Origin of the sequence: Cytobacillus sp. Hm23, assembly GCF_051842895.1 — a bacterium.
Classification (GTDB): Bacteria; Bacillota; Bacilli; order Bacillales; family SM2101; genus Nanhaiella.
In genome coordinates, this window is the sequence record NZ_JBPXRQ010000002.1 from 1 (window position 1) to 115,343 (window position 115,343).

General features: G+C 34.7%; 99 protein-coding genes (1 of these 99 running past the window's edge). 79 read left to right on the forward strand and 20 right to left on the reverse strand.

Annotated features, from left to right (window positions below; translation table 11 throughout):
* Nucleotides 1-604 precede the first annotated feature (604 nt).
* The 3 genes from ACSVDA_RS01475 to ACSVDA_RS01485 all read left to right on the forward strand — a co-directional run bounded on the left by ACSVDA_RS01475 (nucleotide 605) and on the right by ACSVDA_RS01485 (nucleotide 3,506).
* The gene (locus ACSVDA_RS01475) at nucleotides 605-1,576 is read left to right on the forward strand and encodes an HD domain-containing protein (protein ID WP_485880262.1); all 972 of its coding nucleotides are present in this window, start codon (nucleotides 605-607) and stop codon (nucleotides 1,574-1,576) included.
* Between the two features lie 167 nt (nucleotides 1,577-1,743).
* Entirely contained in the window at nucleotides 1,744-2,253 is a 510-nt protein-coding gene (locus tag ACSVDA_RS01480) for a DUF4269 domain-containing protein (protein ID WP_485880264.1), read from the forward strand.
* 524 nt (nucleotides 2,254-2,777) lie between these two features.
* Nucleotides 2,778-3,506, forward strand: a complete 729-nt coding sequence (locus ACSVDA_RS01485) for an MBL fold metallo-hydrolase (RefSeq protein WP_485880266.1) — start codon at nucleotides 2,778-2,780, stop codon at nucleotides 3,504-3,506.
* A 150-nt stretch (nucleotides 3,507-3,656) separates the two neighbouring features.
* On the opposite strand, the gene ACSVDA_RS01490 is transcribed toward ACSVDA_RS01485, so the two are convergent.
* Entirely contained in the window at nucleotides 3,657-4,331 is a 675-nt protein-coding gene (locus tag ACSVDA_RS01490) for a Crp/Fnr family transcriptional regulator (RefSeq protein ID WP_485880576.1), read from the reverse strand.
* Nucleotides 4,332-4,854: 523 nt separating this feature from the next.
* Between ACSVDA_RS01490 and ACSVDA_RS01495 the strand changes: the two genes are divergently transcribed.
* Both ACSVDA_RS01495 and ACSVDA_RS01500 read left to right on the forward strand, forming a co-directional pair.
* Nucleotides 4,855-5,421 (forward strand): RNA polymerase sigma factor, encoded by a 567-nt coding sequence (locus tag ACSVDA_RS01495; RefSeq protein WP_485880268.1) that lies wholly within the window; start codon nucleotides 4,855-4,857, stop codon nucleotides 5,419-5,421.
* Nucleotides 5,399-6,319: a hypothetical protein gene (locus tag ACSVDA_RS01500; RefSeq protein ID WP_485880270.1), complete on the forward strand. Its 921-nt coding sequence runs from the start codon at nucleotides 5,399-5,401 to the stop codon at nucleotides 6,317-6,319. Before ACSVDA_RS01495 ends, ACSVDA_RS01500 begins: the two co-directional genes overlap by 23 nt.
* 94 nt (nucleotides 6,320-6,413) lie before the next feature.
* Here ACSVDA_RS01500 and ACSVDA_RS01505 read toward each other — a convergent pair whose 3' ends face one another.
* Nucleotides 6,414-7,100 (reverse strand): Crp/Fnr family transcriptional regulator, encoded by a 687-nt coding sequence (locus ACSVDA_RS01505; protein ID WP_485880272.1) that lies wholly within the window; start codon nucleotides 7,098-7,100, stop codon nucleotides 6,414-6,416.
* Between the two features lie 205 nt (nucleotides 7,101-7,305).
* Between ACSVDA_RS01505 and moaA the strand changes: the two genes are divergently transcribed.
* Nucleotides 7,306-8,328 (forward strand): GTP 3',8-cyclase MoaA, encoded by a 1,023-nt coding sequence (gene moaA, locus ACSVDA_RS01510; protein WP_485880274.1) that lies wholly within the window; start codon nucleotides 7,306-7,308, stop codon nucleotides 8,326-8,328.
* Nucleotides 8,329-8,514: 186 nt separating this feature from the next.
* On the opposite strand, the gene ric is transcribed toward moaA, so the two are convergent.
* Nucleotides 8,515-9,213 carry an iron-sulfur cluster repair di-iron protein gene (ric, locus tag ACSVDA_RS01515; RefSeq protein WP_485880276.1) on the reverse strand — a complete coding sequence of 233 codons (699 nt, stop codon included), beginning with the start codon at nucleotides 9,211-9,213 and terminating at the stop codon, nucleotides 8,515-8,517.
* A gap of 490 nt (nucleotides 9,214-9,703) precedes the next feature.
* On the opposite strand from ric, the gene ACSVDA_RS01520 reads away from it, so the two are divergent.
* From ACSVDA_RS01520 to moaD, 7 genes are all read left to right on the forward strand, one after another.
* A complete protein-coding gene (locus ACSVDA_RS01520) occupies nucleotides 9,704-9,961 on the forward strand; it encodes a FeoA family protein (RefSeq protein WP_485880278.1) in 258 nt (85 codons plus the stop codon).
* A complete protein-coding gene (gene feoB / locus ACSVDA_RS01525; protein ID WP_485880280.1) occupies nucleotides 9,927-11,933 on the forward strand; it encodes a ferrous iron transport protein B in 2,007 nt (668 codons plus the stop codon). Before ACSVDA_RS01520 ends, feoB begins: the two co-directional genes overlap by 35 nt.
* A 44-nt stretch (nucleotides 11,934-11,977) precedes the next feature.
* Nucleotides 11,978-12,166, forward strand: coding sequence for a FeoB-associated Cys-rich membrane protein (locus ACSVDA_RS01530; protein WP_485880282.1), 189 nt, complete (start codon nucleotides 11,978-11,980; stop codon nucleotides 12,164-12,166).
* 262 nt (nucleotides 12,167-12,428) lie between these two features.
* Nucleotides 12,429-13,694 carry a molybdopterin molybdotransferase MoeA gene (locus ACSVDA_RS01535; protein ID WP_485880284.1) on the forward strand — a complete coding sequence of 422 codons (1,266 nt, stop codon included), beginning with the start codon at nucleotides 12,429-12,431 and terminating at the stop codon, nucleotides 13,692-13,694.
* Entirely contained in the window at nucleotides 13,682-14,215 is a 534-nt protein-coding gene (mobB, locus tag ACSVDA_RS01540; RefSeq protein WP_485880286.1) for a molybdopterin-guanine dinucleotide biosynthesis protein B, read from the forward strand. Before ACSVDA_RS01535 ends, mobB begins: the two co-directional genes overlap by 13 nt.
* Complete coding sequence (locus tag ACSVDA_RS01545; protein WP_485880288.1) at nucleotides 14,205-14,678, forward strand: molybdenum cofactor biosynthesis protein MoaE; 474 nt, start codon at nucleotides 14,205-14,207, stop codon at nucleotides 14,676-14,678. The genes mobB and ACSVDA_RS01545 overlap by 11 nt, the downstream gene beginning before the upstream one ends.
* Entirely contained in the window at nucleotides 14,671-14,904 is a 234-nt protein-coding gene (gene moaD, locus ACSVDA_RS01550) for a molybdopterin converting factor subunit 1 (protein ID WP_485880290.1), read from the forward strand. Before ACSVDA_RS01545 ends, moaD begins: the two co-directional genes overlap by 8 nt.
* A 221-nt stretch (nucleotides 14,905-15,125) precedes the next feature.
* Here moaD and ACSVDA_RS01555 read toward each other — a convergent pair whose 3' ends face one another.
* The gene (locus ACSVDA_RS01555; RefSeq protein WP_485880292.1) at nucleotides 15,126-16,871 is read right to left on the reverse strand and encodes a sigma 54-interacting transcriptional regulator; all 1,746 of its coding nucleotides are present in this window, start codon (nucleotides 16,869-16,871) and stop codon (nucleotides 15,126-15,128) included.
* Nucleotides 16,872-17,217: 346 nt separating this feature from the next.
* Between ACSVDA_RS01555 and ACSVDA_RS01560 the strand changes: the two genes are divergently transcribed.
* From ACSVDA_RS01560 to argF, 19 genes are all read left to right on the forward strand, one after another.
* On the forward strand, nucleotides 17,218-18,747 hold the full coding sequence (locus ACSVDA_RS01560; RefSeq protein WP_485880294.1) for an acyl-CoA carboxylase subunit beta: 1,530 nt from the start codon (nucleotides 17,218-17,220) through the stop codon (nucleotides 18,745-18,747).
* Nucleotides 18,748-18,762: 15 nt separating this feature from the next.
* Complete coding sequence (locus ACSVDA_RS01565) at nucleotides 18,763-19,548, forward strand: enoyl-CoA hydratase/isomerase family protein (RefSeq protein WP_485880296.1); 786 nt, start codon at nucleotides 18,763-18,765, stop codon at nucleotides 19,546-19,548.
* A 3-nt stretch (nucleotides 19,549-19,551) separates the two neighbouring features.
* The gene (locus tag ACSVDA_RS01570) at nucleotides 19,552-19,764 is read left to right on the forward strand and encodes an acyl-CoA carboxylase biotin carboxyl carrier protein subunit (RefSeq protein ID WP_485880298.1); all 213 of its coding nucleotides are present in this window, start codon (nucleotides 19,552-19,554) and stop codon (nucleotides 19,762-19,764) included.
* 13 nt (nucleotides 19,765-19,777) lie between these two features.
* Nucleotides 19,778-21,142, forward strand: coding sequence for an acyclic terpene utilization AtuA family protein (locus tag ACSVDA_RS01575; RefSeq protein ID WP_485880299.1), 1,365 nt, complete (start codon nucleotides 19,778-19,780; stop codon nucleotides 21,140-21,142).
* 3 nt (nucleotides 21,143-21,145) lie between these two features.
* Nucleotides 21,146-21,472, forward strand: a complete 327-nt coding sequence (locus ACSVDA_RS01580) for an AtuA-related protein (RefSeq protein WP_485880301.1) — start codon at nucleotides 21,146-21,148, stop codon at nucleotides 21,470-21,472.
* Nucleotides 21,473-21,489: 17 nt separating this feature from the next.
* Nucleotides 21,490-22,695 (forward strand): acyl-CoA dehydrogenase family protein, encoded by a 1,206-nt coding sequence (locus ACSVDA_RS01585; protein ID WP_485880302.1) that lies wholly within the window; start codon nucleotides 21,490-21,492, stop codon nucleotides 22,693-22,695.
* A 212-nt stretch (nucleotides 22,696-22,907) separates the two neighbouring features.
* Entirely contained in the window at nucleotides 22,908-24,059 is a 1,152-nt protein-coding gene (locus tag ACSVDA_RS01590; RefSeq protein ID WP_485880303.1) for an acyl-CoA dehydrogenase family protein, read from the forward strand.
* 239 nt (nucleotides 24,060-24,298) lie between these two features.
* Nucleotides 24,299-25,843: an AMP-binding protein gene (locus ACSVDA_RS01595; RefSeq protein ID WP_485880304.1), complete on the forward strand. Its 1,545-nt coding sequence runs from the start codon at nucleotides 24,299-24,301 to the stop codon at nucleotides 25,841-25,843.
* A gap of 84 nt (nucleotides 25,844-25,927) precedes the next feature.
* Complete coding sequence (gene menE, locus ACSVDA_RS01600) at nucleotides 25,928-27,445, forward strand: o-succinylbenzoate--CoA ligase (RefSeq protein WP_485880306.1); 1,518 nt, start codon at nucleotides 25,928-25,930, stop codon at nucleotides 27,443-27,445.
* Between the two features lie 52 nt (nucleotides 27,446-27,497).
* Nucleotides 27,498-28,277 carry an enoyl-CoA hydratase/isomerase family protein gene (locus ACSVDA_RS01605; protein ID WP_485880307.1) on the forward strand — a complete coding sequence of 260 codons (780 nt, stop codon included), beginning with the start codon at nucleotides 27,498-27,500 and terminating at the stop codon, nucleotides 28,275-28,277.
* A gap of 32 nt (nucleotides 28,278-28,309) precedes the next feature.
* Entirely contained in the window at nucleotides 28,310-29,287 is a 978-nt protein-coding gene (locus tag ACSVDA_RS01610) for an NAD(P)H-dependent flavin oxidoreductase (protein WP_485880309.1), read from the forward strand.
* Nucleotides 29,288-29,823: 536 nt separating this feature from the next.
* Nucleotides 29,824-30,537 carry a YwiC-like family protein gene (locus ACSVDA_RS01615; RefSeq protein ID WP_485880311.1) on the forward strand — a complete coding sequence of 238 codons (714 nt, stop codon included), beginning with the start codon at nucleotides 29,824-29,826 and terminating at the stop codon, nucleotides 30,535-30,537.
* A gap of 501 nt (nucleotides 30,538-31,038) precedes the next feature.
* Nucleotides 31,039-32,070 (forward strand): N-acetyl-gamma-glutamyl-phosphate reductase, encoded by a 1,032-nt coding sequence (argC, locus tag ACSVDA_RS01620; protein WP_485880313.1) that lies wholly within the window; start codon nucleotides 31,039-31,041, stop codon nucleotides 32,068-32,070.
* A gap of 61 nt (nucleotides 32,071-32,131) precedes the next feature.
* Nucleotides 32,132-33,358 carry a bifunctional ornithine acetyltransferase/N-acetylglutamate synthase gene (argJ, locus tag ACSVDA_RS01625; protein WP_485880578.1) on the forward strand — a complete coding sequence of 409 codons (1,227 nt, stop codon included), beginning with the start codon at nucleotides 32,132-32,134 and terminating at the stop codon, nucleotides 33,356-33,358.
* A gap of 11 nt (nucleotides 33,359-33,369) precedes the next feature.
* A complete protein-coding gene (gene argB / locus ACSVDA_RS01630; protein WP_485880315.1) occupies nucleotides 33,370-34,137 on the forward strand; it encodes an acetylglutamate kinase in 768 nt (255 codons plus the stop codon).
* Between the two features lie 238 nt (nucleotides 34,138-34,375).
* Nucleotides 34,376-35,539, forward strand: a complete 1,164-nt coding sequence (gene argD, locus ACSVDA_RS01635) for an acetylornithine transaminase (RefSeq protein WP_485880316.1) — start codon at nucleotides 34,376-34,378, stop codon at nucleotides 35,537-35,539.
* A gap of 75 nt (nucleotides 35,540-35,614) precedes the next feature.
* Complete coding sequence (locus tag ACSVDA_RS01640) at nucleotides 35,615-36,697, forward strand: carbamoyl phosphate synthase small subunit (protein ID WP_485880317.1); 1,083 nt, start codon at nucleotides 35,615-35,617, stop codon at nucleotides 36,695-36,697.
* Nucleotides 36,690-39,830: a carbamoyl-phosphate synthase (glutamine-hydrolyzing) large subunit gene (carB, locus tag ACSVDA_RS01645; protein ID WP_485880318.1), complete on the forward strand. Its 3,141-nt coding sequence runs from the start codon at nucleotides 36,690-36,692 to the stop codon at nucleotides 39,828-39,830. The genes ACSVDA_RS01640 and carB overlap by 8 nt, the downstream gene beginning before the upstream one ends.
* Complete coding sequence (gene argF / locus ACSVDA_RS01650) at nucleotides 39,830-40,789, forward strand: ornithine carbamoyltransferase (protein WP_485880319.1); 960 nt, start codon at nucleotides 39,830-39,832, stop codon at nucleotides 40,787-40,789. The genes carB and argF overlap by 1 nt, the downstream gene beginning before the upstream one ends.
* Nucleotides 40,790-40,893: 104 nt before the next feature.
* Here the strand turns inward: argF and ACSVDA_RS01655 are convergent, their stop codons facing one another.
* Complete coding sequence (locus ACSVDA_RS01655) at nucleotides 40,894-41,721, reverse strand: undecaprenyl-diphosphate phosphatase (protein ID WP_485880321.1); 828 nt, start codon at nucleotides 41,719-41,721, stop codon at nucleotides 40,894-40,896.
* A 428-nt stretch (nucleotides 41,722-42,149) separates the two neighbouring features.
* Here ACSVDA_RS01655 and ACSVDA_RS01660 point away from each other — a divergent pair, with 428 nt between their 5' ends.
* Together ACSVDA_RS01660 and clpB are read left to right on the forward strand one after the other, a co-directional pair.
* Entirely contained in the window at nucleotides 42,150-42,329 is a 180-nt protein-coding gene (locus ACSVDA_RS01660; RefSeq protein WP_214482592.1) for a YjzC family protein, read from the forward strand.
* Between the two features lie 324 nt (nucleotides 42,330-42,653).
* Entirely contained in the window at nucleotides 42,654-45,260 is a 2,607-nt protein-coding gene (gene clpB / locus ACSVDA_RS01665) for an ATP-dependent chaperone ClpB (protein ID WP_485880322.1), read from the forward strand.
* Nucleotides 45,261-45,654: 394 nt separating this feature from the next.
* Here the strand turns inward: clpB and ACSVDA_RS01670 are convergent, their stop codons facing one another.
* On the reverse strand, nucleotides 45,655-45,837 hold the full coding sequence (locus ACSVDA_RS01670) for a YjzD family protein (protein ID WP_320208136.1): 183 nt from the start codon (nucleotides 45,835-45,837) through the stop codon (nucleotides 45,655-45,657).
* A gap of 148 nt (nucleotides 45,838-45,985) precedes the next feature.
* Between ACSVDA_RS01670 and ACSVDA_RS01675 the strand changes: the two genes are divergently transcribed.
* The 3 genes from ACSVDA_RS01675 to ACSVDA_RS01685 all read left to right on the forward strand — a co-directional run bounded on the left by ACSVDA_RS01675 (nucleotide 45,986) and on the right by ACSVDA_RS01685 (nucleotide 49,182).
* Nucleotides 45,986-46,723, forward strand: a complete 738-nt coding sequence (locus tag ACSVDA_RS01675; RefSeq protein ID WP_485880323.1) for a hypothetical protein — start codon at nucleotides 45,986-45,988, stop codon at nucleotides 46,721-46,723.
* Between the two features lie 411 nt (nucleotides 46,724-47,134).
* Nucleotides 47,135-48,052, forward strand: a complete 918-nt coding sequence (locus ACSVDA_RS01680; RefSeq protein ID WP_485880324.1) for an NAD-dependent epimerase/dehydratase family protein — start codon at nucleotides 47,135-47,137, stop codon at nucleotides 48,050-48,052.
* A gap of 170 nt (nucleotides 48,053-48,222) precedes the next feature.
* The gene (locus tag ACSVDA_RS01685) at nucleotides 48,223-49,182 is read left to right on the forward strand and encodes a BMP family ABC transporter substrate-binding protein (RefSeq protein ID WP_485880326.1); all 960 of its coding nucleotides are present in this window, start codon (nucleotides 48,223-48,225) and stop codon (nucleotides 49,180-49,182) included.
* Between the two features lie 117 nt (nucleotides 49,183-49,299).
* Here ACSVDA_RS01685 and ACSVDA_RS01690 read toward each other — a convergent pair whose 3' ends face one another.
* Nucleotides 49,300-49,581 (reverse strand): hypothetical protein, encoded by a 282-nt coding sequence (locus ACSVDA_RS01690; protein WP_485880328.1) that lies wholly within the window; start codon nucleotides 49,579-49,581, stop codon nucleotides 49,300-49,302.
* Between the two features lie 508 nt (nucleotides 49,582-50,089).
* Between ACSVDA_RS01690 and ACSVDA_RS01695 the strand changes: the two genes are divergently transcribed.
* The 15 genes from ACSVDA_RS01695 (at nucleotide 50,090) to opp4C (ACSVDA_RS01765) (ending at nucleotide 67,242) form a co-directional block, all read left to right on the forward strand.
* Nucleotides 50,090-51,022, forward strand: coding sequence for a beta-ketoacyl-ACP synthase III (locus tag ACSVDA_RS01695; RefSeq protein WP_485880329.1), 933 nt, complete (start codon nucleotides 50,090-50,092; stop codon nucleotides 51,020-51,022).
* A 67-nt stretch (nucleotides 51,023-51,089) separates the two neighbouring features.
* Nucleotides 51,090-52,328 (forward strand): beta-ketoacyl-ACP synthase II, encoded by a 1,239-nt coding sequence (gene fabF / locus ACSVDA_RS01700; protein ID WP_485880331.1) that lies wholly within the window; start codon nucleotides 51,090-51,092, stop codon nucleotides 52,326-52,328.
* Between the two features lie 492 nt (nucleotides 52,329-52,820).
* The gene (locus tag ACSVDA_RS01705; protein ID WP_485880333.1) at nucleotides 52,821-53,600 is read left to right on the forward strand and encodes a DUF2268 domain-containing putative Zn-dependent protease; all 780 of its coding nucleotides are present in this window, start codon (nucleotides 52,821-52,823) and stop codon (nucleotides 53,598-53,600) included.
* 187 nt (nucleotides 53,601-53,787) lie between these two features.
* Nucleotides 53,788-54,819, forward strand: a complete 1,032-nt coding sequence (locus ACSVDA_RS01710; protein WP_485880335.1) for an ABC transporter ATP-binding protein — start codon at nucleotides 53,788-53,790, stop codon at nucleotides 54,817-54,819.
* Nucleotides 54,816-55,805, forward strand: a complete 990-nt coding sequence (locus ACSVDA_RS01715; RefSeq protein WP_485880337.1) for an ABC transporter ATP-binding protein — start codon at nucleotides 54,816-54,818, stop codon at nucleotides 55,803-55,805. The genes ACSVDA_RS01710 and ACSVDA_RS01715 overlap by 4 nt, the downstream gene beginning before the upstream one ends.
* A 28-nt stretch (nucleotides 55,806-55,833) precedes the next feature.
* Nucleotides 55,834-57,585: an oligopeptide ABC transporter substrate-binding protein gene (gene opp4A / locus ACSVDA_RS01720; protein WP_485880339.1), complete on the forward strand. Its 1,752-nt coding sequence runs from the start codon at nucleotides 55,834-55,836 to the stop codon at nucleotides 57,583-57,585.
* Between the two features lie 40 nt (nucleotides 57,586-57,625).
* The gene (gene opp4B / locus ACSVDA_RS01725) at nucleotides 57,626-58,591 is read left to right on the forward strand and encodes an oligopeptide ABC transporter permease (RefSeq protein ID WP_485880341.1); all 966 of its coding nucleotides are present in this window, start codon (nucleotides 57,626-57,628) and stop codon (nucleotides 58,589-58,591) included.
* Nucleotides 58,592-58,603: 12 nt separating this feature from the next.
* Nucleotides 58,604-59,521, forward strand: coding sequence for an oligopeptide ABC transporter permease (gene opp4C / locus ACSVDA_RS01730; RefSeq protein WP_485880343.1), 918 nt, complete (start codon nucleotides 58,604-58,606; stop codon nucleotides 59,519-59,521).
* A 219-nt stretch (nucleotides 59,522-59,740) separates the two neighbouring features.
* Nucleotides 59,741-59,950: a YuzI family membrane protein gene (locus ACSVDA_RS01735; protein WP_320208123.1), complete on the forward strand. Its 210-nt coding sequence runs from the start codon at nucleotides 59,741-59,743 to the stop codon at nucleotides 59,948-59,950.
* 148 nt (nucleotides 59,951-60,098) lie between these two features.
* Entirely contained in the window at nucleotides 60,099-60,848 is a 750-nt protein-coding gene (locus ACSVDA_RS01740; protein WP_485880345.1) for a DUF3603 family protein, read from the forward strand.
* A gap of 508 nt (nucleotides 60,849-61,356) precedes the next feature.
* Nucleotides 61,357-62,367: an ABC transporter ATP-binding protein gene (locus tag ACSVDA_RS01745; RefSeq protein ID WP_485880347.1), complete on the forward strand. Its 1,011-nt coding sequence runs from the start codon at nucleotides 61,357-61,359 to the stop codon at nucleotides 62,365-62,367.
* A 9-nt stretch (nucleotides 62,368-62,376) separates the two neighbouring features.
* Nucleotides 62,377-63,360: an ABC transporter ATP-binding protein gene (locus tag ACSVDA_RS01750; RefSeq protein WP_485880349.1), complete on the forward strand. Its 984-nt coding sequence runs from the start codon at nucleotides 62,377-62,379 to the stop codon at nucleotides 63,358-63,360.
* 193 nt (nucleotides 63,361-63,553) lie between these two features.
* Nucleotides 63,554-65,323, forward strand: a complete 1,770-nt coding sequence (opp4A, locus tag ACSVDA_RS01755) for an oligopeptide ABC transporter substrate-binding protein (RefSeq protein WP_485880350.1) — start codon at nucleotides 63,554-63,556, stop codon at nucleotides 65,321-65,323.
* Between the two features lie 34 nt (nucleotides 65,324-65,357).
* The gene (opp4B, locus tag ACSVDA_RS01760) at nucleotides 65,358-66,323 is read left to right on the forward strand and encodes an oligopeptide ABC transporter permease (protein WP_485880352.1); all 966 of its coding nucleotides are present in this window, start codon (nucleotides 65,358-65,360) and stop codon (nucleotides 66,321-66,323) included.
* 13 nt (nucleotides 66,324-66,336) lie between these two features.
* Complete coding sequence (gene opp4C / locus ACSVDA_RS01765; RefSeq protein ID WP_320208117.1) at nucleotides 66,337-67,242, forward strand: oligopeptide ABC transporter permease; 906 nt, start codon at nucleotides 66,337-66,339, stop codon at nucleotides 67,240-67,242.
* Between the two features lie 106 nt (nucleotides 67,243-67,348).
* Here the strand turns inward: opp4C (ACSVDA_RS01765) and ACSVDA_RS01770 are convergent, their stop codons facing one another.
* Nucleotides 67,349-69,442, reverse strand: coding sequence for a methyl-accepting chemotaxis protein (locus tag ACSVDA_RS01770; RefSeq protein ID WP_485880354.1), 2,094 nt, complete (start codon nucleotides 69,440-69,442; stop codon nucleotides 67,349-67,351).
* Nucleotides 69,443-69,648: 206 nt separating this feature from the next.
* Entirely contained in the window at nucleotides 69,649-70,641 is a 993-nt protein-coding gene (gene trpS, locus ACSVDA_RS01775) for a tryptophan--tRNA ligase (RefSeq protein ID WP_485880355.1), read from the reverse strand.
* 583 nt (nucleotides 70,642-71,224) lie between these two features.
* Between trpS and ACSVDA_RS01780 the strand changes: the two genes are divergently transcribed.
* The 8 genes from ACSVDA_RS01780 (at nucleotide 71,225) to spxA (ending at nucleotide 79,999) form a co-directional block, all read left to right on the forward strand.
* A complete protein-coding gene (locus ACSVDA_RS01780; RefSeq protein WP_485880357.1) occupies nucleotides 71,225-72,880 on the forward strand; it encodes a peptide ABC transporter substrate-binding protein in 1,656 nt (551 codons plus the stop codon).
* 133 nt (nucleotides 72,881-73,013) lie between these two features.
* A complete protein-coding gene (locus tag ACSVDA_RS01785) occupies nucleotides 73,014-73,946 on the forward strand; it encodes an ABC transporter permease (RefSeq protein ID WP_320258251.1) in 933 nt (310 codons plus the stop codon).
* A gap of 1 nt (nucleotide 73,947) precedes the next feature.
* Nucleotides 73,948-74,895 (forward strand): ABC transporter permease, encoded by a 948-nt coding sequence (locus ACSVDA_RS01790; protein ID WP_485880359.1) that lies wholly within the window; start codon nucleotides 73,948-73,950, stop codon nucleotides 74,893-74,895.
* Between the two features lie 11 nt (nucleotides 74,896-74,906).
* Nucleotides 74,907-75,959: an ABC transporter ATP-binding protein gene (locus tag ACSVDA_RS01795; RefSeq protein WP_485880361.1), complete on the forward strand. Its 1,053-nt coding sequence runs from the start codon at nucleotides 74,907-74,909 to the stop codon at nucleotides 75,957-75,959.
* Nucleotides 75,960-75,965: 6 nt separating this feature from the next.
* The gene (locus ACSVDA_RS01800; protein WP_485880363.1) at nucleotides 75,966-76,904 is read left to right on the forward strand and encodes an ABC transporter ATP-binding protein; all 939 of its coding nucleotides are present in this window, start codon (nucleotides 75,966-75,968) and stop codon (nucleotides 76,902-76,904) included.
* Between the two features lie 683 nt (nucleotides 76,905-77,587).
* Nucleotides 77,588-78,796, forward strand: a complete 1,209-nt coding sequence (locus tag ACSVDA_RS01805; protein WP_485880365.1) for a putative glycoside hydrolase — start codon at nucleotides 77,588-77,590, stop codon at nucleotides 78,794-78,796.
* Nucleotides 78,797-78,844: 48 nt separating this feature from the next.
* Nucleotides 78,845-79,033, forward strand: coding sequence for a hypothetical protein (locus ACSVDA_RS01810; RefSeq protein WP_214483286.1), 189 nt, complete (start codon nucleotides 78,845-78,847; stop codon nucleotides 79,031-79,033).
* A gap of 567 nt (nucleotides 79,034-79,600) precedes the next feature.
* A complete protein-coding gene (gene spxA, locus ACSVDA_RS01815; protein WP_214483288.1) occupies nucleotides 79,601-79,999 on the forward strand; it encodes a transcriptional regulator SpxA in 399 nt (132 codons plus the stop codon).
* A 354-nt stretch (nucleotides 80,000-80,353) separates the two neighbouring features.
* Here the strand turns inward: spxA and ACSVDA_RS01820 are convergent, their stop codons facing one another.
* Entirely contained in the window at nucleotides 80,354-81,019 is a 666-nt protein-coding gene (locus tag ACSVDA_RS01820; protein ID WP_320208108.1) for a TerC family protein, read from the reverse strand.
* A 583-nt stretch (nucleotides 81,020-81,602) separates the two neighbouring features.
* Between ACSVDA_RS01820 and mecA the strand changes: the two genes are divergently transcribed.
* From mecA to pepF, 4 genes are all read left to right on the forward strand, one after another.
* A complete protein-coding gene (gene mecA / locus ACSVDA_RS01825) occupies nucleotides 81,603-82,286 on the forward strand; it encodes an adaptor protein MecA (protein ID WP_485880367.1) in 684 nt (227 codons plus the stop codon).
* A 162-nt stretch (nucleotides 82,287-82,448) separates the two neighbouring features.
* Nucleotides 82,449-83,960: a cardiolipin synthase gene (cls, locus tag ACSVDA_RS01830; RefSeq protein ID WP_485880369.1), complete on the forward strand. Its 1,512-nt coding sequence runs from the start codon at nucleotides 82,449-82,451 to the stop codon at nucleotides 83,958-83,960.
* A 386-nt stretch (nucleotides 83,961-84,346) separates the two neighbouring features.
* Nucleotides 84,347-85,564 carry a competence protein CoiA gene (locus tag ACSVDA_RS01835; RefSeq protein ID WP_485880371.1) on the forward strand — a complete coding sequence of 406 codons (1,218 nt, stop codon included), beginning with the start codon at nucleotides 84,347-84,349 and terminating at the stop codon, nucleotides 85,562-85,564.
* Nucleotides 85,565-85,618: 54 nt separating this feature from the next.
* Nucleotides 85,619-87,436, forward strand: coding sequence for an oligoendopeptidase F (pepF, locus tag ACSVDA_RS01840; protein WP_485880372.1), 1,818 nt, complete (start codon nucleotides 85,619-85,621; stop codon nucleotides 87,434-87,436).
* 1,052 nt (nucleotides 87,437-88,488) lie between these two features.
* On the opposite strand, the gene ACSVDA_RS01845 is transcribed toward pepF, so the two are convergent.
* The 4 genes from ACSVDA_RS01845 to ACSVDA_RS01860 all read right to left on the reverse strand — a co-directional run bounded on the left by ACSVDA_RS01845 (nucleotide 88,489) and on the right by ACSVDA_RS01860 (nucleotide 91,747).
* Nucleotides 88,489-89,340: a ClpXP adapter SpxH family protein gene (locus ACSVDA_RS01845; RefSeq protein ID WP_214483375.1), complete on the reverse strand. Its 852-nt coding sequence runs from the start codon at nucleotides 89,338-89,340 to the stop codon at nucleotides 88,489-88,491.
* A gap of 20 nt (nucleotides 89,341-89,360) precedes the next feature.
* Entirely contained in the window at nucleotides 89,361-89,774 is a 414-nt protein-coding gene (locus ACSVDA_RS01850) for a globin domain-containing protein (protein WP_214483295.1), read from the reverse strand.
* A gap of 374 nt (nucleotides 89,775-90,148) precedes the next feature.
* Complete coding sequence (locus ACSVDA_RS01855) at nucleotides 90,149-90,757, reverse strand: lytic transglycosylase domain-containing protein (protein ID WP_485880375.1); 609 nt, start codon at nucleotides 90,755-90,757, stop codon at nucleotides 90,149-90,151.
* A gap of 384 nt (nucleotides 90,758-91,141) precedes the next feature.
* Nucleotides 91,142-91,747: a CYTH domain-containing protein gene (locus ACSVDA_RS01860; RefSeq protein WP_485880377.1), complete on the reverse strand. Its 606-nt coding sequence runs from the start codon at nucleotides 91,745-91,747 to the stop codon at nucleotides 91,142-91,144.
* A gap of 126 nt (nucleotides 91,748-91,873) precedes the next feature.
* Between ACSVDA_RS01860 and ACSVDA_RS01865 the strand changes: the two genes are divergently transcribed.
* The 4 genes from ACSVDA_RS01865 (at nucleotide 91,874) to ACSVDA_RS01880 (ending at nucleotide 94,734) form a co-directional block, all read left to right on the forward strand.
* On the forward strand, nucleotides 91,874-92,251 hold the full coding sequence (locus tag ACSVDA_RS01865) for a UPF0738 family protein (protein WP_485880379.1): 378 nt from the start codon (nucleotides 91,874-91,876) through the stop codon (nucleotides 92,249-92,251).
* Between the two features lie 96 nt (nucleotides 92,252-92,347).
* The gene (yjbM, locus tag ACSVDA_RS01870; RefSeq protein WP_485880381.1) at nucleotides 92,348-92,983 is read left to right on the forward strand and encodes a GTP diphosphokinase; all 636 of its coding nucleotides are present in this window, start codon (nucleotides 92,348-92,350) and stop codon (nucleotides 92,981-92,983) included.
* A 31-nt stretch (nucleotides 92,984-93,014) separates the two neighbouring features.
* Nucleotides 93,015-93,809 carry an NAD kinase gene (locus ACSVDA_RS01875; RefSeq protein WP_214483299.1) on the forward strand — a complete coding sequence of 265 codons (795 nt, stop codon included), beginning with the start codon at nucleotides 93,015-93,017 and terminating at the stop codon, nucleotides 93,807-93,809.
* Nucleotides 93,810-93,816: 7 nt separating this feature from the next.
* Nucleotides 93,817-94,734: an RluA family pseudouridine synthase gene (locus ACSVDA_RS01880; RefSeq protein ID WP_485880383.1), complete on the forward strand. Its 918-nt coding sequence runs from the start codon at nucleotides 93,817-93,819 to the stop codon at nucleotides 94,732-94,734.
* 89 nt (nucleotides 94,735-94,823) lie between these two features.
* Here ACSVDA_RS01880 and prpE read toward each other — a convergent pair whose 3' ends face one another.
* Nucleotides 94,824-95,579, reverse strand: a complete 756-nt coding sequence (prpE, locus tag ACSVDA_RS01885) for a bis(5'-nucleosyl)-tetraphosphatase PrpE (RefSeq protein ID WP_485880384.1) — start codon at nucleotides 95,577-95,579, stop codon at nucleotides 94,824-94,826.
* 723 nt (nucleotides 95,580-96,302) lie between these two features.
* Nucleotides 96,303-97,457 (reverse strand): FtsW/RodA/SpoVE family cell cycle protein, encoded by a 1,155-nt coding sequence (locus tag ACSVDA_RS01890; protein WP_485880386.1) that lies wholly within the window; start codon nucleotides 97,455-97,457, stop codon nucleotides 96,303-96,305.
* Between the two features lie 369 nt (nucleotides 97,458-97,826).
* Between ACSVDA_RS01890 and mgtE the strand changes: the two genes are divergently transcribed.
* The 4 genes from mgtE to ACSVDA_RS01910 all read left to right on the forward strand — a co-directional run bounded on the left by mgtE (nucleotide 97,827) and on the right by ACSVDA_RS01910 (nucleotide 102,675).
* Nucleotides 97,827-99,197: a magnesium transporter gene (mgtE, locus tag ACSVDA_RS01895; RefSeq protein ID WP_485880387.1), complete on the forward strand. Its 1,371-nt coding sequence runs from the start codon at nucleotides 97,827-97,829 to the stop codon at nucleotides 99,195-99,197.
* Nucleotides 99,198-99,214: 17 nt separating this feature from the next.
* Nucleotides 99,215-101,068: a monovalent cation:proton antiporter family protein gene (locus ACSVDA_RS01900; protein ID WP_320259154.1), complete on the forward strand. Its 1,854-nt coding sequence runs from the start codon at nucleotides 99,215-99,217 to the stop codon at nucleotides 101,066-101,068.
* A 209-nt stretch (nucleotides 101,069-101,277) separates the two neighbouring features.
* Nucleotides 101,278-102,054: an enoyl-ACP reductase FabI gene (gene fabI, locus ACSVDA_RS01905; RefSeq protein ID WP_485880389.1), complete on the forward strand. Its 777-nt coding sequence runs from the start codon at nucleotides 101,278-101,280 to the stop codon at nucleotides 102,052-102,054.
* A 165-nt stretch (nucleotides 102,055-102,219) separates the two neighbouring features.
* Nucleotides 102,220-102,675 carry a CotO family spore coat protein gene (locus ACSVDA_RS01910; RefSeq protein WP_485880391.1) on the forward strand — a complete coding sequence of 152 codons (456 nt, stop codon included), beginning with the start codon at nucleotides 102,220-102,222 and terminating at the stop codon, nucleotides 102,673-102,675.
* Between the two features lie 47 nt (nucleotides 102,676-102,722).
* On the opposite strand, the gene cotI is transcribed toward ACSVDA_RS01910, so the two are convergent.
* Nucleotides 102,723-103,811, reverse strand: a complete 1,089-nt coding sequence (gene cotI, locus ACSVDA_RS01915; protein ID WP_485880392.1) for a spore coat kinase CotI — start codon at nucleotides 103,809-103,811, stop codon at nucleotides 102,723-102,725.
* A 239-nt stretch (nucleotides 103,812-104,050) separates the two neighbouring features.
* Here cotI and ACSVDA_RS01920 point away from each other — a divergent pair, with 239 nt between their 5' ends.
* From ACSVDA_RS01920 to ACSVDA_RS01935, 4 genes are all read left to right on the forward strand, one after another.
* The gene (locus ACSVDA_RS01920) at nucleotides 104,051-105,181 is read left to right on the forward strand and encodes a glycosyltransferase family 4 protein (protein ID WP_485880394.1); all 1,131 of its coding nucleotides are present in this window, start codon (nucleotides 104,051-104,053) and stop codon (nucleotides 105,179-105,181) included.
* A 48-nt stretch (nucleotides 105,182-105,229) separates the two neighbouring features.
* The gene (locus tag ACSVDA_RS01925; RefSeq protein ID WP_485880396.1) at nucleotides 105,230-106,288 is read left to right on the forward strand and encodes a CotS family spore coat protein; all 1,059 of its coding nucleotides are present in this window, start codon (nucleotides 105,230-105,232) and stop codon (nucleotides 106,286-106,288) included.
* A gap of 1 nt (nucleotide 106,289) precedes the next feature.
* Nucleotides 106,290-107,285 (forward strand): hypothetical protein, encoded by a 996-nt coding sequence (locus tag ACSVDA_RS01930; protein WP_485880397.1) that lies wholly within the window; start codon nucleotides 106,290-106,292, stop codon nucleotides 107,283-107,285.
* Between the two features lie 459 nt (nucleotides 107,286-107,744).
* A complete protein-coding gene (locus ACSVDA_RS01935; protein WP_485880398.1) occupies nucleotides 107,745-107,984 on the forward strand; it encodes a hypothetical protein in 240 nt (79 codons plus the stop codon).
* Nucleotides 107,985-108,655: 671 nt separating this feature from the next.
* Here ACSVDA_RS01935 and ACSVDA_RS01940 read toward each other — a convergent pair.
* Nucleotides 108,656-109,810, reverse strand: coding sequence for a glycosyltransferase family 4 protein (locus ACSVDA_RS01940; RefSeq protein ID WP_485880580.1), 1,155 nt, complete (start codon nucleotides 109,808-109,810; stop codon nucleotides 108,656-108,658).
* Between the two features lie 190 nt (nucleotides 109,811-110,000).
* Between ACSVDA_RS01940 and ACSVDA_RS01945 the strand changes: the two genes are divergently transcribed.
* Nucleotides 110,001-110,816: a UTP--glucose-1-phosphate uridylyltransferase gene (locus ACSVDA_RS01945; RefSeq protein WP_485880399.1), complete on the forward strand. Its 816-nt coding sequence runs from the start codon at nucleotides 110,001-110,003 to the stop codon at nucleotides 110,814-110,816.
* Nucleotides 110,817-110,923: 107 nt separating this feature from the next.
* Nucleotides 110,924-111,403, forward strand: coding sequence for a hypothetical protein (locus ACSVDA_RS01950; RefSeq protein ID WP_485880400.1), 480 nt, complete (start codon nucleotides 110,924-110,926; stop codon nucleotides 111,401-111,403).
* A gap of 256 nt (nucleotides 111,404-111,659) precedes the next feature.
* Here the strand turns inward: ACSVDA_RS01950 and ACSVDA_RS01955 are convergent, their stop codons facing one another.
* Nucleotides 111,660-112,232, reverse strand: a complete 573-nt coding sequence (locus ACSVDA_RS01955) for a hypothetical protein (protein WP_485880401.1) — start codon at nucleotides 112,230-112,232, stop codon at nucleotides 111,660-111,662.
* Between the two features lie 339 nt (nucleotides 112,233-112,571).
* Nucleotides 112,572-113,255, reverse strand: coding sequence for a BMQ_0737 family morphogenetic spore coat protein (locus tag ACSVDA_RS01960; RefSeq protein WP_485880402.1), 684 nt, complete (start codon nucleotides 113,253-113,255; stop codon nucleotides 112,572-112,574).
* A gap of 210 nt (nucleotides 113,256-113,465) precedes the next feature.
* Between ACSVDA_RS01960 and ACSVDA_RS01965 the strand changes: the two genes are divergently transcribed.
* A protein-coding gene (locus ACSVDA_RS01965) for a hypothetical protein (protein ID WP_485880403.1) crosses the window boundary here: on the forward strand, nucleotides 113,466-115,343 show its 5' portion. 690 nt of this gene lie beyond the right edge of the window; only the first 1,878 of its 2,568 coding nucleotides appear in the window; its start codon is at nucleotides 113,466-113,468; the stop codon falls past the right edge of the window.

The window sequence follows — 115,343 nt, forward strand, 5'->3', positions numbered from 1 at the left end:
ATTTAACATAAATGTTAGAAGATAAAAGTTTGATCTCTTTCTCCGAAAAAATCTTTTTACTCATAGTTTTCTCCAATCCGAAGTATTTCTCTAGTTGTGTTTCTCCATTATACAAAAATGTACCCTATAGGGAGACTTTTTTAAGTGTCTACTCTATAGGGTACATTTTAATGTTGGCAGGATCTTTTTTTATGCGATCAATGTGGTCAGGGTTGTCATATAAGACTCTTTAGTGCTTTTTTGCCTGGAGCTAAACAGCTTGAATACTTAATTTAAAACGTGTTTAATGTCCTATTTGAAAAATATAAACTAAAAGGGATCTTTTCGTTAGACTTTGTTGCTATTGTTATCAAATTAGTACCATAAAAAATGGTTTTATATGTTCGTCACCGTTGTACAGAAGAAAAGAAGTCACAAACGCTAGCTGTATACGTGTTATATCTTAGAATGAAAAGCAACTTTCAATGCAAAAACAGCCTTTAATTGAAAGCAATGTTTTATATGTTTGTATTTTACTTCCACCCAGCTCTTTCATATAATTAGGTTGGTAAATAAAAGAATGTAAGTGTTATATTGTAATATTCACATGAGGTGAGGGTAAATTATGAAAATAATAGATTCTATTTATGGGGAATTTATCATTGAAGGAGTTCTTGAAGAACTAATTAATTGCAAAGAGATTCAACGTTTAAAGTATGTTCATCAAGGTGGTGCAAGCTATTTAGTGAATGAGAAATGGAATGTAACAAGATATGAACACTCTGTTGGAGTCATGCTTTTAATAAGAATGTTAGGAGGTTCGACAGTAGAACAAATTGCTGGACTTCTGCATGACATATCACATACAGCATTTTCTCATGTAGTTGATTTTGTATTTGAAAATAGCAAAGAAGATTATCATGAAAAGTTATTTATCGATGTGATTAGAGATTCTGAAGTACCAGAAATATTGCGAAAATATGGATATAATTATAAGAAACTGCTTTTTAACATGGATCAGTGGACGTTACTTGAACAGCCATCACCTGAATTATGTGCAGATCGAGTGGATTCTACACTGCGTGATATGTATGAGTATGGACAAATATCATTATCAAGTATAAGGTTTTTTTTAGATCATCTTGTAGTAATAAATGGAAAAATGTATGTAGAAGAATTGACAGCGGCTGAATGGTTTGTAGAAACTTATTACAAAGAGGTAATTGGTTTTTTTCTAGATCCAGTGAATGTGTTTGGCTATAAAATATTATCAAAAACTATGAAACTTGCATTAGTAAAGAATATTATTTACAGAACAGATTTATTACGTACAGATGAAGAGGTAATGGAGCTTCTAAGAAAGGCAGAAAATCCAGAAATTAATTCATTATTAAGTCAACTCTATGAAGGAAAGTATGTTATTGAAGATGAGAGAAGTTTTGACTTTCACCTTAAAAAGAAATTACGACTAATTGATCCTTCCGTATGGCTTGACGATAAATTGCGAAGATCATCCCAATTATCTAGCAAAATTAGGAGTATGACAGATGATGCTGAAAGGAAATCTAAAAAGGGTGTATACATTAAATTAAGTTAATAGAAATGCAATTATGAGGCGTATAAATTTGTTAAAAAGCTTTACAAAAGAAAATTATAATATATTGATTTCTTGGTACATCATGATGAGATGTACATAAGTTAGACAATAATATTTGACATGTTTTTAGGAGGGAAGCGGTGTATAATTCTCTGATAAGTTTAAAAATGGGAACAGCAAAACAGCGTAAAGCATATAGTGCCATAGAAAATTTAGGAATTATGAAAGACTTAGTTGAGTATGATCCTGTAGTATGTGGAACGATACCAATTGGTGTTGATGTAATTGATTCTGATTTAGACATTATTATGGAAGTTGATCATTTACATAAACTAAGATTTGAAAATAAAGTAAAAAAACTTTATGAGAATGAAATCGATTTTAAGATCACCAGAAAAAATATTAGAAATTTGGAAGTGGTCAAGGCCAATTTTATATTTCACGGCTTTGAATTTGAAATATTTGGGCAATCTCAGCCAGTTTTACAACAATATGCTTACCAACACATGGTTATAGAGAGATTTATACTAAAAGAGTTTCCAGGTATACGGCAACAAGTCATTGAACTAAAAATAAAAGGATATAAGACTGAACCAGCATTTTGTGAAATTTTAGGTCTATCTGGAGATTCTTACGAGGCATTATTAAATTATGGGAGAGAAAAAGGGATTATTTAATGTTCTTTAATTTTTTTTCTACGTGTGAAACCACCAAACCCTTCAAAATTGAAATTACTAGTAACGGCCGTAGAAATGTTATTAAAATAAATTGAAAAAGACAGTTTGCCTATATTTTTATGGTAAACTGGGAAATCTTTAGAGAATTTATGAGAACTCCAAGTTAACAATTCACTATTTAACATTATCCTAAAATCATGCTATTAAATTAAGGGTAGCACTAAATTATGAAAATTACTATAAAGATGCGTTTGTAAAGATTCTAAGGAAATGCGTTCAAAATAACGTAACTTGGTATAATATCATCAAGGAAAATAACTGTTAATGATGGTAAGTGTATAACAATACTGCCCGTCGTTCTAATTTGGTGATTATAGTAACATAGCATACGAACAGAATCTTATTCAACTACAATAAATATGCTTGCAACAATAATAATCTGAAAATTGTGAATATAAGTATGATTTATATGTATTTTATGGTAAAATCAATGTGAAAAATTTAACATTTTAGGAGGGATGTATTTGTTCACTAACCGGAAAGTTACTTTATTCGCATGTCTATTAATCACTTCTCTATTTGTATTTGGCTGTAGTAAGGAGGATGCTAGTAACAAGGAGACATCACCATCACTTCAAGTAATTGGCCACGCTAGTGTGAAAATTAAAACGAGCGATGGTAAAGTCATTTATATTGACCCTTGGGCAGGTGATGAGGAGGATTACTCAGAACCAGCAGATATTATTCTATCCACTCATGGACATTATGATCACAGTGATTTGTCAAAAGTAACGAAGAAAGATCAAACAGAAATTATTACACAATTTTACGATTTTGAAAATAATAAGATTGAGAGTGACTTACCTGGTAAAAACATTGAAGTATTAGGCATTAATATTAGTGCAGTCGCAGCTTATAATGATCACCACCCTATAGATTTATCCTATGGTTTTGTACTAGAGTTTGATGGACTTCGGGTTTATCATGCTGGTGATACTGGTAAAATAGATGAAATGAATTTATTGTCTGACAAAAATATAAATTATGCCTTATTAGGTATAGACGGTACATATGATAACATGAATGTAGAGGAGGCGATGGATGCAGCAATAATGATAAACGCTGATCATGTCATTCCTATTCATACAGATGAACCTGGCATTTATAATGAAGAAAATGTTGAGAAATTCGAGGTGGAAAATAAATTAGTAGTAAAACCAGGAGAGATGGTAAAGTTAGAAGAGAAAAACTAGATTTAAAGTGTCTAATATTAGAATAATTAATATAGAAAACAAGGGAACTCCAAAGTGGAGTTCCCTTGTACGTGGTATCTTTCCAGTTGTAAAAGAAGGTCCCAATAACATCAGGCTAAGAAAAGATTTAAAATAAGATAATAAGACGGTTTAATCAATACTACAAATAATAGCAGGGCACTCTTCGCAATTAATTTCTGTTTTTAAGAACTCTAAATCAAGAATAGTAATAAATCCTTTATTCATTGTTATTTTCTTTTGACGTCGCAAGTCATTTAACATACGGTTGACACTTTCTCTAGTTGTACCACAAAAGTTTGCCAGCTCCTGATTCGTAAGCGGTAAGTCAATAAAAATCCCATCTTCTTTCTTAATTCCATAGCTGTTTGACATACGAATAAGAGTAGAATATAGCGCACCTTTTTTTCCATTTAAAACTAAATCGCGAAATTTCGTTTGCGTTTTGCGAAAGTGATCACTCATCCATTTCATAAACTCAAATGCAAGTTGGCTATTTTGAAAAAATTGCGTTTCGAGGTAGTCTTTTTTTATGACAGCTACTTCACAATCCTCAAGCACCTTTGCATTGAGAATATATTTTGCATCATCTGTAAAAAGTGTAAGCTCACCTACAATGTCATCTTGTCGACATATTCTTAATGTAAGTTCACGTCCATCTGCAGAAATTTTACTAATTTGTATTCTTCCCGAACGAATGATGTAAAGTTCTGTAGCCTCCATCCCTTCTTGAAAAAGGTATGAGCCCTTTTTAACTTTCACGGTGTACTCAGAGGAATTCAACAATTCTTTTAGCTCAACAGACATGGTTGGTTTTGTAGGCTGGGATTGAGTTTTTATTGTTACCACCTACCTTATGGAAGAATTAGTTGTTACTTCTATTAAATATGAAAACATTCAAAACTGCAACGTAAATATTATCATTCTACTGAGTTATCAAACGGATTATGCTGTTTTTTTGATGTTGTAGAACAATGATAATAGTATCATAAAGTTTGAACCCTACACGATGAGCTTGTTTTATATACTATCTCATTCATTCTAACTTAAAATTAATTAAAATTTTTCATAAAATGTCACAAATTGATGAGTAAAATTGTTTTAATTATGAACGCTTATTTATCAGGCTCTTTTCGTAAGCTTTGATGTCATTATCACAAAATTAGAAATACCATAAGAATTATTGTGCCATTGCTCAAATTGATATCGAAGAAACGATACTACAAACGCCATGTACAAAACAGCTTTGAACATAACTTTTAGTTATATGTAGTAAAACAACAGTCAATACGAAGATTGCCTTTATCAAAAAAAAGAGGAGGGAAGGTAGTTGAAGAACGTAGCCGAAAACAAAGACAAGATATTGGACGATTATAACGATGATTTTAGCCAATTGATTAGTAAAAATCATCAAAGGATTCATACATATTGTTTTCATATGCTTAGAAATGTCCTAGATGCTGAAGATGCTACTCAAGAAGTGTTCGTGAAGGCTTATAACAACTTGCATAAAATAACCAAAGAAACCAATCTATCTGCTTGGTTATACAAAATTGCATATCATCATTGTTTGAATGTCATAAAAAGACAAAGGTTAATCAAATTTATACCATTTCAACCTAGTAATGAACCGTTAGCTCACAATATTACAACAATGCATGAAACAGAATTTAGTGAAGAGATCTCAGATGCTTTACGAGAATTATCAGCAAAAGAACGCACAATTATTATTTTAAAAACTGTTCAGGAGCTCTCATACGCAGAAATTGAGCAAATTATGAGTACCAATCAACCCGCAGTGCGCAAATGCTATGAGCGGGCTAGGAAAAAGCTAAAAAGATATTTACTAGCAAACGAGAATAGGAGGATAAAAGATGAAGAAATTTCATTCCTTTGAAGACTTTGAACGATCATTGAAAAATGAACAAATCCCTACAATGAATGAACAAGAAATACATGAAGCAGTGTTTTACAAGAAAGATAGTAAAAGAACAAGCTTCCTTGTTAACCGAAGGCTAGTGTTAATGACAACGGTATTACTCATTATTTTAACAACGTCAGTCGGTGTCGCTGCAAAATTAAATGGCTGGTCGTTGTTAAATACAAAAGGTGAAACGATGCTAGAGATTACGAACGAAGAGTGGGATCATCCAAGTTTGAAACAATATGATGATAAAATCGATGAGTTAAAAAATACGCTTGAACCAGGTGAGTTTCTTTATTTTCTACCTATTGATCAATACGAAAGATATGGTCCAAGTGCTGTACGAACTGTTAAAAATGATACATATTTTTCTGATTATACAAATATGAAAAACTTTATTGAAAATAAAGTCTTATTACCAACTGAATTTCCTGGAGCCTATGAACTAGATAAAGGACAAATACAATACACTGTTAAAAGTGAAGAAAACCTCTTAAATGTATATGAAGAAATGTATAAAGAGGGTAAAAGTAAGGGTTTAGAGTTTGTTACAAAAGAAGGAGAACTAAGTTCTAACATAGTTGTAATTTCAATGACCTTAAAAAACGAACTATACGAAAAGGTTTATATTAATATAATTTCAAGTACAAATGGCACTAAATGGCATATGAGTGATAAAGAATTAGAGCAATCAGAGAAGAGAAACCTAAATGGCGTAGATTATATATATAATTCAGATGAAAATAGAATATTATTTGCTGTTGAAGACGGAAAAGGAGAAAACTGGATTTATAGGATGCTTCAAGTTAATAAGAGATCACCTGAAAACCCTGTACTTGATTTAACGGAAAATATTTTAAAACAAAAATAAGGTTAACGCCATATTTAAAGAGTAAATCAGGTGGAGGAGCACTCCACTTGATTTTAATTATGAGTATATTAATTGCTCAACTGTGCTACAAGGATTAGTGTTTATACATCGTCGAAAATTGGTTCCAATCACATATAATTATTTTCTTTTCTTCTATATCAATCATACGTTCACTTTTTAATTTTGAAAAAACTCGACTTACGCTTTCACGGGTGGCTCCAATTATATTTGCAAATTCCTGTACTGTTAAAGGAAGTTCAATTTGAACTCCTTTACTTTTTTTGATACCAAAATCCTTTGCTAATCGATCAAGTGTTGAAATTGTTTTACTATATACATCCAGTAAAGCGATATCTCTTATGATTGATGTAAAGCTACGTAGCTGACGACTCATATAACGAATCATTTCAACAGCTATGTCTGGGTTCTGCATCAATTCAACTTGCAAATGATTCGTGTCTAAGTATAAAACTTCCCCCTCTTGAAGCATTTGAGAAGTTGCAGGATACCGTGTTCCTTCTTCGCTAAATAACGCTGCTTCAGCGAATATATCTCCTGCTTTTTTTAAACAAACAACAATCTCTTTTCCATTCTGGTCTCCTTTTGTGAGGCGAACAATTCCAGATTTTACAAAAAAAACTGCTGTAGCTTCCTCGACTTCAGAAAAGATAATTTCCCCCTTATTAAAATATTGAGATTTAAGATTTTCCGAAATAAAGGCTAATGATTGCTCTGGTAAATCTTGAAATATATTTATTTTTCGTAACATCTGGACATACATGTTAAAACCTCCTTAACTGAGATAATAAAGCAATAATAGGAGAAATCGCTCCAAAAATTGTTTCCCAGTTAAAGTGTATACGACAAGTTAATTTCTTTAAGTGACAAGCATCACATTGTTTATAAATATATTTTGCTTTAATATGTATATAATAGGTTAAATATGCTATTACTGACTTAAATAATTTATGGGGGAGAGATTGCTTATGGTCAATCAGGCAATATCAATTCAAGACCAACATCATCGCCCTTTGCGGGATATAAGAATATCAGTTACAGACAGATGTAATTTTCGTTGTTCATATTGTATGCCAGCAGACATATTCGGCCCTGATTTTCCATTTTTACAAAGGAAAGAACTATTGACGTTTGAAGAAATTTCTAGACTCGTCAAATGCTTTGCTGAGGTTGGTGTGAAGAAGGTAAGGTTAACTGGGGGAGAACCGTTACTTAGAAAGGATCTTCATATTTTAATTAAGCAACTGTCATTAATCGATGGGATTGAGGATATTGCTCTTACTACAAACGGAATATATTTACCAAAATATGCGAAAGAGTTAAAGCAAGCTGGTTTACAGCGTGTAAATATAAGCTTGGATGCTATTGAAGATGAAATATTTAAAAAAATGAACGGTAGATCTGTAGGCGTATCACCAGTATTAAAAGGTATAGCAGCTGCTAAAAAAGAGGGTCTAATCGTAAAAGTAAATATGGTCGTTAAAAAGGGCTTAAATGATTCACAAATCATACCGATGGCGAAATATTTTAAAAAGGAAGAGATTCCTATTCGCTATATTGAGTTTATGGATGTCGGTAGCACAAATGGCTGGAATTATGATCAAGTGGTAACGAAAAAACAAATATTTCACCAGTTAGAAGAACACTTTGAATTAGAACCAGTAGAGCAACGGTATTTTGGCGAAGTAGCAACATGCTATCGTCACAAAGGCACAGATACAGAAGTAGGGTTCATTACATCTGTTTCAGAGTCATTTTGTTCTAGCTGTACAAGGGCTCGTATATCAGCAGATGGGAAAATGTACAATTGTTTATTTGCATCGAAAGGCCACGATTTTAAGAAAATATTACGTGCTAATGCATCAAGCGAAACAATTATAGAGGAAATTAAAAAGGTGTGGGGAGCACGACACGATCGTTATTCAGATGAACGTACTGAACATTCAGCAAAAATGAGAGAAAAAATCGAAATGTCCTACATTGGTGGGTGAGAAGAAAAGGGTAAGTATCCTGAACATACCCGCCAAGCAAAGAAGAGGTGGGATGAAAAGTCGCTTGTTAACCTTCATATGGTTTGGCTTATGAAAACAAGCAGATAAGCCCTGTAGGTTTCATATCATGCAAAGCAGCAAACTCAATAACAAACCCTCTGACACAATTTGTCAGAGGGTTTTAATTTATGAAATCTTATTAAATAGAATATTATTTTCTAGATGAATATGTTCAAATAAATCAGATTCTAGCTCTTCTAAGCGATTAAATACTAATTGATACGTTCTACATGCACCTAATGGTGGCGTGAAATTATTCGTAACGGTACGTAGTTCCTTTAAGATATCACCTGCAGTTTCATGTTCATTTTTCGTAGCTTCGAGAATATTGACGATTTTGTCTCGATTACTATTTGAAGGATCGTGCTCGAACGCTAAAAATGATGGAAATAGCTCAGTTTCTTCACCCATAAGGTGCTCTTCTAAATCTGCTTTTAACGTGTTGAATAGCTTATGAACTTGAATAAGTTCTGGGTGGGCTTGTCCATGGACTCTCATCACCTTTGTTACATACGGGCTTAATTGTGGAAGCTCCTCTTCTAAATAACGATGATGTTTATCTATTATGCGGTTGATAAGTTCGGTAATAGATGCTGAATTCCAGTTGTGTTGAGAACTTGAATCGTTTTCTTTCTCTTCATATAACTTGTTTAGCTCTGCAATTATTTTTTCTGTAGAAACATTTCTTTCAAGAGCTGATTCTTTTATAGGTCGATTCCCATTACAACAAAAATCAATCCTATACGATTTAAATATATCACTAGCTTTTGGGAATTCTGCTACAACTTCCCCTACAATCATGTTTTCATCGAATTTATTTGACATTTCTATTTCCTCCTCATTATTAAAAATGGCTGTTTTCGCAATGGTTGTTGTTATTCGTAATAAGAAATAATCCGTACCCAACTAGAGTTCGTGGTTTCTTATCTTCTGTATAACGATGACTAACAATATAAAACCACTTTTTTGGTACTAAATTCATAACAATAGCAACAAAGTTTACGAAAAAGCCTAAAAAATGAATTCTTACGTATAGCATAGACAATCCAAATGCGTAGCGTGGTGATTGAGATCACAGGTCTTTCATTGAATGTAACTTTATGGATAGGAAATGCGGTGTCAATTGGGTAAATTGACAATTGACGTCACACATCTTTCATAATATCGCAACTGTATTGTGACAAATATTACACAAAAATGAAAAAATCTATTATATGATGAAATTACAATGAGAAGAATTATCATTATCATATAAAATGTTAATTTGTAACTTTAGCTATGAAGAACTTTTCCGCTATTTCAGGAGGGATATCATATGAACATAGCTAGCTTGAAAAAAGGTTCTACAGCAAAAATTATTGATTTGTCATTAGCAAATGACCTTGTGAAGCAACGGTTATTAGACATGGGCGTCGTAGAAGGTGAAAATATTTGCTTAAGGTGTGTCATGCCATTTGGAGGTCCAGTATTGATTGAGTGCTGCGGACAATGTATAAGCATTAGACGTAAAGAGGCAGCGAAGATTGGAGTGGGTGACATTGTCCTCACAAATTGCACTATTCGGGAATCCTAATACGGGAAAAACATCGCTGTTTAATAATTTGACAGGATCATATGAATATGTCGGCAACTGGAGTGGGGTAACAGTTGAGAAGAAAATTGGTATTTTAAGAGATAAACAAGGCCAGCTCATTGATCTCCCAGGAGTATATTCATTAAATCCACTTTCAAAGGATGAAGAAGTTGTCACAAATTTTTTGTTGACAGCATCATTTGAAAAAATTGTTAATATTGTTGATGCTTCTCAACTAAAGCGGAATTTACACTTAACAGTGCAGTTGTTAGAGTTCGAGAAACCTATCATTATCGGTTTAAATATGGTTGATGTTGCAAAAAAAAGAGGCTTGAAAATCAATGCTGAAAAATTAGCTGACTTGCTTAATGTCCTAGTAGCTCCTATTATTGCTCGAACTGGAATGGGCTGTGGAGAGCTTACAGCTAATCTTGCGTTGCTAAATGAATCTAATGAACGGGTATTTGCATTAAATTATGGTGCAATTTTAGAAGAAGCTATTCAGCAAATTGAAGATAAACTACCAGACAAATTATCTATATCAAAACGATGGTTAGCTATACAATATTTGGAAGGGAATAAACAAGTAGAGTCATATGTTGACCAACTTTTAGAACCAAATATATTTGAGCAAATAAAGCACCAAACGGAACAGTTGATATCAAAAGATACTGATGGTGGAACAATACGTCATTACATCTATCATATACGTGATCAGTTTATAAGTGATTTAATAGTAAACGTAATGGAAGTGTCAGAGACAAAGGAAAGAACAACAACGGAATTAATTGATAATATAGTCACGAATAAATACTTCGGGTTACCGTTATTTTTACTATTTATGTATATCATTTTTATGGTAACTTTTGATTGGCTCGGTTCACCTTTAGCGGATTTGTTGGATGGCTTTATTTCAGGACCAATATCAACATTGTTAGCAAATGTACTTGAGGTTATCGGTGCTTCGGAGTTTATTCAAATGCTGGTACTTGATGGAATCGTGGCAGGGGTTGGTGGAGTATTAGTATTTGTACCACAAATTTTTATCTTGTTTCTATTAATCTCATTCCTTGAAGATTCAGGATATTTGGCGAGAGTAGCTGTCGTGATGGATAGATTAATGGAGGCAATTGGCTTAAATGGAAAAGCATTTATTCCTATGATTATAGGTTTCGGGTGTAACGTCCCTGGTGTTATGGCAGCAAGAACAATTGAGCAACCGAAAGAGCGTTTGTTAACAATATTATTAACTCCTTTAATGTCTTGCTCAGCAAGATTACCTGTATATGCGTTGTTTGCAGGAGCATTCTTTATTAAACATCAAGCTATCATCGTATTTTCATTGTATGTATTAGGAATTGTTGTTGCGATGGTGCTAGCAAAATTGTTCTCTAGTATATTTTTCAAAGGAGAAAAATCACTGTTCGTCATGGAACTACCGCCTTATCGCATTCCTCAATTGTTAACATTGTCACGTAGTACGTGGGAGAAGGGAAAGGGGTTTTTGAAAAAAGCAGGAACATTTATTTTTGCTGGTTCTGTTTTTATTTGGATGTTAACATACTTTGGACCAAGCGGTGTCGCTGAACAAATGGATAATAGCTTTTTAGCTTTAATAGGTGGTTTTATAGCACCTTTATTTACGCCTTTAGGATTTGGTACATGGCAAGCTGCCGCTTCGTTGATGACAGGTTTTTTTGCAAAAGAAGTTGTCGTATCGACGATGAATATTATTTACCATGCGCCTAACACAGACACGTTACAAGGAATGGTATCACAGTATTATACACCAATCTCTGCTATTAGCTTTATGGCATTTGTCCTTTTATACGTACCTTGTCTTGCAACAGTAGCTACGATAAAAAAAGAATCGAATTCGACGAAATGGACACTTTTTTCAGTTGGATATGCTCTAGTAGTTGCTTATGTAATTTCTTTTCTTATTTATCAAATCGGAAAAATGTTTTTATAGTAGTAAGTATAGATCACTGACTAAATATTAAAGGAAGTGATAAAATGGTAGTAAATATAGTCCTTGGAACATTGATTATCGGTTATGCGGCATTCATGCTCTTAAAATCATTAAAACGTAGCTCAAAAGGAAAATGTGCAAATTGTTCAAGTGCTTGCCAGCTTCCATGTGCTCATAATTCTAGAGTACATGCTGAAGTTCCACAAGCTCCAGAAGAGCATACGGCAAAATAATTTGAGGAACAAGATTCCTTTTAGAAAGAATTTAGCAATAGTGAGAAAGTAAACCAATGTAGTAATTGGATAGTCATGGTCCCAGACTTTACTATTAAAAAGTTTCATAAACTAAGACATCATTTTATGTAATTAGTTCAGCTAGACAAGCTTTAAGCTATCGTTAAAAAGAAGAAAAGATATTGGAAACTCTTGTTATATATCTGTATATTACTTAGAATGTAAAAAAGCCTTTTAGAAATAACTATAAAGGAGTAGGCCTATGGTAGAAAAAAGACATTTAACACCAGTATCAGAAGCTGTTAGCAAGGTTATGACACATGCTCAGCATGGTGAGATAGAAGAAGTATCAATAGATGATTGCTATGGTCGTTTTCTTGCAGAAACGATTGTTGCTGATCACGATGTACCACACTTTGATCGCTCTGCTTTTGACGGTTTTGCGATACGAGCAATAGATTCCATACATGCGAATCAACATAATCTTATTGAATTTGAAGTGGTTGAAGAAATAGGTGCTGGGCAGGTAGCATCAGAGACATTAACAGAAGGTCAAGCGATACGAATTATGACCGGAGCGCGAATGCCTTCGACTGCAGACGCGATTGTAATGCTCGAATTAACTAAGCAATACGAACGTGATGGAAAAAAGTATATGTCTATTAAGCGACCTTTTAAAGAAGGTGATAACGTTTCTTTTAAAGGTGAAGACACAAGAAAAGGTACTGTATTAGTTGAAAAAGGACATTATATAAATCCAGGTATAAAAGCGTTATTAGCTACATTTGGTTATAGTACTGTAAAAGTAGGAAAAAAACCAAAAGTAGGTGTGTTCGCTACAGGGTCAGAACTACTTGATGTAGATATGCCGCTAGAGCCAGGAAAAATAAGAAATAGTAATTCCTACATGATCTGCGATCAAATAGAACGTTGTGGTGGAGAGGCCGTTTATCTTGGGAAGCTCATGGATGATTTTCAATCATGTTACGAGGCGATGAAAAATGCACTTCAACATGTTGATATTCTTATTACAACAGGCGGTGTTTCTGTCGGAGACTTTGATTACATACAAGAAATTTATAACAAGCTAGGAGCTGAACTTCTTTTTAACAAAATTTCAATGCGACCAGGCAGTGTGACTTCAGTTGCACAGTTAAATGGGCAGCTATTATTTGGCTTATCTGGGAATCCATCAGCCTGTTATGTTGGTTTTGAACTATATGCTCGACCAATCATAAGGAGCCTATTATTTTCAGCACGTCCACACCTTCAAAAAATTCAAGCCACGCTTAATGAAGACTTCCCTAAAGCTAATCCTTTCACGAGATTTGTAAGGAGCAAGCTGTCATATCATGAAGGAAAAGTTTTTGTAGCGCCAAGTGGTTTAGATAAATCAAATGTAGTTGTTTCTTTAGCTTCTACAAATGCGTTAATGATGTTACCAGGTGGGACTAGAGGATTTCAAAAAGGAATGATGGTAGACGTGTTGTTACTTGAAGATCAAGAAGGTTGTCAATGGTCGTGGTGAATACACCAGTAATTTTACAAATTGTAGGGTATCAAAATAGTGGGAAAACCACTTTAGTTGAAAGGTTTGTAAAGGAGTCTGTAAAACAAGGTTTAAAGGTTGGCACAATTAAACATCACGGACACGGAGGCAAACTAAATGTAAGTGATGTAGGGAAAGACACATTTCGTCATCGGCAGGCTGGTGCAGTCATAACTGGAGTTGAGGGGGAAGGGACTGTTCACATTCATATCGAAAATGACGAAACTTCCTTGAAGCAAATATTACAAATGTATAACCCATTTGGCCTAGACATCATTTTTGTAGAGGGATATAAACAAGCACAATTTCCGAAAATCGTTTTATTACGATCTATAGAAGACATTCATTTATGTAAAGAATTAACGAATGTATTAGCTATTATAAAATGGTTCGATCATTATCAATTTGATGAGCTTCAAAATAATATTTTCAATATTGGTGAGCATGAAAAATATATTCCGACGATTTTACAAAATGTGAGGAGACGACATGGACAATAAAAATTTTTCAGTGACTGAAGATCCAATTCGAGTTCAAGAGTTAATAGATAAAGTAGTTAGGCGTGAAGCAGGAGCGGTAACTACTTTCATCGGTACAGTGAGAGAGTTTACAAAGGGAAAGCGAACTTTATTTTTACAATATGAATCATATGTTACGATGGCTGAAAAAAAACTAGCACAAATAGGTGAAGAAATAACAGAGAGATGGCCTGATGCTACAGTAGCGATCACTCATCGAATTGGTAGGTTAGAAATATCAGACATTGCAGTGGTTATTGCTGTATCAACACCTCACAGAAAAGATGCTTATGAGGCGAATGAGTATGCGATTGAACGTATAAAGCAAATTGTTCCGATTTGGAAAAAAGAGCATTGGGAAAATGGTGAAAAATGGATTGGCGATCAACTGGAACAAAATGAATACCCAACAGGACAACCTGAGGAGGAGCATCTCAATGATTAAGGTTTTATTTTTTGCACATTTGCAGGATGAGGTAGGTAAAGAAACGTTAACGATAGATAAGGCACCTCTAACTATAGCTGAATTAAAAGTATTGCTATCAGACCAATTTGAACTCCAAAATGTAGAACAATTAATGTTTGCAATAAATGAAGAGTATGCACAAGAGAATGATGTCATCCAAGCAGGAGATATTGTTGCACTTATTCCACCTGTAAGCGGAGGGTGAAAATAAAGTCATTTTTTTCAAAACTCGTATAGAATCGAGGCAACTTTTCTCTTATAAAAATCATGATCACAAAAAAGACTTTTTGTTAATATGGTAGTTTTTATAAAATCTAGATATTAGTAGGAAAAACAACGATCAATGAGTGAAAACAATCTATGTTCAAAAGATAACTCCACCTAGTGTAGAGTTATCTTTTTTTGGGTTGAGACCGCAGATATTTCTTATATGTAATGGGTTTGCTCTTTTATAGCGTAGTTCTTTATTTTTTCGTAAAGCGTGGAGCGACTAATGCCTAACAAATGGGCGGCTTTAGTTCGATTGCCGTTTGTTTGGATAAGCGCTTGAATGATCAGTGATTTTTCAGACTCTTTCAGTAGATTTTTTTGATTAGTCAAATATCCATTGTTAAAGGTATGAAAAGTAGGTTGTGTTTGTTGAGGTTCATGTGTAAGCTCTTCAAATTGAATATGTAGTGGCTCGATCCATTTTGTATTAGTAAAGTGATAAGCACGTTCAATAATGTTCTCAAGTTGTCGTACATTTCCAGGCCAATCGTATTGTTGAAGCTTTTCAATGCCACCGTTTGAAATACCAATGATAGCTCGCTTTGTTTTGCCATTAAACTTTTCAATGAAGTGATTACATAGTAATGGGATGTCCTCCATACGTTCTTTTAAAGGAGGGATTTGGAGTTGAATGACATTGATTCGATAGTATAAATCTTCTCTAAAATTTCCTTTAGTAATTAACTCAATTAAATTCTTATTTGTAGCTGCTATAATTCTCACGTCAACCTTGATCGTTTTTGTGCCACCAACTCTTTCAAACTCTCTTTCTTGTAAAACACGTAATAGCTTTGCTTGGAGAGATAACGGCATATCACCAATTTCATCTAAAAAAAGGGTACCTTCATGGGCTAATTCAAATTTACCAGGTTTCCCTCCTCTTTTCGCACCAGTAAAGGCACCAGAAGTATAGCCGAAAATCTCTGCTTCTAACAGCTCTTCAGGAATAGCTGCACAGTTAATTTTGATGAAATTCCCTTTTCTACCTGATGACAAATGTATACCATCTGCTAATAATTCTTTACCAGTGCCACTCTTTCCAGTAATTAAAATTGTAGAAAATGATTGTGCGGCTATTAGTGCTTGTTGTTTTAAATCTTCCATTTTCTCACTTCTAGAAATGATGTGTTCAAAATAATTTGTGTTTTGTTTTGTAGATACTAGATTTTTAGCGACTTGTTCATAATCTGTAATATCCTTCAAAACCACCATGCCCCCAGTAATTGTTTCCCATTGTACTAAAGGTATAAATGAAGCAATCACTGATGTTGTACCAATTAATAATTGCTTATGCTTTATCGTGCTCTTTGATTTAATTGCAGTCTTTAAATAATGTGTAACTGTTGGAGAGATCTCTTCTATTGAATGATTGATAAGTTGAGTTTTATCATAGTTAAGGATACTAGTTGCAGGTGTGTTAACAGATGTAATTGTGAGGTGTAAGTTAACAGAAATAACCGACTCTTCTAGGTTATTTATTAATAAATTTAGACGATCTGTTAAGCTTTGACTTTCTGAAATTAGCCCTCGAATGAGTTCAGACTTTGTTAGTACGCCTACCACTCTTTGTTGATCGTTAAGAACGATTGCATGACCAACATTTTCTTGCACTAGCAAGTCTTTTGCATAATATACATTATCATTTTCATTAAGTGTTACTACGTTTTTTTTTATGTATGGAGTGATTTCTTTTGCTAAATCTCCTGAGTTGAGCAAACAGCGATAGAGAGAGTATTTGGTGACAATTCCTATGAATTTTTTATTACTTAATACACAAGCGATATCTTGACGAAAATGTAAAAATGCTTGAAGAACATCTCGAACGGAGCTCGTAGGTTTAATTTGGATAAATTGATACGAAGTGATTTGTCGGATTTCTATAAGGAAAACCTCCTTTTCCATTTGTTGTAATTGTATTAAAAAAAGTCTAAAAATTCAATACATTTGTCTGATGTTCGTACAGTCGTATGATTCTACGGACATATGTAGCCATGTTAACAGCAATATATAATCGTATTTTTCTTAGAAATATTTGTGTTTAAATTCTGTTATATGAGCCAATTCACTATGTTTGCAGGTTAAAAACTTAGTTATAGGGGACAAATTACAATGTTTACGAGTCAAATCACAACATTTATTTGTCAAATTCAATTAGTTTCCTATTTGGCACAACATTTGCATAAAGCTATTTGTAGGATATCTTTTATATTCATCTACTAATTTTTCTTGCTTATAAGGAGGTTAATTAATGAGAGAAGATTATGAGCTATATTTAAGAGAAAAAGAAAGAATTTTAAAAGGTGGGAAAGAAAAATATCATCAGTATAACGCAAGTAAAGGCAAGATGTTCGTTCGAAGTAGGTTAGCGAAGTTATTTGACGAGGGGTCAATCGTTGAGGACGGCTTATTTGCCAATGCGGAGGAACCTGAATTACCTGCTGACGCATGTATTACTGGTATAGGTGAGATTAACGGGAGAACGGTATGTTTTTTGGCTGCCGATTCAACAGTAAAAGCAGGGTCATGGGGACCAAAATCAGTCGAGAAGAATATACGAATTCAAGAAAAGGCGATGGAACTACAAGTGCCAATGTTATACCTTATTGATTCAGCAGGAGCTAGAATAACTGAGCAATTGGACGTTTTTCCTGGGAAAAGACAAGGTGGAAAGGTTTTTTATAACCAAATCCAAATGTCTGGATCCGTACCGCAAATATGTATTTTATTTGGACCGTCACCAGCTGGTGCTGCCTATGTACCTGCTTTTTCTGATTTGGTTATTATGGTAGATCAAAATGCTTCAGCGTATTTGGGATCTCCAAGGATGGTTGAAATGGCGATCGGTGAGAAAACGACGATGGATGAAATGGGTGGAGCGAAAATGCATTGCTCAGTGAGTGGACTTGGTGATGTTCTCGTTCAATCTGAAGATGAAGCGATCGAAACATGTAAGCAGTACTTAACATTTATGCCACAAAATTGGAAAGAAACGCCGGAGGAGGGCGTAAGTAAAGAACCAGTAAAAGGAAGAAAAATAGAAGAAATTATTCCTCAAAATGAAAACGTCCCTTTTGATATGTATGAACTAATTAATCAAGTAATAGATGAAGGTAGCTGGTTTGAATATAAGAAGTTATTTGCACCAGAGCTCATAACTGGATTTTGTAGGATTAGTGGAAAAGTAACGGGGTTAGTTGCAAACCAACCAAAGGTAAAAGGTGGCACCTTATTTGTAGATTCGCCAGACAAAGCAGCGCGCTTTATAAAAATTTGTAATGCCTACAGTATTCCTCTGTTGTTTTTATCAGATGTTCCAGGCTATATGATTGGATCAAAAGTGGAAAGAAGCGGGATCATTAGGCATGGTGCAAAAATGATTTCTGCACTATCAGAAGCAACAGTTTCAAAAATTTGTGTCGTTGTAAGAAAATGTTACGGTGCAGGATTATATGCGATGGCTGGGCCAGCGTTTGGCACAGATGCAGTGTTAGCGCTGCCGAGTGGGTCAATAGCTGTAATGGGACCGCAGGCAGCTGTAAATGCAGTTTATTTAAATAAAATACTCGAGCTTCCTGAAGAAGAACGCCAGGCTTTTGTTCAAGCTAAGCGAGAGGAATATGCAGAGAATATTAATATCCATAAGCTAGCTTCAGAGTTAATTATAGATGACTTAATCGGCTTTGAAGAGTTAAGATCGGCAGTTATTCGTAGGTTTGCACTTTATAAAACGAAAAAAGTACATGTGACCGAAAAGAGAAACGCGATTCATCCAGTATAGAAAAGAGGTGTAATAGTGGAATTCCAAACAATTTTATACGAAGTGAAAGAGCAAATCGCAACGATTGCTCTTAATCTACCTGAAGTGAGAAATCCATTAACGGAGAAGTTAGTCACAGAACTTATCCAAGCGATAAAGCTAGCTGACTCAGATGAACAAGTTCATGCCATGATTTTAACAGGGCGTGGAAAATCCTTCTCAGCAGGTGGAAATTTGAATGAGTTTAAGCGGACTTCTGAAAAGGATGTTCCTACATTATATTTTGAAGGAAAAAGTAGTACAGAGTTATTTAAACTAGGAGCAACAGTACAAACACCGATGATTGCTGCTGTAAACGGTGCGGCACTTGGTGGTGGAACAGGTCTAGTTGCAATGTGCCATGTAGCTATTGCATCCACTAGTGCAAAATTAGGCTTAACAGAGCTGAAGCTAGGTATTGTTCCATTTGTCATTTTACCGTGGGTAAGAAGAGCAGTAGGAAACCGTAAAGTAATGGAAATGATGCTTAAGGCAGAAGTGTTAACAGCTGAAGATGCATGTAAATATAATTTAGTTCATCAAGTTGTGGAACCAGAGAGATTAGATGAAGAAGTCTGGAATACTGCAAAAATAATAGCTGCTCATAGTCCACTTGCTGTAAAGCTAGCACTAGATTCATATTTTACGACTGAACAGATGGATTTTATGAAATCATTTGATTATTTATCAAACTTAAGGCTTGTATCTTTTAAAAGCGAGGACCTAAAAGAGGGTGCTTCAGCATTTTTAGAGAAACGAGTGCCCGATTGGAAAGGGGTATAAAAAGTGAATTATAAAGCTCCTATAAGTGGCAATGTTTGGAAGGTTTTAGCGGAGGATGGCGACCATGTCCAAATTGGTGATGTTCTTATCATAATGGAATCTATGAAGATGGAAATTCCAATCGAAGCAACTGCTGAAGGGACAGTAAAAAAAGTAATAGCTAGTGAAACAGATTTTGTGCAAGAAAGTGATATTGTCATAGAAATGGAAGTCTAGGGGAGGTGGTTATGTGAAGTCAGTTCGAATAGGAGCTGCTCAAGGTTTTTATGGGGATACAATTGAACCAGCAATTGCAACAGCAAAGCACGGTAATGTCGATTATTTATGCTTTGACTGCCTAGCAGAATTAACGATGGCAATATTATTAAAGGACCAACAAAAAGATCCTCATCTAGGGTATGCAAGGGATATAACTATATCAATGAAAGCACTGTTACCATATGTGAAGGAACAAGGAATGAAGATTCTTACAAACGCGGGAGGTTTGAATCCTCTAAGAGCTCAACAAGAAGTCATTCAAATTGCAAGGCAAAATGGATTTGAAAACATAAAGGTTGCTGTCGTCACTGGAGATCATATTTATGACGATTTAGAGGATTTGAGAGAACAGGGGGTTTCACTTGATCATTTTGAGACAAATGAGTCCTTTCGTACAGTAAAAGACAAAGTATTGTTTGCAAATGCTTATCTCGGCGCACAGCCCATCGTAGAAGCATTGAAAGAGGGAGCAGATATTGTAATCACTGGACGTACGACAGATACCGCGCAGTTTTTAGCACCCTTAATATATGAATATAATTGGGGAGATCAGGAGTGGGATAAGCTTGCAAGTGGTGTGTTTATGGGCCATTTACTGGAGTGCTCAGCGCAATCAACTGGGGGAAATTATAGCGGTGAATGGCGTGAAGTTGCTCAAATGGACGAAATAGGTTATCCAATTGCTGAATGTCAAGAAAATGGAGAGTTTATCGTCAGTAAGGTAAAAGAGCGCGGTGGTCTAATTACACCAAATACTTTGAAAGAACAAATGCTGTATGAAATCCATGACCCATCAGCTTATATTACGCCTGATGTTGTTGTTGATTTAATGAATGTGAAGCTTGAACAAGTTGCTGAAAATGAGGTTTTAGTCACAGGTGTGAAAGGTAGAGCTAAACCAGCCGAATTAAAAGTCGTTATGGGATTTGACAATGGCTATATGGGGCAAGTAATAACTGGCTTTGCTTGGCCTAATGCGCTGGAAAAAGCGAAAAAAGCAGATGAAATCATTCGACTTCAAGCTGAGAAGAGCAAACTTCAATTTGATGAGATCAAAACGGATTTCATCGGTTACAACGCATTACATGGTCCTTTGGCAAAGGAAGTGAGTACCGATTCCAATGAGATTTTTCTTAGAATGGCTATACGTACAAAATCTAAAAGAGACGCCATTTCTTTTTCAAGGCTATTTCCACCACTTGCTTTAAATGGCCCACCTAGTATGGGAGCGTATATAGGAAACATCCCACCTAGAAAGCTATTTGGTATGTGGGCAACACTTATACCTCGACATCTTGTAGAGGCTAAGATTTCTGTTACGGTTCAGGAGGTGTAAAGGATGTCGAAGATACTGCTTGCAGATATAGCTCAAGCTCGTTCAGGTGATAAAGGCAACACCGTAAATATAGGACTTATTGCTAAAGAGGAACAATGGTATGACATACTCGTTGATCAAGTAACGAGTTCAAAGGTGAAGCAGCATTTTGAAGGAATAATACATGGAAATGTAACAAGATATGAACTACCAACCATACACTCACTTAACTTTGTATGTACTAATGCTTTAGATGGGGGCGGATCAAACTCATTAAGATTAGATAACCTCGGAAAATGCTTTGGTTCCAATTTACTACGGTTAGAAATTGATATATCTCAAAATTTATAAAGTATCGACGTATATGAGTGGCAGCATCCCAAAAACTAACGTTTACATCTTTCATTAAGAAAGGAGTGGTAACGATTAAGTATGAACCGTATTTTTCAGATGAACACGAACAGTTAAGAAAGGCGATAAAAAAATTCGTTCAAAAGGAAGTAATTCCTTACGTAGATGAGTGGGAAGAAGCTGGCGGCTTTCCTAGAAAAATGATGGCAAGAATGGGTGACCTCGGATTTTTAGGACTTCGTTACCCTGAAGAAGTGGGAGGTCAAGGCTGGGACTATTTCTCTAGTATTGTGTTAGCTGAAGAACTTGCGAAATGTGGTGCTGGTGGTTTTCCAATGGCTGTTGCTGTTCAAACTGATATGGCAACTCCACCAATATTAGAATTTGGTACAGAGGAACAACAACAAAAGTATTTGAAGCCAGCATTACGGGGTGAAAAAATAGCTTCAATTGGGATTACAGAACCAAATCACGGATCTGATGTAGCTTCCATTGAAACAAGAGCTAAACGAGATGGGAACGAATGGGTTATTAATGGTGCAAAAACATTTATTACAAATGGTCCGAGTGCTGATTTTATTACACTCGTTACACGAACTTCTGATTGTCCAGGGTATAAAGGTATTAGTCTGTTTTTAGTTGAAACAAATCGTCCTGGCTGTACTGTCAGTAAAAAGCTAGACAAGGTTGGCATGCGCTCATCTGATACTGCTGAATTTGTATTTGAGGATGTACGAGTACCACATGAAAACTTGTTAGGGCAAGAAGGGCGAGGTTTTGCACAAATTATGTGGGAACTACAAGGAGAGCGATTAATAGCTGCTGCTGGGGCAATCGGTATGGCTGATCATGCGTATAAGTTAGCTCTTGAATATGCCAAAACGAGAAAGCAATTCAATCAAACTATTAACAACAATCAAGTTATTTCACATTTGTTAGTAGAAATGAAAACTGAAATAGAGCTTTGTAGAGAATTAACCTATGCTACTGCGTACAGATTTTCAAATGGTGAAGTGCCTAGTAAAGAAATATCCATGGCAAAGTTAACATCAGCAAAGATGTGCCATTGGGTAGCAGATCGAGCATTACAAATTTTCGGAGGAAGCGGATTTATGCTAGAAAATGAAATTCAAAGAATTTGGCGTGATTCTAGAGTGTATCGTATTGGCGGAGGAACAGATGAGGTTATGAAAGAAATTATCGCAAAGCAAATGGAGCTATAAGAGAGAGTTTTGCTGTATCGAAAGCTTTTCTGACTGTTTAGCTAAACCGAACCTCTCTACCTGCTTCAGCTATTATTACGCCTTTTGCTTACTTGTCTAGATAAATTTAACTCAAGTCCTTCATCCGAAGCGAAAAGAAATAACTACAGTGCATGTGTTGGTGAGATGTGTGCTATTTTGTGAAATTCAATTTTTTTGGGGGTGAATTGTTTATGACTCACTGGATCTTCACTGAAGAACACAAATTATTTCGTCGAACTGTTCGAAAGTTTGTTGAAAAAGAAGTTATGCCTTATGTTAATGAGTGGGAAAAGGAAGGTGGAATCCCACGAAGCCTTTTTAAGCGAATCGGAGATCTAGGTTATTTAGGTATAAAAGTGCCAAAGAAGTATGGAGGGTTAGGTTTAGATTATATTACTGAAGCCGTTTTTCTTGAGGAGTTAACAAAATGTGGTTCAGGTGGTGTAGGTGCTGCGATTGGAGGCTCCATTGGAATTGCCATGACACCTATCTTAAATTTTGGTAACGATTATCAAAAGACAAAATATGTTCAACCTACTATTGCAGGGGATATGGTGGGAGCTCTTGGGATAACTGAGCCAAACGCTGGAAGTGATGTCTCCTCTCTGCGTACGACTGCTACAAAAAAAGATGGTTATTATGAGTTAAATGGGTCAAAAACGTTCATTACAAATGGTGTAAATGCTGATTACGTCGTAGTTGCTGCGAAAACGAGAAATGAACCACTTCATAAAAATATCAGCTTGTTTATCGTTGAAACAGGATGGGATGGTTTCGAAGTTGGAAAGCCTTTGCAAAAACTAGGTTGGCGAAGCTCTGATACTGGGGAGTTGTTTTTTGAAAACGTAGCAATACCTGAAGAAAATCTAATTGGAAACGAGAACGATGGCTTTTATTATATTATGAAAAATTTTCAATGGGAAAGAATCATCTTATCGTTAGCATGTGTAGCTCAGGCGGAAATGGCACTGGAAGCAAGCATGAAATATAGCTCAGAAAGAATACAATTTAATCAGCCAATTTCAGCATTTCAAGTAATTCAACACAAAATGGTTGATATGGCTGTAGACATTGAAAAAGCAAAACATATGACTTATCGGGCGTTATATTTATTCAATGAAGGTAAAGACATAACGACTGAAGCGACATTTGCGAAAGTTTATGCAGGAGAAATGGTAAATAGGGTCTGTGATGAAGCTTTGCAAATCTTTGGTGGGGCAGGGTATATGATGGAGTATGATGTACAACGTTATTGGCGAGATGCTAGAGTCCAATCGATTGGAGGTGGTACGACACAAATTATGAATGAAATTCTATCAAAGCAGCTTAAAATAGTAGATTAGTAATTTAAGAAATGAAAGCTTTAATAGATTTTTACTCTATTGAGATGTTTAAATTTCACATTAAATATAACAATTGTTGTGCTGAATTGGTTTCATCTTTTGGGTCAACGAGATTACATTTGCTCTCCTTTAATGAAAGCGCTTCAATACTTTATCTTAACTGTAAGTGTCTGTTCAATAATAGCCAGCTGGTCAAGGATAAGTAAGGCGTAAATATCAAAAAAAGAGGTGTTCATATGATGATTAACGAGATCAACAGAATTGCCATTGGGGATATGTTAAGAAGAACTGCTAACAGAGTGCCTGAAAAAATAGCTCTTGTTGATGGTGACGTTAAGTTAACATATAAACAACTAGACAATGCGGTTAATCAATACGCTAACTATTTGTTAAGTAATAAATTTAACAAAGGTGATTGTGTAGCTACCATTGCTGGGAATTCCTACGAACATGTAATCGCCATCTTTGGTATAGCAAAAGCAGGATTAACATGGGTACCAATTAACCCGCATATATCAATTCAAGAAAAGCTATATATTCTCGATGAGGTGAAGGCATCGATCATACTTGGTGATGCACCGTTGTTAACGCAAGATTATGAGAACTTAAAGGAAAAACGTTTGTTATATTTTAATAACTCCTCAGAAGAAGAATTAGCATTTCTTGCTGCTTTCAGTGAAGAATCTATAGAGGAACCGGTAGTTGATATTCATGATCGTGATGTAGCTCAAATTATGTTTACGAGTGGAACGACAGGTAACCCGAAAGGTGTCATGATAAGTCATACAAGTGTCTATATATCAAGCTTAGCAAATATTATTGAAAACAAATTGAAGCAAGAGGATGTTGTAACAATTATGTTACCGATGTTTCATTGTGCACAACATGCATTTCTTACATCGTTTATAAATATAGGGGCAAAGAATATCATATATAAAACTTTTGAACCAGAAGCCTTTATGGGAACGGTCCAAGAGGAAAAGGTTACGGTTATGTTTGCCTTACCTATTATGTATCGAGCCATTATTCATCATCCAAAGAGAGAACACTATGATTTTACATCTCTCGAAACGTGTATGTATGGGATGGCTCCGATGGATAAGTTTACTTTAGAAAAAGGCATAAGCGAATTGAATGCAAATTTTTTATTAGGTACTGGTCAAACAGAAATGTATCCAGGTACGATGTTTTTTAAACCAGAAGAACAGTTACGCCGATTCGGATCTTATTGGGGTACGAGTAGTTTAGTTAACGATACAGTGATTATGGATGGTGAAGGTAACATCCTCAGTAAAAATCAAGTCGGTGAAATCGTCCACCGTGGTCCGAACGTCATGAATGGATATTTAAATAATAAACAAGCTACCGAGCAAACGCGTATGTTTGATTGGCATCATACAGGGGACTTAGGTTATTGGGATGATGATGGACAAATGATTTTTGTAGATCGAAAAAAAGACATGATTAAAACTGGTGGAGAAAATGTGGCATCTATAAAGGTAGAACAAACAATTATTAATCACGCTAAAGTTCAAAATGTAGTAGTTGTAGGGTTGCCACACGAGCACTGGAGTGAGGCAGTGACTGCGTTTGTAATTCCAAAAGAGGGAATGGGTATAACGCCTGAAGAAATTATTGCATATTGCAAGCAACATTTAGGAGGATTCCAGGTTCCTAAGGATGTCGTTATCGTAAGTGAATTACCTATGACATCCACCGGAAAAATACAGAAGCATTATATTCGGAAACAATATCAAGAACACTATGCTCACGCTAAGTCTTAATAAAAAAACCATTCACTCTGAGAAAAACATTTTTTCGAAACAAGACTAAGTAACAAGTAAATTAGTGAAAGGTGGGTTAACAAAATGAACAAAGGAATAGGAGCATGGCTAACATATCATAGTGAACAGATACCGGAACAAGCTGCTCTCATATACAAAGATAAAACAATCACGTATAAGGAATTAAATATTAGGGTTAATAAACTGGCTAATAGTTTACTTAAGTTAGGAGTTCGATTTGGAGATAGAGTTAATGCTCTCCTTTTTAACTCAAATGAATGTATGGAAACGATGTTTGCTTGTGCTAAAATTGGCGCTATTTTTGTACCGATAAATTTTCGTCTTAGCATTGATGAAATTGAATATATTGTTCGCGACTCTGGAACAGGCCATTTAATCTATGATGAAAGAATGGCTCAAGCAGTGAATGCCTTGCGTGAAAGAATAAAAGAATTAAATTATTTCATCCATGTCGGTCACTCTCCAGATTTAGTGGATTTATCTTACGAAAATTTAATAGATCAGTCATTGGGGAACGAGCCTCAATTTGAACTGAGCGAAAATGATGTTCATATGATGATGTATACGTCTGGTACGACTGGGAAACCAAAAGGAGCAATGTTAACTCACGGGAATACACAATGGAATGCAATTAATGCAATTCAATTTTTAGCTTTCAAAGAAAATGACATTACTTTAACTGTGGCACCTTTATTCCATATTGGTGGGATGAATATTCTCACAACCCCTGTACTATATAAAGGAGGAACTGTCGTTCTTCAAGACCATTTTCAACCAGATAAGGTACTACATGCGATACAAACTTATAAAGTAACTAGTCTCTTTCTTGTTCCTGCAATGTGGATGGCTCTATTACATTCTAACCTCATTAATGACTATGATCTATCATCTTTTCGATTTTGCATTTCTGGTGGCGCACCATGTCCTCTCACAGTGATTGAATTTTTTCAGCAAAAACAAGTACCGTTATATGAAGGTTTTGGATTAACTGAAACAGCTCCATTTGTAAGTTTACTAGATGCTAAAAATGCTTATCGAAAGATGGGCTCAGTTGGTAAGAACCCTATACACACTGAAGTAAAAATTGTAAATGATTTAGGAAGCAGTGTAGAACATGGTGAAGTCGGTGAATTACTAGTCAAAGGCCCTAATGTGTTTGCAGGATATTGGAATAAACCACTTGAAACGAAGAAGGCTATTAAAGATAGTTGGTTCTATACAGGGGATTTAGCCAGAATGGATGATGAGGGGTTTATTTATATTGTAGATAGAAAGAAAGATATGATTATAAGTGGCGGAGAAAATATTTATCCTGCTGAAGTGGAACAAGTTTTATATAAGCACCCTGATATCAAAGAAGTTGCCGTAGTTGGGGCAGTAGATGAGACATGGGGTGAGGTCCCTAAGGCATATATTGTTTTACATGATACTGACAATAATTTGACGCTCCAGCACTTCACAAAATTTTGTAATGGAAAGCTTGCAAATTATAAGATTCCTAAACATATAGAATTACTTTCTAATCTACCTCGAAATGCAACTGGTAAAGTATTAAAAACTCAACTAAGAAACATGTTGTGATAGTACGTGAACGGTCTTGATCTTATAAGAGAAACAAAAGGAGGAATATAGAATGATGAATAATTTAGTATTATATGAATTGCTAGATCGTACAGCTGTAATTACGTTGAATAATCCTGATAAGCTGAATGCACTGTCTTTTGATTTAATTGAGGAACTTGAAGAAGCTATTCGAAAAGCGGAGAAGGATGAGCATGTGCAAAGCATCATTTTGACAGGTACTGGTCGTGCATTTAGTTCAGGTGGGAATGTAACTGATTTTCCAGATTTGAATGCAGTGAACGGTCGTAAATATTTGATAGAGGGACATGATTTACTTAAAAGAATTTATGCTTTAGAAAAGCCAGTTATTGCTGCTGTCAATGGATTAGCAGTTGGAGGAGGGTTTAACTTAGCTCTTTGTTGTGATTTTGTTTTAGCTTCAGAGAAAGCTGTATTTTCTCAAATCTTTGCAAAAATTGGTCTAGTTCCTGATATGGGAGGAATGTTTCTTTTACCACGCACTGTAGGGTTACAAAGGGCAAAGGAGCTTATGTATTCAGGACGAAAAATTACTGCAAAAGAAGCGTTTGAATATGGTATTGTGCTTGAATTAGTATCCGCTGAACATTTAATGGAACGAGCAGTTGAATTTGCGAAAACAATAACAGAAGGTGCTCCAAATGCAATTGCATTAACTAAGTCGATTTTAAACCATAGCTTTGAATCAAGCTTCGATCACATTTTAGCTGAAGAAGCTATGGCGCAAGGTATTGCCTTTACAACGAAAGATCATAGGGAAGGAGTAACATCATTTTTTGAGAAAAGACAACCACAATTTTCAGGTAGATAATTTGCATATGAATTAAAAAGGGGGAGAAGATAATGAACGAAAAATTGCCTAAACATATGACTACTAATTTAACTTTACCAGTCATTTCAGCACCAATGTTTCTCATATCAAGTCCAAAGTTAGTTATTGAAAGTTGTAAGTTAGGTGTCATAGGTTCATTTCCAACATTGAATGCTAGAACAGTAGATATATTAGAAGGTTGGATGGCTGAAATTTCATCAGAGCTAGCTATTGCAAAAAAAGAAGACCCTCAACTGAAAGTTGCACCATGGGCTGTCAATTTTATCGTTCATCAAACAAATCCACGATATGAGGAAGACTTACGGTTAATAACTAAATATCAGCCCCCAATCGTTATTACATCACTTGGAAATCCGTCAGCTGTTGTTGAAATTGTTCATCATTACGGCGGTCTTGTCTTTGCTGATGTAAGTAACATTCCTCATGCTCGCAAAGCTACAAAAATGGGAGTTGACGGTTTAATTCTAGTATGTTCAGGTGCAGGAGGGCATGCTGGAACAATTAATAGCTTTGCTTTTGCAGGAGAAGTAAGAAAATTTTGGGATGGTATTACAGTCTTGGCAGGTTGCATCACGACGGGACGTGATATTCTTGCAGTTGAAGCTTTAGGTATGGACATGGCTTACATCGGAACGAGATTTATTAGTGCAAAAGAGAGCTTTGCAAGTGAAGATTATAGAGATATGTTAATAAATGCTTCTGTAGATGATCTTATTTATACTGATGCTATTAGTGGTGTATACGCCAATTACCTAAAGGAAAGTATTCTAAATGCAGGTATTGATATAAATGTACTTGATAAGAAACAAACTGTTGACTTTTCATTTATGAACCAAACAAATGCGAAAGTATGGAAGGATATATTTTCTGCAGGACAAGGCGTTGGCCAGATAAATAGAGCTCAAACAGTTGCTGAAATTATTGAGGAAATGCAACATGAATATCAGTTAGCTAAAGAAAGTCTGTCTAAATCTAAATCGTATGTTTGAAGAAAGATGCAAAGTAATATAAAATCGCAAGATAAATAAGTTGACGAGGTTTTTTCTATAAAGAATCAGTTCGCTTGACGTGTTTTAATTAATTTTAACTAAGTAGTCTATTCTAGGACATCTTAAGGCTAGAAGTCTTCAGCTTCTAGCCTTATAGTGTGGATTCAGAAAAGCAAAACGGCATAACTCGGCGAATTAGCGTGAGCCTACTACCATGAGAAATATCATTATTACCATGAACGTAAATATTCAGGTGATTATTAATACAGTTCATGTAAAGATAAGTAAACATGAGTTTTGAAAATTGTGTATAAATTAGTTTCTACAGATTTTTTCAAGGGGTTTTTTAGAACAGTTTGTTATAGTAACTAAAAATGGACAAAATAGACACATTTCAATATAGTTTCTCTCTTAATTGTTCTTAAAAAGTCATGAAAGGCCATTTGGTAGCTGAAACTTTGTGATTTATCTCACTTAATGTTTTATGTTGTTTCATTATAATAACAACTAAGAAAGTTTAGGTGAGGTGAACGAGTATGAAACCTTTGATTCCGAAACAACATGGTGCATGGGCTATGTTACTCATCCCATTTTTGGTAGGAATATTTGCTGGGCAGCCTTCTATGATACATTTCCCCTTATTCGGTGGCTGGCTATTACTTTATTTAGGTACATATCCTTTGCTCATGTTTTTGAAAGGGAAGCGACGCGAATTTTATCTCAAATGGACATTTATTTATATGTTTCCAGCTCTTATTTGTTTAGTTATAACATTGATTATAAATTATAAACTTTTTTATTTCGGCATTGTCATGCTGCCTTTTTTCGTGGTGAATGTTTATTTTGCAAAGAAAAACCAAGAGCGTGCTTTACTAAATGACATGAGTGCAATTACATCATTTAGTATCGGTGGAGTTGCTAGTTATTATGGGGGAACTGGTTCGATAGATTTTGTTGCTATTGGGATTTTGTTACTTTCAATGTTCTTCTTTATAGGAAGTACATTTTATGTGAAAACAATGATAAGAGAGAAGAAAAATAGTACATACCGTTGGATATCTTGGGGCTACCATCTAGGTATCATAGTCATATTATTTGTAAGTGGCTACCCTTGGTTTATTATTGCGTATATACCGAGTGTAGTCCGTGCTTTTTACTTTTATGGAAAAAATGTTTCTGTCTTGAAGGTAGGTATCTGGGAAATTATAAATGCTGTTTATTTTTTCTTAGTCGTTGTTGTGCTAGTCTAAAATAGCTTTGAAGTGTATATCGTATTAATAAAAGGGTGTTTTCGTATTGATTGTTGCTTTTCGTACTAAGTAATAAACACGTACACAACTAAAATTCGTGGCATCTTTTCTAGTGTTCAATAATGACTAACAATATAAAACATTTTTATGTTGCTAATTTGATAACATTAGCAACAAAGTTTACGAAAAGAGCCTAATAACAAGAGCTAACCAATTAAAGGTTAGCTCTTTTTGGTTCATTTATTTTTAAGGTCAATATTCAACTAAGCTACAACATAGGTTGATTTAATGTCTGTTCTATTTTTACAGCGTAATTAATAGTATTTATATAATAGTTTAAGATTTTTATCATATATTTATAAAAATACAATTGATTTTATATTTATTCAGTATTATAATGAAAACTAATTTTACGTGATGTTTAAAAAGCATGACAAAGACAGAGGGGTAGCTATGGATTGAGTGAATCAATGCTGCCTAAGAAATAGAGGGGGATCGGAGATGAGAGCTGCTGTAATCGGTGCAACAGGTTATGGAGGAGTAGAACTATTACGTTTATTGCAGCAACATCCAGTCGTTAATGTTCATTCTGTTCATTCATCTTCTAATGATGGATTACCATTAGGGCAGATGTATGGACATTTATCTGGAAGTTTGAACTTTCAATTAGAAAGTATTGATATTGACAAAATTGGTAGTGAGGTAGATGTGGTATTTATGGCCACACCTGCCGGTGTATCTAGTGAATTGACACCACAATTAAGTGAATATGATACACATATCATTGATTTATCAGGTGATTTGCGGCTACAAGATAATGAATCTTATGAAAGATGGTATAACAAGACACCAGCTCCATCTCAAATTGTCGAGGAAGCTGTGTATGGATTATCCGAGTGGAACAGCAATAAAATTAGTGAAGCTAAAATCATTGCAAATCCTGGTTGTTACCCTACTGCAGTATTACTCGGGTTAGCACCTTTAGTTCAGTTGAACTTAATTAAGGAAGAGTCGATCATTATTGATGCAAAATCAGGTGTTTCTGGAGCAGGAAGAAATTTAGCTACCTCTGTTCATTTTGCTGAAACAAATGAGAACCTAAAAATCTATAAAGTAAATAAACATCAGCATATTCCAGAAATAGAGCAAATGCTCCTAAATTGGAATGATAGCATTCAACCAATTACATTAAGCACCCATCTTGTTCCGATGACTCGAGGGATTATGGCTACAATGTATGTTGAGCCTAAAAAACAGCTCAAAATAGAGGAGTTGTATGATATTTATAGATGTGCATATGATGAGCATTATTTTGTACGATTAAAGGATACATTCCCTTCAACGAAGGAAGTTTATGGTTCAAATTATTGTGATATTGCATTGGTGAATGATGAACGAACTGGAAGAATTACAATTGTTTCAGTGATTGATAATCTCGTAAAGGGAGCAGCAGGTCAGGCTATTCAAAATTTAAATATTATACTAGGTATGGATGAACATACTGGCTTAAATTTACTTCCTGTTTATCCATAGACGATATATATTTTTTTACTTTCTCTTACGAAAAAATAATGGAGGAATAAGTTTGATTAATATGAAAACAAAAGTAGGTACTGTTAATGTATTGCCAGAAGGAACGATAACATCTCCAAAAGGGTTTCAAACTGATGGAGTTCATGCAGGGTTACGATACACAAAGAATGATCTTGGTATCGTTCTCAGTGAAGTACCAGCTACATGTGCTGCAGTATATACACAAAGTCATTTTCAAGCACCTCCATTAAAAGTTACGCAACAAAGTATTGCAGTTGAAAACAAGCTTCAAGCTATCGTTGTAAACAGTGCCTGTGCCAACGCATGCACTGGTGAACAAGGTTTGCAGGATGCATATGAAATGAGACATATATGTGCTACACAATTTTCGATGCAAGAACACTTTGTTGCAGTAGCTTCTACAGGTGTAATTGGTGAACTATTACAAATGAATAAGATCCGTTCAGGAATAAAAAAACTCAAACCTAACAAAACGAAAAACAATGCACAGCATTTTGAAACAGCTATTTTAACGACTGATACTGTTACAAAAAAGGTATGTTATCAGACCATTATTGATGGAAAGACAGTGACAATAGGTGGAGTGGCTAAAGGTTCAGGTATGATTCATCCCAATATGGCGACTATGCTTTCATTTATTACTACTGATGCCAATATTGATTCAACAATTTTACAAAATACGTTACGAATAATAACGAATCAATCATTTAATCAAATAACTGTTGATGGTGAGACATCTACAAATGACATGGTTATTGTGATGGCTAACGGGCTAGCTAATAATGAACCATTAACCCCAACACATTCTGAATGGAAGCATTTTTATACAGCTTTAAAGCATGTATGTGAAGATTTAGCTAAACAAATTGCTCGTGATGGGGAAGGAGCAACAAAGCTTATTGAAGTAAAAGTGAAAGGTGCAGTAAACGACGATGAAGCAAGGAAAATTGCTAAACAAATTGTCGGTTCTAACCTTGTTAAAACAGCGATTTACGGTAATGATGCGAACTGGGGAAGAATAATTGGGGCGATTGGACATAGTAGTGCATCAGTTAATCCAAATACTGTAGATATTACGGTCGGTTCAATAAAGATGTTAATTGCAAGTCAACCACAGCCGTTCTCCGAGGAAAGAGCAACAGCATATTTAGCAAATGATGATATTTATATTGAGGTACATTTGAATATAGGTGATGGCGAAGGAGTAGCATGGGGCTGTGACTTAACTTATGATTACGTCAAAATTAATGCAAGCTACCGAACGTAAGGAGGATGGGGATGAGTAATGACATCATCGTAATTAAATGTGGAGGAAGTGTTATAACAGAGCTTTCAGAACAGTTTTTTAAAGCGCTCCATGAACTTCATAAACGAGGAAAGAAAGTGGTTATTGTACACGGTGGAGGGCCAGTTATTAACCAATTTTTGTCACAACTGAATATACGTGTTGAATTTATAGATGGCTTACGCAAAACGACAAAAGAAGTGTTAGATGTTGTAGAAATGACATTAGCTGGAAAGATTAATAAACAATTTGTGACTAATTTATCTCAATATGGTCTCAAAGCTGTAGGACTATCAGGTTGTGATGGTCAAATGTTGCTAGTGAAGCCTATTGAATTTGGGAAGCTAGGTTACGTAGGTGAAGTTGATCATGTAAACGTGGATTTGCTTTTAACGTTACTTAACGATGACTACATCCCCGTAGTTGCACCAATAGGCATGAGTTCACAAGGGGGGAAATACAATATTAATGCTGATTCAGCAGCAGGGAGTATTGCTGAAGCACTCAATGCAAAACAATTATTGTTTGTTACAGACGTTCCAGGTATATTACAAAATGGTATTCTTTTAGAAGAAGCATCTGAAAACCAAATTAATGGCATGATAAGTGATGGGACGATTTATGGAGGTATGATTCCAAAGGTCAAAGCGGCTATTCACTCATTATCAGACAAACTACAAGAAGTGATGATTGTCAGCGGGAAAAATAGCATCTTATCTGCTAGCGGGTCGTTGTACGGAACGAAAATAAGAAAAATGTAAGAGTTTTTTAATAACTCTTGATCAATAAAGAGTGCATTTAGGAATGTGTTTCATAAATGGAAAGTATAGTATTTTTTCAGAGTATCATTCGCTATACAGGAGTTATCTATATCTAGCTCTAGCACCTATCCCTCGAGGTCACTTCGCCATTTCAACCGAAGGAAAAAAACGCCTTCATGTGAAATGTGTCCAGTGCTTGTCGGGGATAATACAGGTTCTAATTGGGAGGTAGCTTACAATGACGAAAGAAACGTTATTTCCAACTTATCAGCGTTGGGACATTCATGTTGCTTCAGCTGAAGGTTCACATATTACTGACGAAATGGGCAAAAGTTATCTAGATTTTGTATCTGGCATAGGTGTATGTAATCTAGGTCACCGTCATCCAAAAGTTCAACAAGCATTAGAAAAACAATTACAAACATTTTGGCACGTCTCAAATTTGTTTCATGTTGACTCACAGAAAGAAGTCTCACGTCTACTTGTTGAAAATAGTAACGGTTCAGCAGTCTTCTTCTGTAACAGTGGTGCTGAAGCAAATGAGGCAGCAATTAAACTAGCAAGAAAACATACGAATAGATCAAGAATAATTACATTTAAACAGTCATTTCACGGCAGAACATTTGCTACGATGACGGCTACAGGGCAGGATAAGGTTCATGATGGATTTGGACCTTTATTAGAAGAGTTTCTTTATCTACCATTTAATGATATCGAAGCGATAGAAAAAGTGGTTGATAGTCATGTAGCAGCCGTTATGCTAGAAATTGTTCAAGGTGAAGGTGGAGTTGTACCAGCTGAGCGTGATTTTTTACTAAGGGTTGAGGAATTATGTAACAAGTATGGAGCACTCCTTATTGTTGACGAAGTACAAACAGGGGTTGGTAGAACGGCATCTAAGTTTGCATATCAAAAATTTGGTATTTCACCACATATTATTACTGTTGCCAAGGGGTTAGGAAGTGGTTTACCCATCGGTGCAATGATTGGGACTGAGAATCTAATCAATACATTTGGTCCAGGCTCTCACGGTTCAACATTTGGTGGAAACCCAATAGCTATCGCTGCAGCAAAAGCAACATTAGAAATCATATTTGATGATGTTTTTTTACAGCAAGTTGAACAAAAAGCAGCCTATTTAACGAATAAACTGAGTGATGTTTGTAAGCATGTAAGCTTCATAGAAGAAATTCGCGGGGAAGGATTGATGATAGGGATTGCTTGTAATATCAATGTTACAGATATTATATCGAAAGTCCGTGAGGAAGGACTACTTGTATTACCAGCAGGTCCACAAGTAATTCGGCTATTACCACCACTTACAGTAAGCTATGATGAAATAAATTATGCAATAAATATCATTAGTAAAGTTGTATCAGATGTAACAGTGGTAGCTAAATAACTATCGGGTTATTTTTTTAATCCAAAATGCATAAAAATTCAATAAAATAAATAAAAATACAAAAAGAGGTGTAGCATGAAAGCATATTTAACTTTAACGAATGGGAATGTCTACGAAGGGGACATAAAATCACCTCTTTCGACTAATATATCTGGTGAAGTTGTGTTCTTTACAGGAATGACAGGATACCAAGAGGTTCTCACTGATCCTTCGTATAAAGGACAAATTATTGTTTTTACTTATCCTTTAATAGGGAACTATGGAATTAACGCTGTAGATTTTGAAAGTAACAAACCACATGTTGCTGGAGTAATTGTGTACGAAGCGAAAGAATCATTAAATCATTTTGAAGCTGAGAAAACACTAGAACAGTATTTAAGGAAATGGAATGTTCCATTAATTACACATATTGATACGAGGGCCATCGTCAAAACAATTCGGGATAGTGGCACTATGTTAGGACAAATATCTCATATACCACATAAGCATTTTAGCAAAATAAAGCATTTACATGAAGAAAAGTTGGCTGTTGCTGAAGTATCTACTAAGAACATTCAAACATTAGGTACGGGATTTCCACACATTGTAGTTATAGACTTTGGATACAAACAATCAATTGTTGAACAATTGATAAAACGTGGCTGTATGGTAACGATCGTACCATATTATACAAACTATAACACAATTACTGAAATTCAACCTGATGGTATATTGTTATCTAATGGTCCAGGAGACCCAAAGGCACTTGAAAACATCATAAGTGAATTAAAAAAAATATTATCTAATTACCCGACCTTAGCAATTTGTTTAGGACATCAGCTCGTTTGCTTAACATTTGGAGCGAATACATTAAAGTTATCTTTTGGTCATCGCGGTGCTAATCAACCAGTGCGTGATTTAACAAATAATAAAGTTTTTATGACATCACAAAATCATAGTTATGTTGTGGATGAACATAGTCTCAGTGAAACTTCATTGCAACCACGTTTTGTCAATGTAAATGATCGTTCGATAGAAGGTGTAACACATAAAACGTTACCTATATTAACAGTTCAATACCACCCTGAGGCTAATCCAGGGCCTGTTGAAAGTGAATGGGTCTTTGACGAATTTATAGATAGTGTTTATGCGGTTAGGGGTGAGAAAGTGTATGCCTAAAGATACAACAATTCAAAGCATCCTAGTCATTGGGTCAGGTCCAATTATTATTGGTCAGGCAGCAGAATTCGATTATTCAGGCACACAAGGATGTAAAGCATTAAAAGAAGAAGGGTACCGAGTGATTTTAATTAACAACAATCCGGCAACAATTATGACAGATGATTTGTATGCTGATGTTGTTTATTTTGAACCATTAACAGTTGACTGCGTAACAAAAATTATTGCTAAAGAAAGACCAGATGGATTGTTAGCAACACTAGGTGGTCAAACTGGGTTAAATCTTGCATTTTCCTTATATGAAGAAGGTGCATTGGAAAAATATAGTGTTCGCTTATTAGGCACTTCAATTGAATCGATAAAAAAGGGTGAGGATCGAGAAGAATTTCGTGAACTTATGAAAAAACTAGATGAACCAGTTCCTGAAAGTGAAATTGTCACAACGTTGGAAGGTGCTCTAGGTTTTGCAACAAAAGTGGATTTTCCGATAATTATACGCCCTGCATATACATTAGGAGGAACAGGTGGTGGTATCGCCTACAATGAAGAACAGTTTAAGTCATTCGTAACGAATGGGTTATTAGCGAGCCCGATTTCTCAATGTTTAATTGAGAAAAGTGTAGCTGGCTTTAAAGAAATAGAATATGAGGTAATGCGTGATTCAACGGGAACATGTATTACGATCTGTAATATGGAAAATATTGATCCTGTCGGAATACACACAGGGGATTCAATCGTTGTTGCACCTTCTCAAACAATTTCTGACAATGAATATCAATTGCTAAGAACAGCATCTATAAAAATCATATCAGCTTTAGGTATTGTCGGTGGGTGCAATATTCAATTTGCACTTGATCCATACAGTAAGCAATATTATTTAATAGAAGTTAATCCAAGAGTTAGTCGTTCATCTGCATTAGCATCAAAAGCTACAGGTTATCCAATTGCAAAAATAGCCGCTAAACTCGCAGTTGGCTATTCATTAGCAGAATTAACCAATCCAGTAACTGGTTATACTTTTGCAAGCTTCGAACCAAGTTTAGATTACACTGTGGTTAAAATCCCGAGATGGCCATTTGATAAATTTCCGGCTGCGGATCGGACATTAGGTACACAAATGAAGGCAACAGGAGAAGTCATGGCACTTGACCGGAATATTGAAAGGGCCATTCAAAAAGCAATTCAATCACTTGAACTTGAAAGTATCGGATTGTTGTTAAAAGAGCTATGTGAATTTGCTACAGAACCCCTCCTGAAACTTCTAAAGGAAGCTGATGATAGAAGGTTATTCGTAATTCTTGAATTATTACGCAGGGAAATTTCAGTCGATGTAATATTTGAGCATACGAAGATTAATTATTTCTTTTTGCATATATTTTCGCAACTAATTGACTTTGAACAGAAAATAAAACATTTGTCATTAAATAGCGTTACAAAAGAAGAAATGCAACAGATGAAAGAAAAAGGCTTTTCAGATGAGTACATCGCTTTGTTATGGAATGTCAATGAGCTTGATGTAAGAAGTAAAAGAAAGGCGTTAGGAATTGTTCCTTCTTATAAAATAGTAGATACTTGTGCAGCTGAATTTAAGACGAAAACAGCCTATTATTATTCTAGCTATTTTGGAGAAAACGAACTAGCAGCTTCTTCAAAAGAAAAGGTACTCATTATTGGTTCTGGTCCTATAAGGATTGGTCAAGGAATCGAGTTTGATTATAGTTCAGTTCATGCTTGTTTTGCCTTACAACAAGAAGGGTATGAAACGATTTTGATAAACAATAACCCAGAAACTGTAAGCACGGATTATGAAACAGCAGATCGTTTATATTTTGAGCCATTGATCTTTGAAGATGTATTAAATGTTATAGAAGCAGAAGGTGTCGAAAAAGTAATCGTTCAGTTTGGTGGTCAAACTGCAATTAATCTTGTTCAAAAGTTAGAAAGTTATGGTGTTGAAATTGTTGGAACCTCCCATCATAGTGTAAACCTGTTAGAAGACAGAGATCTTTTTTACAAGCTTCTATCAGAAATTGATGTACCACATGTACCTGGCAAAATAGCGTTAAATGAGTATGACATATTAGAAAAAGCGCGTGAAATGGGTTATCCCATTCTACTGAGACCTTCATACGTTATTGGTGGGAAGGGCATGGTCACGTATTCATCAGAGCAGGAATTAAAAAAATATATGAATAAACAAACACAGAGAATGTACCCGGTATTAATAGATGCCTTTATCCCTGACAAAGAAGTGGAGATTGACGTGTTATCGGATGGAAAAAATATAGTCATTCCAACGATCATTGAACATATTGAACGAGCAGGAGTTCATTCAGGTGACAGTTATGCTGTTTTACCAGCATATAGTTTAACAGAAGAAGAAAGAGACAAAATTGTTGCCTATACGGAAAGAATTGCTCAAAAGCTATCTTTCACAGGTGTGATGAATATTCAATTCGTCATAAACAAAGGTGATGTTTTTGTACTTGAAGTTAATCCGAGAGCTAGTAGAACAGTTCCTATTGTGAGTAAGGTAACAAATACACCTATTATACAAATTGCGACAAAATTATTGCTTGGGAAATATACATTAGATCAACTGTATGGCAACAAAGGGTTACTGGAGAATCAACCGTATTACACTGTCAAATCCCCTGTTTTTTCCATAAATAAGTTGAATGGGGTCGACCCGACTGTTGGACCAGAAATGAAAGCTACTGGAGAAGGGATTAGCATTGCGTTAACGATAAATGAAGCACTCGCAAAGACATTTCATTCTTATCTTCAGTCACACGAAGGAAGTAATGAAATATTTATTGACCTTGATGACGAACAAGATGAATTAAAGGACACGCTATATCACGAGATTGAAGCAGCTGGTTTAATAGCAGTAGAAGATGTAAATATTGATGTTTGGCTGAAGAAAAAAGAAGCATTAGCAGTGATTAGTATAAATGATGGAAAACAAGCATTGACTAATCGCATAAAATCTATCGCTCATAGTAAACAAGTATTCACTCAATATGAGACAGTGAAAGCGTTTTTTACAGCAATTTCTCACAAGAAATTTACGATGCATTCGATACAAGAGTGGCAAGAAAAATCTAAATTAACACAGGAAGTGGTGATATAATGGCAGCTCTACCAAAAGTGAAGACCAATATTCAATTAAAGGGTATGGATTTGCTGACACTAAGTGAATTGAATATCGACGAAATCATGTATTTATTAAACACTGCATTATATTTGAAGAAGGCAAGTAATAGCGGAAAGCATAGTAAGATACTGGAAGGTCAAACGTTAGCTATGATATTTGATAAGCCTTCAACTCGAACTCGTGTGTCGTTTGAAGTAGGGATGACGCAATTAGGTGGTCACGCACTATTTTTGAATAGTAATGATTTACAATTAGGTAGAGGAGAAACAATTGCAGATACCGCAAAAGTATTATCACAATATGCAGATGCGATTATGATTAGAACGTTTGCTCATAGCACAGTTGAAGAATTAGCGTTACATGCCAAAATTCCTGTTATTAATGGTCTTACAGATCAATTTCACCCATGTCAAGCATTAGCTGACTTATTAACAATCTATGAAACGAACAAAACTTTTGAAGGTGTTAAACTAGTTTACGTTGGAGATGGGAATAATGTGGCCCACTCATTAATGATAGCATCGGCTAAAGTGGGTTTAGATTGTGTAATAGCTTGCCCTAAAGGATATGAGCCTGAGAGTGAAATTTATAAACTAGCTTCTCAATTAGCTAAAGAAAGCGGGGCTTTGATTGACATTTCACATGATCCACATAGTGCTATAGACATGGCTGATTTTGTTTACACAGATGTGTGGGCAAGCATGGGCCAAGAAAAGGAGCAGGCAGAGCGGTTACAAGTGTTTCAACAATTCCAGGTTAATGAAAAATTAGTTAAGAAAGCTAAATCTAACTTTAAATTTTTACATTGTCTACCAGCACATAGAGGTGAAGAAGTTACTGCTGAAATTATAGATGGGAATCACTCTGTAGTATTTGAACAGGCTGCGAATCGTTTACACGTTCAAAAAGCATTATTGCAAGAGATACTTAGTTAGTTCTATAACATAAACATCGTAGTAAAAAAACTCCCTATTATAAATTTATAAAGGGAGTTTTTCTTTACACTCTTTATTGTTAGTTATGATTTCAGAGTGTAAGCCTAAAATAACGCATAAATTGTTACGAGCGTTCCTACGATAAAGCAATATATTGCAAAATATTTCAAGTTTCCTCTTGCCATGATGCCCATAAACCACTTTAAAGAAAAGTAAGAAGCAAATAGTGAAGCAAAGAAGGCAACTGTATATGGTATGGCTAATGTTTTTAAATTCTCATCAGTTAAAATATCTGTAAAGCCTAATACCATCCCACCTGCACTGACTGGAATATATAATAAGAAAGAAAAACGTAACGCAGTTTCTTGCTTCATGCCGAGTAACATAGCAGCAACAATCGTTGCTCCAGATCGGCTAATTCCAGGAATGAGTGCAACAGCTTGAGCAAACCCTACAATAATGGAATCTCTAAGTGTAAGCTCAGCATCATTTTTTCTTCCACGTAAATTACGAATCGTCCATAGTGCGATACCAGTAATTAATAAAGCAACTCCAAGTACATAAATTTTCTTCAAATGATAAGAAATGAAATCATCAAATAATACACCAATAACTCCAGCAGGAATTGTTCCGATAATTAAATAAATGATAAAACGAAAATCTGATTTCGCACTCTCATCTTTTTTTACAACATATGCAATGCCATTAGTTGTTAAACGAATCAAATCTTCTCTATAGATGAGTAGGACAGCAATTAGAGATGCTGTATTGACAAGTAATGCGAATGACATATCTTCAGTTTTTATTCCAAAAATAGTCTCTGCCAAAAATAAATGGCCGCTAGATGATATAGGAATTGGTTCTGTGAACCCTTGGAATATTCCTAACAATAAATATTTAAGTAAGAGAAATATTTTTTCAAATGAATCCACGTCTAAAATCCTCCAATATTGATGCTACTATTTATTCATTTAACTATACTTTCTGTATGGCTGTAAAGAGTTAATTTCTATGTAAAGGCTGTTCTCACAAAGATTGTTGTTTTAATAAGCTACTTCGTATTACATAGTGATTATTGTTTTTCATATATACGCTTTGTAAATTAGATTTTGTAACATCTTTTCATAAATTGATGTACAAGCAACCCAATTTTAGAAAAAGTCTTGTGTAAATTAAAAAGCTCGTCACATAAAAGATGTATTCACATGAAATAAGAAATATTCTTTCAAAATGATATGTAGAAAACATGAAATTGAACTTAAAAGGAAATAGTAATACTGCATGTGAAAAAGAGCATGTATGAAGAGAAGGGACTTTTCATGCTCTTTGCTGAGATAAATTGTTTTAAGGAGTGAGAAAGATGGGACAAAGTCATCGCTTTAGATCAGGACAAAGAGCTCCGAATAATGGAGAATATGTTGAAGTAGGGGAGACAGGGGATAATGTGAAAAATCCAAAGAAGATTAGATTAAAAGCAGGAGATCCATTCCCAGAAACATCAAATCATAATAGACACTGGACATACAAAAGAAAACCTTAACTACTGATAAAATCCGAAGGCTCTATTCGTAAATTGAAACTGTAAAGTAAGCTGGGGCTTTGTCCGAGCCCCCAAGTTTTAAAAAAGTAAAAAATGCCCACGAAATCTAGATTCACGCGCATAATATTTTAATACTTGTAGCAACAATCTGTGCGAAAAAAACCAGTGAGAAAATCTATCTCCTTTAACTAGACAATACAATCAACATTTGTAACGTCTATGTAAAAGGAGTTTTTTTGCTATATACTTTTATTTCCACAACAATCCATATATAATATAATTAAAGGTCAAAAAAAGTCAAACAACTTTTTTGGGGGGATTTAGATGGAGCTAAATAATATGACACAAAAGCTACAAGAGGCTGTTATGTCATCCCAAACATTAGCTATTAAAAACCATCATCAGGAAGTAGATGTTGTTCACCTATTGTATACACTTTTAAATGAAGAAGATGGGCTAGTAAAGACAATTTTTCAACATTTAGGAATTGAAATTCAACTTATTAAACAGCAAGTAGAAGAACTGTTACATAAGAAACCTCAAATAATTGGGGCAGGGGTTGAGGCTGGTAAAGTTTATATAACTCAACAGTTACAACAGCTTTTTATATATGCAAAAGAGGAAGCTGATTTTTTTAAAGATGAATATATATCTATTGAACATTTGTTACTCGCTATCGTAAACAAAAAGGCATCATCAGAAATGAAGGATCTGTTCATGAAACACCGTGTTACTCGAGATTCATTATTAAAGGTTTTAGCTGAGATAAGGGGGAATCAAAGAGTGACAAGTCAAAACCCAGAGGTTACTTATGAAGCTTTAAAAAAATATGGTCGTGATCTCGTTGCTGAAGTTCGCTTAGGGAAAGTTGATCCGGTAATTGGTCGTGATAGTGAAATTCGAAGAGTTATTAGAATTTTATCTAGAAAAACAAAGAATAATCCAGTCTTAATAGGAGAACCAGGTGTTGGAAAAACAGCGATTGTTGAAGGTCTTGCGCAACGTATCGTGCGTAAAGATGTTCCAGAAGGTTTGAAGGATAAAACTATTTTTGCATTAGATATGAGTTCACTTGTAGCAGGTGCAAAGTTTCGTGGAGAGTTTGAAGAAAGATTAAAGGCTGTATTGCAAGAAGTGAAAAAAAGCGATGGTAGAATTCTGTTGTTTATAGATGAATTGCACACGATTGTTGGTGCAGGGAAAACAGAAGGGGCAATGGATGCTGGGAATATGCTAAAGCCGATGTTAGCTAGAGGTGAACTCCATTGTATTGGTGCTACAACGCTTGACGAGCATCGCCAGTATATTGAAAAAGACCCTGCATTAGAGCGTCGTTTTCAGCAAGTACTCGTTAATGAACCTACTGTAGAAGATACAATATCCATATTAAGAGGATTGAAAGAACGTTATGAGATTCATCATGGGGTGAATATTCATGATAGAGCAATTGTTGCTGCTGCAACATTATCTGATCGGTATATATCTGAACGCTTTTTACCAGATAAAGCAATTGATCTTATCGATGAAGCTTGTGCAAAAATAAGAACAGAAATTGATTCCTTACCTGCTGAATTAGATGAAGTCACTCGAAGAATGATGCAACTTGAAATTGAAGAAGCCGCTTTAAGAAAAGAAACGGATATCGTTAGTAAAAGCCGCCTTGAAATTTTAGTAAAAGAGCTGTCAGATTTAAAAGAGAAAGCTGCGGCTATGAAAGGCAAGTGGCAACTTGAAAAAGAGGGGTTGCAAAATATTCAGTTGTTACGAGAACGTATTGAAAAAGCAAAAAGAGATCTTGAAGAAGCTGAAAATAATTATGATTTAAACAAAGCTGCAGAGCTAAGACATGGACAAATTCCACAATTAGAAAAGGAATATAAATTACTAGAGCAGCAGTTAAATGACCAACAACCTGAGAATCGTTTATTACGGGAAGAGGTAACCGAAGAAGAAATAGCAAATATTGTAGGCAAGTGGACTGGTATCCCAGTAACAAAGCTTGTTGAAGGTGAAAGGGAAAAGTTACTGAGACTAGCTGGCATATTAGGGAAAAGGGTAATTGGTCAGGATAAGGCGATTGAACTGGTTTCTGATGCAGTACTAAGGGCAAGAGCAGGAATAAAAGATCCAAATAAACCGATTGGCTCATTTATTTTTTTAGGCCCAACTGGCGTAGGGAAAACAGAGCTTGCAAAAGCATTGGCTGAAGCATTATTTGACAGTGAAGAACAGATGGTCAGAATTGATATGTCTGAGTATATGGAAAAGCATGCAATTTCAAGACTTATTGGTGCACCTCCAGGATATGTTGGGTATGAAGAAGGAGGGCAATTAACTGAGGCGATTCGTAGGAAACCTTATTCTGTCGTATTGTTAGATGAAATTGAAAAAGCACACCCAGAAGTATTTAATATATTGTTACAAATTTTAGATGACGGACGGATTACAGATTCACAAGGTCGAACAGTTGATTTTAAAAATACCGTAATAATTATGACCTCAAATATAGGTTCACAGTTTCTGCTAGATGGGATGAATGAGATAGGGCAAATAAACGATGTTATTGAAAATCAAGTTCTGAATCAACTACGTGAACATTTCCGGCCGGAATTTCTTAACCGAGTTGATGATATTATTCTGTTTAAGCCACTTTCTCAAGCGTCTATCAATCGCATTGTTGAAAAATTAATCAACGAGCTGCAAGTTCGACTAGAAGAGAGGCACATATCAATTTCTGTTACAGCGGAAGCAAAACAATATATAGGCTTATCAGGCTTCGATCCAGTATACGGTGCGAGACCGTTAAAAAGGTTTATTCAGAAACATGTAGAAACACAAATGGCAAAAGAAATCATTGCCGGTCATATAAACGATCATGATCATGTGAAAATTGATGCAGAAAATGGACAAATAAACATCAGTAGGGAGTGAGTATATGTTCACACGTATCTATAATTATTTTTTTGTTAGTTAGGTTTGTAATGATGGACAAATAGAAACGCTGTTTTCAAATTAAAGCATAACCAAGAATACTACTAATGTCAGGGTTTCTTTTCTTCTGTAAAACGACATCATTATTTTCTTTTTAGCTACAATGTGAACACAGAATTTGAATAGAATCTTTAGAAAAGAAAAAAACAAAAAGACTTGGGTTAATCCCAAGCCTTTTTGTTTTACTAAATAGGGTTGTTTTCACATTAATTGTTGCTTTGCGTTATAAGAGCTGAGCACACATATAACTAACGTTCGAAAAAAAGCCCTAAATATTCAATCGATTCCGAAGTTTTAGCAATCAGCTAGCTAGAATCCACGAAATCGAACTTCTTTAATGGTTTTCTGTAGGCTCGATTGGAAGTGCTTCCCCAATGATAAATACAAAAAGGGTAAATGCAACAGCTAATATTGTACCTGTCGTAAAGCTATATACAGCACCAAGCATTGAGCTGCCTACATAAGTAGCCATATGTACTAATAAAAAAGTCCAGAAAAAAGTCCAAAAATAACGCAATATTATCACCCCACTATTATGCATTTTAAGTTAATCATATCATAAATATTATAGAGAATAAATAGATGTTACCACTTACGTTTTGATAAATACAATCATACATTGTAAAGAATGAATAACAGCTTGATTAGTGTGAGGCGGGGGAGCAATGGGTGAAATAAGACGCTTTCTACAATTAGATAAAGAATGGAACGTTGTCCATATTCCATATAAACCGAATGGTTTTGGTGTATTTGTGATAGGTGATAAAAACCATTATGTAGATCAACAGACGAGTTTTTGGATTCAAAATATGGGTAGAAGTTTGTTATTAGATTCATTTTCTAACAATGGGTATACGGTGTTTTATTCCAACTTATATAATGACCACTGGGGAAGTCCAAAAGCACTATTGTTAGCAAAAAGGTTATATCACATAATTATGCGTAAGGAGATTTTAAATAAGCGAATTCATGTTTTAGCAGAAGGGATGGGAGCTTTAGTAGCTTTGCAATTAATGGAGGATGATGCAACTAAAATTCGTTCTACAGTTTTATTAAATCCATGTATTGATTTAATTGCACAGGCAAATGTGGAAAAAGACAACAAATTTTTTTACAAACGTTTTTTAAAAGAATTTGCAGCAGCCTATGATATTGATGAAAAAAATGCAGAAGCTCATTTAATGAACCTTAGACAAGAGTATAAAAATAATAATACAAATATTAAAATATGGCAGTCAGTAGATAGCTATTATTATAATCCAAATATCCATTGTAGAAAATATGAGAAATTAAGAAAAAAAATGAGTGCGCCAATAACACTTGCTTATCACTTACAAGAAAAACGTAATAGCATTGCTCAATCTATCATACGGTTTTATAGAGAGAATGAAAAGGTCCTTTAATACAGGTTCTTTTCGTAAACTATGTTGTTTAATGTATGATGATCTTTTTGAGAGCTCAATAAATGTAAAATAGAAAAGATGCCACGAACGCTATATGTATAACTGCTAATATCTTATAACGAAAAGGAACAATCAATGTTAAAACAGCCTTAATATAAGAATTATTTATTGTGGTTATTTATGGTAAATTTCGTTGTTTCTATTTAAAAGAGAAAAAGGCTAAGAAACACATTATATAGACATTATAAATCTTTGTATAAAAAGGCTCTTTTAGCAATTTCGTAACTATTGATGCTATTTAGTGTTTACTTAAGGTTGTCAAACTTATTAAGCAGAAAAGAAGCCATTAACTTATGTGTATATTTAAGTAGAGTAATCAAATTATTGGAAATGACCGAAGGAGGGGAAAGATTGAAGCAGGCGATTGTATTTGGTGCGATGGGTTTTGTTGGATTCAATCTTAGCTGTCACCTTTTGGAAGAAGGGACGGAAGTAATAGGCATAAGAAACCCTCTAAATGAAAAGCACGATAAATTTCTCGAACAAAAAATGTTGCACATTGGTAGAAATGCTAATTTTCATTTACTTGAGCTTGAAGAGGATTCATCATTAATTAGCCAAGGCGATTTTGACACAAGCTCCGCTATATATTATTGCTTATTTGATCCAACGATTCATATAAAAAGTGCATTTAATCAACATAAGTATTTAGAGAAGTCACTCAGTTTATTAACGAATATAATTAATTTTTGTGCTCGGCACAAATGTAAATTAATTCTCATATCTACACTTGATATGTTTAATCGTAATGAGCAAATAATTAATGAAGAAACAGAACCAACACCTAAATCATTGAACGGATTATTACACCATCGTGAAGAAATATTAGTGATGAACAAAGAAAATGATCAAGAATTTCCATACATTATTGTCCGTTTACCAACGCTATATGGACCGTGGCAACCTATGGATATGGTTTTTCAGCATGGGATTTTAACTACTGATCTCCACTCAGATCAGCCCACTATACACGAAGACACAAGTGATGTTTTATATATTAGTGATGTATTAAATAGTTTATATGTTCTTGGGTCAAATAATATATCAAATGAAATCATACATTTTGCGAGTGGTAATGAAAGTGAATGGTTTAATGGTTATAAGTTAATTTATGAACAAGAATCATCTTTTAGAAATGAGTATAAATACCCAACATTAGATACGACAAAGGTAAGGCGATTATTAAACTTTTATCCACAAACAACAATAGGTGAAGGAATTAAGAAGCAGAAAGCACACACGAAAAAATTAATGAAACATTTTATTTAGTAATTGTAAAAAAATTCCCCTTTTACAAATGAGCAAACGTCAAGGTAAAATAAGAGTTAGTATGATTAATTTTACATAGTAATCAAGTAAAATAAATTCAAGTTTATATACTAGTTACATAGAAGTGAATAAATAGTACTACACCTATGTCGCTAAAGGAGTTGCTGTAAATGCCTAAGCTGTTAACAGTAATCATTTTCCTTTATATTTTCATGATTGCAGGATGTGAGAATTCAGATGGCAGTAAAATCAACAATGTTGGTCTTCTCGTACCTGATACAGTTAATGATCAAGTATGGGGGACAAAGGGTTATAAAGGAATGTTAAAGATTCAGTCTAACTTTAATGTAGATGTTTTTTTAAAAGAAGGAATGAATAACGAAGCTGTCGTAAAGGTTGCAGTTGAGGAGCTTAATGCCAAAGGAGTAAATCTAATTTTTGGTCATGGGAATGAATATGTAGAGTACTTTAATAAAATAGCTCCTCAATACCCAAATATACATTTTATATATTTTAATGGTGATGCCGTAATTGAAAACATAACGAGCCTTAATTTTGAAGCAAATGCGATGGGTTTTTTTGGTGGTATGGTAGCTGGAAAAATGACTCAGTCTAATAAGGTTGGGGTTATTGCTGCGTTTGATTGGCAGCCAGAGGTTGATGGTTTTTTTGAAGGTGCACTATTTCAAACGAACGATGAAGTTGAGGTCAAAGTTGAATATGTACAGAATTGGAATGATATTGACTTAGCATTACAAGTTGTCGATAAAATGATTAGTGAAGGTGTTGATGTAGTCTATCCAGCTGGTGATGGTTTTAATGTTCCTGTTATTGAGAGGCTGAAAGAAAATGGGCTTTATGCAATTGGTTACGTTTCTGATCAATCAGATTTAGGACAGGCAACGGTGTTAACGAGTACGGTTCAAAACGTTGATAAATTATATGAACTTGTTGCGGAAAGGTATAACAATGGTACGTTAGAATCTGGAAATTTATATTTCGATTTCCAGGATGAAGTTATTACCATGGGGGTATTTAGCCCACAAATTGATCAAGCTTATCAGAAAAAAATAAATAGCTACATTCAGATTTATAAAGATACGGGGAAGCTACCTAATCAAATTGAATAATTATAAGTGTGAATATGAGAGTAATACTGTTCGCTAAGACTTTCAGTAATCGTTGGTTGTTATAGTAATAAGTAGCTAGACTCTTTCTTGAAAGGCGGTAGCTTCGTAAGTTTTGTATCATTTTTTTGATTTTTTGAAAAAGTTAAATAACGGAGTGAGCTCTTTCATCATTGGTTTAAGTTGATTATATGAGTTATAAATGTCATTCAATTGTTCCATTATTTTCACATAGTCTATTTCATCATGTTGTTGTGGTGGTGTATGATTGACGCTTGGTTGTTGTTCTCCGAAATTTTGAGTTTGTCTGTTTCTGTCTCGTGGTGGGCCAAATAAAAACCTTGAAAAAGGATCAACCGGCCTTGTTTCAGCACCCGTAGAACGTTGTTCTTCTTTTTCCATAGTATCACCCCACTTCATGTGCTTTAATACTCGTGGATCATTTCGTAACTGTTGCTGCTCATTATTCCAAATTTAACATAGTTAAAATTAGGGGCTAATCTGAATTAGCAGTGGTTTCACGCAAATTATTAGTATATATTTTTAGTTCTTAATACGAAAACAACAATGTATGCGAAAATCACCTTACTTATAGGATATGTTTTTTAAAAAAAAATTCGTAGACGGATATCATAATGATCCTTAGGTGAACGTCCATTTTTTTGAGACAATAAAGTTGCTAAAAGGGAACAATATGGAGTAAAATTAGTACCAAGTAATAATATTTACTATTAATAAGGTGCTTTTCATATTAATTACAACAGTGTTAAAGCTAAATGAGTTTTTATATGAATCCCATAGTTCTTGATGAAGAAAAGATACCACGATTGTTTCTTGTTTAAGTGTTTTTGTCTTAGTATCAAAAACACCAATTGATGAGAAAAAGCCATTAATAAAAGGAGATAAGCATATGAATGCAGGTATTTTAGGAATTGGTAGATACTTACCCGAACGTGTGTTGACAAACGCTGATTTGGAAAAGATGATGGATACATCTGATGAGTGGATTCGTACACGCACAGGGATAGAGGAACGTAGAATTGCCAATGATGATATTGATACGTCAGATATGGCATTTTTTGCTGCAGAAAAAGCGTTAAAAGATGCGGAAATTACAGCTGATGAAGTAGATATGATTTTAGTTGCTACTGTGACACCAGATCAGCCATTTCCATCAGTAGCATGTAGAATTCAGGAGAGGTTAGGGGCAAGTAAAGCTAACGCTATGGATATTAGTGCTGCTTGTGCTGGGTTTATGTATGGCATGGTAACCGCCAAACAATTTATATCTACAGGGACTTATAAGCATGTGTTAGTCATTGGTGTTGAAAAATTGTCTAAGATTGTTAACTGGGAAGATCGAAATACCGCTGTCTTATTTGGTGATGGTGCTGGTGCTGTCGTTATGGGACCTGTTTCAGAAGGTAGAGGCTTACTTTCTTTTGAACTAGGAGCAGATGGAACTGGTGGAAACCATTTATACCAAGATGAATATGTCATTATGAACGGACGTGAAGTCTTTAAATTTGCTGTAAGACAAATGGGTGAGTCTAGTGTTAATGTGTTGGAGAAAGCTGGATTAACGAAAGAGGATGTTGACTTTCTCATTCCTCATCAAGCGAATATTCGTATTATGGAATCAGCGAGAACGAGGCTTGAACTGCCAGAAGAAAAAATGTCAAAAACAGTGCATAAATATGGGAATACTTCAGCTGCTTCAATCCCAATTTCTATCGTTGAAGAGCTAGAAGCTGGTAAGATCAATGATGATGACTTGCTAGTCATGGTCGGTTTTGGTGGAGGCTTAACTTGGGGAGCTATTGCTTTCCGTTGGGGGAAATAACAAAAATTAAATGATTTAAATATATGTTGAGTAATTCATGTATAAATGGACAAAGGAGATGCTTACTATGAATAAACGTAGAGTTGTTATTACAGGTTTAGGTGCTGTGACACCTCTTGGGTCATCGGTAGAAGCAACATGGGAAAATTTAATAAATGGTGTTTCGGGTATTGGAACTGTTACGCGTGTGAACCCAGATGATTATCCTGCTAAGGTAGCAGGTGAAGCAACAGACTTTAATCCTGAAGATTTTATGGAAAAGAAAGATGCACGAAAAATGGATCGTTTTACGCAATTTGCGTTAGCTGCATCTTTGATGGCAGTAAAAGATGCCAGCCTAACAATCACAGATGATATTGCTCCAAGAGTAGGTGTCTGGATCGGATCTGGTATAGGTGGTATGGAAACATTTGAAAATCAATTTGAAACATTTCAAAAACGAGGCTATCGTCGTGTGAGTCCGTTTTTTGTACCGATGATTATCCCTGATATGGCAGCAGGTCAAGTGTCAATTGCTCTTGGTGCCAAAGGTATAAATTCTTGTACTGTTACAGCATGTGCTACAGGGACGAATTCTATCGGTGATGCATTTAAAGTCATCCAGCGAGGAGATGCGGATGTAATGGTTTCAGGTGGAGCGGAAGCACCAATTACGAAAATGTCCATGGCTGGATTTTGTGCTAATACTGCATTGTCAACAAATCCAGATCCGAATACAGCGAGTCGTCCATTTGATAAAAATCGAGATGGTTTCGTTATGGGTGAAGGAGCTGGAATCGTTGTCTTAGAGGAGTTAGAGTTTGCTAAAGCAAGAGGGGCAAAAATTTATGCAGAAGTAGTCGGTTACGGTTCTACTGGAGATGCATATCATATTACTGCCCCTGCACCAGGTGGAGAAGGTGGGGTTCGTGCAATGAGGCAAGCAATTGAGGATGCTGACCTTACACCAGAACAAATTGATTATATTAATGCTCACGGTACGAGCACACAATACAATGAAAAATTTGAAACAATGGCGATTAAAGAAGTGTTCGGTTCGTATGCTGAAAAATTACCAATTAGCTCAACGAAATCGATGACTGGCCACCTACTAGGTGCTGCCGGTGGGATAGAAGCAATATTTTCAGTCCTATCGATTAAGGAAGGGATCATTCCGCCAACTATTAACTTGGAAACTCCTGACCCTGATTGCGACCTTGATTACGTTCCGAATGAAGCTAGAAAACAGGAAGTATCTGTAGCGTTAAGTAACTCATTAGGTTTCGGAGGTCACAACGCAGTATTAGTCTTTAAGAGCTATGTATAATAAGGCTTAAATATTATGATCATACAAAAAACTGGCTATCTTATGCCAGTTTTTTTGTGCTTACATGCCTATGCACTCACATTAACATTTTATCATATGATGAAATGAAAACTTTGTTCTTATTGTAAACGCTATTAATAACATTACTAATCTCTTTACAATTAGTTTTTTTCGTAAGTTTTGTTGCAATTGTTACAAATTAATACCATTAAAAGTATTATTTGTTAGTCATCGTTGTACAGAAGAAAAGGTTCTACGACCTCTAGTTGTGTATTACGTGTTTTATTTCTTACAAGAAAATAGCCTATTAAAGGAAGCACCGATTGTAATCAAATTGGAAGCTGAGTGTTTTACAGTTTTCATCTTATATAGAAGAAAGGATAACATGAATAATAGTTTCTAAGTGTGTTTTTTCTTAGTACGAGTTACATCAATAAATGCGAGACCAGCGCATGTTGTTGATATTAATCACACGATAAAAGGGTGAAAAAGATGCCTGTAATATCTACCTATGAATGGTTGGATCAATGGTATGACGAACCAAATAAATTGTGCAAAAAATTAACAAATTTATTTGGCGGATCATCTGAGAGGTCTATCTATTCATATCTTCGTTCCTTTGGAATGTACCGTCCCTCAAGGAATGGTAAGGAATGTATCCATGAGCTCAAGGAGAATAAAGTATGGGGAATTGTAAAAAAAGAACATCAACTTTTACAAAAAGAATGGGCTAGTGAAGATGTACCGATCATTATTTTTCCAGCCGATTCCTCAAATCCAGGTTTGCGCGAATACAATGGTAAATCCGGTGTTGCTTTTAAAGATAAGCTTTTTCTATTCGTATCTCCACAAAATGAAAAAAATGAAATTCGAGCATTATTTACACATGAATATAATCACGTTTGCAGGTTATCAAAGTACAAAAAAAATGATGACAGCTATACTTTATTAGACACGATTATATTAGAGGGGCTCGCCGAAAATGCAGTTAGGGAACGACTTGGGGATAAATATGCAGCTGCATGGACGAATTATTACTCTCAGGATGAAGCGCAATATTATTGGAATAAAATAATAAAACCAAAAATGCATGTGCTAAGAAGTCACCGGATTCATGATCAGCTTCTATATGGTCATGGACTTTTCCCAAAAATGGTAGGCTATAATGTTGGCTATCAATTAGTGAAATCGTGTATAGATCATCAAGGTGATGCGATAAAGACTTTGTTATCTTTCCAAAGTAATGACATTGTTAAATATTCAGAATTTTAGTAATCAATAAAATTTTAAAGAGGAGTAGTAGAAAATCTAGTAAACTAGCTACTTTTCTTTTTTTTATATTTTGAAAATATTGTAACTTTAAAAAATATATTGATTTTGTAAAGAATCTGTAATATATTTTATTATAATATTATGTTTAAAAATTCATATTAAATATATTACTAATTAGAGGTGTACTATGAGTTCAAATTCTCGTCAAAACGCTGAAACACCTTTATTAAAGGTGAGCAATTTAGAAACAGCCTTTAAAATTGATGGTGAATACCACAATGCCGTTGATAACGTGTCATTCTCCGTAAAGCCGAAGCAAATTGTCGGAATTGTTGGAGAATCAGGATGTGGGAAAAGTGTAATGTCACTCTCCATCATGAAACTGTTACCTAAGCACAACGGAGAAATTAGAAGTGGACAAGTTGACTTTAAAGGTAAGGAATTGCAAGATTTAGATGATAAAGAGATGAATACAATTCGCGGAAAAGATATTTCCATGATTTTCCAAGAGCCGATGACTGCACTAAATCCAGTTTTCACGATCGGCTTTCAACTAGAAGAAGTACTTTTTAACCATATGAATATTTCTAAACGTGAGGCGCGCTTGAAAAGTATTTCTTTATTAAAAAGTGTGGGAATATCAAGGCCTGAGCAAATTGTCGAAGAATATCCACACCAGCTTTCAGGTGGAATGAGACAAAGGGTTATGATAGCAATGGCTATCGCTTGTCAGCCACAACTATTGATCGCTGATGAGCCTACAACTGCACTTGACGTAACTGTACAAGCCCAAATTCTTGAATTACTTAAGGAAATTCAAGAAGTAAATGATATGTCAATCATTCTTATTACGCATGATTTGGGTGTCGTTGCAGAGATGTGTGATGAAGTAATCGTTATGTATGCAGGGAGAATTGCAGAAAGAGCTAGTGCGGAAGAACTGTTTTACAACCCGAAGCACCCGTACACGAAGCTATTAATGGGTTCCATTCCTAAGTTGGATGAGGAAGTTGAAAAGTTAAGTTCTATTGAAGGAATTGTACCTTCCCTAGTCAATATGCCGAAAACTGGCTGTAAATTTGCTGACCGTTGTCCACAAGCAATGGCAGAATGTAGAGAAATAACACCACAGCTAAAAGAGGATAACGTTAATCATGAGGTAGCTTGTTTGTTATATGAAAACAGCTTTCCTACTGAAAGGGTGAAGGTGAGTAAATGAGCCAGCAATCAACTTTAGAAGAAAAAGAAAGTTTACTAGAGATAGTAAATTTGAAAACTTACTATCCTATTAAAGGTGGAATTTTACGTAGAACGATAGGCAATGTTAAAGCTGTTGACGATGTATCGTTTGAAATTAAGAAGGGTGAGACATTCGGACTTGTAGGAGAATCTGGATGTGGTAAATCAACAACAGGTAGAACAATTTTACGGTTGTTAGAACCGACAGACGGGAAGATTATTTTTGATGGACAAGATATTACGAAGTTAAGAGGTGCATCCCTACGACAGATGCGTAAAGACTTCCAAATGGTTTTCCAAGATCCATATGCGTCTTTAAACCCTACAATGATGGTCGGTAGCTTAGTATCAGAGCCAATTCGTAATTACCAAAAAGTTTCTGAAGAAGATTTAAAGGAAGATGTACTTGATTTGCTGAAGAAGGTTGGGCTACCGCCAGATGCGTATTATAAATATCCACACGAATTTTCAGGTGGTCAGAGGCAGCGTGTCGGTATAGCAAGAGCGCTTGCACTCCGCCCAAAACTCATCATTGCCGATGAACCTGTGTCCGCACTTGACGTGTCAGTTCAGTCACAAGTATTAAACTTGCTGAAAGAATTACAAGATGAATTTGAGTTAACGTATCTGTTTATCGCACATGACTTAAGTGTAGTGAAGCATATGAGTGATCGAATTGGTGTTATGTATCTAGGCGGGATCGCAGAGCTTGCTGATAAAGAAAGCTTGTACGCTGAGCCATTACACCCATATACACAAGCTCTGTTATCTGCAATTCCTGAGCCTGATCCAAGGAAGAAAAAAGAGCGTATTATTTTGGAAGGGGACGTGCCGAGTCCGGCAAATCCCCCGCAAGGCTGTGCCTTCCATCCTCGCTGTGCCCATGCTAAGCCGGAGTGTCAGAAGGTGAAACCTGTTTTGAAGGAGGTGAAAAAAGGTCATAAAGTAGCGTGTCACTTATATTAACTAAAATTGATAAATTAGGGGGAGAACTATGAAAAAATCATTATGGCTGTTTTCATTAATGCTTGTGTTAGCATTGTTCTTAGCTGCTTGTGGTGGCGGGGATGACGCATCAGCGCCAGCAGACGATAATAACTCAGAAGAAACTGATTCAAACGAAACTGAAGCTACAACAGAAGGTCCTAAAGAAGGCGGGACAGTCACATTTGGTTTTAACCAACCATTTAAAGGTGTATTGTCATATGCTTATTATGAAGGACAAGATGATTCAGAGATTTTACAGTTTATGCATGAAGGTTTAACTAAAACTGATGAGAACTTACAAACTGTACCAAACCTTGCAGATTGGGAGCTTTCTGAAGACAACATGACTTTAACGTTTAACTTAAAGCAAGGCGTTAAATGGCACGATGGTGAAGAGTTAACTGCTGAGGATATGGAATATGCTTGGTACTTAATCGCTGATCCAGACTATGAAGGAGCTCGTTTTGCAAACGTTGCAATGATTGAAGGTGCTGAGGATTACCAACAAGGTAATGCTGACACAATTTCAGGTATTACGGTAGTAGACGATTATACGATTGAAGTTAAAGTAACAGAACCATCTGTTAACTTAATTGATAACATTTGGACAGCACCAGAACCAAAACATTATTATGGAGATTTATCTTCTAAAGATGTTCCTGATTCTGATCAAGTTCGTGTAAACCCAATTGGTGTTGGTCCATTTAAAGTTAAAAACATCGTTCCTGGTGAAATGGTTGAATTTGAACGTAATGATGATTACTGGCAAGGAAAGCCGTATCTTGATGGTGTTGTGTATAAAGTAGTTGATGGTGCATTATCATCAGGTTTACTTGAAAGTGGCGAAATCGATATTATGGAAGCTCTATCAGATCAGTGGGAAATCGTTAAAGATTTACCAAATCTTGAAAATGTCGTAGTAGATTCTATGTCATACAGCTATATCGCTTTTGATATGGGTTATTATGATACTGAAAACAATGTCGTTGTGAGTGACAACCCTAAATTCCAAAACAAAACGTTGCGTCATGCAATGGCGTATGCAATCGATAGACAACAATATGTAGATAGCTTTAGAAGTGGACTAGGTAAACCGCTTAATGTTCCAATTCCATCTGTTTCTTGGGCAAAAATTCCAGATGATCAAATTAACACATATGATTACGATCCAGAAAAAGCAAAAGAACTTTTAGATGAAGCTGGTTATGTTGATGTTGATGGCGATGGTTTCCGTGAAGATCCAGACGGTAACAAATTCACGATTAACTTTGATGCGATGAGTGGAGCAGAAACATCTGAGATCCGCGCTCAATTCGTGCTACAAGCTTGGCAAGCAGTTGGACTTGATGCACAATTAAACGGCGGTACGTTAAAAGACTTCAACTTATTCTATGATACGATTGAAGCAGATGATCCATCAGTTGAAACATTCCACGGTGCATGGGGTCTATCACCAGACCCAGATCCAGCTGGTATTTGGTTAAGTACTGATAAGTGGAATATGTGGCGCTGGTACAGCGAAGAGTCTGACGAGCTAATTAAAGCAGGTATCCAATTCCCAGAGGATCCAAACAAAGATGTAATTGAGCACCGTAAAGAGATTTATTACGAGTGGCAAAAACTTGTTAACGAAGAGCTACCTGTTATTTTCTTTGAACAACGTCAAGATCCATGGGCAATTAACAAACGTCTAAAAGGTGTTACTGTTGATCCATTTGGAGTTAGTACTGACATCCATTTATGGAATGTAACAGAATAAAAGCAACATTTAATGAAATTGTACGATAAGGAGATCCGACATGCTACAATATACGATTCGTAGACTATTAGGAATGATTCCGTTACTTTTCCTTATCTCCGTAGTGGTATTTACCCTGGCTAAGCTAATGCCAGGGGATGCCCTTTCGGGTAAAGTTGATCCGCTCAATTCTGACCCTGAATATATTGCAGAGATGCGTGAAAAAATGGGTTTAAATGACCCAATTCACGAGCAATATTTTCGTTGGATAAGCGGCGTACTACAAGGAGATTTCGGAGATTCATTTGTTCATAAACGTGATGTATCTGAGCTAGTATTTTCTCGCTTTCCAAACACACTCTTACTCGCAATATCTGCACTTCTAATTGCTTATGTTTTGTCATTTTTGATGGGGAGACATGCAGGAAGATATCCTTATAAAACAGGAGATTATTTTATCTCAACCTATAATTATATTGCCTTAGCGATTCCAAGTTTTGTTGCGGCATTAGTTGCAATTTACGTGTTTGCTATTAAATTAGGCTGGGTACCAGCAACTGGTAGTATCGGTTCGGGTGTTGAGGCTGGAACATTAGAATATTATATGAGTAAATTAAAGCATACGATTTTACCTGCATTAGTATTAGGTGCAATGTCTACAGCAAGTTATACGCAATTTTTACGAAATGATATAATCGAAAGCTCACGTAAAGATTACGTTCGTACAGCGAGAGCGAAAGGTACAAAAGAGAGCACTATTTATAATAAACATATATTACGCAATTCTCTTATACCGATCGTAACATTATTAGGTTTTGATATCGCATCTTTATTAAGTGGGGCAATCATCGTTGAAACGATTTTCACATATCCAGGCATTGGCAACCTGTTTTTTGAATCGATGAATAGCCGTGACTATTCAGTTTTAATGGCAATCACTATGCTACTGTCAATGATGGCGTTAATTGGTAATTTATTAGCGGATTTACTTTATGGGATAGTTGATCCGAGAATCCGTTTAGGTTAGTGAGGTGAAAAGATGGAACCATCAGTGTCAAATCAAGCAAACTCTGTTATACCACAAATAAAACGTCCCAAAAAACAATCACCGTGGGCAATAGCTCGACGAAAATTTTTACGTAATAAGCCAGCTATGATTAGCTTAGTATTCTTGCTATTTATTACTACTGTAAGTATGCTAGCTGAACCGTTAACGGTACCGATGGAAGAAACGAATATTATCGACACAACTCAACTTAGTCAGGAACCATCATCTGAGCATTGGTTCGGTACTGACAAAGCTGGGAGAGAAGTATTTGACCGTGTTCTTCACGGAGGAAAGACATCATTATTACTTGCGTTTTCAATTACGCTAATCCTTACTATTATCGGTACAATTATTGGTGCTACCTCTGGATTTTTCGGAGGTAAGGTTGATTCAGTACTTATGAGATTTACGGATTTTATTCTAATATTTCCGTTCCTACCGTTTGTAATCGTATTGAAAGCGATTTTTATTGAATCAGGTATTGCTGTTCTCATTTTTGTTATTAGTATATTAAGCTGGACAGGTATGGCTCGTATAGTCCGAGGACGAGTATTAGCTGAAAAGGAAAATGAGTATATTCTAAGTGCAATATCAATTGGTTGTTCACCAGCGAAAGTTATTAGAAAGCACTTATTTCCAAATATCATGTCTATTATTATCGTACAAGCAACACTCTTATTGGCGGTAATGATAGTTATTGAAACTGGCTTAAGTTTCCTTGGTTTTGGTGTTCCTATGACAACTCCGAGCTGGGGTAACATGCTTCAAGAAGCACGTAGCCCAGATGTTTTACAATATAAATGGTGGATATGGCTTCCACCAGGCTTAGCAATTGCTTTAACGATTCTTTCAATTAATTTTGTAGGTGAAGGCTTGAAGGATGCATTTAATCCGAAATCTAGCCGATAATTTAAAAAATCTATCACTTTAATAGTGATAGATTTTTTTTTGACTACTTTTTTTTACATTCGTTTCATATATATGAATAAGTTCCATAGGACAAGTATTAATCCGTTAACAGTTATTTGCTATATTCGACAGACATGTGCTTTTCCACTATATATATCAATTGACTCTTTTGACATAAATGATGGTGTTAATATCACTAAAAGGAGTGTGAGCTAACTAATGTTCCGCTTGTTTTTGTTTCTTGTAGGATTTGGTCTTTGTGTTGCCGGGGGAATTAGCATTATAGCTTACTTAAACTTGCTCACACTCGGTGTAGGAGTTATGGACTATGTCATCTTTATTAGCAAAAGGGTAGAAAGTTATTTATTAGTAATAGGAATCTGTATTATTTGGCTCAGTATTTATTTACAGTTTGATAATGAAGAATAGTAATTATGCCACACAGATAATGGTCAATTTTACTATCCAAAATATGAATAAGAGGAAAAACAGTATCGATTAGTTTCAAATAATGGAATAAATTTATAGTACTCTGCCTATACTGTTGACAAACAGTAGTGAAGTGAGGGGTAAAAGTATGTTGTATCTTCATGATGTTTGGGTAAACTGGTTTGAAGGTGAAGAGAACGGATATAATGTATGTCACTTTCATGAATGGAGAAGTGACGATAGTGTGGAGTTATTAGATCAAGTTCCATTGATTAAAGTAGATACATTACTCTATGCTTATATTGAAAATGATTTAATGGAATTACCTGCACAGCTGCTAGAAGATGTACATAAGAAAGCATTCATTCGGAAAAATCATGAACGAAAACAGTTAGAGTATTGTTTTGTTGTAACGGATGGGTCAGGAATTGTTGCAATTGATACAATAGGATACCATATACCTATAAGAAAAAGCAGACTTATACCAAGACAAGAGCAATTGGTATATGAAATGGTCCAAGATAAAGAACCAGATGCATATGCAATAGAACTTCATCATAATGAAGAAAAGGAATACCATATTCTTTCTCTTGAACCAGAGTTAATGAGCGGACTAACGAGAAAAGAAAGACAACTTAAACAGCTATTGTTTATGGCCTTAGACCAGCTATACCAAACAAAAAATGCTGCACAAATAAGATATTGGTATACTGAATGGAAACCACAACATTATGAAAATATACAACAAATGACTTTTAAAGAAGCTTGGTATAGTTTATATGAGGAAGCAAAATCGGGTTGGAGTAGTAAACATGAGCTTTTATGTGAAAACTTAATAAAAGGACAACCATTTTTTGAAAAATTGTGGGAGTTAGAACAAGAGTCGAAAGTTAATTAAAAAAGTAATCGGGCTATTATCCGATTACTTTTTTATTTTGATTGTTTTCACATTGATTGTTGTAATTGAAATAAATACTTACAACACTACCGATGTGTCATCAAGGTCACTTTTGATTAAAACTTCGTTTTATCTTTTAGATTTGGAACAATTGCAACTAAGTTTACCAAAAGAGCTTAAATTTTTGTATTGAAAAATAGATGCTTAAATAAAGATAAATCATAATACGGAATGGGGGAAATTATACCTTATCTACTTATATAAAGCTCACAAAATTTTGATAAATAACTAAATTTTGTAATGTATTTGTAATGCTTGTAATATATTGAATGTGAATTGGAAATTGTGAAATTTCAAAATAATTTATGACTATTTTCGAACTTGGAATCAACAAGTATAAAACTAGAGTTTATAACTATTATTCAATCGTAAATTTTATTCTAGTTGTTGTAGTTAGTAAGAAGATCCCCACAAAATACCGAAAAGAGTCAAAATATTGAGGTGTACTATGGGTATAAATTCTCATTCAAGAACGGTATCACCACTATTAGAAGTTAGAAATTTAGAGACAGCTTTTCAAGTTGATGGAGAATACTATAATGCTGTTGATCAAGTGTCATTTACTGTAAGGCCAAAGCAAATTGTCGGCATCGTCGGTGAATCAGGATGTGGAAAAAGTGTTATGTCATTATCTATTATGTCACTGTTGCCAAAGGGTATCGGGAAAATTAACGGTGAGATAATTTTTGAGGAAAAACATTTAGAGAAGATGGGTGACAAGGAGATAAATAGTATTCGGGGAAAAGACATAACTATGATATTTCAAGAACCTATGACAGCGCTAAATCCAGTCTTTACGATAGGATCCCAGGTGCAGGAAGTCCTGTTAAACCATTTGGAGATTTCTAAGAAGATGGCAAGAGATAAAAGTATTGCCCTCTTGAAAAGTGTTGGTATTTCTAGACCGGAAAAGGTGGTTGATGAATATCCACATCAATTGTCAGGAGGAATGAGACAAAGGGTCATGATAGCTATGGCAATTGCATGCCAACCAAAACTTCTCATTGCAGATGAACCTACAACGGCTTTGGATGTTACTGTGCAAGCACAAATTTTAGATTTGCTTAAGGATATTCAAGAAATAAATGATATGTCTATTATATTAATTACTCATGATTTAGGTGTTGTTGCTGAAATGTGTGATGAAGTACTCGTAATGTATGCTGGAAAGATTGTAGAATCTGCGGACGTTGAGACATTATTTAGTAAACCACAGCATCCATATACAAGAGCTTTATTGGAATCCATCCCTAAAATGGATACCGTAGTAGAGAAATTAGGTTCTATTGAAGGGATCGTTCCTTCTATTACACGTTTGCCGGATGTCGGGTGTCGGTTTGCCAACCGTTGTCAAGAAGTGAAACAACAATGCAAAGATATAACTCCACAGTTAGTAGAAACTGAACAATCACATTTTGTTTCGTGTTTACTATATGAAACTAGTCAATTAAAGAAGTGAGGGTAAGACATGTTAAGAGCAACGGATAATGATATTTCTCTAGTTGAAATTAAGAACTTAAAAACATATTACCCCATAAAAGGAGGATTTTTTCGTAGAACTGTAGGGCATGTGAAAGCGGTTGACGATGTATCATTTACAATTAATATGGGTGAAACATTTGGCCTAGTAGGAGAATCAGGCTGTGGAAAATCCACAACTGGACGAACGTTGCTAAGGTTGATAGCCCCTACAGATGGAAGTATTGTATTTGAAGGACAAGATATTACTAAAGTTGGAGGAAGTTCATTACAAAAATTAAGACGTAATTTTCAAATGATCTTTCAAGATCCTTATGCGTCATTAAATCCGAAACAGATGATTGGAGATATTATTTCTGAGCCTATACGGAATTATTCTAAAATCACTAAAAGAGATTTAAAAGGTGAGGTTATGAATCTGCTCGAAAAAGTCGGTTTACCTACGGACTCTTATTACAAGTATCCTCATGAGTTTTCTGGTGGTCAGAGGCAGCGGATTGGTATCGCTAGGGCACTAGCATTAAAGCCAAAATTTATCATAGCTGATGAACCTGTATCTGCGCTAGATGTTTCTGTGCAATCACAAGTCCTTAATTTACTTAAGGAACTACAAGATGTTTTCAACTTAACTTATTTATTTATTGCACATGATTTAAGTGTAGTGAAGCATATGAGTGACCGGATTGGAGTAATGTATTTAGGTAAAATAGTAGAAATCGGTGAAAATCATAGTTTATACTCAATGCCGCTGCATCCATATACACAAGCGTTAATATCAGCAATTCCACAACCTAACCCTACAGCAAAGAAGGAGCGTATCATTTTACATGGAGATGTCCCTAGTCCGGCAAATCCCCCAACAGGTTGTCCATTTCATCCTCGTTGTGTACATTCAAAGCCGGAGTGCGAACAAGTGAAGCCATCTTTAAAGGAGGTGAAACAAGGACATTCAGTTGCTTGCCATCTATATTAACGGCTCTTTTCGTTTTTTCACAATTTTTAACTAGATGAGGACAGGAATATACAACTATTTTAGAGATGGAAAGATGACACGAACCATACGGTATACGTAACTATCTTTCTGGATTAAAACAACATCTCATACGAAAACAGCCAAGTTAAACAACGTGAATTTAGGGGAAAAATTATAACTCGGGGGTGTTTTTGTGAAAAAACATAAGTTATCTGTTATGTCATTGTTATTAGTACTTTCACTTTTCCTAGCTGCGTGTAATGGAGGTGATGATGGTGAATCAACAAGTGGAGATAGTCAAGATCCTGTAACAGAAGAAAATAAAGAAGAAGTGACAGATGAAAATGAAGAAGAGGTGGTAGAAGAGGGACCTACTGAAGGTGGAGTTGCAACGTACGCTGTAGAATCAGAGTTTGACGGTTTATTTAACTTTGCTTTTTATGATGGATCTGTTGACGGTGATATTTTATCTTTTTTTGATGAAAATTTAATTGGTGTTGACGATAATCTCCAATACGTTCCAGGTATAGCGGATTGGACAACAGACGACAACATTAACTACACTTTCACATTCCAACAAGGTGTAAAATGGCATAACGGAGATGAATTAACTGTTCACGATTGGGTATTTTCACTAGAAACGATCGCACATCCAGACTATGACGGAGTTCGTTTTGTGAATGTTAGTGATATCGTAGGTGCACAAGAATTTCGTGCTGGAGAAGCTGACAATATAAGTGGCTTAAATGTCATTGACGATTATACGATTGAAATCACATTTGATAAAGCTCGAGTCAATAATTTAGAGAATTTATGGACATATCCAATGAATAGAGCTGAATTTGAAGGAATCGAAGTGAAAGATATGTCTGGGTCACCTCAGGTTCGTCAAAATCCTGTTGGTTTAGGTCCTTTTAAAGTAAAGAAAATTGTTCCTGGTGAATATGTTGAGATGGAGCGCTTTGATGACTACTATCAAGGAAGGCCATATTTGGATGGGATTGTAGTTAAAGTGATTGACAGCTCGTTAACGAAAGGCTTACTTGAGAACGGGGAAGTAGATATGATGGGTGTTCACCCTTCAAATTTAGGCGAAGTTGAAGCATTAAATAACATCGATCTATTAGAAATACCAGGATTATCATATTACTATATTGGCTTCAAAATGGGAGAGTGGGATGGCGATAAAAACGTCATGAATATTGAGAAATATCAGGACAAAAAACTACGGCAAGCGATGTTGTACGCAATTGACCGTCAAGCTTGGGTTGATGCATTTTTTAGCGGCCTAGCACAACCAGTTAATAGACCTGTTCCTTCTGTGCACTGGATTGCAGCTGAAAACGCCATGTTAACGAACCAATTTGAATACAGTCCTGAAAAAGCAATGGAGTTACTAGATGAAGCTGGTTATGTTGACGTTGATGGTGATGGATTGAGAGATAATCCAGATGGTGAAAAATTCACCGTTAAGTTTGGACATTATGCTACGAGTAATCCGACTTATGAAGCACGTGCACAAGCAATCCTTCAATATTGGCAAGACGTTGGGCTTGATGCTCAGTTTGCAACTGGTGGTTTAATTGAAGTCAATTTATATTATGACATGCTTGAAAATGATGACCAAGAGCTTGAAGTCTTCTATGGTGGTTGGTATACCGGGACAGACCCAGACCCATCACCATTATGGGGATCAGATGCAAAGTTCAATTACACGCGTTGGGTAGATGCGGAAAATGACAGATTGTTAGATGATGCATTAGATATGGAAATTGTAGGTACTGATACGGAAAAACGCATGGAAATCTATAAAGAATGGCAGCAATTCTTTAATGAAGAAGTGCCGGTGTTACCAATTATGGAGTTGTATGACCTATGGGCAGTGAATAATAGGCTTCAAGGTACGCATATTAACTCAGTAGGTGCACAAAATGATGTTCACCTTTGGTATATTTCAGAGTAACAATTTACGATAATGCTAGATAAGGAGAATGATGATGATTAAATTCATACTAAGAAGATTACTTGGCATGATACCGATGTTACTCCTTATCTCCTTTGTAGTGTTTTCCCTGGCAATGCTCATGCCAGGGGATCCACTTGGTGGAGAAATCGATCCGTCAAATACTAATCCAGAGTATATTGAAGAAATGAGAGAAAAGCTAGGATACAATGATCCAATTCCTGTTCAGTATCAGCGTTGGATAACAAACTTTGTTCAAGGTGATTTTGGAAAATCTACAAAATATAAAATTCCAGCAGAACAAGTCATTTTTGAGCGTTTGCCTAATACAATTTTGCTAGGCGTTACTTCTTTATTAATTACGTATGTTCTCGCTTTTTTTATGGGAAGTTATGCGGGTAGAAAGCCTTATACAATTGCTGACCATACGATAGGTGGCTTTAACTATTTAGTTTTAGCAATTCCATCATTTGTTGCGGCTATCGTCTCAATATATTTCTTTGCATTTGAACTCGGTTGGTTTCCATCACATGGTTCAGTAACGATCGGTCTAGAAGGAGGTACACTAGCATATTGGCAAAGTAGATTACACCATGTCTTATTACCAGCAATCGTATTAGGGGCATTTAGTACGGCGTCGTATACGCAGTTTTTACGTAATGATATTATCGAAAGTAGTCGTAAAGATTTTGTTCGAACAGCGAGAGCGAAGGGGACGAAAGAATCTACAATTTATAATAAACATATTTTAAGAAATTCAATCATTCCGCTTGTTACCTTTTTAGGCTTTGATTTTGCAGCACTTGTAGGTGGTGCAATTATTACTGAAACAATTTTTTCTTATCCAGGCATAGGTAATTTATTCATAGGGTCTATAAATAGTAGAGATTACGCAGTTGTGATGGCGATTGTAATGATGTTGTCACTATTAACGTTAATAGGTAACTTAATAGCAGATATTTTATACGGTATAGTCGATCCTCGAATTAGAGTAGAATAGGAGGAATGGTTGTATGGAAGTAGAAACAGATCAATCAATCAAGGTAAAAAAAGCAAGAAAGAATCAATCTCCTTGGGCCATTGCTCGTCGTAAATTCTTAAAGAATAAACTTGCCATGATCAGCGCCATTTTTCTTGCTTTCATATGTATCATATCGTTTTTAGCACCCTATATAACGACTGCTGATATTACAAGAGTTAATGTAGGAGAGATGGGACTTGCCCCTTCAGCAGACCATTGGTTTGGAACTGATAAAAGCGGGCGCGATGTTTTCACTCGCTTGCTATATGGTGGTAGAATATCGTTAGTAATTGGTATGTCGTGTACTTTCTTAATCATATTGCTAGGAACAATTATTGGGTCGATAGCAGGGTATTTTGGAGGTTTTGTAGATGGAGCTTTGATGAGATTTACTGACTTTATTTTAAATTTTCCTTTTTTAGTATTCGTCATTGTAGTAAATTCTATTTTTATAGGAAAAGTAAATGGTGTTTGGGTATTGATTGGTATTATTAGTGTGTTAGCATGGGGAGGAGTTGCTAGAATAGTACGGAGTAAAATACTTGCCGAAAAAGAAAATGAGTATATTTTAGCAGCACAATCAATAGGGTGTTCACCAGTTAAAGTGATTACAAGGCATTTACTCCCGAATGTAGCTTCGACAATTATAGTTCAAGCATCGCTCTTATTTGCAAGTATGATCGTTGCCGAGACAGGTTTAAGCTTCCTTGGCTTCGGAGTTCCACAAACCGTCCCAAGCTGGGGAAATATGTTGTCAGTTGCTAGAGAAACTGATACCCTTCAAAACAAGCAATGGATTTGGGTGCCCCCTGCAACAATCTTAACGTTAACTATTTTATCTATTAATTTTATAGGAGAGGGCTTAAAAGATGCCTTTAATCCGAAATCAGCTCGATGAGAAAGAGAACTTAAAAATAGTCAGTCCCTTGTCCTATATATGAATATAGGGAAATCGGCACTGACTATTTTTGAGCTATAGAAGACATATGAATGCGTTAATTCTTCTAGTTGTCTTGCTTTACTTTAAATCGTTCAACAGATTTATTTAGTTCTTGCGACATTGACAATAAATTCTCAATTTGTTCACTAACAGTGGCCATATTAGCAGCTGTTTCAGTAGCTGAAGCTGCGACTTCCTCTGTGCTTGAAGTTGTTTGCATCGCATAAGATGAAGATTGCTTTGAATGGTCCTGAATTGAAGTGACACTTGTTTTTTGTTCTCCTAATAAATCATTCATAGAATTGATCGTAAGTACAACTTTATCCATAGATGCATTTATTTGTAGTAAAGCCGTTTTTGCTTTTTCGGCCGCCTCAGTTTCTTTTTGTGCTTGTTCAATACTTTGTATCATTGTTTTATTCACATTGGATATTGAATCAAGCACACTTGAAATAATCTCTTCTACTTTGTTAGAGGCATTTCTACTTTCTTCCGCAAGTTTTCGGACTTCATCAGCTACAACAGCAAAACCTTTACCATGCTCACCAGCTCGTGCTGCTTCAATGCTCGCGTTTAACGCTAATAAATTTGTTTGATCAGCTATATCTCTTGAAGTTTCAAGAATTGTACGAATTTGATTTGTCCTATCTTCTAGTATTTTTACTTCAGTAGAAGATTGATCTGTCGCATCAGCTAATGCTTGAACACCGGTGATGACATCTTCCAAAATGGTTTGATTATCAACAATCGTATCTTGTGTTTCTTCGGCTGTTGTAACAACCTCATTTCTTTGCTTATCTATTTGAGTAGCAATTTCCATAAATTGATCTATTTTGTCGTCTGTTTCTTGACTTATAGCAGCTTGATACTCTGATCCTTGTGCAATTTCATCAATGGCTGCTGTTATTTGTTCAGATGAGATAGCGACTTCGTTAGCTGTCTGTCTCAATTGTTCTGATGTATTAAGGGTTACGTTTGAGGCTTCTTTAGTATTTCTAACGATATCATTTAAACTTATAATCATATCGTCAAATGACTTGGCCAATTGACCGATCTCGTCTTTACGAGTGATGTTCGTCGTATTCGTTAAGTCACCTTTGGCAATACGTTTAGCAACGATCATTAATTTCTTTAAGGGCTTTACAAGTCGATTTGAAAATATAAAAGCTATAAATGTAATCACAATTTGTGATAGGACGATGACAAGAATTATAACATTTCGTATTTCTGTTACTGCTCCAAAAGCGATTGACACAGGAGTATCTACAAAGACTGCAACACCTAGCTCATGATCATATACATAAGAGGTTACTTGCTCATCACCATTTTCATTTTTAAACACTCCGACCCCACTTAATAGAGAAGTACCTTCCGCAAACTCATTCCCTTCTACTTTTGAAACCATATCACTTACACCCTCGTGGTCAAGAAATGACATCAATTCCTGATCATTGGTTTCTAGTTGAGACTGTTCATCTGAGGCAACTCCAAATCCTGCAGATGACACGAGGAACATGTTTTGGTCTGTATTGGATGCAGTTCCTCTAAGTTCCCTCCAAGCAGTACGGATATCTATGTATGTTCCAATAACACCTATCGGTTTTTTAACTAAATCTGTTACTACTTTAGACACTTCTAATGTAAAAACGGGTCCCATTGTATATTTACTTTCTTTAATCTTGCCAATAAAGAGACCAGATTGCATGGCTTTATTATATGCTTCATCATTACTTCGATCTGAACGTGAGATGGAATACCCTTGTCTCAACTCTTCATTTCCGCTATCGTTAATATGATAAATATCTAAAAATTTAGAATTTGAAGAGCGCATTCTAGAATAACCTTTACTAATATTTTGATCAGTTTCATTCATTAACATTTCTGACATGAGTGTTATTTCTTCAACTGTTGTGTTAACGTAGCCTTGTAATGACTGTAACTGAGTTTCAGCAACCATCAAAGATTGAGTTTGTATATTTTCTTCCATTTTCTTTGTGACGTAAGGTGTAATAATTAATATAAGTAACAAGCCGGTAGTAATCATAGAAATTAAAAATAGCAAATTTATTTTAATGCCAATTCCGTGTATGTTTATTTTTGGTTTTGTACGATTTGTATGTTTTTTTGCTATTTTCATCGTGTTCTTGTTTTTTCGCACACAATAGTCCCCCTTAAAATAATCAATTATAGCAATTATACCATTATTTATGAAAAGGAAACTATTGATATCGAAAAATTACTTAATAGAACAAGGTAAATAGAAGTGGATTTATAGTATAGTTTTTTAAGCAAACAAAAAGTGTGACGTTTGAAACTTAATACGTCACACTTCCTATCTTAGAGAAGGTAAAGAAAGATCTGAAACTATCTCATCTTTCTACCTAACCCCATCGCATTTTTCATTTTTCTTAGCATTTTATTTGCATTATAATTTGCTTTTTCAGCGCCTTCACTTAATATGTCGTCCAATTTATTAGATTCCATTAAATGATTATATTTTTCTTGTATAGGAGTCAGTGATTGTTTGACGACATCAGCTAGTTCAGATTTAAATACTCCATAACCTTTGCCTTCATATTGTTGCTCAATTGATGAAATTGGCTGACCGGTAAGAGCGGAATATATCGTAAGTAAATTTGAAATTCCTGGCTTTTGATCTTTATCAAATTTAACGATACCGTCTGAATCAGTTACGGCACTTTTTACTTTTTTCTCAATAGTTTTTGCATCATCTAATAAAGTAATAAATGATTTTGTATTTGGGTCAGATTTACTCATTTTTTTTGTAGGATCTACAAGTGACATTACACGAGCCCCATGCTTAGATATTCGAACTTCAGGGATGGTGAAGATATCATTATATTTTTTATTAAAGCGTTCAGCTAAATCACGGGTTAATTCAATATGTTGCTTCTGGTCCTCTCCCACTGGAACGAGATCAGTATTATACAATAAAATATCAGCAGCCATAAGAGGTGGATACGTTAACAAACCAGCTGAAACTCCATCATTACGACTTGATGATTTATCTTTATACTGTGTCATACGTTCAAGCTCACCTATATGAGCAATACATTGGAGCATCCAACCTCCTTCAGCATGTGCAGGTACTTCCGATTGTATGAACAATGTGGATTTTTGAGGGTCAATGCCTACTGCTAAATAAAGAGCTGCTAAGCTCCGAATATTGTTTCTTAATTGTAATCGGTCCTGTGGTACGGTAATCGCGTGTAAGTCAACAATACAGAAATAACATTGATACTCATGCTGCAATTCTACAAATTGTTTCATTGCTCCAATGTAATTTCCTAATGTGATGGATCCGCTCGGCTGTATGCCCGAAAAAATAGTTTTCATATCATTTTACTCCTTATATTTAAGTTCCTAAACTAATGGACATTCTGATATGTAAAGATGACAAAATGAATGATGTAATGAGAAAAGTGCAAGTTTATTTATATGTCACAACTTTATCATCTTTAGTTAAAAGCAAAAAAACACAGCATTTTAATATAATTATAAGTATTGCAAAATTATATAAAAAAAAAATAGTAAATGCAAACTTTATATTATAAAAACAAAGAAAATTAGCATACTAAAGACTGTAAAATGCGAGTAAGTAAAAACTATTTCAATAAAAGAATAACGACTTTTTTTATTCACTCAATGTAATAAAAATACATATATAGAAAGGGGAAGTTCAATAGGTAAATATTTCATTGGTTTATTTTTGTAATAAAAACAAAAATAAACATAATAAATACAACGATTTTATAGGTATATAGTACTATTTATTCGTGTCGAATGGTAACCGTATCAGGGATATCAATTATTATCGTATTCAAAATTTATGCACATTAAGTCGAAAACTTGTATAATAAATTTTGTGGTTTTAAAACTACTCAACATGAAAATTTAATGAAAAGGAGAGAAACACAACATGAAGAAGACAAAAATGTCATTACTTCTAACATTAATTCTTGCTTTGAGCGTGTTCGCAGCTGCATGTGGTACAGCAGAAGAACCTGCAAAAGAAGAAGATACTGGTACTACTGGTGAAGAAACTTTAGCAGAAGACCAAACTCTAAGAATTAATAATAATTCTGAACCTAGTACTTTAAATCCAAGTTTAGCAGAAGATACGACTTCTTCAGCAGTACTATTACAGACGTTTGAAGGATTAACTCGTATTGGTAAAGAAGGTAGCCCTGAAGAAGCGATGGCTGAAAACATAGAAGTTTCGGAAGATGGACTTACTTATACATTTACTCTACGTGATGACGTTAAATGGTCAAATGGAGATCCTGTAACTGCTAATGATTTTGAATATGCATGGAAATGGGTCCTTAATTCAGGAGAAGCAAACTATGCATATCAATTATATTATGTGAAAAATGCTGAAGCAGCGTCAAAAGGTGAAGTTTCAATTGATGATGTTGGTGTCAAAGCTATTGATGATAAGACACTTGAAGTACAATTGGAAAATCCAACACCATATTTCTTAGAACTAACAGCATTTTATACTTACTATCCAGTAAATAGCAAAATCGCAGAAGCTAACGCAGATTGGGCTTTAGATGCTGGAGATGATTATACATCAAACGGTCCTTTCAAAATGACTACTTGGGAACATAACGATAAGATCATATTAGAAAAGAACGAACATTATTGGGATGCAGATAATGTTAAGCTTGAAACAATTGAAATAGTCATGATTAATGATGCAAATACTGAATTAACGATGTTTGATAATGACGAATTGGATTGGGCTGGGAACCCAACAGGAAATTTACCTACAGAAGCACTTCCAACCCTTAAAGATCAAGGTGCATTATCAATCAATCCAATTGCTGGTGTTTATTGGTACAAGTTTAATACATCAGAAGCACCATTTAATAATGCAAAAATCCGTAAAGCTTTCGCGTATGCAATTGACCGTCAAGCGATTGTAGATAATATTTCTCAAGGTGGAGAAATTCCAGCATTGGGAATTATACCACCGACAATCTTCCCTGAAGCTGAAGATCAAGGTTACTTTAAAGATGCAGATATTGAGACAGCAAAACAGCTTTTAGAGGAAGGGTTAGCTGAAGAAGGTTTTGCAAGTGTAGATGATTTACCATCAATTACACTTTCTTACAACACTCTTGAAGCACATGCCAAGATTGCTCAAGCTATTCAAGATATGTGGAAGAAAAATCTAGGCATAGAAGTTGAATTGTTAAACCAAGAGTTTGCAGTTCATCTTGACGCAATGGATGCTGGTGATTTCCAAATCGCTCGTCTTGGATGGTTAGGTGATTTCAACGATGCAATGAACTTCTTAGAAATTTACAAAGAAATTGGTGGCAACAACGACACTCGTTGGGAAAATGAAGAGTATAAAAACTTGTTAAATGAATCTAATACGGAAACTGATCCAGAAAAGCGTAAAGATCTGTTAAAACAAGCTGAAGAAATCTTCATGGATGAAATGCCTGCAATGCCAATTTATTACTACACAAATAAGTACGTGAAAAAAGATAATTTAAAAGATGTTGTAGTATCCGGTTTAGGTGATGCACAATATAAATGGGCTTATTTCGTACAAGAATAATATTTTTCAAAATGGTTAAATGTACATTATTAGCTGTTTTATAGCATTAATAAGTAATGGTATATGGAGACTTTCTCCGTATACCATTCTTTACGATTAGGGTTTTGTCAGAATATTGTGGAGGTGTAAACCCTTGTTTAAATATATAGTAAAGCGTTTAGGCTTTATGTTAATCGCACTTGTGTTAATTGTTACTGTTACTTTCTTTCTCATGCAGGCAGCACCTGGAGGCCCATTTACTTCGGAAAAGCCGCCACCACCGGAGATTCAACAAAAATTAAATGAATATTATGGGCTTGATCAACCATTGTATGTTCAATATTTTGATTATTTAGTTTCAGTCGCTAGTTGGGACTTCGGTCCATCATTTAAATATAAGGGTCAATCTGTAAATGACTTTATTAATTCAGGATTCCCTGTGTCGTTAATACTAGGACTGGAGGCTATCTTTCTAGCATTGGCTTTTGGTGTACTATTCGGTGTTATTTCAGCTCTCAGGCATAATAAATGGCAAGACTATTCTGTGATGATTTTAGCGGTATTAGGGATATCTGTACCAAGCTTTATCATGGCATCGGTCTTACAATATGTGTTTGCGATAAAATTAGGGGTATTTCCTGTCGCAAGATTTGAATCATTTTCTTACCATGTTTTACCTGCGATTGCTTTAGCGTCGACACCGCTGGCATTTATCGCACGACTTACTAGATCAAGCATGCTTGAAGTGTTAGCTTCAGATTATATAAGAACGGCGAAAGCAAAAGGTATAAAGAATACCGTTATCGTTGTCAAGCATGCGATTCGTAATGCTTTAATGCCTGTAGTCTCTTATATGGGTCCACTAACTGCTGGGATATTAACAGGTAGCTTTGTTATCGAGAGTATATTTGGTATTCCTGGTCTAGGTAGCCACTTTGTTCGGTCGATTACAGACCGTGATTATACAACGATTATGGGTGTAACTGTGTTTTATAGTATATTGTTACTCGTTTCAATCCTTTTAGTGGATATATTATATGGATTAATTGATCCTCGTATTAAGCTTGCTCAAGAGAAGGGGGATTAATATGGATAAACAATTAGAAGAATCACAAACGATACAACAGAACTTACCTAAAGAATTATTCGAACGAACAAATGCTGAAGCACATGAAGCAGAAAAATTAGGGAAAAGCATCACATTTTGGAAAGATGTTTGGCTGCGCTTTAAAAGTAATAAATTAGCTGTATTCGGTATTTTTTTATTGTTCATACTCGGAATTATGGCATGGGTTGGTCCAAGCTTGACCCCCTATGATTATGCGACAAATGATTTAACCCAAGCGAATAAAGCACCTTCAAGTGAACATTGGTTTGGTACAGATAGCCTTGGTCGTGACGTGTTTACAAGAATTTGGCATGGTGCGCGAATTTCATTGTTTATCGGTTTAGCGGCTGCAACAATTGATTTAATTATCGGTATCATTTGGGGTGGTTTAGCAGGTTATCTCGGCAAGAGAACGGATGAAATATTAATGCGTATCGCCGATATTTTAACAGCTGTTCCATATTTGTTAGTTGTAATTTTGCTAATGGTTGTATTAGAACAAGGCTTAACAACAATGATTATTGCGATGTCTATAACCGGTTGGATTAATATGGCTAGAATCGTTCGGGGGCAAGTCCTACAATTAAAGTCTCAGGAATATGTGTTAGCAGCTCAAACGTTAGGTGCAAATACGAAAAGAATTATGGCTCGACATTTAGTTCCCAACTCAATGGGACCCATTTTAATTACAATGACATTAACGGTTCCTGCGGCGATCTTTACTGAAGCTTTCTTAAGTTACTTAGGCCTTGGTGTACCAGCACCGCTCGCTAGCTGGGGAACGATGGCAAGTGAAGGTGTACCAGCAATGAAATATTATCCGTGGCAATTATTCTTCCCGGCTATATTTATATGTTTAACCATTTTTGCTTTTAATGTCGTTGGAGATGGCTTACGAGACGCACTTGATCCACGACTACGAAAATAGGGGGGAGAAAAATGAAGCCAATTTTAGAGGTAAACGATTTAGCTATTTCTTTTCACACTTTTGCAGGAGAAGTAAAGGCAGTCCGTGGCGTAAATTTTCATGTAAACAAAGGAGAAACGCTAGCTATCGTTGGTGAGTCAGGTTCAGGGAAAAGTGTGACAACACAGTCAATTATGAAGCTTATTCCAACACCTCCAGGGGAGTATGTACGGGGCTCGATCATGTTTAATGGTGAAGACATTGTCCAAAAATCAGAGAAACAGATGGAAAAAATCCGCGGTAAAGATATTGGGATGATTTTCCAAGATCCGATGACTTCATTAAATCCAACGATGAAAGTCGGGCATCAAATCATGGAAGGTTTAATCAAGCATCAAAGTATGTCAAACGCTGATGCAAAAAAAGAAGCGATTAATTTACTGGACATGGTAGGTATTCCAATGCCAGAAAAGCGTGTGGATGAATATCCTCACCAATTTAGTGGTGGTATGAGGCAACGTGTTGTCATTGCGATTGCATTATCATCTCGTCCAAAACTATTGATCTGTGATGAGCCTACAACTGCTCTCGATGTGACCATTCAAGCGCAGATTCTCGAGTTATTAAAGGATTTACAAGAAAAGATGGATATGGCAGTTATATTCATTACCCATGATCTAGGCGTTGTAGCAAACGTAGCTGATCGCGTTGCGGTTATGTATGCTGGGCAGATTGTTGAAACTGGGACAGTAGATGAAATATTCTATAGTCCTGAACATCCATACACATGGGGGTTATTAGGGTCAATGCCAAGTCTTGAAGGCAGCGAGGATGAGCTATATGCGATTCCAGGTTCACCACCTAATTTAATTAGCCCACCTGTAGGAGATGCATTTGCATTGAGAAGTGAATACGCGATGAAAATTGATTTTGAAATGGAACCACCGATGTTTAAAGTATCAAATACTCACTATGCAAAAACATGGCTATTACATGAAAATGCACCGAAAGTTGAGCCACCTGAAATAGTGCAGCGTATGAAAAAGCAATATGAATCTTTCAAACGCAGTCATGAAAGAGGGTAAATGAAAATGACGAATAGAAGAGAAAAATTGTTGGAAATTCAAGATCTTAAACAGCATTTTAAAGTTAGCAAAGAAAACACAGTAAAAGCTGTTGATGGTATTTCCTTTGATATATATAAAGGTGAAACGTTTGGCTTAGTTGGAGAATCAGGTTGTGGAAAATCTACTACAGGAAGAACGGTCATTCGTTTATATGATGCAACTGATGGCAAAGTTATTTTTGGTGGGGAGAATGTCCACGGGAAGAAGTCGAAAAAAGAATTAAAATCTTTTAATCGAAAAATGCAGATGATCTTTCAGGATCCCTATGCGTCACTAAATCCACGAATGAAAGTATCTGACATTATAGCAGAAGGAATTGATATTCATGGCCTCGCTTCTTCTAAACAAGATCGAATGAATAGAGTCCATGAGCTGCTAGAAATCGTTGGACTTAATCGTGAGCATGCGAGTCGTTATCCCCATGAATTCAGTGGCGGACAAAGACAACGTATAGGTATTGCAAGGGCACTAGCAGTAGATCCAGAATTTATCATTGCAGATGAGCCTATTTCAGCGTTGGATGTATCTATTCAAGCTCAAGTAGTGAACTTGATGAAACAGTTACAAAAAGAAAAAGGATTGACATATTTATTTATTGCGCATGATCTTTCGATGGTCAAATACATTAGTGATCGAATTGGTGTAATGTATCGTGGGAAAATTGTAGAACTAGCAAGCAGTGATGAGCTCTATAACGATCCAATTCATCCTTATACGAAAGCACTGTTATCAGCAATTCCATTGCCTGACCCAGAACATGAGCGCTCTCGTAAAAGAATAATTTATGACCCTTTGCAGCATAATTATGACGCTGAAGCTCCTGCAATGAGAGAAATTAAACCAGGGCATTTCGTCTATTGCTCAGAGTCTGAATACAAACGTTATAAAGAAGAACGGAAATAGTAACGATAGATCTCTTTTTTAAGGGATCTTCTTTTTTTAGCCTCTTTTCGTAAACCTTGTTGCTATTGTTACCAAATTAGCATAGTAAGAAGGAGTTTCAAAAAATTTGACATCGTTTTTTAGAAGGCAAGATGCCAAGAATGATAGTTGAGATTACATTCGAAAACACCAATTAATGAGAAAGCCTTCTATTAAGAACATGGATTGTTGTTTTCCATATTTTTTAGTAATGGTTCTTTTCGAATACTTTGTTGCTTTTTTTCACTTACATTTGAGTAACTAATGTGTATGAAATAATTATTATAGTCTTTAGAGAAGAAACATACCACGAAAGCCTGGTTTATACGTATTTATTTCTTAGTACGAAAAGCAACAATCGATGCGAAACAAACCTAAGTAATTAACACTTCTTGTCCTTTATACTTGAAAGTTGTATATTATCTATCTAGCCGTCCTATGTTCTAATAAACGCACTATTTTAGCACACTAAGAAAATTAAAATGTTAGACGAGCTATTCATCATATAAGTTGGTTGAGGCTAAATCAAACGATAGGTCAAAAAATGCTCGAATTACAACAATATAATAGCCAAAAAATAAAATAATTTGATAAACATTACCCCAAAAATTAGTTATTTGATTTATAATTAAATTAATTCATCTTAGTTGGGGGAACACTCATTTATGAATATAAAGAGATATTTTATTACACTTATAACTGCTAGTATGTTGTTTTTTTTGTTTGGTACAGATGGGTATGCTAAGCAAATAGAGACAACTTCGGTAAGTAATCACGTTATAAAAAGGTCAGTTGTAAATAAAAAGAGCCTACCTGAACAGCTACCTCGTTACATGTTTGATTCTGGGTTGTCCTTTGAATACCCGGACGCAGTAAGAGGGATTTATGTGACAGGCCATTCAGCGGGTGGAGATAAATTTGGTTCTTTAGTTAATTTAGTTGAGTCATCGGATTTAAATGCAATGGTAATAGACATAAAAGATGATTATGGAAATATGACATACATACCAGAAAACCAACCATATAAAGAAATTGGAAAAAACTACATTAAAGATCCTTCAGTTATGTTAAAGACACTAGAAGAAAAGAAAATATATCCAATTGCTCGGATTGTAGTATTCAAAGATAGCGTCCTTGCAAATAAATATCCTGAATGGTCATTTAATGAGGAGAATAATATTTGGACAAATAGACGAGGGGAATCTTTCGTTAACCCATTTATAAAAGAAGTTTGGGATTATAATGTAGGTATAGCAATTGAAGCAGCAAAGCTAGGGTTTCAAGAAATTCAATTCGATTATGTGAGATTTCCAGAAGGGTTTGAAAAACGCGATTCAATTTTATCGTACAGTATGGGAGAATATGCAAGCAAGGATATAGATAATGTTCAAAAGCGTGTTCAATCAGTTACAGATTTTGTTGCCTATGCAAAAGAAAAGCTTAAGCCATATGGAGTAAAAGTATCAGTGGATATTTTTGGTTATACAGCAACATTGCCTGAAGCTCCAGGGATAGGGCAAAATTTTTCTAAAATATCAGCAAATGTTGACGTTATTTCGTCAATGATTTATCCTAGTCATTGGACAACATATTTCGGTATTCAAAAGCCAGATTTAGAACCGTATAAACTAGTTACAGAATACATTAAGGTTGAAGCTGAGAAGTTAAAGGAGTTAGCTAATAGTCCTATTTCTAGACCTTGGCTTCAAGATTTTACTGCTTCTTGGTTAGGAAATGGTAACTATAAACCATATGGCAAAGCTGAAGTAGAGGATCAAATTAGAGCTTTGAATGAAAATGGTATAAATGAATTTTTACTTTGGAATGCAGGTAACTCCTATACAGAAAATGTAGATTATACCCCGTTGAACTAGGAAATTACTTGTGAAGGTCGATAGAAATAAATCAATGGAGGTATTGGAATGGTTATTGATTATTTTACTGATTTTGCTATAGTAGCTGTACTAATCATAGGTATTACCGCTATGATGGGAGTCATGTTAAATGGTATTGGAGAAAAGTTTTTCGGAGGAAGAAAGAAAGCTGAATCTTTTAATCAATCTGCAAATACACAAGTCGGTTGGAGAAGTGTTGGAGGGAAGAGAAATTAAATTAGCAGGAGACTATTTTTGTAAACCTAGTTTTAACGATTGTTAACATCGTTAATGTAGGAAAGGTGCTACGAACTAGTTGTATCCGTTTTAAATTGTTATTTCGAATACAGTCAATGAGAAAACAGTCTGCTCATAAAGATTCAATACGATTAGATACAAGTTGCATTTTAGGAAAATTTAACCTGAATAAAATATATATAAGAAAAAACCTAGCTGTCGCTGGGTTTTTTTACACATAATTAATTGAAAAAAGTATATCTTTCTAAATATATTTATTGTATAATTATCGATAGACATTACTTATTTAGATTCATTTCAATTTAGATTTTTTTTTCTTTTTTTGAAACTTTTTATATTTATTTACGTATAACATTTTAGAGAGTATCAAAAGGTGAGAATATAAGCTGAAGAGTTGTTTATAACTATAATGTTACAACATGTTTGCTCGTACAATTGGTTATACATTCTCTTATCAGATATACTGAACTTTTGGTAACTTTTATCTTATGAAATTATTTCTTATGTGAGCTTTCTATCCACATAAATTATGGGAGTGAAGAAACAATGGTAACTTTATATTCATCACCAAGTTGTACTTCCTGTCGCAAAGCGAGATCTTGGTTAGAGGAACACGATATTTCATTTAAAGAACGAAATATATTTTCAGAATCTCTAACTATCGAAGAAATTAAAGAGATTTTAAGAATGACAGAAGAAGGAACAGATGAAATTATATCTACAAGATCAAAAACTTTTCAAAAATTAAATGTCAATGTTGATACTTTACCATTGAATGAATTGTATAGTCTTATTCGTGAAAACCCTGGATTGTTACGGAGACCAATAATTATTGACGAAAAAAGACTTCAAGTAGGTTACAACGAAGATGAAATTAGAAGGTTTTTACCACGTAAAGTCCGAACTTTTCAATTGAAAGAAGCGCAAAAATTAGTTAACCAATAATCTGGAATAAAAAAAACTTCTACATTTCGATGTAGAAGTTTTTTAGCTTAAGTTATTTTGCAAACTTTTCTGCTATTAATACTAATTTAAAAATACGCAAATATTGGTTGTATATGTGTGTATTCGTATTAAAGAAGAAAAAATTTCACGAACTCTATTTTGTACGTATTTTTTAAATTGTCATATAACAATCAAGGCCATAGCATAAGCTGAGATTTATAACGAATAGCTTGTTGGTTTTCGTCAGATGCTATTAACAAAAGCAAAGTTCCGATTTGTGGATGCATTCTAGTTTTTTTACAAGACTAAATAAAGAGCTTATCAAAGGTAGTTAATTTAAAAGTCTTGTGCCGTTTAACGAACTACTCTGATCCGATTACTAATATATCCACTTGCAATTACAAGTAAAATGCAAATATATGGTATAATGAGTTTTACGTAATTATAGTGGTTGAAAAATTGTGTGAAATATAATTCATGCGTAATCATTCTTCCGGCAGTAAATGCTAAAATACTTGCTCCAATATAAATAATAATAGGGTATTGATCCATTATGTATAATATTAGTTTGCTGCCCCAAATAATAATTGGAACAGAGATTAACACGCCGATTATTACGAGTGGAAAATGTCCTTGTGAGGCCCCAGCTATTGCAATTACATTATCTAAACCCATTATAATATCTGCAAAGACAATTGTTCGAATAGCGATAAATAAAGAAGTACTTGCTTTGAGTGTTGTTTGATCTTGACTCTCTGACACGAGTAATTGATAAGCAATTCGGAGAAGTAATATTCCACCAATCATGTACAATAACGGGATAGTCATTAATAAAGCTGCAATAATAGTTAAACAAATACGAACAATAATAGCAAAGGTAGTACCTATAAAGATTGCTTTATTCCTTTTAGCTTCAGGAAGATTTCTTGTTGCTAAGGCAATTACAACAGCATTATCGCCGCCTAATACGATGTCAATTCCAATAATCATCATGATTGTAATTACGTAATCAAAATCCATTCTCGTCCTCCTGTTAAGTAAATAATATCGCTATTTTTTTATGGCTCTTTTCGTATAAATTTAGTTGATTCTTTTACTAAATGAAGGCTGTTAACCAAATTTAATGACATCATAGTGTTTGGTGCCTCAAAAAGATGGTTATATTGTGATTATTTATTAGGTAGCAAAATAAAAATGCGAAAGCAGCTTTTTTATTAATAGTACAAGTATAGTAAGCAACATTCATCATTATGACGAGTAAATAACAAATATATGGCATCTTTGAAAAATGATATTTTATATAGTGTTACGTGTTATAAATGATCTCGCTCTAGAAGATTTGATGGAGAGAAAAAGTACGATGCACTGCTATGTTGATAAACTAGCTACGAGTCCATAAAATGGGGACTAATTAAGTTTAAATAGGCTTTTTATCTGCTCTTATTGGGCAGTAGATGGTTTTTAAATAATCGCTATTTTTTATTTCCATTCCTTTTGCATTTATCATAAAATAAAAGTACAAGAATGATTATAATCGTGAAAAAGTGTATCACGGGGGTAAATAAGTCCCTTCAAAAACATCCTATGGAAGGGAGTTAATTATATGGAAATTGAACGTATAAATGAGAATACTGTAAAATTTTATATTTCATATTTAGATATTGAAGAAAGAGGATTTGACCGTGATGAAATATGGTATAATCGTGAAAGAAGTGAAGAACTTTTTTGGGAAATGATGGATGAAATTCACCAAGAAGAAGACTTTGTGGTGGAAGGTCCGTTATGGATACAAGTCCAAGCATTGGATAAAGGGCTTGAGGTACTCGTTACAAAAGCTCAACTTTCTAAGGATGGGAATCGGTATGAGATTCCTTTATCAGAAGATCGAATAAAGGAATTACCTGTTGATGAGAAAATTGAAGAGTTACTTGATCAGCAATTTAGCCCAGCAAAGGATGATTATAATCAAAATGTTAACCAAGTAGACGATGAACAACTCGAATTTTTACTTAGGTTTGATGATTTTGAACATATTATCGCATTGTCACATCGAATAGATGCATCACAATTCAAGAATCGATTATTTTCATTTGAAGGACAATATTATTTATATGTTGAATTTAATGAAGAAAACATGATTGGAGATGAATTGGACGCTATTATAAGCTTGTTGTTAGAGTATGGTCAAGAAACAACAGTTACAATTCATCGATTAGAAGAGTACGGAAACGAAATCATTAAAGAAGATGCAATGGCGGTAATAGCTAATCATTTCCCATCAAGATAATAGAAGCCGATTTCTGAAATAGTGAAATCGGCTTTATTAAAATACTTGTAAGTTATTAAATGCAGTAATGCAATTGGACTTTTGCCCACGTTAGTGTGGGCAAATTTTAATTAATTTTGCTAACTTAAGATTGAAGAACTGTAGTATGAGGCGGTGTGGGGAATGAAAAAAACATTACAGGTTTTAGTATTTTCACTTATTATAGCTACCTTATTTTATGTTACAAAACAATATTGGGAAGGATGGATTCTAGGAGCGGCTAGTTTAATTATTAGTTTATCAGTTATTTTCATTGGTTTTGTTATTTTCTTAGAAAATAGAAATCCAACAGCAACATTAACATGGCTTATCATTTTAGGTAGTGTTCCGTTGTTAGGTTTTATTTTTTACATAATATTTGGTCGTAATTTTCGCAAGCGTAAGTTATTCGCTAAAAAAGCGTTATTAGATGAACAGACATATTTAAAAATTGAAGGTGGACCATATTGGAGTGAGGAAAAAATTACTCATATGGGAGAGCATCAACAGCTTCTTTTCCGCCTTGCACAGAATTTAGGAAAAAGCCCTATATCTTTTTCAACAGAAACGAAAGTGCTTACAAATGGTGAGGAAACATTTTCCCATATTTTAGAGGCGTTAAGAGAGGCGACACATCATATACACCTTGAATATTACATCGTAAGGCATGATGACATTGGGCAGCAAATCAAAGATATTTTAATTGAGCGAGCACAACATGGAGTTCAAGTTCGTTTTTTATATGATGCAGTTGGCTGCTGGAAACTTTCAAGAAGCTATATTGAAGAATTGAGAAAAGCTGGCGTGGATATGATTCCTTTTTTTCCAGTTAAATTACCAATTCTAAACCACAAAATAAACTTCCGTAATCATCGAAAAATAGTAGTGATTGATGGAACTATTGGTTTCGTAGGTGGTCTAAATATTGGCGATGAATATTTAGGAAAAGATTCTTATTTTGGTTTTTGGAGAGATACACACTTAGCTGTTCAAGGTGAATCAGTGCGGACTCTACAATTGATTTTTTTGCAGGATTGGTACTATATGACTGGTCAAAAGTTGCTAACTCCAAGCTATTTGTCTCCACAGTTAATTGATAAAGAGAACTTGGGCGGCGTTCAATTAATTGCTGGTGGACCAGATAATGAATGGGAAATCATAAAGCAGCTCTTTTTTTCTATGATCATTTCTGCAGAAAAATCTGTTTGGATTGCAACTCCGTACTTTATTCCTGATGAAGATATTTTCACTGCGTTAAAAGTTGCTGCTTTAAGCGGAATTGATGTAAGAATATTGATGCCTAAACGCCCTGATAAAAAGATTGTATTTTATGCATCCCGTTCGTATTTTCCTGAGCTGTTAGAAGCTGGGGCGAAAATATATGAATACAAAAAAGGCTTTATGCATAGTAAGATTCTAATTGTCGATGATGAAATTGCCTCAATTGGAACATCAAATATGGATATGAGAAGTTTTCATTTGAATTTTGAAGTGAACGCATTCTTATATCGAACAAATAGCATTCGAGCATTAGTAAATGATTTTATTCATGACATCGCTCATTCTGATATTATTACCGAGGAGCAATTTAGTACGAGACCAATTTGGGTTCGTTTATATGAGTCAACTGCAAGATTGTTGTCTCCACTATTATAACGAGGATATCTTTATTGAGGGTCAAACTTTGCGGTTTAGACCCTTTTTTATTTAGGCTCTTTTCGTAAACATTATTGCTTTTTTTACTTATATTTGAGCAACAGGTTTTTTAGATAAGAAAAAATGCCATGACCGTTTATTAAGCATGTTTAGCTCTTATAATGAAAAGCAACAATTAATGCTATAGCAGCAAATTATATTAGGCGGTTATGATGTATACCGATAAAAATTACCAAGTTACGGTAAAACAGGTTATAACTTGCGATCAGTAACAATTCTTCTTTTAATCGTTGACAATTGCCTACAATATGTGATTGCAAATTTAATTAAATATTAGCACCACAATTTTTGTAAATAGTTTAAAGGGATTTTCCTATTTTAGTTGAATGACAAATAGAAAGGGTGGTGACAATGTGTTAGTAGCAAAATTAAGTAATAATGAACAAGTATCGTTAGTTGAAAACTGGACGAGAAAGGAGCTTGAAGTTTTAAAAAGAGACGAAAGCTTTTATTGTCCATCTTGTGGCGAAATGATGTACCTTAAGCTTGGAACGAAAAGAATATTTCACTTTGCACATCAAACGAAGGAGAAGTGTAGATTTTCGATTGAACCAGAATCTCAGTATCATATGGAAGGGAAACGTGAGTTATATGAGTGGTTAAAAAAACAACCATTTTCAATCAAGCTAGAGCATTATATAAGCAACATAAAACAGCGACCTGATTTAATTATTAGTGACAATCATCATGTATATGCGATTGAGTTTCAATGTTCTACGATTAGTACTGAACTTTTTGCCAAACGAACAGCGGCTTATAAAAAATATGGCATTATTCCAGTTTGGATTTTAGCAGCTAGCTTTATGAAAATAACTTCTCGGTGCATGAAGGTATCTCAGTTTCAATCATTATTTATTGAAGATCAATATGCCCGTTATGGCAAGATCATATACTTTTGTCCGTATAAACGGCAGTTTTATATTAATGAAAATCCACTTTTCTTCTCTTCAACTGAAGTCCTCTCCGGTATAGTTTCTCTTCCACTTCATTCAAGTACATTTTATCAGCTGCTTAAATCAAGAGGTTTTCTTGGGAAAACGTTTTATGAAAATTGGGCTTATAAAAAGAAGTATTGGCGTTTATATTGTACGGTTTATCCTTCAAAAGACCTTGAAAAACTACTTTATGTATTATATGAAAAAGAAATTCCACCGAGTCTAATTCCTGCGGAAGTTGGCATACCGACCAATTATTCCTATTGGTTTAATACACCCTCGATTGTTTGGCAAGCTTATATCTATGTTGATATTATTACGAATAGTAATGGGGGAATTTTTACATTCAATGACATACTTAATAGTGTGAACCTACGGATCACTAATAATAAAATATCGATTAGAACATTACCTTTAGTGACAAACTCACAATATGCCAATGCTATTAGAGAATATCTGCTTTTATTAGAGAAATTACAAGTGATAAAAAAAATAAAAAATAAAGGATTTAAAGTAAAACAAGAATTTACACTACCTAAATCTTCTGAAGATGCAGTTTTATTGGATTATGATATAATGAATAAGTTACTATCATATAATAATATATAGTTATGTATGAATTGTTCAAACAATTTAGAAATGTGAATTTAAGGAGGCTATATGATGTCCGAACAGGCAGCAGTGAAGAAAATACCTACAAGAGATGAGATTAGTATTGAAGATACATGGAAATTAGAAGATATTTTTTCATCGGATGAAGTGTGGGAAAATGAATTTAATGCAGTGAAGGCACTTATTCCAAATGTCCAAAAATATAATGGGAAACTAGCAGATTCTGCAGAAGTTTTATATGATTTATTACAGTTACAAGATGAAATAACGATGCGACTTGGCAAACTTTATGCTTATGCACATATGCGTTATGACCAAGATACAACGAACTCTTTCTATCAAGGCTTAGATGACAGAGCAAAAAATCTATACACACAAGCTTCAAGTGCTTTATCATTTGTAGTTCCAGAAATTCTTGCCATGGAAGAGAGTCAGCTTAAAGAGTTTTTAGATAATAAAGAAGAATTAAAGTTATATAAGAAGGCATTGGATGATATTACTCGTCAACGACCACATGTGCTATCTTCAAGTGAAGAAGCTTTGTTAGCCGAAGCATCTGAAGTGATGGCATCTTCTAGTAATACATTTGGGATGCTTAACAATGCCGACCTTACATTCCCAACTATAAAAGATGAGAATGGGGATGAGGTTGAAGTAACACATGGACGTTATATTCGCTTCCTAGAGAGTGAAGATCGTCAAGTTAGAGAAACTGCATTTAAAGCTGTTTATGATACATATGGTAAATATAAAAACACATTTGCTAGTACATTAAGTGGAGCAGTGAAGAAGGATAATTTTAATGCACGAGTGAGAAATTATGAGTCAGCTCGTCATGCAGCATTAAGTACTAATAATATACCTGAATCAGTTTATGATAATTTAGTGGATACAGTAAATGATCATCTTCCTTTATTGCATAGATACATTTCTTTACGTAAAAAGCTGTTAGGTGTTGATCAACTTCATATGTATGATTTATATACACCACTTGTAAAAGATGTAAAAATGGAGGTAACCTACAAGGAAGCTAAGGATTATTTAATGAAAGGTCTTACTCCCTTAGGTGAGGATTACTTAGCAGTGATTAAAGAAGGGCTAGATAATCGATGGGTAGATGTTCATGAAACTAAAGGCAAACGAAGTGGGGCATATTCATCAGGGACATACGGTACAAACCCATATATTCTAATGAACTGGCAAGATAATGTTAATAACTTATTTACACTTGCACATGAATTTGGTCACTCTGCTCATAGCTACTACACTCGAAAATTCCAGCCATATCCATATGGAAATTACTCAATCTTTGTAGCCGAAGTAGCATCAACTTGTAATGAAGCGCTACTTAATGACTATTTATTAAAAACAATAAATGATGAACAAAAACGTTTGTATTTATTAAATCATTATTTAGAAGGCTTCCGTGGTACGGTATTCCGTCAGACGATGTTTGCTGAATATGAACACCTTATTCATCAAAAAGCGCAAGCAGGTGAAGCGTTAACTGCCGAATTATTAACAACGACTTATTATGATTTAAATAAAAAATATTTTGGAAATGATCTTGTCATCGATGAAGAAATCGGTCTTGAATGGTCAAGAATCCCTCATTTCTATTACAATTACTATGTATTCCAATACGCTACTGGATTCAGTGCTGCTACTGCCTTGAGTAAACAAATCCTTGACGAAGGTCAGCCAGCTGTGGATAGATATATGGACTTTTTGAAAGCAGGTAGTTCAGATTATCCAATTGAAGTATTGAAAAAAGCTGGAGTTGATATGACTTCATCAACTCCAGTTAAAGAAGCTTGTCAAGTTTTTGAAGAGAAGTTAAATGAAATGGAACAGTTATTAACAAAATAACTCGAAAAAGGAATGGGAATCCCCATTCCTTTTTATTGTCCAGCCAAGTGATGAATAAAAGAGTTGCACTTCCTTAATTAAACACCACGAAAGCGATTACGATCGTTAAGAAATATAATGAAACTTAAGATAGTTATAAAAAGTAAAGGAGAGCTAATATAGATTGGGATAATTTGCATTAACCCAAGTATTTGTATAGCTAAAGCAACTATAAAAAAAATACTAAATAGTACAACGACAAGTTTCATACCATCAACCTTTCTTTTCGTTAATATTATAATATTTGGAATGTGGTACGAGTGGTTATAATGTATATTGTATGATGGGTAAGTGTAATGTATGACAAAATTGTGAAAGAGTGAGCAGAGTTGTTGCTATTGTTTCATTCATCTGTTATATTATACTTGTGAAGTTAATCACAAACAAACAATACCCCTTGTTTGACCGTGAAAATTTCTCCCATCCCCTTTGTTGTCTTTAGACATACATGAAAAAAGCTTAGTTTATGATTACTAAGCTTTTTTTATTTGTCTATCTTCGTAAACCTCACTACTATTATTGTAAAAAAATGCTAAGAATACTTGTTGTGTTCGGTTATTATTTCAGTAAAAAAACACCACTATGTGAAAAGCGTTTAACAAAAATTTGCGTTGCTAATATTTTGTTAATTAGGTGTCCAAGTACGAGAACAACGTGTGTATATATGTTCGTTTATAAGGTTTGGACAATGAATAAAAATAACCCATACAAACACCAAGCTAATCGTAATTCTATTTACTTACCATTATCGATACATGTTGGAAGGTAAACTTAATGATGATAAAAGAAAAAGAGTCTTACACATGATTGGTCAGACTCTTTCTACTAGGCTATTATCGCAAACATTAATTGCTTTTCGTTCTAAGGTTTAAGCACGTATACCTCAAGCGTTCGTGGCATCAATTCTGCTAAACGCTGAGTGTTGCGCAAAAGGACACCTTCATTATCTACATTAGGAATAATATAACTGCAACAAAGTTTACGAGAAGAGCCCTGTTACTAAATTTTTTAAGCTACTGGATATATCTCCAAAACGTCCCGTATTTTACAGGAACTCTTTCAACCTTTTTTTGCAATGCAAGTTTTTTCATCTCTCGTTCTACGTCATTACAAGACATATCGTAGACAACAGATATTTCTTTTGTTGCTACAAACCTAAAATGCTGTAAAAACACTTCAAGTGGAGGAACTGGGTCTGCTTGCACCTTTCTACCGAGCATATCTTGAATGACCTGCACATAAACATCATAAGAATAGCATCCAGATATTTTTAACCCTTCATCTTCCACATGTTCATTAAATAGGATGAGTGTAGGTATTTCCTGTACATCCATTTCCGAAGTGATTTTCAAGTCACATTGTAGTGCTCTTGCAGCACTAGGTGAGTGAATATCTTTAATAAATTCGTCAACATCAAGTCCTACATCTTTTGCACATTCAATTAAAACTTCTTCGTTAGAAATGTTTTGTTTTTCTAAAAATAGCACTTCTTGTACTTTTCTTAGAAATCGATTCCCTGATTTTCGACCTTGAAGCTCTGCTGCTTTAATCGCAACTGAGACTGCATAAGGTGTTGAAATTGGATCTTCCATCCATATTGTTCCGTCGCATGACATACCACTTCTGCTTGCTGCCCTTTCCCAAACCATAGCCATATTTTCATGGCTTTTCTTTCTTCTAAGTTGTAAAGTTTCTAATTTTCCACTAACTATATGACGCAAGGAGAAAAAACGGCCATATTCAATTATTAATTTTTTTACGATTGGTTCAAGACCCCAACAATCAGAACAAAGCGGATCAACAAACATGTATAATTCTAATGGTTTTCTTTGTGGTGTATGAGAGCTTAAGGTATGGTTTTGCATATTACTTGATTGTTGCTTTTTCAAAATGAAACCCCTTTCGTCTCTGTTCCTTGATCAGGTGTGTTAATCATATGTTGGGCCGTTAATACTAATCTGTTATAGAACTCTTCACGCACAGGACCATTAAGGTTTACTGCATCCATTGCTTCTTTCATGCATTGTAACCATGCTCTTGCTCTAGTTGGTGTAATTTCAAATGGCATATGTCGGGCGCGTAGCATCGGGTGACCATGCTCAGTCGTATAATGGTTTGGTCCGCCTAAATATTGTGTTAAAAACTGTTTTTGTTTACGTGCAGTTTCGGTTAAGTCGTTAGGAAAGATAGGAGCCAACTCAGCATGTTGCTTCACTCGGAGATAGAACTCATCTACTAGCTTATCAATGAATTGTTCGCCACCTATTGCGACAAATGGTGTTAACATCTTATCGGTCATGTTGACTACTCCTTTTTTATTGTAGAATAGATTATTTCTAAGTTCTAACCTCTAACCTCTCTAATTGTTACACCTTTTCGACTGAAGACAAAAAGATTTTCATCATAAGTCGAAAAGGCACTACAACACTTGTAAGGGTTAAGCATCTTTATTTTTTATTATCCAATGACGCCTCTATGCACCATAGTACTTTTGGAGGACTAAGGACTTTACGCTTATATAAAACTTAGTAAATGTATGTTTATTTTAGCAATCTATAACAGTTATCTCAAATAAAGAGCACTGAAATTCGTACACAAAAAAATACCATCCTGATTAAAGGAGGCACTATCAAGGTTTTTAGCTATTAATATTAGAAAAAAAACACCTTAATTTTATAATGAGTGATATGTATTAGTTACTTTTTTAACATAGTTTTGCGTTTCTTTAAATGGTGGGATACCTTCAAACTTATCTACATTTCCTGGGCCAGCATTATATGCAGCTAAAGCCAATTCAACATCGTTATCGTATCTATTAAGCATATCCTGTAAATATTTCGTCCCAGCTTCAATATTCTCTTTTGGATCATATAAATTTGTGACACCTAGCGCCTTAGCTGTTGTAGGCATTAATTGCATTAAACCAGTTGCCCCTGCTTTACTCACTGCATTTGGGTTAAAGTTGGATTCTTGCTTTATCACTGCCAAAATTAACTTTGGATCAATATTATATTTTTGTGCAGCATTACTTACGATCTCATCATATGTTCTTGGAGTACTAGTGTCATTTTCAATACTTCCGTTTAGCTGTTGTTGAGCATATGCTTGTGCTGTTAATTGACTATTTTGGACTGAAACATCTGCTGGAGCATTTGAATCCACTAAATATTCATTTAAGAGCTCTTCAAATAGAGTCTCATTTAATGATGTTTGTGGTGAGCTTGCTTGAAGGTTTTTCAATGCCTGAAGCTCCATCATAACTTTTAAACGATCAATACTCAATTTATTCACCTATCTTTCTAATAAACGAGGAGTTTTTAATTCGTTGCTCACGTTATTAAAGTGAACATATCGCTTGTCCTTTTTAACGCTAAATCCAATTAGCTTGTGAGAATATAAATGATTGAATGTCAGGTGACAAAAGTTAGTCGATATGTCTATGGAATCATTGGGTTCATTTTGTTTTTCTTTGTTATGTATGGCTCTTTTCGTAAACTCTGTTGCTTTTTTTCACTTATAGTTGTAGTAACTCATGTCATTATATAACCTTAAGAGTAGAAATGATGCCCCAAAATGTTAGTTAAATTCACAGTGAGCTCTTAATAAGATAAGCAACAATTCATTCGATAACAACCTTATATATTTATAAAATGAACATTTCCATTGTCAACTTTCTTCTATATTCTTCTTGTCTTTTTTCTTGACCTTATAATTATAAAATCTTTGAATTTTATTTTCTGTTTTACGCACAGGAATTTGAAATTTACTTAACAATTTTTGAAATGTAGCAAATCCAGTTTCATAATTTTTCACTTCATATTCAATTTCGTAATCATCTTTTGATAAATAATGACTATGGTCAAAAACTAGCGTTCCACCTTCATATATTATTTCGGCTCTATTTGTAGAAAGTGAACCAAAATACTTTATTTCGTGAATTGGAACATGAAGTTTTTTTAATTGCTGAAGAACCTCTCCTTGTATGGAAAAATCGTTGTGAAGTACTCCTTGTGCTTGGTCATCTGTAAGCGGTTGGTGTGTCTCAAGTAAGCCGACTTTGGCTGGCTGTTTTAATGTTAGCATATATTGATTTTCTTTTAAACGGATTCTCAATGCAGAAGCTTTACTTTTAAGCGCAAAATCATTTGTATCGAAGTAATAGTTTATCTGGGATTTGAAATGTGTGTTGTTTATTGAAAAAGCATTTAGCATGTTGTTAAATTCATTTTTCGTCAAAATATTTTTAAATTCAATTTCAATTTCTTGAGTCACTTTAAATACGTCCCTTCTATTTGTATCATTACATTATCTCTTTAATTTTCGACAATCGCAATTATTATCTTCATATACAAGAGTGTGATAAAATAAAACCAACATTCACTATAGAAGGAGAGCATCATGCGAAAAATAATTACGATAGCTAGTTACGAAATAAATGAGCAATTAATACAACTATGCTCAAATGATACAAGTATTAATATTACTAAAGGGAAAGATACGAAACAAATGCTTGTTGATTCAGATCAGACTGCTTTTATTTATATCATTGAATGTGATGAAGAGTATGTATATATAAAGATCCCACTTGATTGTTGGAATGGGTTAAAGCAGCTTCTCTTACATAATTACCAAGCTGTTTTACAGGTGGGGAATCAACGTCTTCAACTTGAAAATATGAAAGAAGAGTTGGAGTACTTAATTAATAATATTAAAGGAAATACAAACTATGGTGACGAAATGGTTAGTAAAGTAGAGGAAATATTTTTAACAAACTAAGTAGAATACATAGTTATACCTCAAAGTCTTATTATACTGTTACATATAAATAAAGAGCTAAATCTTTCAGCGTAAGAGTAGATGGTGGTGTTTTATATGGGTGAACATTGGGACGTGTTTTTAGCTCCTTATCGTCAAGCAGTTGAGGAGTTAAAAGTAAAACTTAAAGGAATGCGCTCGCAGTTTGTTATGCATTCTGAGCATTCAGCTGTTGAATTTGTAACAGGGCGTGTAAAGCCAATTGCGAGTATATTGGATAAAGCTGCAAAAAAAAATATTCCTCTCAGTAACTTAAGTGAGGAAATGCAAGATATCGCTGGATTAAGAATTATGTGTCAATTTGTTGATGATATTAAAATAGTTGTAGAAATGTTACAAAACCGCAATGATTTTGAGATTATTGAAGAGAGAGACTATATTAATAAAAATAAAGAGAGTGGATACCGCTCACACCATTTAGTTATTCGATATCCTGTGCAAACGATAAAAGGTGAAAAACAAATTCTTATTGAAATACAAATACGAACTTTAGCGATGAATTTCTGGGCTACAATAGAGCATTCACTCAATTATAAATATCGTGGTCAATTTCCAGAGGACATCCAGCTTCGCTTAAAGAGTGCTGCTGAGGCAGCATACCGATTAGATGAGGAAATGTCCTTAATCCGTGAAGAAATTCAAGAGGCACAAGCATTCTTTACTAAGAAAAAGGAAGTACATGATTCAGATTAGTCAGTTGATTACTTGAAAAGGGATGTTGATAATGAAATTTGCTGTAACTTCAAAAGGTGACACTACATCAAATACATTAATGCATAAAATGAAAACATACTTATTAGATTTTGATCTAGTATATGATGAGGATCGACCAGATATAGTCGTTTCTGTAGGAGGAGATGGTACGTTATTGTATGCTTTCCACCGTTATAAAAGCAGACTCGATAAAACTGCATTTGTCGGTGTACATACAGGTCATTTAGGTTTTTATGCGGATTGGGTTCCAGATGAAATTGAAAAGCTTGTTATAGCTATTGCAAAAACACCTTATCAAGTGATTGAGTACCCAATATTAGAAGTAATTATTCGTTACTTAGATGGAGCTAAGGAACAAAGGTATTTAGCCCTAAATGAATGTACTGTCAAAAGTGTTGAAGGGTCTCTGGTTATGGACGTGGAAATAAAAGGTCAGCATTTCGAGACATTTAGAGGTGATGGGTTATGTGTTTCAACGCCGTCAGGTAGTACAGCATATAATAAAGCACTAGGTGGTGCTATTTTACATCCATCATTAGAGGCTATACAAGTAGCTGAGATGGCTTCTATTAACAATAGAGTGTTTCGTACGATTGGCTCACCTTTAATATTGCCAGGGCACCATACATGCTTGTTTAAACCCGTAAATGATGTAGATTTTCAAATCACTATAGATCATTTAACACTACTTCATAAAGAGGTTAAATCTATACAATATCGGGTTGCTCATGAGAAAATAAGGTTTGCCCGCTTTCGACCGTTTCCATTTTGGAAACGAGTGCGTGATTCATTTGTTAAGGAATGACTACAATTTGAAAAACTTTAAATTACAATGGATAATTTCTGAAAAGGATCACAATAAGCTCATTCGTGATTTTTTGAAGCAGCAACATATTTCAAAAGCTTCACTGACTGATATCAAGTTTGCAGGTGGAGATATTATTGTAAATGGAAAGTCTGAGAATGTGCGTTACAGGCTAAAACAAGGTGATCAAGTAGTAGTTGTATTCCCTAAAGAACCAATTGGTAAAGGTATTGTTGCGGAAAATATCCCTTTACAAGTTATTTATGAGGATGAGTATCTGTTAATTATCAACAAACGACCTAATATGCCGACAATTCCTTCACGTCAACATCCTCAAAGATCACTCGCAAATGGTTTGTTGAACTATTATAAGAAGAAGGGTTTACAAATTACAGTTCACATTGTCACTAGACTTGATCGTGATACATCTGGATTGGTTTTGGTAGCGAAGCATCGTCATATACATCACTTGCTGTCACAACAACAAAAGTTAGGACAAATTAAACGAGTTTACTACGCTATAGTAAACGGGTTGGTGACATTAAATTGTGGAACGATTACTTCACCAATCGGAAGGAAAAGTAATAGTATCATTGAAAGGGAAGTTAGAGATGATGGGCAGAAGGCAACTACTCATTTTCAAGTAATAAGAAGATATCCTACTTATACATTGGTACAATTACGTTTAGAAACAGGCAGGACGCATCAAATTCGGGTTCATATGTCGCATATTGGTCATCCATTAGAGGGAGATACTCTATATGGTGGGACAGAACAACATATTAAACGACAAGCTCTGCATTGTCACAAGTTAACATTTTGTCATCCAATTACACATGAGGAGTTAGTCTTTCAAAAAAATATACCTGATGATATGCATTCGCTTACTACTGAATTTGATAAACAGGAGAGTACTTTACCTTAATGGGCAATCAGGTGAAGTTAATCTTCACCTGATTGCAGAACTATTTTGAGGTTTAACTGTATGTAACCTACAAGAGTATTATTCAGTTACTATTTTTTTTGCTCATCCTCATCAAACGTTCTAAATTTCTCAGCAATATATGGCATAGTTGACTGTACAGCGACAGTTTCAATTTCTGGGTAGCGAAAGGCTGTTAAGCTCCCTCCAAATACAGCACCTGTATCTATATTTATCGTTTTATTAATAATTCTAGGTTGTTTGACAGGTGTATGACCATATACAATCCAGCTATCTCCATTGTAGTTTTGAGCCCAATCTCTTCTAATTGGCGTCCCATCGTCATTAAACTTTCCCGTTATATCTCCATACAGTACAAACGTCTTAACTTGCTTGTCGTTCCTTCCAATATAATCAGCACGGATACCAGCATGTGCAACGATCAATTTGTTATTATTTATTTGATAATATAGTGGCGCATTCTCGTAAAGGTCAATAAACTTAGATTTAATTTCTTGCTGTTCATAAACTTTAAGCTGATTATATTCACCGACCGTCGTTTCTAATCCATGGGTGACTTGAACTTTATTTCCTAAAAAGAAACGATACAGTTTATTACAATGATTACCTGGTACGTAAAATGAATGATGATTTTTTACTAAAGAATAAACGATGTTTATCATACGTATGGAATGGGGTCCTCTGTCTGTAATGTCACCAACAAATGCTATGCAACGATTATTAGGATGTAATGGCACCCCAGATGACCATATATAACCAAGTTCTTCTGTTAACAGCTTGAATTCGTTATAACACCCATGTATATCTCCAATGACGTCAATGTCCATTGTGTACTCTCCTTAATAATTAGCATTTAGAACTATTAATTCTCCATTTCTTCAAATATGATTTTCCTTTCAGATAAATGTCAACTATAAACGAGTTAACTTCGAGGTGTGTAGGAAAACATCATAGAACTTTTCTTCTTTTATGATAAACTACATTGCATTTCACTATTCCAAACAGATCGTTATATAAAATTACATCATGCCACGATTACGAAAGTCTAGCAAAAATTAATAAAAAAGTAGCTAAAAAACTGCGGGTGCGACAGAAAAAGTTTCTAGTTTGGACAACAAAGGTGCGAATGCGACAGTAAAACTAGTGGTTTGGACAATAAAAGGTGCAATTGCGACAATAAAACATTAGATTTGGACAATGAAGGATACGAATGCGACAGTAAGAGTACAGTTTTGGACAATAAATTGAAAAATAACTTGTGCTCGAGGTTGAGGTGTTAATCATTCAGCATTAGATGTTTGAATGACTAACTACCTATAACAAAGCGAAGCTCTTTTCAAATGAGCTTCGCTTTTCTGTGTTTTTCATTCTATTCCAAATCCCTCTCACTTAAACCTTCATAAATAGGAGTATTATGCTTAGGTAGGGGTGTCTTCCCAGTTGTTATACTAATTGTTGTTACCTATACAGCTAATATGACAGCTTATGTTAGAAGGTAACCGAGTGGAATTGAGTAATAATGGCAACAAACTTTATAAAAAACCTGTATCTTAATCAAACATAAATTTGATTGTTCTTGAACGCACATTTAGTACTATTCCTATAGCAATCATGTAGGTAAGCAAGGAGCTTCCACCATAGCTAATAAAAGGAAGAGGAATACCTGTTATTGGTAAAAGGCCTATTGTCATACCAATATTTTGGAAAACTTGAAATGTGATCATGCCTATAATTCCTGTACAAAGGTAGCTGCCGTATGGGTCATTGCTTTCTAAAGCGGTATGAATGATCCGATAAATAAGCAGGAAGAAAATAGAAATTAACAAGCATGCACCAATGAAACCAAATTCTTCTGCTATAATTGCAAAAATAAAGTCTGTATGTGATTCAGGAATACGTACACCTTCAGTCATATATCCTCGCCCGATTAACTCCCCAGATCCAATAGCTAATAAAGATTGTAATAGCTGGAACCCTTGGGTAGGATATTCGTAAGGAGCAAGCCATCCGTAAAACCTGCCTAATGTGTATGAATTACTATCTCCTCCTAAAAAATATTCGACGAAAAAGTCAAAGTTTAGGAAGTATATAAGAACAACAACACTTATTACTAAGATTACTGAAAAAAACAATGCTGCAATATAGCGCCACTTGATTCCAGATACAAGGATAATAGACGCGATAATAGCGGATAATACCATTGCAGTACCAAGATCGGGTTGCATCATAACAAGTAACAGAGGTGGCCCCGAAATGAGTATGATTTTCATAAATAGCATTAGGTCTTCTTTGAATTTCCGAATAGGGTATTTTTCATTGTGGCGAAACACAATTTGACTTAATAGTATGATGAGGAAGATTTTCATCACCTCAGATGGCTGAAAGCTACCAAGCCCACCTGGAAACTGATACCAACTTGTTGCTCCATTTATATTTTTGACAAAATCTCCTTCTGGAATAATTTCCAAGCCGAGCAGAAGAAGCATGCCAAGACCATATAAAATCCAAGAAATTTGTCTGAAGCGATCAAAATCAATAATCATCGTCACTAGAATAGCTACTAAGCCAATCACATACCAAACAATTTGTTTTGTCACATATGCTGAATTAGCACTATAAATAGCAATACAGCTATATATTACAAAAAGTATCATTAATAACACAATCATATAATCTATCTTTGGTTGAGTCTTTTCTTTTTCCATTGTATAAACCTTCTTCTAGTTATTCTCTCTTCGATATATTTTGACATAACTAGCGACATTTTACTATACATTTGCTAGTATAATGTGTATAAAAAAATTTTTCCTGTTAAAATAGTGAGTCTTATTGCTATCGTAAGGATGTATTAACATGTGTTCAATAAGAGAACAGGGCATCGTTTTACTCTTACTAACAATAAAGATTAGTTAATGCTATTGTTAAAAAAGTACTGTCAACATTCAGTGTAATTAGTTTATCATAATTTTTGTTAACTTGAGCATCCTCCTATAGATAAGATTTTATATTTAGATATTAACATTTAAAAAATGTAAGGGATTGTGATTTTAGACTAGAGAGGGGGGGTAACTAAAATGAGTGATAATAAAAATTTTGACACGTTGAGAGACTTTAATGAACTGATTCAGTTACTGTTAGAGGAAAATATTGAATATTTTAGAGAAAAGTTTTTTGACTTACATCCATATGATCAAGCCAAATTTTTCGTGAAGTTAGATAAAAATGTTAGAATGCTATTATATCGTTTTTTATCACCTAAAGAGATGGCTGCAATTTTTGAGAACATTGAAATTGAAGAAGAAGATTATCAACGGATATTATCCGAGATGAATCCAAACTTTGCTGCTAATATGCTTGCGGAAATGTATGCAGATGATGCTGTTGACGTGTTGAATGAAATAGATAAAGATCAGGCAGCTAGCTATTTAACAATCATGGATGACGAGTCAGCTGGAGAAATTAAAGAATTACTTCATTACGAAGAATCTACAGCTGGTAGTATTATGACAACTGAATTTATTGCTATTCATGCAAATCAAACTGTTCGTTCAGCGATGCATATTTTAAAAAAAGAAGCACCTCGTGCAGAAACGATCTACTATGTATATGTGATCAATGAAGAGAAGCAACTAGTAGGTGTCATTTCATTAAGGGATTTAATTATATCTCATGATGAAACGATGATTGCAGATATGATGTATGATCGTGTGCTAGCAGTTTCTGTAGCAGAAGATCAAGAAGAGGTAGCTAGAAAGATGAAGGACTATAACTTTTTAGCAGTACCTGTGGTAGACTTTAGAAATCACCTTTTAGGGATTATCACTGTAGATGATATTATGGACGTAATGGATGAAGAAGCATCTGAAGATTATTCAAAATTAGCAGCTATTTCTGACGTAGACAGTTTTGACAAAAACCCCTTAACTGCAGCACGGAAAAGGTTACCTTGGTTGATTATTTTACTTTTTTTAGGAATGATGACAGCTAACCTCATCGGGAAATTTGAAAAAACGCTTGAACAAGTGGCAATCTTGGCTATGTTTATTCCTCTCATTGCAGGGATGGCAGGTAATACTGGAACACAAGCATTAGCGGTTGCAGTGAGAGGTATTGCTACAGGAGAACATGAGCATCAGAGTAAATGGAAATTACTTATCCGTGAAGCAGGAACTGGACTAATAACTGGCGTTACGTGTGGAGTACTTGTTACAATAATCGTATATTTTTGGCAACATAATATATTTTTAGGTATTCTCGTCGGACTGTCAATTTTAGCGACCTTAATCGTAGCAACGATTGCAGGTGCATTAGTACCCTTAATTATGCACAAGTTAAAAATAGATCCAGCTGTAGCATCTGGTCCATTTATTACTACTATCAATGACATATTAAGTATTTTAATTTATTTTGGAATGGCAACACTATTTATGAGCTATTTACTTTAGAAAGGCAGGAATAATATATGGAGCAACATGCTTCTGTTACTTCGCTAGTTATCGTAATAATTATTGCATTTTTAACTCCAATTTTACTTCATAGGCTGCGATTGAATCTCATTCCGTTGGTCGTTGCAGAAATTGTGATGGGTCTTATTATTGGAAAAAGTGGTTTTAATATCGTACATCCTGACATGTGGTTAGAAACGCTATCGATGTTAGGCTTCATCTTTTTAATGTTTTTAAGTGGTCTAGAAATTGACTTCTCGGCATTTGCTGGAAGTAAAAAGAAGGAAAAATTGAGCAGTGGAAAAGATGCACCAAATCCATTTCTTGTTGGATTTCTTATTTTTGTAGGTATTTTTGGCATATCCTTAGTTTTATCATACATATTTGTCTGGTTTGGTATCATTGAAAATGCATTTTTAATGACATTAATTATTTCTACAATCTCCCTAGGCGTTGTCGTTCCTACACTCAAAGACGTTCAAATCATGAAATCGTCAATCGGACAAACGATCCTGTTAGTAGCTGTCATTGCAGACTTAGTGACAATGATTTTATTAGCTGTCTTTGTCTCTATTTATGATACTGGACAGGGTAGCACATGGCTATTACTGATCTTATTTGGGGTTGGGGTTATCTTTTATTTATTAGGGAAGTATTTCCGTAACCAATCTTTTCTTGAAACTATGTCTAAAGGGACAATTCAGATTGGTACACGGGCGGTATTTGCATTAATTATTGTATTAGTGGCATTATCTGAAACAATTGGTGCAGAAAATATATTAGGAGCATTTTTAGCTGGGGTACTTGTTTCCCTTTTAGCACCAAATGCAGATCTAGTCCATAAATTAGATTCTTTCGGTTATGGCTTTTTAATACCAATTTTTTTCGTCATGGTTGGGGTAAATTTAGACATATGGTCCTTATTTGAACATCCTAAATTGTTATTGTTTATTCCGTTATTGTTAGGAGCTTTGTTTATTTCAAAAATAATCCCTATTTATATATTAAGAATTTGGTATGATCGAAAAACAGTTCTTGCTTCTGGTTTTCTTCTAACATCTACTTTGTCCTTAGTAATTGCAGCAGGAACAATTGGTGTTCGGATGGAAATTATTAGTCAACAAATGTCAGATGCATTTATTTTAGTAGCAGTTATAACAAGTGTTGTTTCTCCAATTGCATTTAAAAAAATCTTCCCAGTACAAGAAGGAGAAATGCGTAAATTAAAGGTTGCCTTTATTGGAGCGAATCAACATACTCTAACGGTGACACGAGAATTAAACCCAGCTTTATATGAGTCAACTTTATATCATGTTACACAAGAGAAAATAGAGAAGAAAATTGCTGATTCACTGTTTGAGATTGTTGAAGTATCTGACTATTCGATTGAATCATTAAAGAATCTCGATGTATTTGATGTAGATATTTTTGTAGCAACAACAGGTGAAGAAACAATAAATGCTGAAGTAGCCATTTTTGCAAAAGAGTATGGTGTGGATCGTGTAATTGCTAGGGTAGAGTCACCGAACTTAGACGAGGAGCTAAAGGCAAGAAATGTCGATGTGTTCTCGGTATTCTTATCGACCAAAGCCTTATTAAAGGCATTAATTGAGTCTCCAAGTGTCATGAATATCTTAACTAATCAAGATACTGCGTTATACCAAATCAATATGAATAATCTTAAATACGATGGTTTAATGCTGCGTAATTTTCCTTTTACTGGTGATGTGATTTTCGTTCGAATGTTTAGAGGAAAAGATTCAATCGTACCACACGGAGATACTGAACTGAAAATGGGAGATAGACTCATTGTAACAGGGTCACGAGAGTATGTCGAAGAGTTAAGAAGAGTACTTGAATTTGGTGAATAAAGTTATTGCATAATTATTGATTAATAAAAAAAGGGTCTGAATCTATACTCTATATGCTGTATCCATTATGCAATAAATGATACAGACCATAGAATATACGAAGCTGACCCTTTGCTTATAACAAATATATTATGAATGTGATTAAAAATATGTTATACTATTTTTATTACTAGGTACTAATAACTTGTAATAATTCAGGAGGGATATACATGTCTTTTTCTTTAAAAGGACGTACATACGTTGTAATGGGCGTTGCAAATAAACGTAGCATAGCATGGGGCATCGCTCGTTCACTTCATAATGCTGGTGCAAGACTTATTTTTACATTTGCAGGTGAGCGTTTAGAGAAAAATGTCCGTGATCTTGCTGACACGTTGGAAGGGAATAATGCACTCGTCTTACCTTGCGATGTTACAAACGATGAAGAGGTTGCTAATTGTTTCAGCAAGATAAAAGATGAAGTTGGTACTATACATGGGATTGCTCACTGTATAGCGTTTGCAAATAAAGAAGAGCTAACTGGAGATTTTCTTAATACATCTCGGGACGGCTTCTTATTATCACATAACATTAGTTCATACTCTTTAACAGCTGTCGCAAAAGAAGCAAAGGACCTTATGACAGAAGGTGGAAGTATTATTACTTTAACTTATTTAGGTGGAGAACGTGTCGTCTCAAACTATAATGTGATGGGTGTTGCAAAAGCATCACTTGAAGCCAGTGTGAAATATTTAGCAAATGACTTAGGGAAATATGGTATACGTGTTAATGCAATTTCCGCTGGACCAATCCGAACATTGTCAGCAAAAGGTGTAAGTGATTTTAACTCTATTCTAAAAGAAATTGAAGAACGTGCACCTCTTCGTCGGACAACAACACAAGAAGAAGTTGGTGACACAGCTACGTTTTTATTCAGTGACTTTTCAAGAGGTATTACTGGTGAAAATATCCACGTAGATTCCGGATATCACATCCTAGCAAGGTAAAACGACATAAATAATAGTTTATAAATTGATAATCGAAAGTAAATATCGTTTTAAAAACCTTCTTTTCAAATGAAAAGAAGGTTTTTTTCATAAATTTTTAGGTAATTTGTTGTACGAAGTGCATAAATATATATTGATGGAAATTGAATTAAGGAGTGAAAGAGCATGAAAGAAAAACAGAAAATTAAAAATACACCATTTATGTATATTATACAACCCAACTTAAGTACAATTGAATCATCTATGCAAAAAACATTTATAGCAAAGGTGGATAATAGTGAATCCATAAATGAAAATGACATAAATAACATCGATAACAAAGATAGTGTTGAAAAAATAGAACATACTGAAAATGTAATAGAAAAGAGAAAATATGCTAAGAAATCTTCAATTAAACCTTTTAAAGAAATGGATCTAGTAGAAAAAGTGAAATTTTTAGCAAATCCGCCAAAACAACTACCACGTGTAAAATGTAAAATCAAAACAATCAATGATATGTTTGAAGGCACGATTATTGAGCAAACGGATGAAAAAATTTCAATGCATTTGATAGATACTGGCGATACAATTACAATTAATATCGATGAGGTTGAACTAATTACGATGGTAGGATTGTCGTAGCTGTATGGTGGGAGCTCTAATTGTCGTATAGACATTTAGAGCTTTTGTTATATTTGAGCGATCAATTTATTTAACGCGGTTGATTTAATACGTTCATATTCCATCGCTCCAGTTAATTCATCGGGTAATAAAGGAGATTGACGTACATATCGTTCACGGATCACATCGTATAACTCGTAAGGGAACAACATATCAATAAACATAATTTGTTTTTGTGCTGGAGACAGAGGTGAAATTGATTCGTAAGCATTGATCATAATGTTGAATTGTTCTTCATTCCAAACACCACTAGTGTCTAGCAATGGTATGACGATTTTGCGTAAATCACGGATTGGTAAATCATACGATACGGTGTCAAGGTCAATTACCCATATCTGCTCATCTAGTCCTAACAACGTATTACCTGTGCCATAATCTTGGTGGCATAAAGTAGGTGTAGCTTCCATACTTTGCACCCATGTTGGGTACTCTGATGCCAATAGTCTCTGTAATGTATTACGTCCTTCATCAATAAATGCATCTATTTCAGCTAAATAAGTTTGTGAAAAAGGCTCATCAGGAAACCTTTGTGCAACTAGCTTCCATGTCTCCATCTGTTGACACCTTTTAATATAATGATTCGGCCATCTGCCAAGCTTTTTAAATACTGGAACACCAGGTGGTGGCAAGTAACCTATTGATGCTAAATGAAATTCTGCAAGCCCTTTCATCATGAATTCGACATCTTCAGTAACGGTTAATTCAAATGGTCTGCCCTCAATCCAATCATAGACAACAAACAAAAATGGTCCATGTTTAGAATAGAGCTCACCATGCTTATTAGGTATAATTCCTGGTACCCTCATACCTTTTTGTGCTAAGTAATGTTGAGCATAAATTGAAAAAAGCGCTTTTTTCTCAGGGCGGTGAATTCTTTTTAAGCAAATGACTTGCTCTGTTGTGTAAATTTTCCATACGAGTGCCATTTGCCCTCCTTGGATAACTTCAATGTTAGTTATTGAAAAATCCCAATAAGGCATAATTGTTTCTGCAAGTTTTAACAGCTTTTCTTCTTCCTCTGGTGTTAATACATACTCACTTTCTTCTTCTTCAAACTGATCAACTATCATTTGATCCTCAATCAATCTAGTCACCATCCTCCAATCCTTCTATGATTAATGTATGGTTATCCAACATAAGTTGCCAACAATTTTCTCAGTTTCATAAAAAAATAGGTGTTTTCCTAGTTCTAGCATTTTTCAATGTATCAGGTAACGTGCCTACATTTTAAAAAATGAAAAGTAATTAGGAACAACGTTCCTTACAAACTCGTATCATAAATAAATAAGGATAGTTTATCTCAATTTTACTAAGCGTAAATGAATGGAGGTTGATTATGAAAATAGCTTTAATCGCTACAGAGAAACTACCTGTACCTGCAATACGAGGTGGAGCGATTCAAATATATTTACAATCGGTTGCGTCAATTATTGCTCAAAAGCATGATGTAACAGTTATTTCAATTACAGATGCTGAGTTACTTGATTTTGAACAAACAAATGGTGTGAAATATGTTCGGTTTAGTGCAGATCGATATGTTGAGCAAATTGAAGCTCATATTAAAGCTGAAAATTATGATGTCATACATTTATGTAATCGTCCAAATTGGATAAAGACTCTAGCTACTGCCTCACCCCACACTAAATTTGTCTTAAGTGTGCACAATGAAATGTTTGATTATGAAAAAATGACTGACAGTGAGGGACTAGATTGTATACAAAATGTTTCAAAAATTGTTACGGTTAGTAATTTTATTGGAGAAACGATTACATCTCGATTTCCAGATGCCGTAAACAAAACATCGACTGTTTATTCAGGAGTAGATATAGATCACTACCATCCAGCGTGGACAGGAAATGGTAAGAGTACGAGAGATCGAATTAGGGACGAATTAAATTTACAAGGTAGAAAAATTGTCTTATTCGTAGGTCGTTTAAGTAAAGTTAAAGGTCCACATCTACTCCTTCAAGCTTTGCCGCAAATTATAGACAAACATCCAGATATTATGATGGTTTTTATTGGGTCCAAATGGTTCGGTGATGATAATGTTAACAATTATGTACGTCATTTATATACTTTTGGTGCCATGTACAAAGAGCATGTGACATTTATTAAGTTTGTACGACCGAAAAATATTCCAGAGTTATATGCGATGTCAGATGTTTTTGTTTGTTCTTCACAATGGCAAGAGCCATTGGCACGTGTACATTATGAAGCGATGGCTGCTGGTTTACCAATTATAACGAGTAAGCGTGGTGGAAACCCAGAAGTCATTGAGGAAGGTAAAAATGGTTATATCATTGATGATTTTGAAAACCCTAGTGAATATGCGAAGAAAATTAACCTGTTGTTAAATGATGCAAATGCACGTAGGAGCATGGGTAAATATGGGCGATCAATCGTTGAACGTGACTTTAACTGGCATCGGGTAGCAGAGAATTTGTTACGTGTGTATGAACAAGCATGAGCTAATTCGTCAACTAACACGAATCCTCCTTTGAAAGGGTGAAAGTATTTGGAACAACAGCATACTCAAGACACCTCTTATTTGAATCGGGTATTAAAGTTCTATCCATTTGAAATATTAGATGTTCATCTCATCGAAAGTCGGAGTGGAAGGACAACTTGGGAAGTAAAGACAAATGATGGTATTAAAATACTGAAACAGGCACAAATAAAACCTAGAAGAATGTTATTTATTGCTGGAGCACATGATCATCTCTACAAAAATAATTTGGCGATAACACCAATTCATAAAACAACAAACGGTGCTATTTGTCTCGGGGCAAAAGATTATTCATATGTGTTATACGATAAAGTAGTAGGAAATGAAATGATTTATTACAACAAGGATCAGATGAAGAAAACATTTGCATTTGCCGCACAATTTCATATTTCTTCAAAAGGGTATATTCCAGCGTCGGAAAGTAAAAAGCGTAGTAGACTTGACAAATGGCATAAATTATATCGATGGAAATTGCAAGAATTAGCAGGGAATAAGCAGTTAGCACAGTCTTATCCAGAGGACGAATTTTCTAAGTTATTTTTAATGTATGCGGACAAAATGCTTGAACGAGGACAAAATGCCTTAAGAACTCTTGACAACGGTCAGTACGACCAATGGACTAAGAATTCAATTGAGGAGAGGAGCTACTGTCAACAGGACTTTACACTAGCTAGATTTACAGAAATTGACGGACACCCATTTATGAGAGAGCTACATTCAATTACGTATGACTTACCATCAAGAGATTTACGCATTCTGTTAAATAAACTAATGAAAAAATTATCGGTATGGGATACTGATCTAGCTGTTGAATTGCTTCGTTCATATGAAGCTGTTAATCCGTTAACTTCAGATCAATACAAAGTGCTATGGGCTGACTTAGAATTTCCGTATTTATTCTGTTCAATTATACACAAATACTATTTAAGCCAGAAAAGATCTTGGGGTAATGAAAAATATATTTGGGCGTTACAAAATATTATTGCGGTGGAAGATTCAAAAGAACAGTTTTTACATCAGTACCGTGAAATAGTTAGTAGTATAAAAGAAGGAAAAGGAGGTGAATGATGTGGCTGAAAATCAGTCTGACAACACGAATAATAATATCCCAAAACTTGATTTAGCTAAATTTACATTTTCACCACCCGGACCGATGGGATGGAGTACTACAGAGTATGAACAAATTCTTGATAATATAGATCAAATTGTCTTAAATGAATTAGCCGTAAAAAATCATTTATCCTCACTAGAAGGAGTAATCCTACAGGAATACCCGACAGTAAATACAGTGACAGATGATATGGTAATCCAAGAAAACAGTGATGTGGAATCAGGTATAAAGAACGAGCAACTAGATGGAATCAGTAATGAAATAACTGCTCTGGAAGAAAGTGTAGACACAGAAGAAATCACAGCCAAGGGAGATACGATTACAGATGGGCATGAGGAGTTCAATAGTCATGTAAAGGAATTTGATAATTATCAAGTAATGGAAGAAAGTAGTCATAGTCATGAAGATACAGGAAAGAACAGGCGCAAAGGATCTAAGAAGGCGTTATATCGTATTCTTTTAGAAGAAGAATTCGGTGAATACCCTATTTTTAATACAAGTAACATTAAGAATTTAAAGGAAGGGAAAGATGAAGGATCATCTAGAGGAAAGCTTGAAGAAAAAATAACACATCCAATTGATAAAGTTACGAAGGGTCAAATCGAGGATGATGAAAACCAGAGCAGCAAACAGCAATCAAAAAAAGGTTTACAACAATTATTTAATGATGAAAATGGTAAAGATCGCTATGTAGAAAAATCACCAGAGTTAGAAACGAATAATACTCAAAATAAGACTAAAGATGCAACAGACCAATTAAGTAGTTTGTCATCAGATAAAGTTGTTGATATGGATAAAGTTTACAATGTGAAAGAAGACTCAGAGAAAACAAAAGAAATAAAAGCGAAAGATACTGCCGAGTTTGATCAAGAAATACTTGAGGAAGAAAAGGTAATAATGATTGCTTCAACTGACCCTTTACCTAAACCATCTATATATATAAGCAATGATTAAACTTATTTCTGCCATAAGATACAGTGATGCAGTTTTCTCATTTTTAGGCTGTCTTCGTTACTCATACTAAGACATAAACCCTTTTACAAATAAAATCCCCACTTTAGCTTCTTTATAGCGACGTTTATCATAGATTGTTTCGGCATTGATTGTTGTTTTTCGTATTATGAAATAAACATGTACACAACTAGAGTTTGTGGCACCTTTTCTTGTGGACTATAATGACTAACGATATAAAACCATTGTTATGGTACTAATTTGATAACATTACCCACAAAGGTTACGAAGAAAAGAGTCTTTAAAAACATGTAGATGTGCGAAATAGGTTGGAGTAGCTAAAAAGTCACTATGGGCTAGTAAATCATTTACCCTTCAAAAATTCAATATTATTTTGTCAATAATTTAATGCAAGATGCATATCATGTTAGCGTAATGAATTTCGGGTGAGGAGGAGTACAATTGGGTGAAGTTATTTCAGTAAAAGTAGATATTGATTTTGAAGAAGGGTTTGAGCTTTCACATAATGTAAGTCCTGAGGAGGCTTTGAAGGCTGTATTGAAAGAAATTAAAAACTTATCATTTGAAGAGCTAGAAATCGAACTAGAATATGAAGATGGTAATGTCTATGAATATGTCATAGGTGAAGACGAAGAAGACGAAGAAGATGAAGATGAAGATGACGATGACGAAGAAGATTAAAAAACTTTAAATTACAACCTGTAAGGTCAGATCTTTAGTTCCATAGCTTGTAAAAGAGGAAATATCTCAAAATACAAGTTATAGAAATTGGAGATTTGACCTTTTTAACTTTAATTGTTGAATTGATGGTTTTGGCATTTGTGTTGTTATTTATAGAATAGAAAGACGTTCTTTGATAATGCTGTTTTCGCGTTGATTGTTGTTTTTCCTCTTAAGAAATAAAGCAGTACACAACTAGAGTTCGTGGCACTTTTTCTTCTGTACAACGATGACTAACAATATAAAAATCATTTTTTGGTATTAAATTGATAACAATAGCAACAAAGTTTACGAAAAGAGCCTTTGACAACTACCATAGCTTTTAAGCAAAAGCTGTTTTTGCATTAATTGTTGCTTTTCGAAATTAGAACTATACAGGATTATAACTAATGTTCTTAGCATCTTTTTTCTCAAAAGACTATAAAACAATATGAAACTCAGTAGTTTTATAAATTTACATATTAACAACAAAGTTTACGAAAGGAGCCTAAGAAGAAAAAACAAGAAATTAATGCGATAAACAGCAAAAAACAAAAATCAGCAACATGCCGCTTTTTGTTTTGAGTTCAAATTGTTGGAGTTTTTCCGTAACAAGGGCAAAATGTACAACAATAGTATTAAACTGCTAGGCTCTATTTTTGATTTTCCTCATAAAATACTTCGTTGTATACCCTTTCTAACCTATCTGCGACGTGGTGAAACTGGAAGTTAACTTCAATGAATTTTCTGCCAAATTTAGCAAACCCCCTCGCAATGGACGGGTGTGATAAAATAAAATTGATCGATTTGGCATACTCCAAAGGATTATTATAGTCATAAATAAGTAGACCGTTCATTGCATCAATCATAACTTCTTCATTTCCGCCCCGCTTAGTAGTAACTACTGGAATACCAGCAGCCATCGCTTCATAATGGACTCTCGCTAATGGCTCATTCCAAAGAGAACTACATACAAATACATCTCCAATTAGAAATAAATGTGGAATATGTTCAGCTGGAACATATTTTGTAAAAATGATGCGATCTCCATATGGAAGTGCTTGTTTGTACAATGAGCGAACATAGCCATTCATTTTATTATCACTAAACCACTTTCCCCCAACAATAACGAGAACAGCATGTTCATTCTTTTTTAATATATATTTCATTGCCTCAAGTAATATATGAGGGCCTTTGGATTGGCTTAAACGTCCGACAAATAATATGACTTTTTCATGCTGAGCAATACTATATTTTTGACGTAATCGATGGCGGATGCGTTTGCCTTCAGAAGACCATAGAGGAATGAATTGTTGTAAATCAACACCAGAATAGACGACCTTTATTTTTTTTTCAGCTTCAGGAAATCGTTTTAGCACTGTTTGTTTAATATAATTGCTAACAGTCGTAATCGCATCAACGTCATGTACAATTTGTTGACCTTCATCAAGAGGAAGTTTATGCTCTGCAAACATTTCATTATGAAGACTAACGACGAAGCGACTAGATGGAGAAGCTTGCTTATATAGTGGCACATTTGAAGGTCGGTTGTATACATGGATTACATCGAAAGAATGATTAGTTAATTCTTCTGCTACTAATGATCTATAGTGCTCTCTGTCAAAACGGATAAAGGTTACTCCACTACGCTCTTCCTTAACAGGTAGATCAGGGTCAGTGATTGAAAAAACTGTTATGTCATGATTATCTTTTAAATATGGAAGCACCCCATCAATCATCAGCTGGATCGCCCCTCCTCTAATTGATGGTGATGGAAGCTTTTCGGTACAAATAAAGCAAATTTTCACCTTATCCATCCCTCCTTCCGTGTCTGTTCATATTTTATTCTTGTTATGGCTATTTTTGTGACAAAAGCGGAGCCCAAAAATAATGGTTGTAAGTAATATTATTATGGTCAACTTGCAGAGAGAGGTTTCTTGCATAACATATAGGAAGGTAATTATCTAACGGAAAGATAGTAAGTGAGGAGAGGTTGACGTGATTAAAAAAGCGATCATACCAGCAGCAGGATATGGAACACGTAGTTTACCAATCTCAAAGGTTATTCCCAAGGAAATGTTTCCGATTGGTATTAAACCCGCCATTCAATACGTAGTGGAAGAAGCAATGGAGTCAGGAATTGAGCAAGTATTAATGGTTGTTTCTCGATCAAAAAACCTTATCGTTGACTACTTCGACCATTCACTTGAACTTGAAGCATTTCTTGAGCGAAAAAATAAAATGCATTTGATGGATGCCCCTAATATACCTAATATACAAATCCACTATACTCGCCAACCTATTGCGAAAGGTCTAGGGGATGCCATTCGTCTCGGAAAGTCATTTATAAATGGCGAGCCGTTTGCTGTGTTATTACCTGATGATATCATTCTCCATAAACATACTCCATGTCTGAAACAATTAATTGATGAATTTACGAAATATAAAGAGAGCGTCATAGGTTTACAAACAGTTGACGAACAGCACTTAAATCAATACGGTGTAATAAAAGGAAAAAAACACAGTAACGATACTTATAGGTTGACTGATATCGTTGAAAAGCCAAAGAAAAACCCACCTTCTCATTTAGCAGTCATAGGTAGGTACGTATTTACACCAATGATTTTTGAGCAATTGGAGAAGATTAAACGGGGTATTGGTGGTGAATATCAGTTGACAGATGGCATGAAAGCATTGTTGCAATCAGAAAAGATATACGGCAAATTAATTGAAGGAAAAAGATACGATATTGGTAGTATGGATGATTATATGAAATTACTTAATTTTGTTTACAGTAATATGAAAAATGGGTAAAAGTGGTGGACTCTTGTCCGTTTCAATTTCGTTATAAGTTGCATTTACTAAATTAGAAACAGGTATAAATCATACCTTTAAAATACTACCGAAAGGATGGAAATCGGATGTCAGGTTGTAAATGCAAAGGGAAAAGAGAAAATGAAATTTATTGTGTAAATCCAAATGTTCCAAATTTGTTAGTGAAAACTGCTGGTATGAATAACTTTACAAATATCGAATTAACTACACCAATGATACAAGTCACTGAAAAGGATTGGGTTGCCAAAGTGGATTCAATGGTTGATCTACAAGTAGTGACCGGTGCTTCAACAGCGAATGAGACTGGAATAAGTGTAATGTACAGAGTTGAACGTATTACAAGTAGTATGGCTAGTTCTGTAGTATTATGTGAGTACATTGTTACTGATGACAGAATGAATAGTACTTTCACATTAACACCAAACAATACAGTTTGTGATGAACCAGGAGTCGGCTGTCATATGTATAGACTTACAATTTCAGACATGAATATGGATACAGCTCTAGCTACTGGAATCAACAGTAATTGCCAAAGCTTAAATGTAACAACATTTCAAAAAGGATGAGTATAAAAAGTAGACTCATTTCGTAAACTTTGTATATATTTACTATTATTAGAACATATAGAACTTGCTTTAATGGATATGCTCTATCTTGAAAGATGTAAGGATGCCACCTCTTAGTACAAAAAATAACAACATATACGCAAACTTCTATAAAACTAAGAGAACGTAAGGTAAGATCACGTTCTCTTAGTTTTTAGTTTAGTTGTTAGTAAAATATTTCTAGCAAACTAAATAATGTTATTTTTTGGACTATACTTTAGTGTTGAATGATGATCTGATTAATTGAGGCAACACCTTTTTTCAATTCCTGGCTATAGAAGAAAGCATTTACCTTAAATATAGGGACTGTCTGAGAAAGGTCATAGGATATATGGAAATTTGCGAAAGATAGTTGTTCTTCTGGTCGGATTTTTTTTGTTTTTACTGGTTTTAACCAATACTCTCCATTGTCTTCTACTTTGCTCTTAAGTGTGTCATTTACATAATCCCAAGCCTCTAATTGATATGGGTTGTTGTGGGGGTCATAATTTATATGTTCACCAATCTTACCGCTAATTAAAATGTCATTCGAAGGAGAAGCGAGCAAACAAATAATCGGCTCATTCACTTCAACGGTACCAATATTTTTAATGATGAACGATCCGAATACTTTTATTGTATTTTCTTTATCCTTGGGTAGCAGTACTGAATATTGGAAATAAGGAATGATGGATATATTTTCGTTGTTGTCAAGCTGACTTTTAGCTGAGAGATACTCTTCTTTAACAGCCTTTAGATCAGCTTCGTACTGTGCAAGCCGCTGTTCAATTTCATGAAACGATTCCTTCATTTATCTTATCCTCCTTTTGAGATAACTTGATTACCTTTAACGAAAGAAATTGGAGTCATTATATATGTATGAAAAAAAAGGTTGTCTAACAAGTGAAAAATATAATCATAATTATAACTATTTGATTGACGAGTGTTTTCCTAAATAGATTTCGTGCAGTTTCTATATAAAAAAGTCGTTGAATAAAACAATACCTTTATTTTTCAGTTTAGAAACGATAGCAACAAAGTTTACGAAAAGCAAAAAATAAAAGTGCCTTTATATAGTAAGGCACTTTCCGTTGATATCGTTAGAACTATGCTAGCTCACAAGTTTGTATCAAGAGGTTATTAAATGTTGTCAACACAACGGAAACAGTTCATCACATTGTGGAGGATTCGCTGGTGGTATGCAATCTAGGTCACACTTAATTTCTCCTCTAGGTTCGCAGAATTGAGCCCAAACTTTTAACACAACATCAAATTTCACCATGATGTTTTGACAAGATTTAAGGCATACCCAAGTTGTTGCAGTACAAGTAAAAGTTCCATTATTTTGATCACACATAATATTCATAATCGGTTCGACTTTACAAGTTTTATGACCTTCTAATTCAAACGGATCACAGCATACTTCTGTTCCAGGAGGTGCACATAGAAGCACTTCCTCACAAGTCGAAACCATTACTGTGTCAAATGTTACCCAAACTGTTTCTGTCATACCACTTGCATTCATCCCTGTAGCTTCTACAGTAATATCGATGCAAAAAGTCTTCTTTAATGATACTTTCCATAAACGAATCTCTCTACCGTCATGGTAACATAATACTTCAGTACGATCATCTGGGTCTGGCTCTTCACAAGCGACAAGTGTAACATCACACATCGTTTTGTCAATTTCTGCTGTCATCAAGTTAATCGGCGAATTCTGCGTTGTTAACTGTAATTCTCTGTCTGTAAGCTTTGTTAGTAAAGTGGTCCAGTCATACACTTTACAAACATGTATACATTCTTCCTTCCAAGAATCATCAAGCTTAATTGCCATACAAATCTTCCTTTCCATAAATTTTGAATCTACTTCATCTTATGAATTGACCGTTAGTATGTGATAAGATAAATGACTATTTTTTTATTTTTGAGCATGTGCACTTAATGATGTAAACATTTAAATAAATGTGCATAAAATGTAGGTAAGGTTAAATATAAAAAACATATTTCCTTTTACAAAATAGCACTTATAAAGGGGGGGAGGAACTTGGATAACCATGATATCATTCAAGAAAATGAAGAGTTAAAAAAACAATTAGAAGGCTTACAATATATGCATGAAGTATATAAAGAATTAATTCAAATGAACGAGGAACGATTAAAAGTAAAGGATGTCAAAAAAATTAGTGATGAACAGTCAGGTAATTATAAAAATGAAGATGAGCAACGAACTCAAAAACAATTATCTGACTTTTATATAAAAATGTCTTCTCAGTTCGCACTTGTTGAACAGGACTTACTTGAACAGTTTTCAATGATTAAAGAAGTATTGAACCAATTAACTGAGCAAAGAGATATGTACGAAAATAAAATACACTCTTTAACAGATACATGTGAAAAATTAGAAGGTATTCAATCAACACTTGTAGATCACCTCGAATCAATAGAACTAAAAAAGGAAGATTATGAAAAGAGGTTGGTGGAAATGGAAAAAGAAAGTGAATCATTACAAGTAGATAATGAAAATCTGCGAGGCAAAATTGATCAATTACTTTCAATTATTGCAAATCAACAGGAAAGTGTATTGAAATTTCAGGAAAAGAAAAATGTGGTTGTTAATGATACTGAGGCTAATAAAAAGAACGAAGAACAAGGAAGTATAAATGAACAAATCAAGATATTACTAGACAAGATCAATAATATGGAACATAAAATTTCAGAGCTAAAAAAAGAAGATCTTCAAGCGCATAGTAATGAAAAAGATCAACAAGAGCTTTTTGAATCAACTCGGACACAAACCAACCAACCCCAAACAATATCTGATGTAAGTGTACCTGTTCAGGAACAATCGCCCATAATTGAAGTAAATAATTCTTCCAACTTGATTAAGGAAAAAAACAGTCGTCAATCAGATTCTACTACTACTAATAGCTTTATAAAACTAAGTGAAATTTTACGAAATTCTCCAGAAGCTATTGTATTGACTCAAAAAGATCAGGTTGAATCATCACAGCAAAGAACAAGTCATCGAACAAATGTGGTACCAAAATATAAAATGCCAAGTTTAAAGAGTACAAATTATGTTGATCCGTTAACTCGTTTTAGAAAACAGTCAAATGAAACTAATCAGTCATTAAATCAACAAAAAAAAAAACATAAAAACGAAAAAGCGGTAATAAATCTGAAAAAGCCGAAGATGAAAAGTAAGGAACAAAACAATTATGACATGACTCACAAAATAGAAGATGTTGCTGCAGAGGAGAAAATAAGTAAAGAGCATAGCACAAAAATAACACCTTCAGAAGCTGAACAAATAAGTTCTAATGGACATGTGCCTGAAGACATCTCTCAAAATGGAGTAAAACAATATACGAAGTCAGAGAAGTTGGAGGCTAATAATTTAAATCATCAGTATAATGAACAAAACGTTAAGGAAGAAGCTCTAGAAATAGAAGCTAGTAAAGATATGTTAAATACACAAGATCATGATAACCTTCAACTTAACAGTGTTACGGATACTGATGTGCAACATACAAACGCTGAGCTTCATCTCGAACATAAGAATAATGAAACAGTTGATATTGAAAATCTTCAAGAAGAAGAGAGTAGCATTGATGAACAACATGTTTCTTCATTTGAAATTGATAAGGAAGAACAACAACAACATGCCAATACAGCCCCCCATCTCGAACATAAGAATAATGAAATAGTTGATATTGAAAACCTTCAAGAGGAAGAGAGTAGCATTGATGAACAACATGTTTCTTCATTTGAAATTGATAAGGAAGAACAACAACAACATGCCAATACAACCCCTCATCTCGAGCAAAAGAATAATGAAATAGTTGATATTGAAAACCTTCAAGAGGAAGAGAGTAGCATTAACGAACAACAAGTATCTTCAAATGAAATTGACAAGGAAGAA

Bases quoted from the DNA above. Each gene is read 5' to 3' on its own strand.
- ACSVDA_RS01475 (WP_485880262.1), top strand. From the start codon at position 605: ATGAAAATAATAGATTCTATTTATGGGGAATTTATCATTGAAGGAGTT.
- ACSVDA_RS01480 (WP_485880264.1), top strand. From the start codon at position 1,744: ATGGGAACAGCAAAACAGCGTAAAGCATATAGTGCCATAGAAAATTTA.
- ACSVDA_RS01490 (WP_485880576.1), bottom strand. From the start codon at position 4,331: ATGTCTGTTGAGCTAAAAGAATTGTTGAATTCCTCTGAGTACACCGTG.
- ACSVDA_RS01500 (WP_485880270.1), top strand. From the start codon at position 5,399: ATGAAGAAATTTCATTCCTTTGAAGACTTTGAACGATCATTGAAAAAT.
- ACSVDA_RS01505 (WP_485880272.1), bottom strand. From the start codon at position 7,100: ATGTATGTCCAGATGTTACGAAAAATAAATATATTTCAAGATTTACCA.
- moaA (WP_485880274.1), top strand. From the start codon at position 7,306: ATGGTCAATCAGGCAATATCAATTCAAGACCAACATCATCGCCCTTTG.
- ric (WP_485880276.1), bottom strand. From the start codon at position 9,213: ATGTCAAATAAATTCGATGAAAACATGATTGTAGGGGAAGTTGTAGCA.
- ACSVDA_RS01520 (WP_485880278.1), top strand. From the start codon at position 9,704: ATGAACATAGCTAGCTTGAAAAAAGGTTCTACAGCAAAAATTATTGAT.
- ACSVDA_RS01530 (WP_485880282.1), top strand. From the start codon at position 11,978: ATGGTAGTAAATATAGTCCTTGGAACATTGATTATCGGTTATGCGGCA.
- ACSVDA_RS01535 (WP_485880284.1), top strand. From the start codon at position 12,429: ATGGTAGAAAAAAGACATTTAACACCAGTATCAGAAGCTGTTAGCAAG.
- mobB (WP_485880286.1), top strand. From the start codon at position 13,682: ATGGTCGTGGTGAATACACCAGTAATTTTACAAATTGTAGGGTATCAA.
- ACSVDA_RS01545 (WP_485880288.1), top strand. From the start codon at position 14,205: ATGGACAATAAAAATTTTTCAGTGACTGAAGATCCAATTCGAGTTCAA.
- moaD (WP_485880290.1), top strand. From the start codon at position 14,671: ATGATTAAGGTTTTATTTTTTGCACATTTGCAGGATGAGGTAGGTAAA.
- ACSVDA_RS01555 (WP_485880292.1), bottom strand. From the start codon at position 16,871: ATGGAAAAGGAGGTTTTCCTTATAGAAATCCGACAAATCACTTCGTAT.
- ACSVDA_RS01560 (WP_485880294.1), top strand. From the start codon at position 17,218: ATGAGAGAAGATTATGAGCTATATTTAAGAGAAAAAGAAAGAATTTTA.
- ACSVDA_RS01580 (WP_485880301.1), top strand. From the start codon at position 21,146: ATGTCGAAGATACTGCTTGCAGATATAGCTCAAGCTCGTTCAGGTGAT.
- ACSVDA_RS01590 (WP_485880303.1), top strand. From the start codon at position 22,908: ATGACTCACTGGATCTTCACTGAAGAACACAAATTATTTCGTCGAACT.
- ACSVDA_RS01595 (WP_485880304.1), top strand. From the start codon at position 24,299: ATGATTAACGAGATCAACAGAATTGCCATTGGGGATATGTTAAGAAGA.
- menE (WP_485880306.1), top strand. From the start codon at position 25,928: ATGAACAAAGGAATAGGAGCATGGCTAACATATCATAGTGAACAGATA.
- ACSVDA_RS01605 (WP_485880307.1), top strand. From the start codon at position 27,498: ATGATGAATAATTTAGTATTATATGAATTGCTAGATCGTACAGCTGTA.
- ACSVDA_RS01610 (WP_485880309.1), top strand. From the start codon at position 28,310: ATGAACGAAAAATTGCCTAAACATATGACTACTAATTTAACTTTACCA.
- ACSVDA_RS01615 (WP_485880311.1), top strand. From the start codon at position 29,824: ATGAAACCTTTGATTCCGAAACAACATGGTGCATGGGCTATGTTACTC.
- argC (WP_485880313.1), top strand. From the start codon at position 31,039: ATGAGAGCTGCTGTAATCGGTGCAACAGGTTATGGAGGAGTAGAACTA.
- argJ (WP_485880578.1), top strand. From the start codon at position 32,132: ATGAAAACAAAAGTAGGTACTGTTAATGTATTGCCAGAAGGAACGATA.
- argB (WP_485880315.1), top strand. From the start codon at position 33,370: ATGAGTAATGACATCATCGTAATTAAATGTGGAGGAAGTGTTATAACA.
- argD (WP_485880316.1), top strand. From the start codon at position 34,376: ATGACGAAAGAAACGTTATTTCCAACTTATCAGCGTTGGGACATTCAT.
- ACSVDA_RS01640 (WP_485880317.1), top strand. From the start codon at position 35,615: ATGAAAGCATATTTAACTTTAACGAATGGGAATGTCTACGAAGGGGAC.
- carB (WP_485880318.1), top strand. From the start codon at position 36,690: ATGCCTAAAGATACAACAATTCAAAGCATCCTAGTCATTGGGTCAGGT.
- argF (WP_485880319.1), top strand. From the start codon at position 39,830: ATGGCAGCTCTACCAAAAGTGAAGACCAATATTCAATTAAAGGGTATG.
- ACSVDA_RS01660 (WP_214482592.1), top strand. From the start codon at position 42,150: ATGGGACAAAGTCATCGCTTTAGATCAGGACAAAGAGCTCCGAATAAT.
- clpB (WP_485880322.1), top strand. From the start codon at position 42,654: ATGGAGCTAAATAATATGACACAAAAGCTACAAGAGGCTGTTATGTCA.
- ACSVDA_RS01675 (WP_485880323.1), top strand. From the start codon at position 45,986: ATGGGTGAAATAAGACGCTTTCTACAATTAGATAAAGAATGGAACGTT.
- ACSVDA_RS01685 (WP_485880326.1), top strand. From the start codon at position 48,223: ATGCCTAAGCTGTTAACAGTAATCATTTTCCTTTATATTTTCATGATT.
- ACSVDA_RS01690 (WP_485880328.1), bottom strand. From the start codon at position 49,581: ATGGAAAAAGAAGAACAACGTTCTACGGGTGCTGAAACAAGGCCGGTT.
- ACSVDA_RS01695 (WP_485880329.1), top strand. From the start codon at position 50,090: ATGAATGCAGGTATTTTAGGAATTGGTAGATACTTACCCGAACGTGTG.
- fabF (WP_485880331.1), top strand. From the start codon at position 51,090: ATGAATAAACGTAGAGTTGTTATTACAGGTTTAGGTGCTGTGACACCT.
- ACSVDA_RS01705 (WP_485880333.1), top strand. From the start codon at position 52,821: ATGCCTGTAATATCTACCTATGAATGGTTGGATCAATGGTATGACGAA.
- ACSVDA_RS01710 (WP_485880335.1), top strand. From the start codon at position 53,788: ATGAGTTCAAATTCTCGTCAAAACGCTGAAACACCTTTATTAAAGGTG.
- ACSVDA_RS01715 (WP_485880337.1), top strand. From the start codon at position 54,816: ATGAGCCAGCAATCAACTTTAGAAGAAAAAGAAAGTTTACTAGAGATA.
- opp4A (WP_485880339.1), top strand. From the start codon at position 55,834: ATGAAAAAATCATTATGGCTGTTTTCATTAATGCTTGTGTTAGCATTG.
- opp4B (WP_485880341.1), top strand. From the start codon at position 57,626: ATGCTACAATATACGATTCGTAGACTATTAGGAATGATTCCGTTACTT.
- opp4C (WP_485880343.1), top strand. From the start codon at position 58,604: ATGGAACCATCAGTGTCAAATCAAGCAAACTCTGTTATACCACAAATA.
- ACSVDA_RS01735 (WP_320208123.1), top strand. From the start codon at position 59,741: ATGTTCCGCTTGTTTTTGTTTCTTGTAGGATTTGGTCTTTGTGTTGCC.
- ACSVDA_RS01740 (WP_485880345.1), top strand. From the start codon at position 60,099: ATGTTGTATCTTCATGATGTTTGGGTAAACTGGTTTGAAGGTGAAGAG.
- ACSVDA_RS01745 (WP_485880347.1), top strand. From the start codon at position 61,357: ATGGGTATAAATTCTCATTCAAGAACGGTATCACCACTATTAGAAGTT.
- ACSVDA_RS01750 (WP_485880349.1), top strand. From the start codon at position 62,377: ATGTTAAGAGCAACGGATAATGATATTTCTCTAGTTGAAATTAAGAAC.
- opp4B (WP_485880352.1), top strand. From the start codon at position 65,358: ATGATTAAATTCATACTAAGAAGATTACTTGGCATGATACCGATGTTA.
- opp4C (WP_320208117.1), top strand. From the start codon at position 66,337: ATGGAAGTAGAAACAGATCAATCAATCAAGGTAAAAAAAGCAAGAAAG.
- trpS (WP_485880355.1), bottom strand. From the start codon at position 70,641: ATGAAAACTATTTTTTCGGGCATACAGCCGAGCGGATCCATCACATTA.
- ACSVDA_RS01780 (WP_485880357.1), top strand. From the start codon at position 71,225: ATGAAGAAGACAAAAATGTCATTACTTCTAACATTAATTCTTGCTTTG.
- ACSVDA_RS01790 (WP_485880359.1), top strand. From the start codon at position 73,948: ATGGATAAACAATTAGAAGAATCACAAACGATACAACAGAACTTACCT.
- ACSVDA_RS01795 (WP_485880361.1), top strand. From the start codon at position 74,907: ATGAAGCCAATTTTAGAGGTAAACGATTTAGCTATTTCTTTTCACACT.
- ACSVDA_RS01800 (WP_485880363.1), top strand. From the start codon at position 75,966: ATGACGAATAGAAGAGAAAAATTGTTGGAAATTCAAGATCTTAAACAG.
- ACSVDA_RS01805 (WP_485880365.1), top strand. From the start codon at position 77,588: ATGAATATAAAGAGATATTTTATTACACTTATAACTGCTAGTATGTTG.
- ACSVDA_RS01810 (WP_214483286.1), top strand. From the start codon at position 78,845: ATGGTTATTGATTATTTTACTGATTTTGCTATAGTAGCTGTACTAATC.
- spxA (WP_214483288.1), top strand. From the start codon at position 79,601: ATGGTAACTTTATATTCATCACCAAGTTGTACTTCCTGTCGCAAAGCG.
- ACSVDA_RS01820 (WP_320208108.1), bottom strand. From the start codon at position 81,019: ATGGATTTTGATTACGTAATTACAATCATGATGATTATTGGAATTGAC.
- mecA (WP_485880367.1), top strand. From the start codon at position 81,603: ATGGAAATTGAACGTATAAATGAGAATACTGTAAAATTTTATATTTCA.
- cls (WP_485880369.1), top strand. From the start codon at position 82,449: ATGAAAAAAACATTACAGGTTTTAGTATTTTCACTTATTATAGCTACC.
- ACSVDA_RS01835 (WP_485880371.1), top strand. From the start codon at position 84,347: ATGACAAATAGAAAGGGTGGTGACAATGTGTTAGTAGCAAAATTAAGT.
- pepF (WP_485880372.1), top strand. From the start codon at position 85,619: ATGTCCGAACAGGCAGCAGTGAAGAAAATACCTACAAGAGATGAGATT.
- ACSVDA_RS01845 (WP_214483375.1), bottom strand. From the start codon at position 89,340: ATGCAAAACCATACCTTAAGCTCTCATACACCACAAAGAAAACCATTA.
- ACSVDA_RS01850 (WP_214483295.1), bottom strand. From the start codon at position 89,774: ATGACCGATAAGATGTTAACACCATTTGTCGCAATAGGTGGCGAACAA.
- ACSVDA_RS01865 (WP_485880379.1), top strand. From the start codon at position 91,874: ATGCGAAAAATAATTACGATAGCTAGTTACGAAATAAATGAGCAATTA.
- yjbM (WP_485880381.1), top strand. From the start codon at position 92,348: ATGGGTGAACATTGGGACGTGTTTTTAGCTCCTTATCGTCAAGCAGTT.
- ACSVDA_RS01875 (WP_214483299.1), top strand. From the start codon at position 93,015: ATGAAATTTGCTGTAACTTCAAAAGGTGACACTACATCAAATACATTA.
- prpE (WP_485880384.1), bottom strand. From the start codon at position 95,579: ATGGACATTGACGTCATTGGAGATATACATGGGTGTTATAACGAATTC.
- ACSVDA_RS01890 (WP_485880386.1), bottom strand. From the start codon at position 97,457: ATGGAAAAAGAAAAGACTCAACCAAAGATAGATTATATGATTGTGTTA.
- mgtE (WP_485880387.1), top strand. From the start codon at position 97,827: ATGAGTGATAATAAAAATTTTGACACGTTGAGAGACTTTAATGAACTG.
- ACSVDA_RS01900 (WP_320259154.1), top strand. From the start codon at position 99,215: ATGGAGCAACATGCTTCTGTTACTTCGCTAGTTATCGTAATAATTATT.
- fabI (WP_485880389.1), top strand. From the start codon at position 101,278: ATGTCTTTTTCTTTAAAAGGACGTACATACGTTGTAATGGGCGTTGCA.
- ACSVDA_RS01910 (WP_485880391.1), top strand. From the start codon at position 102,220: ATGAAAGAAAAACAGAAAATTAAAAATACACCATTTATGTATATTATA.
- cotI (WP_485880392.1), bottom strand. From the start codon at position 103,811: ATGGTGACTAGATTGATTGAGGATCAAATGATAGTTGATCAGTTTGAA.
- ACSVDA_RS01920 (WP_485880394.1), top strand. From the start codon at position 104,051: ATGAAAATAGCTTTAATCGCTACAGAGAAACTACCTGTACCTGCAATA.
- ACSVDA_RS01950 (WP_485880400.1), top strand. From the start codon at position 110,924: ATGTCAGGTTGTAAATGCAAAGGGAAAAGAGAAAATGAAATTTATTGT.
- ACSVDA_RS01955 (WP_485880401.1), bottom strand. From the start codon at position 112,232: ATGAAGGAATCGTTTCATGAAATTGAACAGCGGCTTGCACAGTACGAA.
- ACSVDA_RS01960 (WP_485880402.1), bottom strand. From the start codon at position 113,255: ATGGCAATTAAGCTTGATGATTCTTGGAAGGAAGAATGTATACATGTT.